At 69.1% G+C, this 109,632-nt stretch carries 106 protein-coding genes and 2 tRNA genes (2 of these 108 cut by a window edge); 49 read left to right on the forward strand and 59 right to left on the reverse strand.

Annotated features, from left to right (window positions below):
• From BLU22_RS09005 to BLU22_RS09035, 7 genes are all read right to left on the reverse strand, one after another.
• Nucleotides 1-99, reverse strand: partial view of a hypothetical protein gene (locus BLU22_RS09005; protein WP_173867173.1) — the start only. 255 nt of this gene lie to the left of the window's left edge; 99 of the gene's 354 nt are visible here — the first part of the coding sequence; its start codon is at nt 97-99; its stop codon lies off the left edge, out of view.
• Nucleotides 100-360, reverse strand: coding sequence for a helix-turn-helix transcriptional regulator (locus BLU22_RS09010; protein WP_090213768.1), 261 nt, complete (start codon nt 358-360; stop codon nt 100-102).
• Nucleotides 361-459: 99 nt separating this feature from the next.
• Nucleotides 460-1,404, reverse strand: coding sequence for a hypothetical protein (locus tag BLU22_RS14955; protein ID WP_157718985.1), 945 nt, complete (start codon nt 1,402-1,404; stop codon nt 460-462).
• A gap of 518 nt (nt 1,405-1,922) precedes the next feature.
• Nucleotides 1,923-3,134 carry a tyrosine-type recombinase/integrase gene (locus tag BLU22_RS09020; protein WP_090213772.1) on the reverse strand — a complete coding sequence of 404 codons (1,212 nt, stop codon included), beginning with the start codon at nt 3,132-3,134 and terminating at the stop codon, nt 1,923-1,925.
• 163 nt (nt 3,135-3,297) lie between these two features.
• Nucleotides 3,298-3,384 (reverse strand) — tRNA-Leu (locus BLU22_RS09025).
• 93 nt (nt 3,385-3,477) lie between these two features.
• Nucleotides 3,478-5,604: a phosphate acetyltransferase gene (gene pta, locus BLU22_RS09030; protein ID WP_090213774.1), complete on the reverse strand. Its 2,127-nt coding sequence runs from the start codon at nt 5,602-5,604 to the stop codon at nt 3,478-3,480.
• 129 nt (nt 5,605-5,733) lie between these two features.
• Complete coding sequence (locus tag BLU22_RS09035) at nt 5,734-6,921, reverse strand: acetate kinase (RefSeq protein ID WP_090213776.1); 1,188 nt, start codon at nt 6,919-6,921, stop codon at nt 5,734-5,736.
• Between the two features lie 275 nt (nt 6,922-7,196).
• Here BLU22_RS09035 and queA point away from each other — a divergent pair, with 275 nt between their 5' ends.
• The 5 genes from queA (at nt 7,197) to secF (ending at nt 12,598) form a co-directional block, all read left to right on the forward strand.
• Nucleotides 7,197-8,252: a tRNA preQ1(34) S-adenosylmethionine ribosyltransferase-isomerase QueA gene (queA, locus tag BLU22_RS09040; RefSeq protein WP_090213778.1), complete on the forward strand. Its 1,056-nt coding sequence runs from the start codon at nt 7,197-7,199 to the stop codon at nt 8,250-8,252.
• A 5-nt stretch (nt 8,253-8,257) separates the two neighbouring features.
• Entirely contained in the window at nt 8,258-9,373 is a 1,116-nt protein-coding gene (gene tgt, locus BLU22_RS09045) for a tRNA guanosine(34) transglycosylase Tgt (protein ID WP_090216358.1), read from the forward strand.
• Nucleotides 9,374-9,412: 39 nt separating this feature from the next.
• Nucleotides 9,413-9,751: a preprotein translocase subunit YajC gene (gene yajC / locus BLU22_RS09050; protein ID WP_090213779.1), complete on the forward strand. Its 339-nt coding sequence runs from the start codon at nt 9,413-9,415 to the stop codon at nt 9,749-9,751.
• 61 nt (nt 9,752-9,812) lie between these two features.
• Nucleotides 9,813-11,675: a protein translocase subunit SecD gene (gene secD / locus BLU22_RS09055; protein ID WP_090213781.1), complete on the forward strand. Its 1,863-nt coding sequence runs from the start codon at nt 9,813-9,815 to the stop codon at nt 11,673-11,675.
• Between the two features lie 11 nt (nt 11,676-11,686).
• The gene (gene secF / locus BLU22_RS09060; protein WP_090213783.1) at nt 11,687-12,598 is read left to right on the forward strand and encodes a protein translocase subunit SecF; all 912 of its coding nucleotides are present in this window, start codon (nt 11,687-11,689) and stop codon (nt 12,596-12,598) included.
• Nucleotides 12,599-12,793: 195 nt separating this feature from the next.
• On the opposite strand, the gene suhB is transcribed toward secF, so the two are convergent.
• Entirely contained in the window at nt 12,794-13,609 is an 816-nt protein-coding gene (suhB, locus tag BLU22_RS09065) for a type III secretion system regulator SuhB (RefSeq protein WP_090213785.1), read from the reverse strand.
• 406 nt (nt 13,610-14,015) lie between these two features.
• Between suhB and BLU22_RS09070 the strand changes: the two genes are divergently transcribed.
• The 14 genes from BLU22_RS09070 to BLU22_RS09135 all read left to right on the forward strand — a co-directional run bounded on the left by BLU22_RS09070 (nt 14,016) and on the right by BLU22_RS09135 (nt 26,828).
• Nucleotides 14,016-14,207 carry a Flp family type IVb pilin gene (locus BLU22_RS09070; RefSeq protein WP_090213786.1) on the forward strand — a complete coding sequence of 64 codons (192 nt, stop codon included), beginning with the start codon at nt 14,016-14,018 and terminating at the stop codon, nt 14,205-14,207.
• Nucleotides 14,208-14,235: 28 nt separating this feature from the next.
• Nucleotides 14,236-14,769 carry an A24 family peptidase gene (locus BLU22_RS09075; protein WP_090213788.1) on the forward strand — a complete coding sequence of 178 codons (534 nt, stop codon included), beginning with the start codon at nt 14,236-14,238 and terminating at the stop codon, nt 14,767-14,769.
• 70 nt (nt 14,770-14,839) lie between these two features.
• On the forward strand, nt 14,840-16,183 hold the full coding sequence (locus tag BLU22_RS09080) for an AAA family ATPase (RefSeq protein WP_090213789.1): 1,344 nt from the start codon (nt 14,840-14,842) through the stop codon (nt 16,181-16,183).
• Nucleotides 16,180-16,977, forward strand: coding sequence for a Flp pilus assembly protein CpaB (cpaB, locus tag BLU22_RS09085; RefSeq protein WP_090213791.1), 798 nt, complete (start codon nt 16,180-16,182; stop codon nt 16,975-16,977). Before BLU22_RS09080 ends, cpaB begins: the two co-directional genes overlap by 4 nt.
• 102 nt (nt 16,978-17,079) lie before the next feature.
• Nucleotides 17,080-18,510: a type II and III secretion system protein family protein gene (locus tag BLU22_RS09090; RefSeq protein WP_231975228.1), complete on the forward strand. Its 1,431-nt coding sequence runs from the start codon at nt 17,080-17,082 to the stop codon at nt 18,508-18,510.
• Nucleotides 18,511-18,522: 12 nt separating this feature from the next.
• Complete coding sequence (locus BLU22_RS09095; RefSeq protein ID WP_090213795.1) at nt 18,523-18,792, forward strand: hypothetical protein; 270 nt, start codon at nt 18,523-18,525, stop codon at nt 18,790-18,792.
• A gap of 18 nt (nt 18,793-18,810) precedes the next feature.
• Nucleotides 18,811-20,157: a pilus assembly protein TadG-related protein gene (locus BLU22_RS09100; protein WP_090213797.1), complete on the forward strand. Its 1,347-nt coding sequence runs from the start codon at nt 18,811-18,813 to the stop codon at nt 20,155-20,157.
• An 8-nt stretch (nt 20,158-20,165) separates the two neighbouring features.
• A complete protein-coding gene (locus BLU22_RS09105; RefSeq protein ID WP_090213798.1) occupies nt 20,166-20,636 on the forward strand; it encodes a TadE/TadG family type IV pilus assembly protein in 471 nt (156 codons plus the stop codon).
• Nucleotides 20,636-21,106: a TadE/TadG family type IV pilus assembly protein gene (locus BLU22_RS09110; RefSeq protein ID WP_090213800.1), complete on the forward strand. Its 471-nt coding sequence runs from the start codon at nt 20,636-20,638 to the stop codon at nt 21,104-21,106. Before BLU22_RS09105 ends, BLU22_RS09110 begins: the two co-directional genes overlap by 1 nt.
• On the forward strand, nt 21,100-22,332 hold the full coding sequence (locus BLU22_RS09115) for an AAA family ATPase (protein ID WP_090213802.1): 1,233 nt from the start codon (nt 21,100-21,102) through the stop codon (nt 22,330-22,332). Before BLU22_RS09110 ends, BLU22_RS09115 begins: the two co-directional genes overlap by 7 nt.
• Complete coding sequence (locus tag BLU22_RS09120) at nt 22,325-23,758, forward strand: CpaF family protein (RefSeq protein ID WP_090213803.1); 1,434 nt, start codon at nt 22,325-22,327, stop codon at nt 23,756-23,758. The genes BLU22_RS09115 and BLU22_RS09120 overlap by 8 nt, the downstream gene beginning before the upstream one ends.
• On the forward strand, nt 23,755-24,741 hold the full coding sequence (locus BLU22_RS09125) for a type II secretion system F family protein (protein ID WP_090213804.1): 987 nt from the start codon (nt 23,755-23,757) through the stop codon (nt 24,739-24,741). Before BLU22_RS09120 ends, BLU22_RS09125 begins: the two co-directional genes overlap by 4 nt.
• A 24-nt stretch (nt 24,742-24,765) precedes the next feature.
• Entirely contained in the window at nt 24,766-25,728 is a 963-nt protein-coding gene (locus BLU22_RS09130) for a type II secretion system F family protein (protein WP_090216361.1), read from the forward strand.
• A 71-nt stretch (nt 25,729-25,799) separates the two neighbouring features.
• Complete coding sequence (locus tag BLU22_RS09135; protein ID WP_231975230.1) at nt 25,800-26,828, forward strand: tetratricopeptide repeat protein; 1,029 nt, start codon at nt 25,800-25,802, stop codon at nt 26,826-26,828.
• On the opposite strand, the gene BLU22_RS09140 is transcribed toward BLU22_RS09135, so the two are convergent.
• The 5 genes from BLU22_RS09140 to BLU22_RS09160 all read right to left on the reverse strand — a co-directional run bounded on the left by BLU22_RS09140 (nt 26,818) and on the right by BLU22_RS09160 (nt 32,637).
• Nucleotides 26,818-27,711: a helix-turn-helix transcriptional regulator gene (locus tag BLU22_RS09140; RefSeq protein ID WP_090213808.1), complete on the reverse strand. Its 894-nt coding sequence runs from the start codon at nt 27,709-27,711 to the stop codon at nt 26,818-26,820. The genes BLU22_RS09135 and BLU22_RS09140 overlap by 11 nt on opposite strands.
• 208 nt (nt 27,712-27,919) lie before the next feature.
• Nucleotides 27,920-29,257 (reverse strand): NADP-specific glutamate dehydrogenase, encoded by a 1,338-nt coding sequence (gdhA, locus tag BLU22_RS09145; RefSeq protein ID WP_090213809.1) that lies wholly within the window; start codon nt 29,255-29,257, stop codon nt 27,920-27,922.
• 236 nt (nt 29,258-29,493) lie between these two features.
• Entirely contained in the window at nt 29,494-30,819 is a 1,326-nt protein-coding gene (locus BLU22_RS09150; protein WP_090213811.1) for a sigma-54-dependent transcriptional regulator, read from the reverse strand.
• Nucleotides 30,820-30,821: 2 nt separating this feature from the next.
• Nucleotides 30,822-32,417 carry a two-component system sensor histidine kinase NtrB gene (locus BLU22_RS09155; protein WP_090216363.1) on the reverse strand — a complete coding sequence of 532 codons (1,596 nt, stop codon included), beginning with the start codon at nt 32,415-32,417 and terminating at the stop codon, nt 30,822-30,824.
• A complete protein-coding gene (locus BLU22_RS09160) occupies nt 32,401-32,637 on the reverse strand; it encodes a PP0621 family protein (protein ID WP_090216366.1) in 237 nt (78 codons plus the stop codon). Before BLU22_RS09160 ends, BLU22_RS09155 begins: the two co-directional genes overlap by 17 nt.
• A gap of 170 nt (nt 32,638-32,807) precedes the next feature.
• Between BLU22_RS09160 and BLU22_RS09165 the strand changes: the two genes are divergently transcribed.
• Nucleotides 32,808-34,442, forward strand: coding sequence for an NAD+ synthase (locus BLU22_RS09165; protein ID WP_090213813.1), 1,635 nt, complete (start codon nt 32,808-32,810; stop codon nt 34,440-34,442).
• A 21-nt stretch (nt 34,443-34,463) separates the two neighbouring features.
• Here BLU22_RS09165 and BLU22_RS09170 read toward each other — a convergent pair whose 3' ends face one another.
• Both BLU22_RS09170 and BLU22_RS09175 read right to left on the reverse strand, forming a co-directional pair.
• Nucleotides 34,464-35,336: a cation diffusion facilitator family transporter gene (locus BLU22_RS09170; protein ID WP_090213814.1), complete on the reverse strand. Its 873-nt coding sequence runs from the start codon at nt 35,334-35,336 to the stop codon at nt 34,464-34,466.
• A gap of 10 nt (nt 35,337-35,346) precedes the next feature.
• Entirely contained in the window at nt 35,347-35,763 is a 417-nt protein-coding gene (locus BLU22_RS09175; protein WP_090213816.1) for a polyribonucleotide nucleotidyltransferase, read from the reverse strand.
• Between the two features lie 179 nt (nt 35,764-35,942).
• On the opposite strand from BLU22_RS09175, the gene hrpB reads away from it, so the two are divergent.
• From hrpB to BLU22_RS09195, 4 genes are all read left to right on the forward strand, one after another.
• Complete coding sequence (hrpB, locus tag BLU22_RS09180) at nt 35,943-38,489, forward strand: ATP-dependent helicase HrpB (protein WP_090213817.1); 2,547 nt, start codon at nt 35,943-35,945, stop codon at nt 38,487-38,489.
• Between the two features lie 196 nt (nt 38,490-38,685).
• Nucleotides 38,686-39,432, forward strand: coding sequence for a sulfite exporter TauE/SafE family protein (locus BLU22_RS09185; RefSeq protein ID WP_090213819.1), 747 nt, complete (start codon nt 38,686-38,688; stop codon nt 39,430-39,432).
• Nucleotides 39,433-39,483: 51 nt separating this feature from the next.
• Nucleotides 39,484-39,723 (forward strand): CDGSH iron-sulfur domain-containing protein, encoded by a 240-nt coding sequence (locus BLU22_RS09190; protein WP_090213820.1) that lies wholly within the window; start codon nt 39,484-39,486, stop codon nt 39,721-39,723.
• Nucleotides 39,724-39,761: 38 nt separating this feature from the next.
• Nucleotides 39,762-40,592 (forward strand): SDR family oxidoreductase, encoded by an 831-nt coding sequence (locus BLU22_RS09195; RefSeq protein ID WP_090216368.1) that lies wholly within the window; start codon nt 39,762-39,764, stop codon nt 40,590-40,592.
• Nucleotide 40,593: 1 nt separating this feature from the next.
• Here BLU22_RS09195 and BLU22_RS09200 read toward each other — a convergent pair whose 3' ends face one another.
• The 10 genes from BLU22_RS09200 to BLU22_RS09245 form a co-directional block, all read right to left on the reverse strand.
• Entirely contained in the window at nt 40,594-41,364 is a 771-nt protein-coding gene (locus tag BLU22_RS09200) for a hypothetical protein (RefSeq protein ID WP_090213822.1), read from the reverse strand.
• A gap of 77 nt (nt 41,365-41,441) precedes the next feature.
• A complete protein-coding gene (locus tag BLU22_RS09205; RefSeq protein ID WP_090213824.1) occupies nt 41,442-42,680 on the reverse strand; it encodes a TIGR03862 family flavoprotein in 1,239 nt (412 codons plus the stop codon).
• A gap of 178 nt (nt 42,681-42,858) precedes the next feature.
• Entirely contained in the window at nt 42,859-43,884 is a 1,026-nt protein-coding gene (locus tag BLU22_RS09210) for a sensor domain-containing diguanylate cyclase (RefSeq protein WP_090213825.1), read from the reverse strand.
• A 36-nt stretch (nt 43,885-43,920) separates the two neighbouring features.
• On the reverse strand, nt 43,921-45,276 hold the full coding sequence (locus BLU22_RS09215) for an MATE family efflux transporter (RefSeq protein ID WP_090213827.1): 1,356 nt from the start codon (nt 45,274-45,276) through the stop codon (nt 43,921-43,923).
• A gap of 194 nt (nt 45,277-45,470) precedes the next feature.
• Nucleotides 45,471-45,923, reverse strand: a complete 453-nt coding sequence (locus BLU22_RS09220) for a DMT family transporter (RefSeq protein ID WP_090213829.1) — start codon at nt 45,921-45,923, stop codon at nt 45,471-45,473.
• A gap of 56 nt (nt 45,924-45,979) precedes the next feature.
• On the reverse strand, nt 45,980-46,543 hold the full coding sequence (locus BLU22_RS09225) for a DUF4136 domain-containing protein (protein WP_090213831.1): 564 nt from the start codon (nt 46,541-46,543) through the stop codon (nt 45,980-45,982).
• 89 nt (nt 46,544-46,632) lie between these two features.
• Nucleotides 46,633-47,403, reverse strand: coding sequence for a methyltransferase domain-containing protein (locus BLU22_RS09230; protein ID WP_090213832.1), 771 nt, complete (start codon nt 47,401-47,403; stop codon nt 46,633-46,635).
• Entirely contained in the window at nt 47,400-47,705 is a 306-nt protein-coding gene (locus tag BLU22_RS09235) for a MazG-like family protein (RefSeq protein ID WP_090213834.1), read from the reverse strand. Before BLU22_RS09235 ends, BLU22_RS09230 begins: the two co-directional genes overlap by 4 nt.
• A gap of 56 nt (nt 47,706-47,761) precedes the next feature.
• A complete protein-coding gene (cueR, locus tag BLU22_RS09240; RefSeq protein ID WP_090213835.1) occupies nt 47,762-48,160 on the reverse strand; it encodes a Cu(I)-responsive transcriptional regulator in 399 nt (132 codons plus the stop codon).
• Nucleotides 48,157-50,583: a heavy metal translocating P-type ATPase gene (locus tag BLU22_RS09245; protein ID WP_090213837.1), complete on the reverse strand. Its 2,427-nt coding sequence runs from the start codon at nt 50,581-50,583 to the stop codon at nt 48,157-48,159. The genes cueR and BLU22_RS09245 overlap by 4 nt, the downstream gene beginning before the upstream one ends.
• 133 nt (nt 50,584-50,716) lie before the next feature.
• On the opposite strand from BLU22_RS09245, the gene BLU22_RS09250 reads away from it, so the two are divergent.
• On the forward strand, nt 50,717-50,914 hold the full coding sequence (locus BLU22_RS09250; protein WP_090213838.1) for a heavy-metal-associated domain-containing protein: 198 nt from the start codon (nt 50,717-50,719) through the stop codon (nt 50,912-50,914).
• A 7-nt stretch (nt 50,915-50,921) separates the two neighbouring features.
• Here the strand turns inward: BLU22_RS09250 and BLU22_RS15075 are convergent, their stop codons facing one another.
• The 3 genes from BLU22_RS15075 to BLU22_RS09265 are packed head-to-tail and all read right to left on the reverse strand — an operon-like array spanning nt 50,922 to nt 53,414.
• Nucleotides 50,922-51,452: a flagellar biosynthesis protein FlhF gene (locus BLU22_RS15075; RefSeq protein ID WP_162274138.1), complete on the reverse strand. Its 531-nt coding sequence runs from the start codon at nt 51,450-51,452 to the stop codon at nt 50,922-50,924.
• A 14-nt stretch (nt 51,453-51,466) separates the two neighbouring features.
• Nucleotides 51,467-51,886, reverse strand: a complete 420-nt coding sequence (locus tag BLU22_RS09260; protein ID WP_090213840.1) for a DNA polymerase III subunit chi — start codon at nt 51,884-51,886, stop codon at nt 51,467-51,469.
• A gap of 40 nt (nt 51,887-51,926) precedes the next feature.
• Nucleotides 51,927-53,414 (reverse strand): leucyl aminopeptidase, encoded by a 1,488-nt coding sequence (locus BLU22_RS09265; RefSeq protein ID WP_090213841.1) that lies wholly within the window; start codon nt 53,412-53,414, stop codon nt 51,927-51,929.
• A 142-nt stretch (nt 53,415-53,556) separates the two neighbouring features.
• On the opposite strand from BLU22_RS09265, the gene lptF reads away from it, so the two are divergent.
• Together lptF and lptG are read left to right on the forward strand one after the other, a co-directional pair.
• Nucleotides 53,557-54,684 carry an LPS export ABC transporter permease LptF gene (gene lptF, locus BLU22_RS09270; RefSeq protein ID WP_090213842.1) on the forward strand — a complete coding sequence of 376 codons (1,128 nt, stop codon included), beginning with the start codon at nt 53,557-53,559 and terminating at the stop codon, nt 54,682-54,684.
• Nucleotides 54,671-55,732 (forward strand): LPS export ABC transporter permease LptG, encoded by a 1,062-nt coding sequence (lptG, locus tag BLU22_RS09275; protein WP_090213843.1) that lies wholly within the window; start codon nt 54,671-54,673, stop codon nt 55,730-55,732. Before lptF ends, lptG begins: the two co-directional genes overlap by 14 nt.
• Before the next feature lie 66 nt (nt 55,733-55,798).
• Here lptG and BLU22_RS09280 read toward each other — a convergent pair whose 3' ends face one another.
• The 3 genes from BLU22_RS09280 to mutS form a co-directional block, all read right to left on the reverse strand.
• A complete protein-coding gene (locus tag BLU22_RS09280; RefSeq protein WP_090213845.1) occupies nt 55,799-56,293 on the reverse strand; it encodes an RDD family protein in 495 nt (164 codons plus the stop codon).
• A gap of 200 nt (nt 56,294-56,493) precedes the next feature.
• Nucleotides 56,494-56,817, reverse strand: a complete 324-nt coding sequence (gene fdxA, locus BLU22_RS09285) for a ferredoxin FdxA (protein WP_090213848.1) — start codon at nt 56,815-56,817, stop codon at nt 56,494-56,496.
• A gap of 77 nt (nt 56,818-56,894) precedes the next feature.
• Complete coding sequence (mutS, locus tag BLU22_RS09290) at nt 56,895-59,474, reverse strand: DNA mismatch repair protein MutS (protein WP_173867174.1); 2,580 nt, start codon at nt 59,472-59,474, stop codon at nt 56,895-56,897.
• Nucleotides 59,475-59,549: 75 nt separating this feature from the next.
• Between mutS and BLU22_RS09295 the strand changes: the two genes are divergently transcribed.
• From BLU22_RS09295 to recX, 3 genes are all read left to right on the forward strand, one after another.
• Nucleotides 59,550-60,050, forward strand: coding sequence for a CinA family protein (locus tag BLU22_RS09295; RefSeq protein ID WP_090213850.1), 501 nt, complete (start codon nt 59,550-59,552; stop codon nt 60,048-60,050).
• Nucleotides 60,051-60,133: 83 nt separating this feature from the next.
• Nucleotides 60,134-61,186 carry a recombinase RecA gene (gene recA / locus BLU22_RS09300; RefSeq protein WP_090213851.1) on the forward strand — a complete coding sequence of 351 codons (1,053 nt, stop codon included), beginning with the start codon at nt 60,134-60,136 and terminating at the stop codon, nt 61,184-61,186.
• A 6-nt stretch (nt 61,187-61,192) separates the two neighbouring features.
• Nucleotides 61,193-61,654 (forward strand): recombination regulator RecX, encoded by a 462-nt coding sequence (recX, locus tag BLU22_RS09305; RefSeq protein ID WP_090213853.1) that lies wholly within the window; start codon nt 61,193-61,195, stop codon nt 61,652-61,654.
• 75 nt (nt 61,655-61,729) lie between these two features.
• Here recX and BLU22_RS09310 read toward each other — a convergent pair whose 3' ends face one another.
• Together BLU22_RS09310 and BLU22_RS09315 are read right to left on the reverse strand one after the other, a co-directional pair.
• On the reverse strand, nt 61,730-62,818 hold the full coding sequence (locus BLU22_RS09310; RefSeq protein WP_090213855.1) for an LOG family protein: 1,089 nt from the start codon (nt 62,816-62,818) through the stop codon (nt 61,730-61,732).
• A 26-nt stretch (nt 62,819-62,844) separates the two neighbouring features.
• On the reverse strand, nt 62,845-64,248 hold the full coding sequence (locus BLU22_RS09315; protein WP_090213856.1) for an MBL fold metallo-hydrolase RNA specificity domain-containing protein: 1,404 nt from the start codon (nt 64,246-64,248) through the stop codon (nt 62,845-62,847).
• Nucleotides 64,249-64,372: 124 nt separating this feature from the next.
• Between BLU22_RS09315 and BLU22_RS09320 the strand changes: the two genes are divergently transcribed.
• On the forward strand, nt 64,373-66,778 hold the full coding sequence (locus tag BLU22_RS09320) for a phosphoketolase family protein (protein WP_090213858.1): 2,406 nt from the start codon (nt 64,373-64,375) through the stop codon (nt 66,776-66,778).
• 76 nt (nt 66,779-66,854) lie between these two features.
• Here BLU22_RS09320 and BLU22_RS09325 read toward each other — a convergent pair whose 3' ends face one another.
• Nucleotides 66,855-67,250 (reverse strand): PA3611 family quorum-sensing-regulated virulence factor, encoded by a 396-nt coding sequence (locus BLU22_RS09325; RefSeq protein ID WP_090213859.1) that lies wholly within the window; start codon nt 67,248-67,250, stop codon nt 66,855-66,857.
• A gap of 210 nt (nt 67,251-67,460) precedes the next feature.
• Between BLU22_RS09325 and BLU22_RS09330 the strand changes: the two genes are divergently transcribed.
• The 3 genes from BLU22_RS09330 to BLU22_RS09340 all read left to right on the forward strand — a co-directional run bounded on the left by BLU22_RS09330 (nt 67,461) and on the right by BLU22_RS09340 (nt 69,956).
• Nucleotides 67,461-68,174 (forward strand): tRNA-uridine aminocarboxypropyltransferase, encoded by a 714-nt coding sequence (locus tag BLU22_RS09330; RefSeq protein WP_090213861.1) that lies wholly within the window; start codon nt 67,461-67,463, stop codon nt 68,172-68,174.
• A gap of 134 nt (nt 68,175-68,308) precedes the next feature.
• Nucleotides 68,309-68,518: a YgdI/YgdR family lipoprotein gene (locus tag BLU22_RS09335; protein WP_090213863.1), complete on the forward strand. Its 210-nt coding sequence runs from the start codon at nt 68,309-68,311 to the stop codon at nt 68,516-68,518.
• Between the two features lie 118 nt (nt 68,519-68,636).
• Nucleotides 68,637-69,956, forward strand: a complete 1,320-nt coding sequence (locus BLU22_RS09340) for a serine hydrolase domain-containing protein (RefSeq protein WP_090213865.1) — start codon at nt 68,637-68,639, stop codon at nt 69,954-69,956.
• Nucleotides 69,957-69,963: 7 nt separating this feature from the next.
• On the opposite strand, the gene BLU22_RS09345 is transcribed toward BLU22_RS09340, so the two are convergent.
• On the reverse strand, nt 69,964-70,851 hold the full coding sequence (locus tag BLU22_RS09345; protein WP_090213867.1) for a DMT family transporter: 888 nt from the start codon (nt 70,849-70,851) through the stop codon (nt 69,964-69,966).
• A 194-nt stretch (nt 70,852-71,045) separates the two neighbouring features.
• Here BLU22_RS09345 and erdR point away from each other — a divergent pair, with 194 nt between their 5' ends.
• Complete coding sequence (gene erdR, locus BLU22_RS09350; protein WP_090213868.1) at nt 71,046-71,693, forward strand: response regulator transcription factor ErdR; 648 nt, start codon at nt 71,046-71,048, stop codon at nt 71,691-71,693.
• Nucleotides 71,694-71,759: 66 nt separating this feature from the next.
• A complete protein-coding gene (locus BLU22_RS09355; protein WP_090213871.1) occupies nt 71,760-72,128 on the forward strand; it encodes a diacylglycerol kinase in 369 nt (122 codons plus the stop codon).
• Nucleotide 72,129: 1 nt separating this feature from the next.
• On the opposite strand, the gene BLU22_RS09360 is transcribed toward BLU22_RS09355, so the two are convergent.
• Complete coding sequence (locus tag BLU22_RS09360; RefSeq protein WP_090213873.1) at nt 72,130-73,056, reverse strand: LysR family transcriptional regulator; 927 nt, start codon at nt 73,054-73,056, stop codon at nt 72,130-72,132.
• 119 nt (nt 73,057-73,175) lie between these two features.
• Between BLU22_RS09360 and fpr the strand changes: the two genes are divergently transcribed.
• Nucleotides 73,176-73,952, forward strand: coding sequence for a ferredoxin-NADP reductase (gene fpr / locus BLU22_RS09365; protein ID WP_090213874.1), 777 nt, complete (start codon nt 73,176-73,178; stop codon nt 73,950-73,952).
• Nucleotides 73,953-74,127: 175 nt separating this feature from the next.
• Here the strand turns inward: fpr and tsaA are convergent, their stop codons facing one another.
• From tsaA to BLU22_RS09405, 8 genes are all read right to left on the reverse strand, one after another.
• Nucleotides 74,128-74,826 (reverse strand): tRNA (N6-threonylcarbamoyladenosine(37)-N6)-methyltransferase TrmO, encoded by a 699-nt coding sequence (gene tsaA, locus BLU22_RS09370; RefSeq protein WP_090213876.1) that lies wholly within the window; start codon nt 74,824-74,826, stop codon nt 74,128-74,130.
• 51 nt (nt 74,827-74,877) lie between these two features.
• Nucleotides 74,878-75,360, reverse strand: coding sequence for an ankyrin repeat domain-containing protein (locus tag BLU22_RS09375; RefSeq protein WP_090213878.1), 483 nt, complete (start codon nt 75,358-75,360; stop codon nt 74,878-74,880).
• Between the two features lie 52 nt (nt 75,361-75,412).
• Nucleotides 75,413-76,621 (reverse strand): tryptophan synthase subunit beta, encoded by a 1,209-nt coding sequence (trpB, locus tag BLU22_RS09380; RefSeq protein WP_090213879.1) that lies wholly within the window; start codon nt 76,619-76,621, stop codon nt 75,413-75,415.
• A gap of 102 nt (nt 76,622-76,723) precedes the next feature.
• Nucleotides 76,724-77,110 (reverse strand): hypothetical protein, encoded by a 387-nt coding sequence (locus BLU22_RS09385; RefSeq protein WP_090213881.1) that lies wholly within the window; start codon nt 77,108-77,110, stop codon nt 76,724-76,726.
• 127 nt (nt 77,111-77,237) lie between these two features.
• The gene (locus BLU22_RS09390) at nt 77,238-77,954 is read right to left on the reverse strand and encodes a ZIP family metal transporter (protein ID WP_090213883.1); all 717 of its coding nucleotides are present in this window, start codon (nt 77,952-77,954) and stop codon (nt 77,238-77,240) included.
• A 122-nt stretch (nt 77,955-78,076) separates the two neighbouring features.
• Entirely contained in the window at nt 78,077-79,402 is a 1,326-nt protein-coding gene (rimO, locus tag BLU22_RS09395; protein ID WP_090213885.1) for a 30S ribosomal protein S12 methylthiotransferase RimO, read from the reverse strand.
• Nucleotides 79,403-79,711: 309 nt separating this feature from the next.
• Nucleotides 79,712-80,254 carry a cytochrome b gene (locus tag BLU22_RS09400; RefSeq protein ID WP_090213886.1) on the reverse strand — a complete coding sequence of 181 codons (543 nt, stop codon included), beginning with the start codon at nt 80,252-80,254 and terminating at the stop codon, nt 79,712-79,714.
• Between the two features lie 132 nt (nt 80,255-80,386).
• Nucleotides 80,387-80,463, reverse strand: a tRNA-Met gene (locus tag BLU22_RS09405).
• 275 nt (nt 80,464-80,738) lie between these two features.
• On the opposite strand from BLU22_RS09405, the gene BLU22_RS09410 reads away from it, so the two are divergent.
• Together BLU22_RS09410 and dinB are read left to right on the forward strand one after the other, a co-directional pair.
• Nucleotides 80,739-82,193: a TrkH family potassium uptake protein gene (locus BLU22_RS09410; protein ID WP_090213888.1), complete on the forward strand. Its 1,455-nt coding sequence runs from the start codon at nt 80,739-80,741 to the stop codon at nt 82,191-82,193.
• 22 nt (nt 82,194-82,215) lie between these two features.
• Entirely contained in the window at nt 82,216-83,310 is a 1,095-nt protein-coding gene (dinB, locus tag BLU22_RS09415; RefSeq protein ID WP_090213890.1) for a DNA polymerase IV, read from the forward strand.
• Between the two features lie 8 nt (nt 83,311-83,318).
• Here dinB and BLU22_RS09420 read toward each other — a convergent pair whose 3' ends face one another.
• Genes BLU22_RS09420 through BLU22_RS09435 form a run of 4 tightly spaced genes read right to left on the reverse strand, consistent with a single transcriptional unit; the run spans nt 83,319 to nt 87,977 of the window.
• On the reverse strand, nt 83,319-83,723 hold the full coding sequence (locus BLU22_RS09420; protein WP_090213892.1) for an META domain-containing protein: 405 nt from the start codon (nt 83,721-83,723) through the stop codon (nt 83,319-83,321).
• Nucleotides 83,723-84,160 (reverse strand): hypothetical protein, encoded by a 438-nt coding sequence (locus BLU22_RS09425; protein WP_090213894.1) that lies wholly within the window; start codon nt 84,158-84,160, stop codon nt 83,723-83,725. The genes BLU22_RS09420 and BLU22_RS09425 overlap by 1 nt, the downstream gene beginning before the upstream one ends.
• Before the next feature lie 48 nt (nt 84,161-84,208).
• Nucleotides 84,209-85,198: a 2-hydroxyacid dehydrogenase gene (locus BLU22_RS09430; protein ID WP_090213896.1), complete on the reverse strand. Its 990-nt coding sequence runs from the start codon at nt 85,196-85,198 to the stop codon at nt 84,209-84,211.
• Nucleotides 85,199-85,214: 16 nt separating this feature from the next.
• Nucleotides 85,215-87,977, reverse strand: a complete 2,763-nt coding sequence (locus BLU22_RS09435) for a response regulator (protein ID WP_090213898.1) — start codon at nt 87,975-87,977, stop codon at nt 85,215-85,217.
• A gap of 176 nt (nt 87,978-88,153) precedes the next feature.
• Here BLU22_RS09435 and cysM point away from each other — a divergent pair, with 176 nt between their 5' ends.
• The 6 genes from cysM to BLU22_RS09460 all read left to right on the forward strand — a co-directional run bounded on the left by cysM (nt 88,154) and on the right by BLU22_RS09460 (nt 94,426).
• Nucleotides 88,154-89,059 carry a cysteine synthase CysM gene (cysM, locus tag BLU22_RS09440; RefSeq protein ID WP_090213899.1) on the forward strand — a complete coding sequence of 302 codons (906 nt, stop codon included), beginning with the start codon at nt 88,154-88,156 and terminating at the stop codon, nt 89,057-89,059.
• A 69-nt stretch (nt 89,060-89,128) separates the two neighbouring features.
• Nucleotides 89,129-90,493 (forward strand): 23S rRNA (uracil(1939)-C(5))-methyltransferase RlmD, encoded by a 1,365-nt coding sequence (rlmD, locus tag BLU22_RS09445; protein ID WP_090213901.1) that lies wholly within the window; start codon nt 89,129-89,131, stop codon nt 90,491-90,493.
• A 136-nt stretch (nt 90,494-90,629) separates the two neighbouring features.
• Nucleotides 90,630-92,873 carry a GTP diphosphokinase gene (gene relA / locus BLU22_RS09450; protein WP_090213903.1) on the forward strand — a complete coding sequence of 748 codons (2,244 nt, stop codon included), beginning with the start codon at nt 90,630-90,632 and terminating at the stop codon, nt 92,871-92,873.
• A gap of 10 nt (nt 92,874-92,883) precedes the next feature.
• Nucleotides 92,884-93,714, forward strand: a complete 831-nt coding sequence (mazG, locus tag BLU22_RS09455) for a nucleoside triphosphate pyrophosphohydrolase (RefSeq protein ID WP_090213904.1) — start codon at nt 92,884-92,886, stop codon at nt 93,712-93,714.
• On the forward strand, nt 93,711-93,863 hold the full coding sequence (locus BLU22_RS14960) for a hypothetical protein (RefSeq protein WP_157718986.1): 153 nt from the start codon (nt 93,711-93,713) through the stop codon (nt 93,861-93,863). Before mazG ends, BLU22_RS14960 begins: the two co-directional genes overlap by 4 nt.
• A 20-nt stretch (nt 93,864-93,883) precedes the next feature.
• The gene (locus BLU22_RS09460; protein ID WP_090213906.1) at nt 93,884-94,426 is read left to right on the forward strand and encodes a DUF2058 domain-containing protein; all 543 of its coding nucleotides are present in this window, start codon (nt 93,884-93,886) and stop codon (nt 94,424-94,426) included.
• 66 nt (nt 94,427-94,492) lie between these two features.
• Here BLU22_RS09460 and BLU22_RS09465 read toward each other — a convergent pair whose 3' ends face one another.
• The 3 genes from BLU22_RS09465 to purM are packed head-to-tail and all read right to left on the reverse strand — an operon-like array spanning nt 94,493 to nt 96,957.
• The gene (locus BLU22_RS09465; protein ID WP_090213907.1) at nt 94,493-95,206 is read right to left on the reverse strand and encodes a DUF3108 domain-containing protein; all 714 of its coding nucleotides are present in this window, start codon (nt 95,204-95,206) and stop codon (nt 94,493-94,495) included.
• A gap of 30 nt (nt 95,207-95,236) precedes the next feature.
• Nucleotides 95,237-95,899, reverse strand: a complete 663-nt coding sequence (gene purN, locus BLU22_RS09470) for a phosphoribosylglycinamide formyltransferase (RefSeq protein ID WP_090213908.1) — start codon at nt 95,897-95,899, stop codon at nt 95,237-95,239.
• Nucleotides 95,899-96,957, reverse strand: coding sequence for a phosphoribosylformylglycinamidine cyclo-ligase (purM, locus tag BLU22_RS09475; protein WP_090213909.1), 1,059 nt, complete (start codon nt 96,955-96,957; stop codon nt 95,899-95,901). The genes purN and purM overlap by 1 nt, the downstream gene beginning before the upstream one ends.
• Before the next feature lie 263 nt (nt 96,958-97,220).
• Here purM and BLU22_RS09480 point away from each other — a divergent pair, with 263 nt between their 5' ends.
• Genes BLU22_RS09480 through hda form a run of 3 tightly spaced genes read left to right on the forward strand, consistent with a single transcriptional unit; the run spans nt 97,221 to nt 100,084 of the window.
• Complete coding sequence (locus BLU22_RS09480; protein ID WP_090216373.1) at nt 97,221-98,231, forward strand: DUF2066 domain-containing protein; 1,011 nt, start codon at nt 97,221-97,223, stop codon at nt 98,229-98,231.
• 60 nt (nt 98,232-98,291) lie between these two features.
• Complete coding sequence (locus BLU22_RS09485) at nt 98,292-99,383, forward strand: AI-2E family transporter (protein WP_090213911.1); 1,092 nt, start codon at nt 98,292-98,294, stop codon at nt 99,381-99,383.
• Nucleotides 99,380-100,084: a DnaA regulatory inactivator Hda gene (gene hda, locus BLU22_RS09490; RefSeq protein WP_090213912.1), complete on the forward strand. Its 705-nt coding sequence runs from the start codon at nt 99,380-99,382 to the stop codon at nt 100,082-100,084. The genes BLU22_RS09485 and hda overlap by 4 nt, the downstream gene beginning before the upstream one ends.
• A 69-nt stretch (nt 100,085-100,153) precedes the next feature.
• Here the strand turns inward: hda and pyk are convergent, their stop codons facing one another.
• The 8 genes from pyk to BLU22_RS09530 all read right to left on the reverse strand — a co-directional run bounded on the left by pyk (nt 100,154) and on the right by BLU22_RS09530 (nt 109,387).
• Complete coding sequence (gene pyk / locus BLU22_RS09495) at nt 100,154-101,605, reverse strand: pyruvate kinase (RefSeq protein WP_090213914.1); 1,452 nt, start codon at nt 101,603-101,605, stop codon at nt 100,154-100,156.
• Nucleotides 101,606-101,688: 83 nt separating this feature from the next.
• Nucleotides 101,689-102,609: a universal stress protein gene (locus BLU22_RS09500; protein ID WP_090213915.1), complete on the reverse strand. Its 921-nt coding sequence runs from the start codon at nt 102,607-102,609 to the stop codon at nt 101,689-101,691.
• Nucleotides 102,610-102,723: 114 nt separating this feature from the next.
• Nucleotides 102,724-104,055, reverse strand: coding sequence for a DUF58 domain-containing protein (locus BLU22_RS09505; RefSeq protein ID WP_090213917.1), 1,332 nt, complete (start codon nt 104,053-104,055; stop codon nt 102,724-102,726).
• Complete coding sequence (locus BLU22_RS09510) at nt 104,052-105,065, reverse strand: AAA family ATPase (RefSeq protein WP_090213919.1); 1,014 nt, start codon at nt 105,063-105,065, stop codon at nt 104,052-104,054. The genes BLU22_RS09505 and BLU22_RS09510 overlap by 4 nt, the downstream gene beginning before the upstream one ends.
• Nucleotides 105,062-106,195, reverse strand: a complete 1,134-nt coding sequence (locus BLU22_RS09515) for a DUF4350 domain-containing protein (protein WP_090213920.1) — start codon at nt 106,193-106,195, stop codon at nt 105,062-105,064. The genes BLU22_RS09510 and BLU22_RS09515 overlap by 4 nt, the downstream gene beginning before the upstream one ends.
• Nucleotides 106,192-107,715 carry a hypothetical protein gene (locus tag BLU22_RS09520; RefSeq protein WP_090213922.1) on the reverse strand — a complete coding sequence of 508 codons (1,524 nt, stop codon included), beginning with the start codon at nt 107,713-107,715 and terminating at the stop codon, nt 106,192-106,194. The genes BLU22_RS09515 and BLU22_RS09520 overlap by 4 nt, the downstream gene beginning before the upstream one ends.
• Nucleotides 107,712-108,689, reverse strand: a complete 978-nt coding sequence (locus BLU22_RS09525) for a stage II sporulation protein M (RefSeq protein ID WP_090213924.1) — start codon at nt 108,687-108,689, stop codon at nt 107,712-107,714. The genes BLU22_RS09520 and BLU22_RS09525 overlap by 4 nt, the downstream gene beginning before the upstream one ends.
• Entirely contained in the window at nt 108,686-109,387 is a 702-nt protein-coding gene (locus BLU22_RS09530; protein ID WP_090213926.1) for an RDD family protein, read from the reverse strand. Before BLU22_RS09530 ends, BLU22_RS09525 begins: the two co-directional genes overlap by 4 nt.
• A gap of 118 nt (nt 109,388-109,505) precedes the next feature.
• On the opposite strand from BLU22_RS09530, the gene sbcB reads away from it, so the two are divergent.
• Nucleotides 109,506-109,632: the 5' end (the start) of an exodeoxyribonuclease I gene (gene sbcB / locus BLU22_RS09535; RefSeq protein WP_090213927.1), read on the forward strand. It continues 1,307 nt past the right edge of the window; only the first 127 of its 1,434 coding nucleotides appear in the window; the start codon lies at nt 109,506-109,508; the stop codon falls past the right edge of the window.

The raw sequence follows: 109,632 nt of genomic DNA on the forward strand, positions 1-109,632 counted from the left end.
CAGCACGCGGGTGATCTTGCTGTGGGGTTCCACAATGTCGGTGCTATGCTGGCCGTGCGCGCGGCTGCTCAGTTCTTCGGAACGGGTGGCCGTTTTCATTTAGGCAGCCTCCCCACGGCTTTCGGCAATGCGGGCCTCGCACCAGGCCAGCACCTCTGACTCAATCCAGGCGACGGACTTCGGGCCAAGTTTGATCGGCGCGGGGAAGGTGCCGGCAGCGATGCGACGGTAAATCTCGGACGTGCTCAGAGTGGTATGGCCTCGAACCGCGGCCTGCTTGATGAAGCGGCGCGGCTGGGTGCTGGTGGGGGCTGCTACCTGCTCGGGCTGTTGGTGGGCGGTGCGGGTGGTGCGTGCCATCGTTTGCGCCTCCTCGGGCGTCGTTGGGAACGATGGCGGCAATGCTGGCCTGCGTGGTGGGGGTGACAGCTAGGGGTGACATGGTGTCAGTCCGTACTGTCAGCCATCTGGCAAGGTGTCCGGCTTGATGGCAGACGCTAGGGCTATGGCCTTGCGGGCCGGGTCGTTATTGCTTTGTGACGGCAGACCCAGCAGCTCGCCGATAGTGTGGCCGACGACCCTCTGCTTAGGCTGCTTTTTGTCTGGGGTGTAGCCCTCCCAGTACTGCGCGACGGCCGCGCGCATGGCCTCCAGCGCCTTGGTGGCATAGGGGAAGACGACGCCTGATGACGCGCATTCATGCTGTTTCAGCTGCGCTTCTAATTCTCGAATTTTTTTACTAAGCCGGTTGATCTCGAGGCGGAGGTGGTCCGCCTCATTTGTGTTTTCATGGGGCTTGGTTGTTATTGGTTCTTGCCTGGCTTCCGAGGCAATGCTTTGGGTGTTGGCTAGTTTTGGTATCGGCCATTTCACCCCTTGGTGTTCCAGCCATCGCGCAGCATCCCAGAGGTCTATCTTCTGATCTATGTCGAGGAAGGATTTGCGTGCGGATGGGGCGAGCGTTGCGATCTCAGAAGCCTCGTAGCCATCCCTTAGCACTCGAATTGTGTTGCGACACTTGTGTCCTAGTTGCTCCAGGAAAACTGCAATTTCACTCGGGGTTGAGGACAATAAGCTGGACAAGAGGGTGTTTGTAGCGATCCCGGTGTTGGGATCTGCTCTGCGCTGGGTACCGATCCCTGCGGCGGCCAGATGAGCCCATATCGCGTCATTGAATCCGTGGTCTCGGCACTCATTGCAAATGGACTTGAAAGCCTCATTGCGGCGAGGAAGCAGCAAGGTTAGGTCTTCTTCAACGCTTGCAAGTCTTTCGATCGCTTGAATTGCGGTGCCATCCGGGTCAGCATCCGGAAGGCCTGTTCCCTCCAGCTTCATTAGTGCCACATCGCCAAGGCTAGGCCTAGTGCAAGCAAGTATCACCCGAGCAGCATCTTGAATACTCAAGGGGTGCTTGTCGTCGGAGCACGCAACGCTAACCACTAGCTCGGCTGCGGACACAAAGCTGGCTCGAACTGACTTTAGAAAATCGGTAGACCCCATGATTGCCCTCCCAGGCATTCCCACTTCCTGAATAGATCGGCCAGCCTGGCGGGAGGGAAGACCGCTGTTCGCCCCGTCGGGCTAGGCTGGCCGGTAACTCGGTTCCTGTATAGATCAACAGTGAAGGGCGCAGTATACCCGCGCGGGCTTGGGCGTGTGCGGGAAGGATTCGGCATCGATTCGGATGCTGGCGTGTGTGGCGATCAACTGACAGCAGTTCCCCGGTTCCCTCAGCTGAAAACGTGAGGGAACCGGGGGAAGTCGCGCTAGCTCTGGCAGTTCCCCCGGTTCCCTCGGTTCCCCCGGAAAAACGTCATGGTCAGGCAGTGAACCGGCCGGAAGCCCCAGGGGCCACCAGCCGTGGGAGGGGTCGCATGCGACTTACACTTTCGTGAGATTTCAGGGAACTGAGGGAACAGCTCTCAGGCTTTCCGCTTGATGGCCACCACGTTGGCGCCAGCGCACAGGGCATCGAGCGAATCGGCCCACGTTTGCATCATCCCCCGGCGCTGCTCCAGGTAGGTGGCGTGGTTGTAGGTGTCGCGGATCTCGTCCTTGTCGCCGTGGGCAAGCTGGCGCTCGATCCAGTCGCGGTTGAATCCGCGCCCGTTCAGCTCGGTACTCAGCAGGTGGCGGAAGCCGTGGCCGGTCTGGCGGCCTTCGTAGCCGGCGCCGGCCAGTGCCTTGTTCACGGTGTTTTCGCTCATGGGGCGGGCCGAGTTGCGGCCGGGGAACACCAGGGCATGGCTGCCGGTGATTTCTTGCAACTGGCGCAGGATAGCCACAGCCTGCCGGGGCAGGGGGACGATGTGCGGCCGGCGGGCCTTCATTCGCTCGGCGGGGATGGTCCACACGGCGGCCTCGATGTCGAATTCGGCCCAGGGCGCATTACGCAGCTCGCCAGGGCGCACGCCGGTCAGCAGTAACAGGCGCACGGCGTGGCGGGTCATCACGCTGGCGCGGGTGGCGTCCAGGCGCTTCAGTAGCTCGGGCAGCTCGGCGAGGGGGATATGCGGGTGGTGCTCCACCCGTGGTGCGTGCTCGGCCAGCACGTTCAGGTCGGTGGCCGGGTTGGCCTCTACGGCGCCCTTGGCCAGCGCATAGCGGAATACCTGGCTCAGCCACTGGCGAACCTTCTTCGCCGCGTTCAGCGCTCCCCGCTTCTCGATGCGGCGCACCAGCTCCACCAGCTCGGGCCGGGTGATGGTGGCCACCGGCTTGCGGCCGATGATCGGGAACAGGTCGTTCTCCAGGTAGGACATGGCCTTGTCGGCGGTGGCCGGTGCCCAGCGCTTGGCGTTGTAGCGGTGCCACTCGCGCGCCAGCTCCTCGAAGGTGTGGCGCTGCTCGCGCTTGGCGACCTTGCGGTGCTCGCCGGGATCTTGTCCATCGGCCAGCAGCTGGCGGGCCTCTTTGCGCTGCTGGCGGGCCTGCGCCAGCGATACCGCTGGGTAGGCGCCGAAGGACAGGCGCTTTTCCTTGCCGTCGAAGCGGTACTTCATCCGCCACAGCTTGGAGCCGTTGGTGGTGATTTCCAGGTACATGCCCTCGCCGTCGCTCAGCTTGTACGGGGCGGTCTTGGGCTTGGCGGTCTTGATGGCGCTGTCGGTCAGCGGTGCGGCCTTGCGGGGCATGGCGGCAGTCCTTGGGGGCATGCAGAACGGATGCCCCCAAGAATGCCCCCAAAACTTTGGGCTGCCTAGGGTTTGCTTGGGAATTACAGGCAACAAAAAACCGGCGCTAAGGCCGGTTTTTTGTGCTTTCCGGGTGTTTTGGGGAACTCCCGGAAAGTCTAAGTGGTGCCCCGAAAGAGACTCGAACTCTTACGCTGTTACCAGCGGCGGATTTTGAATCCGCTGCGTCTACCGATTCCGCCATCGAGGCAATGGCCGCGGAGTATAGGGAGGCCCCGCGGCCGGGTCAATCGCACCTTGCGCTACTGGCGCGACAGCCCGCAGGGACCGTCGCGCTAGAGGCTCAGGCTTCGATCAGCTCGCCCTTGGCGGCCTTCTGCGCCGCCTGGCTGGCGGCCTGCAGGGCGGTGAGGGCGATGGTGAAGACGATATCGTCCACCAGCGCGCCGCGCGACAGGTCGTTCACCGGCTTGGCCAGGCCCTGCAGCATCGGGCCGACGCTGATGCAGTTGGCGTTACGCTGCACCGCCTTGTAGGTGGTGTTGCCGGTGTTGAGGTCGGGGAACACGAACACGGTGGCTTGTCCGGCGACCTTGCTGTGGGGCGCCTTCTGCTTGCCGACGCTGAGCACCGAGGCGGCGTCGTACTGCAGCGGGCCGTCGATCGGCAGCTGCGGAGCGCGCTCCTGGGCGATGCGGGTGGCTTCGATGACTTTCTCCACCTCGGCGCCGCTGCCGGAGCTGCCGGTGGAGTAGCTGATCATCGCCACGCGCGGGTTGACGCCCAGGGCCACGGCGGACTCGGCGCTCTGCAGGGCGATTTCGGCCAGCTCGGTGGCGCTCGGGTTGGGGTTCACCGCGCAGTCGCCGTAGACCAGCACCTGGTCGGGCAGCAGCATGAAGAACACCGAGGACACCAGGTTGTAGCCGGGCGCGGTCTTGATCAGCTGCAGGGCCGGGCGGATGGTGTTGGCGGTGGTGTGCACGGCGCCGGAGACCAGGCCATCCACTTCGTCCAGTGCCAGCATCATGGTGCCGAGCACCACGGTGTCGGCCAGTTGCTCGCGGGCCTGTTCGGCGGTGAGGCCCTTGGCCTTGCGCATCTCGCACATCGGCTCGACGTAGCGCTCGGTGATGCTGGCCGGGTCGAGAATTTCCAGGCCGGCCGGCAGGGTGATGCCCTGCTCGCGGGCCACCGCTTCGACTTCCTTGGGCTTGGCCAGCAGCACGCAGCGGGCGATGCCGCGCTCCTGGCAGATGGCCGCGGCGCGGATGGTGCGCGGCTCGTTGCCTTCGGGCAGGACGATGCGCTTGTCGGCGTCCTGGGCGCGCTTGACCAGCTGGTAGCGGAACGCCGCCGGGGACATGCGCAGTTCGCGCGGCAGGTTGCAGCGATCCAGCAGGAATTCCGGGCGCAGATGCTGGGCGATGTAGTCGGTGACCCGGCTGGCGCGCTCGATGTCGTCGGCCGGGGTTTCCTTGTTCAGGCCGGCCAGGTTGCTGGCGGTGTCGAAGGAGCCGGTCGGCACGCTCATCACCGGCAAGCCGCTGTCCAGTGCGGCCTTGCACAGGTCGAGGATGCGCTGGTCCGGGCCGAAGTCGCCGGTCAGCAGCAGGCCGGCCAGCTTGACGCCGTTCAGCGCAGCCAGGCTGGTGGCGAGGATGATGTCGTCGCGGTCGCCCGGGGTCACCACCAGCACGCCCGGCTGCAGCAGGTGGGTCATGTTCGGCACGGTGCGCGCGGCGAGGATGATCTTCTCCACGCGGCGCTGGTCGGCTTCGCCGGCGCTGAGCACGCGGGCGCCGAGTGCCTCGGCGACGTCGCGGGTGCGCAGGGCGTTGAGTTCCGCGTTGAACGGCACGGCGCCGAGCAGCTGGAAGGCCTCGCTGCCGAGCAGCGGCAGCTGCTGCTTGAGACTGTCGACGAAGGCCGGGACGTCGCCTTCGCTCTGGATCTTGTTGAGGATGGTGCCGAGGACCTTGGCATCCTTGGCGCCGCCGAACATCTGCGCCTGGATCTCGATGCGCTCGGCCATCTGCTTGAGGTTGTCGCTGCCCTGGGCGGCGACCAGGATGACGTCCGCATCCAGGCTCTTGGCCAGCTGGGTGTTGATCCGTGCGGCGTAGTCGGAGTCGCGGGTCGGCACCATGCCTTCGACGATCACCACGTCCTTGCCGGCGGCGGCCTGCTGGTGGCGGCTGACCACCTCTTCGAGCAGCAGGTCCAGCTCGCCGTCGGCCAGCTGGCGCTCGACCTGGGCCAGCGGCAGCGGCTCGGGGCTGGCCAGGTTCAGGGTGCGCTCGACCAGCAGGCAGGAGCGCTCGCGACCCTGGTCGACCGGGAAGGGCTGGGCGATCGGCTTGAGGAAGCCGACCTTGAGGCCGGCCTGCTCGAGGACGCGGATCAGGCCGAGGCTGATGGAGTTGAGACCGCCACCGAAGCCGGTGGGCGCAAGGAACAGAGTGTGCATGGATTCTCCTTGGGGGAGCTGGCTGCAGGAAGCAGGGGCGGCAGGGGCGGAGCGGGGAGGGCGCGACGGCCCGCCGCCTGGGGCGGTCGGGCCGTGCGGCGCAGGCGCTCCGGGCCTGCGCGGGTTCGATCAGGCGTCGAGCAGGGCGAGGGTGTCCAGGGCGATCTGGCGTTCCTCGTTGGTCGGCACTACCAGCACGCGCGGGCTGCCGGCGGCCTGGATCTCGCCGGCCACGCCGCGGGTGCAGCGGGCGTTGGCTTCGGCGTCGAGGTTGAAGCCGAGCAGCTTGAGGTGCTGCACGGTGCGCTCGCGCACGGCGGCGGAGTTTTCGCCGATGCCGCCAGTGAACACCAGACCGTCCAGCTGGCCCAGGGCGCAACCCATGGCGGCCAGCGACTTGGCCAGGCGGTAGCAGAATACCTCGAAGGCCAGGGTGGCGCCTGGATGACCGGCGACGCGGGCTTCGTAGAGGGTGCGCATGTCGTTGGACAGGCCGGACAGGCCCTTCAGGCCGCTTTCCTTGTTGAGCATGGCGTCGATCTTGGCCAGGTCCCAACCCAGGGTGTTGTGCAGGAAGTTGTGCAGGCTCGGATCGACGTCGCCGCTGCGGGTGCCCATCACCAGGCCTTCCAGCGGGGTCAGGCCCATGCTGGTGTCGCGGCTTTCGCCGTTGACCACCGCGCAGGTCGAGCAGCCGTTGCCCAGGTGGGCGACCAGCCAGCTGGAGTTCTCCACCGGCAGGCCGGCCAGTTCGGCGGCGCGCTTGCTGACATAGCGGTGGCTGGTGCCGTGGAAGCCGTAACGGCGCACGCCGTGTTCCTTATAGAGGAACTCCGGCACCGCGTAGCGGTAAGCGTGCTCGGGCATCGACTGGTGGAAGGCGGTGTCGAATACGCCGACCTGCGGCAGTTGCGGGAACAGGCTGATGGCGGCGTGGATGCCGCTGAGGTTGGCCGGGTTGTGCAGCGGTGCGAGCTGGATGTTGGCCTCGATGCCGGCCAGGGTGCTGTCGTTGAGCAGGGTGGACGCGAAGAACTTCTCGCCGCCATGCACCACGCGATGGCCGATGCCGTCCAGGTGGCCGCCGGCTGCGTCTTCGACGCGCGGCAGGATCTGGGCAAGAGCCGCCTGGTGGTCGGCATCCGGTACGTTGACGCTTTCCTTGCCGGCAGCGCTCTCGAAGTGGATGACGGCTTCCGGGCTGCCGAGGCGTTCGGCCAGGCCTTGCAGCGGGAAGTTGCTCTGCGCTTCGTTCACCAGGGCGAACTTGATGGACGAGCTACCGCAGTTGATCACCAGAATATTGCGGGCAGACATTGGGGCTCCTGAAAATCGTGTCGCGAGGCTGGCCGTGGCGAACCGCGGGCGCCTCAATCATTGAAGTTTTGGTTGGGGTGCCCGGCGTTCTTGTGGAACATGGACTAGTCAGGGATGAAGCTATCCTGACACGCGGGGTGTAGGCCTGCCGTTCTTCTTTAGTCGAATCAAAACCGTAGACAAGCAGGGGGCTTTTCGGGTAGCCGCGCAGCCCCGGTGCATGGCGGCTGCAGGGCTTTTCCATTAAGCTATCCGGCCTTTCGAGAGCCCCCTTCATGCGTGTTGCAGACTTCGATTTCGAGCTTCCCGACGAGCTGATCGCCCGTCACCCGCTGGCCGAGCGTCGCGCCAGTCGCCTGCTGGTGCTGGATGGCCCGAGCGGCGAGTTGCGCCACCGCCAGTTCCCCGATCTTCTCGACTACCTGCGTCCCGGCGACCTGATGGTGTTCAACGACACCCGGGTGATTCCGGCGCGGCTGTTCGGCCAGAAGGCCTCCGGCGGTCGTCTGGAGATCCTCGTCGAGCGCCTGCTCGACGAGCACCGCGTGCTGGCTCATGTGCGTGCCAGCAAGTCGCCCAAGCCGGGCAGCCTGATTCACATCGATGGCGGCGGTGCGGCCGAGATGCTTGCCCGCCACGATGCCCTGTTCGAGTTGCGTTTCGATGAACCGGTGCTGGCGCTGCTCGAACGAGTTGGCCACATGCCGCTGCCGCCGTACATCGACCGTCCGGACGAGGACGCCGACCGCGAGCGCTACCAGACCGTCTACTCCGACAAGGCCAAAGCCGGCGCGGTGGCCGCGCCGACCGCCGGGCTGCACTTCGACGATGCGCTGCTGGCAGCGATCCGCGAGCGCGGCGTGGACATCGCCTTCGTCACCCTGCACGTCGGCGCCGGGACCTTCCAGCCGGTGCGCGTCGAGCGCATCGAGGACCACCACATGCACAGCGAGTGGCTGCAGGTCGGCCAGGATGTGGTGGATGCGGTGCAGGCCTGCAAGGCGCGCGGCGGCCGGGTGGTCGCGGTGGGCACCACCAGCGTGCGCTCGCTGGAGTCGGCGGCGCAGGGCGGCGTGCTCAAGCCGTTCAGCGGCGATACCGACATCTTTCTCTATCCGGGGCGACCGTTCCATGTGGTCGATGCCCTGGTCACCAACTTCCACCTGCCCGAGTCCACCCTGCTGATGCTGGTCTCGGCCTTCGCCGGCTACCCCGAAACCATGGCCGCCTACCGCGCGGCGGTGGCCGAGGGCTACCGCTTCTTCAGTTACGGCGACGCCATGTTCATCACCCGCAACCCCGCTCCGCGCGGCCCCGAGGAAACCCCATGAGTCACATGTCCTTCGAGCTGCTGGCCACCGACGGCAAGGCCCGTCGCGGCCGGCTGACCTTCCCGCGCGGCGTGGTGGAAACCCCGGCGTTCATGCCGGTGGGCACCTACGGCACCGTCAAGGGCATGCTGCCGCGCGACATCGAGGCCATCGGCGCGCAGATCATCCTCGGCAACACCTTCCACCTGTGGCTGCGCCCGGGCACCGAAGTGATCAAGAAGCACGGCGACCTGCACGACTTCATGCAGTGGCAGGGGCCGATCCTCACCGACTCCGGCGGCTTCCAGGTGTTCAGCCTCGGCGCCATGCGCAAGATCAAGGAGGAGGGCGTGTACTTCGCCTCGCCGGTCGACGGCGCCAAGGTGTTCATGGGGCCCGAGGAGTCGATGCAGGTGCAGCGCGAGCTGGGCTCGGACATCGTGATGATCTTCGACGAATGCACCCCGTATCCGGCCGACTTCGACACCGCCAAGCGCTCCATGGAGCTGTCGCTGCGCTGGGCCAAGCGCTCGAAGATCGCCCACGAGGGCAACCCCTCGGCGCTGTTCGGCATCGTCCAGGGCGGCATGCACGAGGAGCTGCGCCTGCGCTCGCTGGAGGGGCTGCTGGAAATCGGCTTCGACGGTCTGGCGATCGGCGGCTTGTCGGTGGGCGAGCCCAAGGAAGACATGATCCGCATCCTCGACTTCCTCCCTCCGCAGCTGCCGGCCGACAAGCCGCGCTACCTGATGGGCGTCGGCAAGCCCGAGGATCTGGTCGAGGGCGTGCGCCGCGGCGTCGACATGTTCGACTGCGTGATGCCGACCCGCAACGCGCGTAACGGCCATCTGTTCGTCGACACCGGCGTGATCAAGATCCGCAATGCGGTGCACAAGCACGACGACTCGCCGCTGGATCCGGCCTGCGACTGCTACACCTGCAGCCACTTCTCCCGCGCCTATCTGCATCACCTGGACAAGTGCGGCGAAATGCTGGGCAGCATGCTCAATACGATTCACAACTTGCGACATTATCAGCGTCTGATGGCCGGTTTACGCGATGCCATCGCGCAGGGTACATTGGCCGCCTTTGTCGATGACTTCTATGCGCGGCGCGGCCTGCCGGTTCCGCCGCTCGACTGAATTCCCAGCGTTTCCAAGACCTTGCAACAGGAGTAGTACATGAGTTTTCTGATTCCCGTCGCCCACGCCACCGATGCCGCTCCGGCCGCCGCCGCTCCGGGCGGTGACATGATGAGCATCCTGATGCTCGTCGGCTTCGTGGTCATCTTCTACCTGATGATCTGGCGTCCCCAGGCCAAGCGCGCCAAGGAGCACAAGAACCTGCTCGCCGGCCTGCAGAAGGGCGACGAAGTGGTCACCGGTGGCGGCATCGCCGGCAAGGTGGTCAAGGTGACCGACGATTTCGTGGTGATCGAAGCCTCCGATACCGTCGAGCTGAAGATCCAGAAGATGGCCATTGCCGCAGTGCTGCCCAAGGGCACTCTGAAAGCGATCTGAGTCACCATCTCTACCATCGACGGGGCACGCAATGTGCCCCGTTTTGCAAGCGGGCTGCGTCATGCTCAACAAGACACCCCTATGGAAATTCCTGCTGATCTTCGTGGTTGTGGGGATCGGCTTCATCTACTCCGCGCCCAACCTCTACCCCGACGACCCGGCCATCCAGCTCAGTGGCGCCAGCAGTGCGCTGAAGATCGAGCAGGCTGACGTCGAGCGTGCCGCGACGGCGCTCAAGGCCGCCGGCATCGCGGTCAAGTCGGCGACCGCCGGCGAGAAGGGCGGCCTGCTGCGCCTGGAGCGCCAGGAAGATCAACTGCCGGCCAAGGACGTGGTGCGCCGCGTGCTGGGCGACGATTACGTGGTGGCCCTGAACCTGGCGCCGACCACCCCCGACTGGCTGCGCAGCCTGGGCGCCAGCCCGATGAAGCTGGGTCTGGACCTTTCCGGGGGCGTGCACTTCCTCCTCGAAGTGGACATGGACAAGGCCGTTGGCGCGCGCATGAAGGTCTACGAGGGCGAGGTGAAGAGCCTGCTGCGCAAGGAGCGCCTGCGCTACCGCTCGCTGCCGCAACAGGACGGCGCCATCCAGCTCGGCTTCGCCGATGCCGCGCTGCTGGAGCAGGCTCAGCGCCTGATCCGCAAAGACTTCCCCGATTTCGAGGCACAGGCTGGCGAGCGCAACGGCCTGCAGGTGCTGCGTCTGGCGCTGACGCCCGCCAAGCTGGCGGAGATCCGCGAGTACTCGATCAAGCAGAACCTCACCACCGTGCGCAACCGGGTCAACGAGCTGGGCGTCGCCGAGCCGCTGGTGCAGCGCCAGGGCGCCAACCGCATCGTGGTCGAGCTGCCCGGCGTGCAGGACACCGCCGAGGCCAAGCGCATCCTCGGCAAGACCGCCAACCTGGAGTTCCGTCTGGCCGCCGAGCTGGACGCCGCCCGGGCCAGCACCGAAACTTTCGAGTTCCGCCAGGAAGGCCGCGCGCCGGTCCAGCTGGAGCGCGGGGTGATCATCACCGGCGACCAGGTCACCGACGCCCAGGCCAGCTTCGACGAGAACGGCCGCCCGCAGGTCAACATCCGCCTCGACGGCCACGGCGGCGAGCTGATGAACCGCGCCACCCGCAACAGCGTCGGCCGCAGCATGGCGGTGGTGTTCATCGAGCAGAAGCCGGTGACCCGCTACGTCAAGCAGACGGTCGATGGCGTCGAGAAGGAAGTCGTGGTGTCCGCCTTCAAGGAAGAGAAGAAGGTGATCAGCCTGGCGACCATCCAGTCGGCGCTGGGCAACAGCTTCCGCATCACCGGCCTCGACGGTCCGGGCGAGTCCTCCGAGCTGGCCCTGCTGCTGCGCGCCGGCGGCTTGGCCGCGCCGATGTACTTCGCCGAGGAGCGCACCATCGGCCCGAGCCTGGGGGCGGAGAATATCCAGCTCGGCGTCCAAGCGGCGCTGTGGGGCTTCGTGCTGGTCGCGCTGTTCATGATGGCGATCTACAAGTTCTTCGGCCTGCTGGCCACCGTCGCCCTGTGCTTCAACATGGTGGTGCTGCTGGCGCTGATGTCGCTGCTCGGCGCCACCCTGACCCTGCCGGGCATCGCCGGCATCGTGCTGACCATGGGTATGGCGGTGGACGCCAACGTGCTGATCTTCTCGCGGATCCGCGAGGAAATCGCCAACGGCATGTCGATCCAGCGCGCCATCCACGAAGGCTTCGACCGCGCCTTCTCGGCGATCCTCGACGGCAACCTGACCACCCTGCTGGTCGGCGCCATCCTGTTCGCCATGGGCACCGGGCCGATCAAGGGCTTCGCCGTGACCCTGTCGCTGGGCATCGTCACCTCGATGTTCACCGCGATCATCGTCACCCGCGCCATGGTCAACCTGATTTACGGTGGCCGCAACATCAAGAAGCTGTGGATCTGAGGACTGCCTGAATGCAACGTGTGATCAACTTCATGGGCATCCGCCACGTCGCCTTCGCGCTGACGGTGCTGCTGACCCTGGCGTCGCTGGCCAGCCTGGCGATCAAGGGGCTGAACTTCGGCCTCGACTTTACCGGCGGCACCCTGATCGAGCTGTCCTACGAGCAGCCGGCACAGCTCGACAAGGTGCGTGGTCAGCTGCGCGAAGCCGGCTACGCCGATGCCCTGGTGCAGAGCTTCGGCGCTAGCACCGACGTACTGGTGCGCATGCAGGGCGACGATCCGCAACTGGGCAGCCAGCTGGCCGACGCCCTGCGCCGGGTCAGCGCCGACACCCCGTTCACCCTCAAGCGCGTCGAGTTCGTCGGCCCGCAGGTGGGCGAGGAGCTGCGCGACCAGGGCGGTCTGGGCATGCTGCTGGCCCTCGGCGGCATCCTGGTCTACGTGGCGTTCCGCTTCCAGTGGAAGTTCGGCTTCGGTGCCATCGCTTCCCTGGTTCACGACGTGATCGTGACCCTCGGCGTGTTCAGCTTCTTCCAGATCCCCTTCGATCTGACTGTACTGGCGGCGGTGCTGGCGATCATCGGCTACTCGCTGAACGACACCATCGTGGTATTCGACCGGATCCGCGAGAACTTCCGCCTGCTGCGCAAGACCGAGCTGATCGAAAACATCAACATCTCCACCACCCAGACCCTGCTGCGCACCATGGCCACCTCGGTGTCCACCCTGCTGGCGGTCGGTGCGCTGTTGCTGTTCGGTGGTGAGAGCCTGTGGGGCTTCTCCCTGGCGCTGTTCATCGGCGTGGGCGTGGGTACCTACTCGTCGGTGTATATCGCTGCGATCTTCCTGATCTGGCTGAAGCTGACCCGCGACGACCTGATTCCTCCGGTGGTCGAGGACGAGGTGGACGAGCGGCCGTAAGGTCATTCGCCAGCCACGAAGAGGCGCCTGCGGGCGCCTTTTTCGTGGGCGGGCGTTGGCGTGCGCTGTGGCGTCGAAAGTCCGGGTGGCAACATGAGCCAGTACCGGCTTGCGCCGCTGTGGAGGCAGGCAAGCCGGATCGTCGGCACAAAAAAACCCGGCGCTAGGGCCGGGTTTCGCTGCAGCGAACGAGCCTCAGCGCTTGAGCGCCGGCGGCAGGTGCGGCTGGATGGCGGTCAGCACCGCCTTGAAGCACTTAGTGTTGCCGGCGACGATGTGGCCCTTGTCGAGGAATTCGTGACCACCGGCGAAATCGCTGGCCAGGCCGCCCGCTTCCTGCACCAGCAGCGCACCGGCCGCCATGTCCCACTCGGACAGGCCGAACTCCCAGAAGGCATCGAAGCGCCCGGCGGCCACATAGGCCAGGTCTAGGCTGGCGGCGCCGGCGCGGCGGATGCCGGCGGTCTGGCCGACCAGGCTGCGGAACATGCCCAGGTAGCTGTCCAGGTGGTCGATCTGGCTGTCGCGGAACGGGAAGCCGGTGCCCAGCAAGGCGCCTTCCAGGCCGCGGCGGTTGCTGACGCGGATGCGTTTGCCGTTGAGGGCGGCGCCACGGCCACGGCTGGCGGTGAACTCTTCCTGGCGCACCGGATCGAGCACTACGGCGTGCTCCAGGCGACCACGGTATTTGCAGGCGATGCTGACCGCGAAGTGCGGCAGGCCATGAATGAAGTTGGTGGTGCCATCCAGCGGATCGATGATCCACAGGTAGTCGGCGCCCTCGCCGGTGCCCTTGATCAGGCCGCTTTCCTCGGCGAGATAGCCATGGTTCGGGTAGGCCTTGCGCAGCACATTGAGGATGCTTTGCTCGGCGGCACGGTCCACCTCGGTGACGTAATCCTTGGCGTCTTTCTCGTTGACCGAGAGCACGTCCAGGCGTTCGAGCGAGCGGAAGATCAGTTCACCGGCACTGCGGGCCGCGCGCAGCGCGATATTCAGCATGGGCTGCATGGGAGGGTCACCTGGGCTGTTAAAGAAAGCCGGCGATTCTAGCAGAAAAGCCGCAGCGCTTGGAGCGCCGCTGTGCGGCGCACGGCAAGTCGCTGGGCCTCTGGAGGGGGCAGAGTGGCAGTCGTACCTTGCCGGCGGTGCTGTGGTCAGCCCAGCTCTCCGATCTTCATAGTTACTCGGCTCTTTTCGATGTTTTCGTATTTGCGAGTCTTTTGCATCGTATCCAGAGTCTTTCAAAGCGTGCATTCATGGCGTCGTATTTCCGACGCTGCCCGGTTGCTGGAGCCCGGCAAAAAAATGCCAGCGATTGGCAAAACTCTCCTAACCCTTATCCCGAGCCACGGCTAGGTTTGTTCATACGACAGGCAACATGTCGTAAACAACAAAACTTATCGAGGTGGCGAAAATGGATATTCAAAAATTCAAGGTGGCGGTGGTCAAGTTTGCCAAGGATGAAGAAGGTCTGACTATCGTGGAATATGCGGTTGCGGGTGGGTTAATTACTGGTGCAGTTGTTTTGGCATTCACTAACCTTGGCGCGGCTGTTCGTGCAAAGATAAACGTCATTATTTCTGCTCTTGGTGGAACTGCTGGTTAGTTTGGCTTTATTTTTGGATAACTAAAATATGGTATTTGATTTTTTATTATTGATGTTGGTTGGTGCGGTGGTTTATGACTTAATAAGCCACCGTCTTCCTAACTATTACCTCCTGCTGGGCCTGCTACTGGGGGCAGTGCTACAGGTCTGGACAGATGGGGGGGGGGGGCTGCTTTCGGCGGCAGGCGGGCTCGCAGTGGGGTTCCTGGTCTTCCTGCCGTTCTATGCCTTGGGCGGCATGGCTGCCGGCGACGTCAAGCTGATGGCGGTCGTCGGCAGCTTTATTGGCGGCGCTGCGGCATTGTGGGCAGCGGCGTGCAGCCTGATTGCCGGTACTGTTTTGGGGATTCTCTATCTGTTGCTCAGGGGGCATCTGGGTAAGTTCGTTGCACGCTACTGGGCCATGGCCAGCCTGCGCAGTTATATCCCCGTTGAGAGCGATGCGGATCCAGCCAGGCATCGATTTCCATATGCTCTGGCAATTGCTGCAGGCACCGTGGTCAGCCTGTTTTTCGAGTCCCCATTCAGTCGCGCTTTGGCATATCTGGACTCCTTGGTCTAGCGTTCCTCTGGGGGCATGAATTCCATGTCGATGGTTCCAGTACTCATCATTAAAACAAAGGGGGCAGGCCATGAATCTGCCGGGGATTGCCAGTCTGGAAGATGCCGAGGCGAATAGCCCGGTATTCGATATTTCCCAACCGCGCAGCATGGTGGAAACCGGACTTTCCGAGCCACTACTGACCGATCTGCTGTGCAAGCACCTGTACGACGCCGGCAGCTTGGATACCGGCCGACTGATGAGCCGCATGGGGCTGGCGGGGCCGGTGCTGGAGGAGTTGCTCGGCCTGTTGCGCAAGGACAGCCAAGTCGAGGTGCTGGGGCAGGCCGCAGGAGGCGGAGGCCTGCGCTACGGATTGACCGAGCGTGGCCGTGCCAGTGCCCGCGATGCCCTGGCGCGCAGTGGTTATATCGGCCCGGCACCCTACCCGGTCGAGCGCTACCGCGAACTGCTCAAGGCGCAGACCGTGCATCACGGCAGCATCACGGCCGGGCAGATGCATCAGGCCTTTCGTGGCGTGGTATTCCACAACGGGCTGCTCGACCAACTGGGCGCGGCGCTCAACTCCGGGCGGGCGATCATGATCTACGGTCCGGCCGGGACCGGGAAAACCTATATCAGCAGCAAGCTGATCCGCCTGTTCGACGAAAACATCTGGGTACCCCATGCCATCGCCATCAACGAGGCGATCATCGAGATATTCGATCCGCAGGTACACCGGCTGGCGGCGACCGATTCTGCAGGCCTGCCCAGCCTGCGTCTGGATCAGGGCAGCGACCGGCGCCTGCTGCGCTGCAAGCGTCCGATCCTGATCACCGGCGGCGAGCTGAGCATGGACCAGCTGGATATCCGCTACGACCCCATCGCCCGCCAGTACCAGGCGCCGCTGCAGCTCAAGGCTGGCAACGGGCTGTTCATCATCGACGATCTGGGGCGTCAGGCCATGCCGCCGGCGCAGTTGCTCAACCGCTGGATCGTGCCGATGGAGGAGCGCAAGGACTATCTCAACCTCGGCGGTGGTCGTCACTGTGAGCTGCCCTTCGACGTGATCCTGGTGTTCTCCACCAACCTCAATCCGTTGCAGCTGGCGGACGAGGCTTTCTTGCGGCGCATCGGCTACAAGCTGCATTTCGACCACCTGACCCGCGAGGAGTACGCGCAGATCTGGCGTCAGGAGGTCGAGAAGCTGGGGCTGCCTTATGACCCGTTGTTGCTGCGCTATGTGATCGAAGGGCTGCACCAGCCCGAAAAGGTGCCGCTGCTGCCCTGCCACCCCCGCGACCTGCTGGGCATGGCGCTGGATCGCCAGCGCTACCTCGGCAAATCGGCCCAGTTGACTCCCGATGAGCTGCAATGGGCATGGCAGAACTACTTCGTCCGCCTGCAGGACACCGAGCAAGGAGAACCATCATGAGTTCGCGCACATTGCTGTTGATCGCCCTGTCGGTGGTGTTCGGCCTGGGTGCTGCCTGGATGGCCAATACCTGGCTGACCGCCCGGCTCAATGCCGGAGGCGACAACATGGAAAACGTGGTGGTGGCCGCCATGGAGATTCCTTTCGGGCAGATGGTCGAGCCGCAGCAGGTGAAGCTGGTGCAGATGCCCAAGGGCGCGGCTCCCGCCGATGCCTTCTCCTCTGTGGAGCAAGCCACCGGGCGCATCGCCACCATGACCCTGCTGCAGGGCGACATCCTGCGCGAGGCACGCCTTGCCGAGCACCTGGGCGGCAGCACCCTGGCTTCGCTGATCGCACCGAACAAGCGGGCCATTTCGGTACGGGTGGACGACGTGGTCGGGGTAGGCGGCTTCCTGCTGCCGGGCAACCGGGTCGACGTACTGGTGGCCAAGACCACCCACAACAACGACGCCCAGGCCGAGACCATCCTTTATGACCTGCGCGTGCTGGCCGTCGACCAGACCGCCAGCACCGACAAGACCCAGCCGGTGGTAGTACGCGCCGTGACGCTGGAGATGACTTCCGAAGAGGCGGAGAAGTTGGTCAAGGGGCAGAGCGAGGGGCGCCTGCAACTGGCCTTGCGCAACCCGCTCGACGAAGACAAGGGACCCAAGGAAGAGGTGGCGAGTGCGCCGGTTGTCGCGCCAGCGCCGGTCGCCAAACCGGCAGTGCGGCGCATCGCGGCGCCGGCACCGGTACGCATCACCATCATCCGCGGTACCAGCATCGAAAACCTCAGCATGCCGCGCTAGGCAGGGGGTTGCCGGCTCGACGGTCGCTGCAGGCAAGCATCAGAACAAGACCAAGGAGTAGACATGGACACCATTCGCAGACTGGGGGCATACACGCTATGCATGGTTGGCGCCTGTTTCCTGGCGTTCTCGGTGCAGGCTGCCGGCCCCGCCACAGCCCTTCCCTCCACCGGCATGAGTGCCATCGAAGTGCCGATCTACAAATCGCGTGTCCTGGCCACCCGCGCCGCAGTGCGCAAGGTGTCCGTCGGCAACCCGGAGATTGCCGATGTGCTGGTTACCAGTCCGCGCGAACTGTATCTGCTCGGACGCTCGCTGGGCAGCACCAACGTCCTGCTGTGGGACGGCAATGGCCGCCTCATCGACAGCCTGGAACTGGAGGTGGTGCATGACCTCAATGCCCTCAAGGCCAAACTGCACGAACTGATGCCGCGCGAAACCATCTCGGTGTTCAGTGCCCAGGGCGCGCTGGTACTGCGCGGACAGGTGAGCAGCGCGGCGGCGATGGATACCGCGGTCAAGATCGCCAAGACCTACGCGGCGCAGAGCCAGAGCATCGTCCAGGGCGAAGGCGAGGCGGCCAAGTCGGCGCCCAGCAAGTCGCTGGAGGTGATCAACCTGCTGAGCGTCGGTGGCAGCCAGCAGGTGATGCTGGAGGTCAAGGTGGCGGAAATGCAGCGCAACCTGGCACAGCGCATTGGCGTGCGTTTCGCCGCCTTCGACTTCGGCTCCTCCGGGCGCTGGAACTGGGGTGGCTTCAACAACGGCGCTTCCCTGGAGGATGGCCTGATCGGCAACGGCAAGGGCCTGCTGGCGCAGTTCGCCTCGGGCAACTTCGTCTTCGACATGGTGCTGGAGGCTGCCAAGGAAAACGGCTCGGCCAAGGTGCTGGCCGAACCGACGCTGACCACCCTGTCCGGTCAGCAGGCCGAGTTCATTTCCGGCGGCGAATTCCCGATTCCGATCACCGAGGACGATGGCATCACCATCGAATACAAGGAATTCGGCGTCGGCGTGAAGTTCCTGCCGGTGGTGCTGGACTCCGGGCGCATCAATCTCAACCTCAACGTCTCGGTCAGCGAGATTTCCAACGCCAACGCCCTGACCCTGGATACCGGTCTGGACAGCGTGCTGGGCGACAGCGTCTCGCAGTTCATTCCCTCGCTGACCAAGCGCAGCGCGCAGTCCACCGTGGAGCTGAGCAACGGGCAGACCATCGCCATTGCCGGTCTGATCAACGAGAACACCCGCGACTTCGTCAGCAAGTTCCCAGGTCTGGGCGACGTCCCGGTGCTTGGCCACCTGTTTCGCAGCCAGGAGTACCTGAGTGGTGAAACCGAGCTGGTGATCCTGGTGACGCCGCACCTGGCCAAGCCGGTGGACGCCCGCAACGTGCGTCTGCCGACCGAGCGCTTCGTCGCCCCCAGCGATCTGGAGTTCTACCTGATGGGCAAGACCAAGGGCACGGGCAGCCGCAGCGTGCCGGCCAGCCTGGGGGTAAGCGAAGGCCGTTTCGGGCATGACCTGGACTGAGGAGATGCAACCATGAAAACGCTCATTTTCCTGCTGTCGCTGGCCATGCTCGGTGGCTGCATGAGTTATCGGGAGGCGCGGGTCGGCGACGTCGGCGAGTCGATCAACGACACTCTGTACCAGCAGATCGCCGATCAGCGCCAGGCGGCCGATCCGGGCACCGAGGTGTCGCCGACCGGCACCGACGGGCCGCTGCTGGAGTCCGTGCTGGATGGCTACCGTGGCGTCAAGGGCGATGCCGCCCAGGTCGCCCAGCCCATCCAGATCAACGTGGGTAACTGACCGATGAGGTAGGCCGCCATGCGCCCCCTGAACATGCATAGACGCAAACCCCTTGGATTTCGCCGGCAGCGGGGGGCTGTTGCCATTCTTCTCACCGTCGCCATGGTCGCTCTGCTGGCCATGGCCGGGCTGACGCTCGACGGCGGTCACCTGATGCTCAACAAGAGCCGTCTGCAGAATGCGGTAGACGCGGCGGCGCTGAGCGGGGCGAAGACCCTGAGCCAGACCTATGGAGTGGCGGGCGCCGCCACCGCCACGCGCGACGCGGCGTTGAACACGCTGCGCTTGAATGCCGATGCTGAGGGCAATGGCGAACTGGCGCGTGCGATAGCCGAGCGCGGCGGAGTCGGCAACTTCGCCAATGTGGAATTCTCGACCAGCGTCTACGGGCCTTTCGCCGCCGGCCTGCCGGCCAACGCCCGCTATGTGCGGGTGACTGTGGCCAACCATGGCCTGGTCGGTTTCTTCTGGCGCTTTCTGGACTCGATCGGTGCGGGTGATCTGGGCGAAAAGCGGGTCGCGGCGGTCGCCACGGCAGGGCCAAGTCCGACTCAGCCTTGCGATCTGACACCACTGATGGTCTGTGGGGATGCCACGCAGCCACCCTCGCCGGGAAATTTCTGGGGGCATGGCTTCGGCGACCTGAAGGTGTTGAAAAGTACCGACTGGCGTGGATCGGGCACCGGTCCCGGCACATACCAACTACTCGATCTGCTCGAAACCGGTGGCTCCGGTGTGCGCGATGCCTTGGCGGGGGGCGTGAGCCGTTGCTACTCGCCGGGCGATATGGCGCCGATCAAGCCCGGCAACACGGCCGGTCCGACACGGCAAGGGTTCAATACCCGTTTCGAGGGTGGCAGTCATCCGCCGGATCTGGTGACCAGTTATACCCAGAAAGGCAGCAAGGGCCTTGAGCTGGAGGGCAACGAGAAGAAGGGAACCGAATACATTGCCTTCGACAAGAGCAAGGTCACCTGGGACTCCCAAGGCAATATCCGTACGGAAGATGGTCGGAGCATCGACGGCTATAACGAGTGGCGGGAGAGAACGGCTAAGTGTCTTTCCGGTACGGGAAGCGGTTGCAAGGCGGATGGCGTGGCCGAGCGCCGAATGCTGAAGATCGTGATTGCCGACTGCTCGAACACGAGTGGCAAGTCGGTCAAGGTGTTGGGTGTCGGGTGTTTCTTCGCCCTGCAACCGATGGCCAGTACCGGCCTTGATGAAATCTTCGGCCAGTTCGTTAAGGAGTGCTCTGCGGACGGTTATCCGGGACCCAATCCTTCGGCCGATGCCGGCCCGCAAATTATCCAGCTCTACAAGAGTTACATCGGCAGCGGCGTCGGAGTGCCCAGCAACGACTCCTAGGAGGCTCCATGCAACGTATCCGCGTTCCAGGCGCCGGGCTGGCGAAGTTGCAGCGCCAGCGCGGTCTGGCCATGGTCGAGTTCGCCATCGGTGCGCCCATTCTGCTGCTGCTGTTGCTGGCCATCGGCGAGTTCGGCCGGCTGCTTTCGCACTACAGCACTCTCCAGCAGTCCAGCCGCGATGCGGCGCGCTATCTGGCCCACAATGCGCTCAACAATACGACCGGCACCCTCAATCTGACGGCGCCTTTGCAGGCCACGGCGCGCAATCTGGCCATGTATGGCACCCCCGGTATTTCGACGCCGCTGCTGCCCGGAATCGCGGCGACAGTGGGCGCGGTGGGTACCGAACACATCCAGGTACGGGTGAGTTACACCTTCCGCCCGGTGATCGGCAACTTCCTGCCGAACTTCTGGGGGGGGGCTGATATCCCGCTCAATGTGCCGCTGGTGGCAACCACGGTGATGAGGGCCATGTGATGGACAGACGCAAAGTACGGGGTGTCTATGTCGTCGAATTCGCAATCGTCGGATTGCTGATGTTCACCTTGCTGTTCGGTGTTCTGGAGTTCGGTCGCTTGCTGCTGACGGTCAACACCTTGAACGAGTCGGTGCGGCGCGGCGCGCGCCTGGCGGCGGTCTGCAATATCGACGATGCACGTATCCTGCAGCGAGCGGTATTTGCCGAAACCGATCAGACCACCAGCACCATCATCGGCAATCTGAGTACGGCCGATCTGACCTTGCGCTACCTTGATGAGAACGGCGGACCTGTCGGGGCGGGGGCGTTCAGTGCCATCCGTTTCGTCGAGGTCGGCATTGCCGGATTCCGCTTCAACTTCCTTGTGCCGCTCATCGGGACCGGTATCGACCTGCAGCCATTCCGTGCCGTATTGCCGCGCGAGAGTCTGGGGCGGACGCCTGAAAGCCCGGAGATTACGCCATGCTGAAAACCAAGGATTCGAGACTCACTGTGGATGGCTCCGCACGTTCGGCCTGCCGGTTGCTGATCAGCGGTCGCAATGCCCAGGCCATCGAGCATCTGCAGTCGGCCTGCCAGGCCGTGGCAGGGCTGCAGGTTGGCACCCGGCTGGCTAGCAACGGCCATTGCGACCCGCTGTATGGAGTCGATCCGCTGCCGGACATCCTGCTGCTGCATGTCAGTGCGCACTGGCGCGAGGAGTTGGCCGCGCTGCTGCAGCGTCCGCCTACCGAACGCCCGGCCCTACTGGTCAGCGGCAATCTGGAAGCGGCCGAGGGGATGCGTCTGGCCATGCAGGCCGGCGCGCGGGATTTTCTCCCCGAACCGCTGGACGAACACGAGTTGGCTGCCGCTCTGCAGCGCATCCTGCAGGAGCGCCGCGCCAGCAGCGCCAGCCAGGGCAAGCTGCTGGCGGTGATGAATGCCAAGGGCGGCTCCGGCGCCACCCTGGTGGCCTGCAACCTGGCCCACCGACTCAGCCTGCAGGGCAACGTGCTGCTGATCGACCTCGATCTGCAGTTCGGCAGCGTGGCGCATTATCTCGATGTGCTGCCTACCCACAGCCATGTGGATGTGCTGCAGCAGGTCCACGGACTGGACAGCGTGGCGCTGCGCGGCTTCTGTGCCCACTACAGCCCCAGCCTGCATGTGCTGGGAGGGCGAGCCAACGAGCTGTGCCTGCCCCAGGACGTGCAGGCCGAACAGCTGGAGGCGCTGTTCGCACTGGCCCGGCACAGCTTCGACTGGGTGGTGGTGGACCTGCCGCGGCATATCGATCACCTCACCGGCACCGCCCTGGAGCAGGCCGATCAGGTGCTGGTGGTGCTGCAGCAGAGCATCAGTCACCTCAAGGATGCCACCCGGCTGATGCGCATCCTGCGCGACGATATCGGTGTGCAGGGCAGTCATCTGCAAGTGCTGGTCAACCGCTACAACAAGGTCGCGCCGGTGAGCCTCAAGGACATCGAGGAGGCCTTGCGCTGCCCGGCAGCTTTGTTGCTGCCTAACGATTTCAATGTGGTCAGCGAGAGCCAGAACGCCGGCGTGCCGCTGGCCGTCCATGCGCCGCGCGCGCCCATCACCCAGGCACTGAAGCAGATCGCCGAAGACCTGCAGGGCAGTCAGGCGCCGGTACGTGAGGGGCTGCTCAAGCGTGCGGTCGGTCGTCTGTTCGGGGGGAGCAGTCATGCTTAACGAATTGCGCAATCGCCTGCGTCAGCAGCCCAAGGGAAGCGCGGCGCCTGCCGTCGAGACCGAGCCGCTGGCGGCGCCACGCGAGCAACTGGCCTGGGAGGCTGCCGCGCCGCTGGATGCCTACAGTACGCGCACTCAGCTCAACCCGCTGGAAGTGGAGTGGCGCGAGAAGACCTACGAGCAGCTGCTCAAGGTCATGGACTTGGCCCTGCTCGACAGCCTGGAGCCGGCCGAGGCGACTCGGCAGATCCGCGAGATCTGCCAGCGCCTTCTGGACGACAACTCGGCGCCGGTGAGCGTGGCCAGTCGCCAGTTGATCATCAAGCAGATCACCGACGAGGTGCTCGGCCTCGGTCCGCTGGAACCGCTGCTGGCAGACAGCTCGGTATCGGACATTCTGGTCAACGGCGCCCGCTCGGTGTACGTCGAGCGTTTCGGCAAGCTGCAGAAGACCGACGTGCATTTTCGCGACGATGCTCACCTGCTCAATATCATCGACCGTATCGTCTCCACCCTGGGGCGGCGCATCGACGAGTCCTCGCCGCTAGTGGATGCGCGCCTCAAGGACGGCTCGCGGGTCAACGCGATCATCCCGCCGCTGGCCATCGACGGGCCGAGCCTGTCGATCCGCCGCTTCGCAGTGGACCTGCTCAATACCGACAGCCTGATCGAGCGCGGCACCCTGACTCCAGCCATCGCCCTGGTGCTCAAGGCGGTGGTGCGCGGCCGGCTCAACGTGCTGATCTCCGGCGGTACCGGCACCGGCAAGACCACCATGCTCAACGTGATGTCCAGCTTCATCCCGCACAACGAGCGGATCGTCACCATCGAGGACTCGGCCGAGCTGCAACTGCAGCAGCCCCATGTGGTGCGCCTGGAAACCCGACCGCCAAACATCGAGGGACGCGGCGAGGTGAACCAGCGCGAGCTGGTGCGCAACAGCCTGCGGATGCGCCCCGACCGCATCGTCATCGGCGAGGTGCGCGGGCCCGAGGCGCTGGACATGCTGGCGGCGATGAATACCGGCCACGACGGTTCGCTGACCACCATCCACGCCAACACCCCGCGCGATGCCCTGAACCGCATCGAGAACATGGTGGCAATGACCGGCGCGACCTTCCCGATCAAGGCGCTGCGCCAACAGATCGCCTCGGCCATCGACGTGGTGATCCAGCTGGAGCGCCAGGAAGACGGCAAGCGCCGGCTGGTCAGCGTGCAGGAAATCAACGGCATGGAGGGCGAGATCATCACCATGACCGAGGTGTTCACCTTCGAGCGTCATGGCATCGGTGAACATGGCGAGGTGCTCGGCGAATACAAGCCGACCGGCATGGTGCCGGCGTTCCGCGACGTACTGGCCAAGCGTGGCATCGAGCTGCCGCTGACGCTGTTCCGTCCCGACTGGATGGAGGGCCGCACGCCATGAGCCAGATACCCATGGAGTTCATCCTGATCTTCCTCGGCATGGTGTTCCTCTCGGTGTTCCTGCTCAGCCAGGGCATGGTGGTGCCGGTGTTCGGCGAAGCGGGCAAGGTGCGCAAGCGCATCCGCGAACGCCTGCACCTGCTGGAGCGGGCCAGCGATCTGCCCAATATGCAGATGGTTCTGCGCGAGAAGTACCTCAAGCGCCTGTCGCCCCTTGAAGCGGCGCTGGAGCAGCTGCCGGGCATGGAGCGCCTGGGACAGATGGTCGAGCAGAGCGGGCATGCCTTCCGCGCCTACCGGGTGGTGCTGCTGGGCCTGTTACTGGCCGTCGTGGGCGGCCTGCTGGTCTGGACGCTGTCGCAGCTGTGGTGGGCGGGGCTGATCGCTGCTGCGATGCTGTTCTGGGTGCCGATCCTCAAGGTGTCGAATGATCGGGCGCGGCGCTTTGCCGAGTTCGAGGAGGGCCTGCCCGATGCCCTGGATGCCATGGTGCGGGCGCTCAAGGCTGGGCATCCGTTCAACGAGACCCTGCGTCTGGTAGCCGACGAGCACAAGGGCGTGGTGGCCCACGAGTTCGGCCTGACCTTCGCAGACATCAACTACGGCAACGATGTGCGGCGGGCCATGCTCGGCCTGCTCGAACGCATGCCGAGCATGACGGTGATGATGCTGGTCACCTCGATCCTGCTGCACCGCGAAACCGGCGGCAACCTGACGGAGATTCTCGAACGGCTCAGCTCGTTGATTCGCGGACGCTTTCGTTTTCAGCGCAAGGTCAAGACGCTGTCTGCCGAGGGGCGTATGTCGGCCTGGGTACTGGTGTCCGTGCCCTTTGTGCTGGCGGTGGGGCTGATGCTGACGACGCCTGCCTACATACCGATGCTGCTGAATGAGCCACTGGGCCACAAGCTGATCATGGCCGCCTTCACGAGCATGATCATGGGGATTTTCTGGATCAGAAAGATCATCCGCATCCAGGTCTGAATGACGGGTGACGAGGGGGCTGTCATGGATTATCTGCTGAGTCTACTGGAAAGCGTGATCGGTGATCCGCAACTGGCCCGTCTGTTGTTCGTTGCTGCGATAGGGCTGAGTGCGGTGTTGGCCGTGGTGACCCTGGGGCTGCTGGTGACGGGGTTGCAGAACCCGGTGCAGCGCCGCCTGAGCGTGCTCAAACGCAGCGCTCACCAGGGGGGGCATGTGGCGCCGAGTGGCTTGCAACTGATGCTGGAGCAGGTGGGTGGACGTTTCGGCAATCCCGACGAGGCTGCCGGCTCGTCGACTCGTACGCTGCTGATGCATGCCGGTTATCGCCAACCCGCGGCGGTGCAGGCCTATTGGGCGGCGCGGTTGCTGCTGAGTCTGGGTATGCTGGGCGCCGTGGTGGTGGCGTTTCCCTTTATCAAGGGAATTTCCGTTGTGCAGGCCATGCTGCTGGTGGGGGTGGCCGTCGGCTTTGGCTGGCTGGCGCCGGCAATCTATGTGGACAAGCGCAAGCAGGCACGCATGAACAGCCTGCGGGCGGCCTTTCCCGACGCACTGGACTTGCTGGTGGTCTGCGTCGAGTCGGGACTGGCGCTGCCGCAGTCCATCGACCGGGTGGCGGAAGAAATGGCGGTCAGTCACTCCGAACTGGCCGAGGAGCTGGCACTGGTCAATGCCGAGATCCGCGCCGGGATTCCCAGCACCGAGGCTCTGCGCCATCTGGCCGACAGGACTGGCCTCGAAGACGTCAATGGCCTGGTGAGCCTGCTGGCGCAGAGCATCCGCTTCGGCACCAGCATCGCCGACACGCTGCGTATCTATGCCGAGGAGTTTCGCGACCGACGCACCCAGGCCGCTGAGGAGCAGGCGGCGAAACTCGGTACCAAGTTGATCTTTCCACTAATCTTTTGCCTGTGGCCGAGTTTCTTTCTGATCGCCATCGGGCCGGCGATCATCGGCGTTCTCAAAGCCTTTGGGGGGCTATGACTATGCACAGGATTGCATTTCTGGCGGCTGCGGTCGCCGTCCTGGCCGGTTGCCAGAGTACGGGTTCGGACATGACCAAGAGTCGCCCAGGGTTGTATGACGGCGGCCGTTCTGTGCTCTATCAGGTGCAGAAGAGCGGTGGTTCTCCGGAGCAGGCGATGAGCGTGGCCGCTGCGGCCTATGCCGCCGGCGATACCGACCAAGCGCTGTATCTGTACCTGAAGGCCGTAGAACTGGACCCCAAGCACCATGATGCGCTGGTCTGGGTCGGGCGTATCCATCGCGAGCGCGGCAACTTCGACCTGGCCGAGCTGGCCTTGCACGAGGTGCTGAAGGAGGCGCCCGACAATCTCGATGCGCTGAGCGAACTGGGCAGTCTGCAGATCGCCCAGCGTCACTATGCCGAGGCTGCCGAGACCCTGGGCAAGGCCCTGCGTGCCGACCAGCAGCGCCAGGGGCGGCCGCTGCCGGAGGGCGAGCTGGCCAGTCTGGACAGCCTGCAGGTGGACAACGCTTCACCGCTGCGTATCTACAACGGTCTGGGTGTGCTGGCCGACCTGCGCAACGACTTCGAGCGGGCGGGCGTTTACTACCGACAGGCCCTGAAGATCGATCCGCGCTCGGCGATGGTAGCCAACAGCTTGGGCTATTCAAACTACCTGGCCGGCAATTGGACCGAGGCGCGCCGTGCCTATCAGCAGGCGTTGGGGTTCGATGGCAGTTACAAGCCGGCGTGGCGCAACTATGGCTTGCTGCTGGCGCGCATGGGGCACTACGAGGATGCGCTGTCGGCCTTCGAGCAGGTCGAGGCGCGCGCCCAGGCGAGTAACGATGTCGGCTACATCTGCCTGATCGAGGGCAAGCTCGAAGAGGCCGAGCAGTTCTTCCGCACGGCCATCGACCAGTCGCCGGCCCACTACGAGGTCGCCTGGCAGAACCTCAAGCGGGTGCAGCAGATTCGCCGCCTGCGCGAGCGTGGCGGCGATGTGGGTGAGCAGGGCGTCTCCGCCGAGCTGCTGCCAGCCGTGGCCGCGACGGGGCCGATGCCTCAGGTTTCGACCGTGCATCTGCCGTCGCCGCTGCGGGTTTCTACGCCCTGAATGCCGTTCCGGCGCCTTCTTCCTCGTGGGGGAGGGCGCTGCTCGCTGTCGCCGGCTGTTTCTCTGTCGCCGGAGCCGCCAGAGGGCGGCCGAGGCTGCGGCAGACCGAGGGGCTGTAGCCGAAGAATTGTCGGAAGGCCCGTGCGAAGTAGGATGGGTCCTTGAATCCCATCATGTAACCCACACTGGATACCGGAATGTCGCTGTTGAGCAGCAGCTCTTCGGCGGCCTGCATGCGCTTGCGCATCACGTAGTCCTGGAAGCCGATGCCGCAGGTCTGCTTGAACAGTCGGCTGAAGCGTGCTGTCGACATGCCGCACAGTTCGGCCATGCCCTTCTCGTCGATGCGCTCGCGAAAGTGGCTGTCGATATGGCTGATCGCCGCGTACAGGGGTTGCTGCGCGTGCTTCTCGCGGTTGAGGCGCACGCATTCGGGCAGTTGTGGAGTGCGTTGCGGGCGCTGACGCTGCACGCCCGGCGGCGCGTCGCGCAGCAGGCAGAGTTCGTGCAGCGACTGCAGGTAGCGCTGGCGCTCGGCGCCGGGCAGCGGCAGGGTCAGGAACTCCCAGACGCCGGCGCGAAAGGCCCAGACGGCCAGCTCCTCGGAGTGCTGCACGGTGAGCATGGTGATCGGCAGCTCCGGTGCGCGGCGTTTGATCTCCAGCAGCAGGTTGAGACCGATGCTGTCCGGACGGTCGAACTGCAGGCAGAGCATGTCGGGGCGGGGCGTCAGGGCCAGTTCGTCCAGCCCGTTGGCGCTGTCGGCCAGGCGGATCCGGCAGTGCGCCTCGAAGGCCGGGATGCAGTGTGCCGCTGCGCCGTTGCCGCTCAGGTCGAACCAGAGCAAAAGGGGCTTGCGTGCGGGTTTGGCTTTGGCGTGCATGCAGGCGACACTCTTTTGACGAAATACAATGTCAATTTAAGATCAGTCGAGCGACTCGTGCGAGTGTAAATTTTCCCTGCGGCTCGTGCGGGCATTCTAGCTGTATGGCGTAGCGTCGCTGTCTTGCTCGCTGAAACGCAAAAGCCGGTCACAGTGACCTGTGACCGGCTTTTGTCTGCCTGGGCGCGGGGCGATCAGGGCTTGTCCATCAGACCACGCCCTGGGCCAGCATGGCGTCGGCGACCTTGACGAAGCCGGCGATGTTGGCGCCCTTGACGTAGTTGATGCGGCCGTTCTCCTCGCCGTAGTTGACGCAGGCGTGGTGGATGTTCTGCATGATGCTGTGCAGCTTGGCGTCCACTTCGCCGTCGGTCCACAGCAGGCGCATGGCGTTCTGGCTCATTTCCAGGCCCGACACGGCCACGCCGCCGGCGTTGGAAGCCTTGCCCGGGGCGTAGAGGATGCCGGCCTCGATGAACAGATCCACCGCTTCCAGGGTCGACGGCATGTTGGCGCCTTCGGCGACGCAGATGCAGCCGTTCTTCAGCAGGGTGCGCGCGTCCTCGGCGTCCAGTTCGTTCTGGGTCGCGCAGGGCAGGGCGATGTCGCACGCCAGATTCCACGGGCGCTGGCCTTCCAGGTACTGCACGCCGAAGTGGGCGGCCATTTCCTCGATGCGGCCGCGACGGACGTTCTTCAGGTCCATCAGGTACTGCCACTGCTCGTTGGTCAGGCCTTCCTCGAAGTAGGCGGTGCCGCCGGAGTCGGACAGGGAGATGACCTTGCCGCCCAGCTCCATGACCTTGAGCGCTGCGTACTGGGCGACGTTGCCCGAGCCGGAGACCGCCACGCGCATGCCTTCGATGCCCTTGCGGTTGCTCTTGAGCATTTCCTCGGCGAAGTACACGCAGCCGTAGCCGGTGGCTTCCGGGCGGATCAGGCTGCCGCCGTAGCTCATGCCCTTGCCGGTCAGCACCGAGGTGAACTCGTTGGCCAGGCGCTTGTACTGGCCGTACATGAAGCCGATCTCGCGGGCGCCCACGCCGATGTCGCCGGCCGGCACGTCGAGGTCGGCGCCGATGTGGCGGTACAGCTCGCTCATGAACGACTGGCAGAAGCGCATCACTTCGTTGTCGCTCTTGCCCTTCGGATCGAAGTCGGAGCCGCCCTTGCCGCCGCCCATGGGCAGGGAGGTCAGCGAGTTCTTGAACACCTGCTCGAAGGCCAGGAACTTCAGCACGCCCAGGTTCACCGACGGGTGGAAGCGCAGGCCGCCCTTGTACGGGCCGATGGCGCTGCTCATCTGCACGCGGAAGCCGCGGTTGACGCGCACGTTACCCTGATCGTCGATCCACGGTACCCGGAACAGGATGGCACGCTCGGGCTCGACGATGCGCTCAAGGATGTTGGCCTTCAGGTAGCGCGGTTCGCTCTGCAGGAACGGCCACAGGCTGCGAACCACTTCTTCGACGGCCTGGTGGAATTCCGGCTGGTCGGGGTCGCGGCGCTTGAGCTGCGTCAGGAAGGCGTCAAGGGACTGGGACATGGGTATGCCTCGGAAGTTTGCTACGGATGCGGTCTGGCCGTTTTCGGCGGATGCGGGAATTTAGCAGGTCAACAATGCTTTTTGATAGTGCGGAGTGACGCTTTGATGAAACTTTTTGGTGCTTTTATGTAATTCCCTGCCCCTCAAGCCCCTCCGATGGGTCGATTAGGCGACGAAACATGCACCGTTTTAGGGTTTGCGGGTGCGTTGAATTGGTGCGCTCCGGAGGCGGCGAATCAGTCGATGCCCAGTTTCTTCAGCCGGTAGCGCATCGAGCGGAACGACAGGCCGAGACGCTGGGCGGCGGCGGTGCGGTTCCAGCGGGTTTCCTCCAGGCTCTGCAGGATCGCCTGGCGCTCGATGCGTTCCAGGTATTCCTCAAGGTTGTCCGGCGTGGCGAGCGGGGCGCCTGCGCAGGCGACGCCCGGCTCCTCCAGACGCAGGTCGGCGGCCTCGATCCGCGCGCCCTCGCACAGGGTGTGCGCGCGTTCGAGCATGTTCTCCAGTTCGCGCACGTTGCCGGGGAAGCGATAGCCCTGCAGTCGGGCGAGCGCCTCGGGGGTCAGGCGCGCCGGCGCGCTGGTGCTGGCCGCGGCCAGGCGCTGCAGGCAGTGCTCAGCGAGCAGGGCGATGTCCTCGCGGCGCTCGCGCAGCGGCGGCACGCGCAGTTCGATAACGTTGAGGCGGTAATAGAGGTCCTGGCGGAAGCGCCCGGCGGCCACCTCGCCGGCCAGATCCTTGTGGGTGGCGCAGAGCAGGCGCACGTCGACGGCCACTTCCTGCTGGCCGCCGATGCTGCGCACGGCCTTTTCCTGGATCGCGCGCAGCAGCTTGACCTGCATCGGCAGCGGCAGGTCGGCGACCTCGTCGAGGAACAGGGTGCCGCCGTCGGCGGCGCGGAACAGTCCGGGCTTGTCCTCCAGGGCGCCGGTGAAGCTGCCCTTGCGGTGGCCGAAGAATTCGCTCTCCATCAGCTCGGAGGGAATCGCTCCGCAGTTGACCGGCACGAAGGCCGCGGCGGCGCGCGGGCCCTGGGCGTGGATTAGGCGCGCCACCAGCTCCTTGCCGGTGCCCGACTCGCCGCTGATGTAGACCGGCGCCTGGCTGCGCGCCAGCTTGGCGATCTGCCCGCGCAGGGCCTGCATCGGCGGCGCCTCGCCGAGCAGGCGCGGCATCTGCGGCGCGCTGCTCGGCGATGCGTGCAGGCGCAGGGCGCTGCCCACCAGCTCGCGCAGGCGGGCCAGGTCCACCGGCTTGGTGAGGAAGTCGAAGGCGCCGGCCTTGAGGGCGTTGATCGCCAGATCCAGGCTGCCGTAGGCGGTGATCATCGCCACCGGCAGGTGCGGATACTGCTGCTGGATGCGCTGTACCAGGTCCAGGCCGCTGCCGTCGGGCAGGCGCATGTCGGTCAGGCACAGGTCGAAGCGCTCGCGGGCCAGCCACTCGCAGGCCTCGGCGAGGTTGCGGGCGCTGCGGGTTTCCAGCTGCATGCGGGCGAGGGTGATCTCCAGTAGTTCGCGGATGTCGGGTTCGTCGTCGACGATCAGGGCTCGTTGCAACATGCTCAGCTCGTACTGTCGGGGTGGGCGAAGGTGATGCGAAAGCAGGCACCGTCCTCGCGGGGCAGATGGTCGAGGCGCGCGCGGTTGCTTTCGCACAGCTCGCGGGCGAGGTACAGGCCCAGGCCCGTGCCCTGGGTCCCGGTGGTGAAGAACGGCTCGAACAGCTGTTCCTGCAACTCCTCGGGGATGCCGTCGCCGTCGTCGCGGATCTCCAGGGCCGGCAGCCCGCTGCGCGCGTCGCGCCGCAGCTCCAGCCAGAGCTGGCCGCGCCCGTGGCGCTGTGTGCTGTGGCGCAGGCCGTTCTGTACCAGGTTGTTGAGTACCTGCAGCAGCTGTTGCGGGTCGCAGCGGGTCTGCAGCGAGGTGGCCGGAGTGGCGAGGTGCAGGCGGGCGTCGGGGCTGAGGGTTTCCTGGGTCTCGGCGACGAAGCGGTGCAGCCAGTAGCGCAGGTCGAGCAGCTGCGGTTCGGCGGGGCGGCGCCGCGACAGCTGCAGGACGTTCTCGACGATCAGGTTCATGCGCCGCGCATGGTCGAGGACGATCTGCGTCAGGCGCCGGTCGGCGGGGGCGAGCTGCTCGGCTTCCTGCAGCAGCTGCGCGGCGTGGCTGATCGCCCCCAGCGGATTGCGGATCTCGTGGGCGATGCCGGCGGCCAGGCGGCCGAGGGCGGCGAGCTTGAGCTGCTGGGCCTGCTGGGCGAGCTGCGAGACGTCGTCGAGCAACACCAGCAGGCTGCCTTCGCCCTGCTGGCGCAGCGCGACGAAGCCGGGCTGCAGCAGTGGCCCGGCGGCGTGCGCCTGCAGCGGTGGGGGTTGCAGGGTCGGGTTGCGGCTCCATTGCTGCAGGCGTTCGAGCAGCGCCGGGCAGCAGTCGCCGAGGCGTCGGCCGAGCAGCTCGGTCTGGCCGAGCAGCGCCAGGCTCGCCGGGTTTGCCAGCAGCACCTGCTGCTGCGCGCCGACCACCAGGATGCCGCTGTGCATGTGTTCGAGGATCAGTGCGTTGAGCGCCTGCAGGTCGGCCGCGGTGGCGGCGTGGCGGTGCGCCAGGCGTTCGCTGCTCTGCTGGCGGCGCACCAGCAGGCGGATCAGCAGGGCGGCGGCGAAGCACAGGGCGCCGAGCACGCCGGCCTGCAGGTAATGGGCGCTGGACGCCGGCTGCCCGAGGCTGAGGTGGAAGGTCAGGTAGAGCAGGGCGAGGCTGGCCAGGGCGGCGAGCAGCAGGCCGAGGCGCTCGGGGAGCAGCACGTTGGCGATCGCCACCGAAATCGCCAGCAGGCCGCCGAGGCCGCTGGCCACGCCGCCGGCGGCGTAGAGCAGCAGGCTCAGGCAGGCGAGATCGGCCAGCGCCAGGGCGAACAGCGGCCAGGGACGGTCGGGGCGCTGCACCAGCAGGGCGATGACCAGGTTGCCGGCCAGGTAGGCCCAGGCGCCGCCCTGCAGCAAGGCCGGCTGCAGTTGCGGCAGCAGCGCGTCGTGCAGGTCGCCGGCCAGCAGCACGCTCAGCGCCAGGCCGATGCTCAGCCGGTAGAGGTGATAGAGGCGCAGGACTCGCCGGCCCTGCGGGTCGTCGGCCAGCGGGGTGTCAGTCGCGCGGTTCAGAGTCGGCGTCCTGCGGCAGATGCTCGCGGCAGCAATACCAGTGCGTGCCTTGAGCCAGCGCTTCCTTGCGCGGGATGTGGATGCCGCAGTGCGCGCAGCGCACCATCGCTTCGGGAGTCGGCGGCGGCGGGGCGGCGGACGGGCGGCGCGGGCGCAAGAAGCGCCGCCAGAGCCACCAGACGACGGCACCCAGGGCGATCAGGATCAACAGGCGAGCCATGGCGGTCCGTATGCAGTGCGAAAGGGGCGCCAGTGTAGCCAAGCGGCCCCGGCTCGCCCAGCGCCGGGGCCGGCGACTGTGCGTTGTTTCCGCCGCCGTCGTTGCGGGACAATTGCCCCACCGCAGGTCGCGCGACGGCGACCTGCTTCCCTGACGAGAGCGCAAAACCGATGAGTCAAGTCCTGCGGGTCGCGATGGCCCAACTCAACCTGCGTGTCGGCGACATCCATGGCAATGTCGAGCGCATCATCGAGGCCGCCGCCCAGGCCCGCGAGCGCTGGCAGGCCGATGCGATCCTGTTCCCCGAACTGTCGCTGTGCGGCTACCCGCCGGAGGACCTGCTGCTCAGGGACAGCATGCAGCTGCGCATCGAGGCCGCCCTGGAGCGACTGTGCCGCGAGGTGCGCGGCATCCGCCTGGTGCTGGGCTTTCCGTGGGTCGAGGGCGGGCGGCGCTACAACGCCTGCGGGCTGATCGAGGACGGCGCGCTGCGGGTGCGCTACTTCAAGCGCAAGCTGCCCAACTACCAGGTGTTCGACGAGAAGCGCTACTTCGACGCCGGCGACTCGCCCTGCGTGGTGGATATCGCCGGGGTGCCGGTGGCGCTGAGCATCTGCGAGGACATCTGGCACCCCGAGCCGATGGCCGCGGCGCGCGCGGCCGGTGCGCGGCTGATGCTCAACCTCAACGCCTCGCCGTTCCACCTCGGCAAGCAGGCCGAGCGCGAGGCGACCCTGGCGGCGCGCGCCGCCGAGGGCGGCATGCCGGTGGTCTACGTCAACCAGGTCGGCGGTCAGGACGAACTGGTGTTCGACGGCGGCTCCTGCGTGGTGGCCGCCAACGGCCATGTGCTGCAGCGCGCCCCGGCCTTCGAGGAAGGCCTGTTCCTCGCCGAGCTGCAGGTCGACGCCGAGCGGGTGCAGCCGCAGCCCGGCGCCTGCGCGCCGCTGGCCGGCGAGGAGGCCAGCGTGTACGGCGCGCTGGTGCTCGGGGTGCGCGACTATGTGCGCAAGAACGGCTTCAAGGGCGTGGTGCTCGGCCTCTCCGGCGGCGTCGATTCGGCGCTGACCCTGGCCATCGCCGTGGACGCCCTCGGCGCCGGGCAGGTGGAGGCGGTGATGATGCCCTACCGCTACACCGCGCAGATCAGCCTGGAAGACGCCGAGGCCGAGGCGCGCACCCTGGGCGTCGCCTACAGCGTGCTGCCGATCGCGCCGATGGTCGAGGCCTTCATGGACACCCTGGCCCCGGCCTTCGCCGGCCTGGGCCGCGACACCACCGAGGAGAACCTGCAGGCCCGCTGCCGCGGCACCCTGCTGATGGCGATCTCCAACAAGAAGGGCTACCTGGTGCTGACCACCGGCAACAAGAGCGAGGTGGCGGTCGGCTACTGCACCCTGTACGGCGACATGGCCGGCGGCTTCGACGTGCTCAAGGACGTGCCCAAGACCCTGGTGTTCCGCCTCTGCCAGTACCGCAACAGCCTGGCCGGCGAGGTGATTCCGCAGCGGGTCATCGACCGTCCGCCGTCGGCCGAACTGGCCCCTGATCAGAAGGACGAAGATTCGCTGGCGCCCTATCCGGTGCTCGACGAGATCCTGCGCCTGTACGTCGAGGAGGACCTCTCGGCCGACGCCATCGTCGCCCGCGGCTTCGCCGCCGATACCGTGCGCAAGATCCTGCGCCTGGTCGATCTCAACGAGTACAAGCGCCGCCAGGCCGCGGTCGGCCCGCGCATCACCCAGCGCGGCTTCGGCCGCGACCGCCGCTACCCGATCACCTCGGGCTGGCGCCTGGGCGAGTGAGCGCGCCGCCCTGGCGCGGTGCTAGTCGTGCGGGTCGGCGTGGACCAGCACCTCGGCGCGCGGGAACTCGGCGCGGATCGCCAGCTCGACGGCCTCGCAGAGGGCGTGGGCTTCCTGGAGGCTGAGCTGGCCCGGCAGGTCCAGATGCAGCTGGACGAACCAGCGGGTGCCGGACATCCGCGTGCGCAGGTCGTGGGCGCCGAGCACGCCCGGCACGTCGAGGGCCAGCAGCCGCATGCGCTCGCTGGTTTCCAGCGGCAGTTCCTGGTCCATCAGCACCGCCGCCGATTCGCGGACGATGGTCAGGGCGTTCCAGAAGATGTACAGGGCAATGGCCATGCCGAACAGCGCATCGGCGCTGCGCCAGCCCCAGGCGGCCAGCAGCAGGGCGGCGAGGATGCTGGCGTTGAGCAGCAGGTCGGAGGCGTAGTGCAGCGAATCGGCGCGGATCGCCGTCGATCCTGTGGTGCGCACCACATGGCGCTGGAACATCAGCAGCAGGCCCGTCAGGGCCAGTGACAGCAGCATCACCGCCACGCCGATGCCGGTGGCCTCGATGTCCTGCGGCGCCTGCAGGCGCTCGAAGCCGCGCCAGCCGACCAGCAGGGCGCTGAGAGCGATGAACAGCGCCTGGCCGAGGCCGGCCAGCGCCTCGGCCTTGCCGTGGCCGTAGCGGTGGTTCTCGTCGGCCGGTTGCAGCGCGTAGTGCACGGCGATCAGGTTGATCAGCGAGGCGGCGCCGTCCAGCAGCGAGTCGGTGAGGCCGGCGAGCAGGCTGACCGAGCCGCTCAGCCACCAGGCGAAGGCCTTGGCGGCCACCAGGATCAGCGCGGTGCTCAGGGCGGCGACCGAGGCCAGGCGCATCAGGCGGCCGTGTTCGCGGCTCGGGTTCATGGCGGGCTCCTCAGGCGGCCGGACGCAGGCCGTAGGCGGCCAGTTGCTCGATGCCGCCGGCCTGCTGGATCAGCCGCGGATCGTCCAGTGGCAGATCGCGGGCCAGCTGTTCCTGCAGGATGGCATGTAGCTGCGCGCGGTCGATGCGCCCGTCGGCGCCGATGGCGTCGCGCAGGCGCTCGGGGGCCACCGAGTAGCGGCCTTCGGGCAGATAGATGGCGCCGGTGGCGAAGTCGATGGCGAAGGCGATCAGCCCCGGCACCACATAGAACAGGATGCCGACGGCGTTGAGGGCGGCGACCGCCGGGTCGATCTGGCCGTTGAGCTGGCCGCGGCGCTCCGGGTAGAACAGGGTGCCGCAGCCGGCCAGCTGGGCGAGCAGGCTGCTGGCCAGCAGGGCGGCGAGGATTCGCGAGGGACTACGCATGCATCGTTTCCTTGACATGAACGCTACTGACAACCGACCACGGCGACGGCGCACAGTTGCAGGTGCGTGACGCCGGGCGGCATCCGGGGGCGCAGTGTACGCGGCCCGCGACGGCTGCCGGAAGCCGGCGGCGGCGCGGCTATAATCGCCGCCCTTGCCGTCTGCCGTAACGAGAACTCATGAGCCTGTCCACCGCCCTGCCCATCGATGCCGCCCTGCCTGCGCTGCGCGCCGCCCTGGCCGAGCGCCACGAGGCGGTGCTGGAGGCGCCGCCCGGCGCCGGCAAGACCACCCGCGTGCCGCTGGCGCTGCTCGACGAGCCGTGGCTGGCCGGGCAGCGCATCGTCATGCTCGAACCGCGCCGGCTGGCCGCGCGCGCCGCCGCCGAGCGTCTGGCCAGCGAGCTGGGCGAGCGGGTCGGCGAGACTGTCGGCTATCGCATCCGCCTGGACAGCCGGGTGGGGCCGAACACGCGCATCGAGGTTGTCACCGAGGGCATCCTCGCCCGTCGCCTGCAGGACGACCCGGGCCTGGAGGGTGTCGGCCTGGTGATCTTCGACGAGTATCACGAGCGCAGCCTGGACGCCGACCTGGCCCTGGCGCTGACCCTCAGCGGCCGCGAGCTGCTGCGCGAGGGGCCGCCGCTCAAGGTGCTGCCGATGTCGGCGACCCTCGACGGCGAGCGTCTGGCCGCACTGCTCGGCGATGCCCCGCTGGTGCGCAGCGAAGGGCGCATGTACCCGGTGGACATCCACTGGGGCCGCGCCGCCCAGCCCGGCGAGGCGCTGGAGCCGCGGGTGGTGCAGACCGTGCTGCAGGCGCTGGCCGAACAGGGCGGCAGCCTGCTGGTGTTCCTCCCCGGTCAGGCGGAGATCCGCCGCGTGCAGGCGGCGCTGGAGGAGACGTTGGCCAATCGCGCCGACATCCTGCTCTGCCCGCTGCACGGCGAGCTGGAGCTGGCCGCCCAGCGCGCTGCCATCGAACCGGCGCCGGCCGGGCAGCGCAAGGTGGTGCTGGCCACCAACATCGCCGAGACCAGCCTGACCATCGACGGCGTGCGCGTGGTGATCGACGCCGGCCTGGAGCGGGTGCCGCGCTTCGACCCGGCCAGCGGCATGACCCGCCTGGACACCCAGCGCATCTCCCGTGCCTCGGCCACCCAGCGCGCCGGGCGCGCCGGCCGCCTGGAGCCGGGGGTGTGCTACCGCCTGTGGTCGCAGACCCAGCACGAGCAACTGGCCGCCCACAGCAGCGCCGAGATACTCCAGGCCGATCTGACCGGCCTGGCCCTGCAGCTGGCGCGCTGGGGTGTTGACGACGCCGGCGAGCTGGTCTGGCTCGACGCGCCGCCGGCCGCCGTGCTGGCCCAGGCCCGCGAGCTGCTGCAGCGCCTCGGCGCGCTGGAGCCGCGCGGCAAGGGCTGGGCGCTGACCGCCCACGGCCAGGCGATGGCCACGCTGCCGGCCTATCCGCGCCTGGCGCACCTGCTGCTGCGCGGGCAGAGCCTCGGCCTCGGCGCGCTGGCCGCCGATCTCGCCGCGCTGCTCTCCGAGCGCGACATCCTGCGCGGCGCCGGCGCCGACCTGCACAGTCGTCTGGCCCTGCTGTCCGGCGAGGCGCGCGGCCCGCGCGGCGCCCAGGGCGGCGTGCAGCGCGCCCGCCAGCTGGCCCGCCAGTTCCGCAATCTGTTGCCGAAAGGGGTCGAGCAGCCGGTCGCCGATCCCGAGCATCCGCGCTGGCTGGGCTGCCTGCTGGCCTTCGCCTATCCCGACCGCATCGCCCGCCAGCGCCGTGCAGGCGGTGCCGACTACCGCCTGGCCAACGGTCGCGCCGCGCAGTTCGGCGAACCCGATGCGCTGATGAAGCACGAGTGGCTGGTGGTCGCCGACCTCGGCAGCCGCCAGGGCCAGCGCGAGGAGCGCATCTACCTGGCCGCCGACCTCGACCCGGCGCTGTTCGACGGCCCGCTGGCCGAGCAGGTGCGCGATGTGGAGCTGCTCGACTGGGACGAGCGCGAGGGCGTGCTGCGCGCCGAGCGCCAGCGCCGGGTCGGCGAGCTGGTGCTGTCCAGCGAGGCGCTGGCCGGGCTGGACGAGGCGGCGCGCGGCCGCGCGCTGGCCGCGCTGGTGCGGCGCAAGGGCCTGGAACTGCTGCCGTGGACGCCCGAGCTGCGCCAGTGGCAGGCGCGCATCGCCCTGCTGCGTCGTCTCGACCTGGCGGAAAAGGGCGCCAGCGAATGGCCGGACGTCGGCGACGCGGCGCTGCTCGCCAGCCTGGAAGACTGGCTGCTGCCGTATCTGGGCCGGGTCAGCCGGCTCAGCCACTTCGCCGCGCTGGACCTTCCCGCGATCCTCCAGGGCCTGCTGCCCTGGCCGCTGCCGCAGCGCCTCGACGAGCTGGCGCCGAAGACCCTGGAAGTGCCGTCCGGATCGAGGATCCGTCTCGACTACGGCGAGGAGCCGCCGGTGCTGGCGGTGCGCCTGCAGGAGCTGTTCGGCCTGGCCGCCACGCCGCGCATCGCCGGCGGGCGCCTGGGCGTCAAGCTGCACCTGTTGTCGCCGGCGCAGCGCCCGGTGCAGGTGACCCAGGACCTGGCCAGTTTCTGGGCCAACACCTATGCCGAGGTTAAGAAGGACCTCAAGGGGCGCTACCCCAAACACTACTGGCCGGACGACCCGCTGATCGCCGAGCCCACCGCGCGGGCCAAGCCGCGCAAGCCGAGCTGAGGCGCTGTGGCGGAGATCGGTAGGGCGCCCGCTGAGCGATTACCTGCCAGGCAGGCCGGGCCCACTTTGCCGGTAGAAAATCGCTGCGCGAGTTTTCTACCCTACGCCCGCCTGCGGCGCTGCACTGCAGGACGTGCGGTGCTGCCTGCGGCTTCCTACAATGGCCACCTCTTTTTCTGCCTTGAGGCCCACGGCCATGGACCTACTGCCCGCATCCCTCTCCCTGCTGGATGCCTGCATCCTGATCGCCACCGCCGGCTTCACCTCGCTGCTTACCGGCGCCATGGGCATCGGCGGCGGGGTGCTGCTGCTGGCGATCATGGCCGGCATCGTGCCGGCCGCCGCGCTGATTCCGGTGCACGGACTGGTGCAGCTCGGTTCCAACGGCAACCGCGCGCTGATGACCCGCCGGCACATCGACTGGGGGCTGCTCAAGCGCTTCGCCCTCGGCGCGCTGGCCGGCGCGCTGCTCGCCTCGCTGATCGTGGTGCAGCTACCGCTGCAGTGGATCCAGTTTAGCGTCGCCGCCTTCATCCTCTATCTAGTCTGGGGGCCGAAGCCGGCGCAGCGCAGCCTGGGCGGCGCCGGGCAGGTGCTGGCCGGCGGCTTCACCACCCTGGTGTCGATGTTCGTCGGCGCTACCGGGCCGCTGGTGGCCGGCTTCATCCACCGCCACGACATGGACAAGCTGGCCACCACCGCCACCTTCGCCGGCTGCATGAGCGTCCAGCACCTGCTGAAGATGAGCGTGTTCACCGCCGTCGGCTTCGCCTTCTGGGACTGGCTGCCGCTGGTGGCGGCAATGATCCTCGCCGGTACCCTGGGCAACTGGCTGGGTCTCAAGCTGCTCGACCGCATGCCGGCGGCGCAGTTCAAGCGGGTGTTCCGCTGGGTGGTGACCCTGCTGGCGCTGCGCCTGCTCTGGCAGGCCGCCGGGTTCTGAGTGCGCCGGGCCGGCTATGCTGGAGGGCGACACCTTCTGCGGAGAACGGCCATGACCCAGCCCCGAGTCGCCCAGCGCAGCCCCTGCGCGGTGGAAGTGGAAGCCGGACGCGAATACTGGTGGTGCCGGTGCGGGCTGAGCCGCAGCCAGCCGTTCTGCGACGGCTCCCATCGCGGCACGCCCTTCACCCCGCTGCGCTACCGCCCGCTGCGCAGCGAAACCCTGTACTTCTGCGCCTGCAAGCACACCGCCACGCCACCGCTGTGTGACGGCGCTCACAAGCTTGTGTAGGCTCGCAGGGAAAAAGCCGGAGACAGCCGATGCGCCGGGTGATTCGCAAGGTATTCGTCAGCAAGGTGTTCGAACGCAAGGTGGTGCTGGTCACCGGCGCCTGCGCGGGGATCGGCCGGGCGCTGGCCCAGCGCTTCGCCCAGGCCGGAGCGCGGCTGGTGCTGCTGGATCTCGACCAGGCGGCGCTGGACAGCCTCGCCCAGCACCTGCGCGACCACCACAACGTCGAGGTGCTGGCGCTGCGCTGCGATGTGGCCGAGGCCGCCGTGGTGGAAGCGGCGGTGGCGCTGGCGGTGGAACAGTTCGGCGGCATCGACCTGCTGATCAACAACGCCGGGATCACCCATCGCAGCCGCTTCGCCGACACCGATCTGGCGGTGTTCCAGCGCATCATGCAGGTCAACTACTTCGGCGCCCTGCACTGCACCCGTGCGGCCCTGCCGAGCCTGCTGGCGCGGCGCGGGCAGATCGTGGTGCTCAGCTCGCTGTCGGGCTTCGCGCCGATGCTCGACCGCAGCGCCTACAACGCCAGCAAGCACGCCCTGCACGGGCTGTTCGAGACCCTGCGCCTGGAGCTGGCCGGCAGCGGCGTCAACGTCATGCTGGTATGCCCCGGTTTCACCGCCACCGACATCCGCAAGAAGGCGCTGGTCGGCGACGGCTCGGTGACGGCGCAGCCGATCCCCTTCGTCGGCAAGGTCAACGCTCCCCAGGACACCGCCGAGGCCATCTACCGCGCCGCCGTGCGCCGCAAGCGCCTGCTGATCCACTCCAACGTCAACTGGCTGGCCCGTCTGCTGGCGCGCCTGTCGCCGCGGCTGTTCGAGCGCTGGCTGGTGCCGCGCCTGTCAGGTGTGGTGAGGCGCTGACTCAGCGGCGAGGCAGCACTTTGTTGCGTGGCAGGTATGAATTGGCACCTCGCCCCGAGCGAGCGTCATCGATCAGCTCCGAAAGCTTCGAGAGGAACTCCGGAGAGGCTCCGCCACTGGGGGGCTCCTTGATGAGGGCGAACTCGCAGAGGCTGGCGAGGATTTGCCCGTAGGTGCTGATGAAGTTTGAAAGGTTGCCGGTGCTGATGTCGGTGGGAAAAAACTTGTCCAGAGTGAGCTGGTTCTCATCGGGCCTGGAGATCGATACGCCGGTCCAGCCTTTCAGACGTGCAAAGGTAAAAAGCCACTGCTCCAGATCGCGCTGCGATAGTGCTTCCGGTTGCTGGGACTCGACGAGCAGTTTCCCGAAAGTCGAGCGCCAAGACTGTATTTCCTGCCCCCCCTCCAGGCTGAAGGGGGCATGAATGTCCCGGTTCTTCGGGAATATGCGGTTGTATATCGCTTGTGGATTATGGAATTCCACGTTCAGCACTTTCTCTGTGTTTCCGAGAAGCTCTCTGAACTCTTCGTAGTGAAACCGATACTCTTGCCAGCGCGCCTGTCTGGCCGCTGTTGCGGACTGCATGGCCGTGAATCGTGCGGCTTGCCAGGCGGCGATTGCCGCCGTTGCCGTCGCGATGGCAGAAAGCACCGAGAAAGCGCCATCTATCTTTATTTCCCAGAAATTGCTGCTGGGAACGAGGTTCGCCCAGATGACGCCGGCCAGAAACAGCAGGGTGCAAATGGTCAGGGTGTAAAAGTCCTTTTTCATGTTCTGTCCGAACCGATGGGGTGTGCCCCTAGAGTTTCATGTCGGACGCCACGTGGGCGCCGGGACGTGCATGACGGTCAGCGGGCGCGCTGCCTGCCGAGCCACTCCAGCACCCCTCGCCCGGCGCGGCGGCCGCTGGCGAAGCAGGCGGTGAGCAGGTAGCCGCCGGTCGGCGCTTCCCAGTCGAGCATCTCGCCGGCGCAGAACACGCCGGGCAGGGCGGCGAGCATCAGGCGCGCGTCCAGCGCCTCGAAGGGCACGCCGCCGGCGCTGCTGATCGCCTCGTCCAGCGGCCGGGGGCGCACCAGCTCCAGCGGCAGGGCCTTGATCGCCGCAGCCAGGCGCGGCAGGTCCTGCCAGGTGGCCGCATCGGTCAGCTCGCGCAGCAGGCCGGCGCGCACCCCGTCGATGCCGATGCCGGCCAGATGGCGGGCCATGGAGCGCGAGCCGCGCGGCTTGTTCAGCGCCGCCAGCACCTGCTCGCGGGTACGGTTGGGCAACAGGTCGAGATGGATCAGCGCGCCACCGTCCTGGGCGATGCGCTCGCGGATCGGCGCCGACAGCGCGTAGATCAGGCTGCCTTCCACGCCTTGCGCCGTGACCACGAACTCGCCCTGGCGGGCGGGCAGCCCGTCGATGGCGATAGCCACCGGCTTGACCGGCGCGCCGGCGAACTTTTGCGCGAAGAACGGACTCCAGCCGGCCACCTCGAAACCGCAGTTGCTCGGCGCCAGCGGCGCCACGGCGATGCCGCGCGCTGCCAGCAGCGGCACCCAGGCACCGTCCGAGCCGAGCCGCGCCCAGCTGCCGCCGCCCAGGGCCAGCACGCAGGCGTCGGCCTGCAGCGCCTGCTCGCCGTCGACGCCTGCCAGGCGCAGGCTGCCATCGGCGTTCCAGCCCAGCCAGCGGGTGCGGGTGTGCAGGACAACGCCCTGCTCGCGCAGGCGCTTGAGCCAGGCGCGCAGCAGTGGCGCGGCCTTCATGTCGGCGGGGAACACCCGCCCGGAGCTGCCGACGAAGGTGTCGATGCCCAGTCCGTGGATCCAGGCGCGCAGGGCGTCGGCGTCGAAGTCGTCGAGCAGGGCGCCGATCTCGGCGGCGCGTGCGCCGTAGCGGGCGACGAACGGCGCCTTGGGCTCGGCGTGGGTGATGTTCATCCCGCCGACCCCGGCGAGCAGGAACTTGCGCCCCAGTGAGGGCATGGCATCGAACAGCTCGACGCGCGCCCCGCCGGCGGCGAGGACTTCGGCGGCCATCAGGCCGGCCGGGCCGCCGCCGACGACGGCGACCAGCGGGCGGGGGGACGGGGTGGACATGGCGGCGACCGGGCAACAAGACAGGGGGCGGCATTCTAGGCGGCGCGGGCGGCAGCGTCGAGGCACCGCCTAGAGCGAGCCGGAAGCTCGGCGGCGTGCATCGGGAGCCCGCGCATGCCGGAGCGCGGTTCGAGCCGGGTTGACGCGCGCGGCCCCGGCGGGCAGCGGGCGCCGCGATCTAGGCGGGCATCACCCGGTTGCGGCCCTGGCGTTTGGCCTGGTACAGCGCGCGGTCGGCGCGGGCCAAGGCGCTGGCCGGGCCTTCGCCCTCGCGCAGCAGGGTGCTGCCGATGCTCAGGCTCAGCCGCAGCTCGGCCTGTTCGGTGCGCACCGGACTGTCGGCCATGTTGTGCCGCACCCGTTCGGCGATGCGCGCCAATTCCTCGGCGTTGTTGACCCGGGCAAGGACCACGAACTCCTCGCCGCCGATGCGCGCCACCAGATCGCTCGGTCGCAGACTGGCGCCGAGACGCCGCGCCGCTTCCCACAGCGCCTGGTCGCCGCAGGCGTGGCCGTGGCTGTCGTTGACCGCCTTGAAGTGGTCGATATCGCAGATCAGCAGGCCCAGCTGCAGGCCCTTGGCCTTCACCGCCGCCTGCTCGCGCGGCAGCAGGTGGTCGAGGCCGGCGCGGTTCCACACCTGGGTCAGCGGGTCGAGCATGGCCTTGCGCTGGGCGCGGGTCAGCGCCTGGCGCAGTTCCTCGGCCTGGCGCGACATGGCGTTGATCTTCAGGTAGCCCATGGCCAGGTAGGCGAAGTCGCGCAGGCGGGCGCGCTCGGTCTCGCTGAGGGTGCGCGGGTGATGGAAGTCGAGCAGGCAGAAGGTACCGATCGGCTGGTCGCCGTCGTCGCACAGCGGCTGGCCGGCGTAGAAGCGCAGGTAGGGCGGGCCGGTGACGATGGGATTGTCGCAGAAGCAGGGATGCAGGCGGGCGTCCTCGACCACCAGCATCTCCTCGCGCTCGATGGCGTGACTGCAGAAGGAGATCTGCCGCGGCGTTTCGCTCAGCTCCAGACCGTTGCGCGCCTTGAACCACTGGCGGTCGTGGTCGATCAGGCTGATCAGCACCGCCGAGACGCCGAAGGATTCGCGGGCCAGGCGCACCAGGGTGTCCAGGTGCGGGTCGGCCGGCGTGTCGAGGACCTCCAGGCTGTCCAGGGCGTTCTGGCGGCGAATTTCGTCGATGGGCGGGCGACCGGACATGCACAGCTCCTGGGCAGGGGGAGAACCGTTGGGCGATCAGTGGCGGGGAAACCAGGCGTCCTGCCGGTTCAGGCGCCAGAAGAACGCGCCCAGCGTCACGCTACGTACAAGCATAAAGCAAAGAAATGTGAACCACAGCGCAGTATTGTGCCGGTCGTGCAGGGCAGCGGCGAGCGGCAGGCAGAGCAGCAGGGCCAGCAGCATGGCATCGCGCATTTCCCGTGCGCGGGTGGCGCCGATGAACAGGCCGTCGAGCAGGTAGCTCCATACCGCCACCGGCGGCAGCAGGGCGAGGAACGGCAGGTGGCGATAGGCGATGGCGCGCACCTCGGCGATGTCGGTCTGCAGGTCGATGAAGACCCGCCCGCCGAGCAGGAAGAACGCCGCGAAGCCCAGGCTGGCCAGCAGCGACCAGCCGGCGCTCACCCACAGCGCGCGGCGCAGGGCGAGGCGGTCGCGGGCGCCGATGGCATGTCCGCACAGCGCCTCCACCGCATGCGCCAGGCCGTCGAGGGCGTGGGCGGCGAGCAGCAGGCCGTTGAGCAGCAGGGCGTTGGCCGCCACCGTGGCGTCGCCGAGGCGCGCGCCCTGTACGGTGATGGCGAGGAACACCGTCTGCAGCGCCAGGGTGCGCAGGAAGATGTCGCGGTTCACCGTCAGCAGCCCCCGCCAGGCGCCCCAACGGCGCAGCGCCGGCCAGGCGGCGCGGCCGGGGTGTTCGGCGAGCCGGCGCAGCGCCAGCCACAGGCCGAGCAGTGCGCCGCTCCACTCGGCGCACACCGAGGCCCAGGCAGCGCCGGCCACGCCCCAGCCGAGGCCGAGCACTAGCCACAGATCCAGCGCCACGTTCAGCAGGTTGGCTGTGAGCAGCATGGCCAGCGGCGCGCGGGCGTTCTGCGCGCCGAGCAGCCAGCCGATCAGCGCATAGCTGGCCAGCGCCGCCGGCAGGCCGAGCAGGCGGATCTGCAGGTAGTCGCGGGCCAGGGCGTCCAGCTCGGCGCCCGGCTGCATCAGCCCGAGCAGCGCCGGCAGCAGCGGCATCGCCAGCAGGCTGCAGAGCAGCGCGATCAGCACGGCCAGCAGCAGCCCCTGGGCCAGCAGGGCGCGCAGCGCGCCGCCGTCGCCGCGTCCGCAGGCCTGCGCGGCGAAGCCGGTGGCGCCCATGCGCAGGAAGCCGAAGGTCCACACCAGCAGGCTGTACAGGCTGCCGCCCACCGCGACGGCGCCGAGCTGGTGGGCGTGGGGCAGGTGACCGATCACCGCGCTGTCGACCAGTGCCACCAGCGGCACCGACAGGTTGGAGAGGATCATCGGTCCGGCCAGCGCCCAGACCCGCCGCTGGGTCGGCGCATGGCGCCAGGCGTCGCGGCCGTCGCGCAGCAGGGCGCTCATTGCGGTGGTTCCGGTCGGGGGGCGTATGGGGTGGCGGGCATGGCAACTTCCAGGGCGGGGCGCTCGTCGTCCGGCCGGCACGCAGCGTCGGCGCGGGAGCCGTGCCATGGCGGCGGGCGCCCGGACAGGGCGAGGTCTGTGGCGGCGCAGGGCGCGCGCAGTGTAGCGGCGACCGGCCGGGAAGTCACAGCGCCTCAGCCGCGGCGGATCAGCCAGACTCCGGCGACGATCAGCGCCAGTCCGGCGAGCTTGCCGGGGGTGATCGAGGACTGGTTGAAGCCGGCCCAGCCGAAGTGGTCGAGCAGCAGCGCGGCGCTCAGCTGTCCGGCCAGCACCAGCGACATGAACAGCAGCGCGCCGATGCGCGGTCCGGCGAAGGCGGCGCTGGCGACGAACAGCACGCCGAGCAGGCCGCCGGTCCAGTGCCACCAGCTCAGCCCGCGAAAGCCGGCAAGGCCGCCGGGCAGCTCGCGCTGATAGAGGACGATGGCCAGCAGCGCCAGGCTGCCGACCATGAAGGAAATCAGCGAGGCGACCAGCACGCTGTCCATGTGTCGCGCCAGCTGGCCATTGACTCCGGTCTGCAGCGGCATCATCGCGCCGGAGATCAGGGGCAGGGCCAGCAGCAACCAGCTGGGCAGGGACATGGGCGGACTCCGTGAAAGGCTCGGGTGGGCAGGATAACCCCGCGCGGTCGCGGCGCTCAGCGGCGGCGCGGCGGGTACTGGTCGAGGATCTTCGCCACCGTGGCACGGATCGCCGCGCTGCGCTCGGCCGGTGTGCCGGGCGTGGCGGGCAGCACCTGCGCGGCGCTGCCGCGCCAGACCAGGTGGCCTGCGCTGTCGCGCAGGTCGAGCTGCAGGGTGCCGACGCGGTAGTCGAGGGTGCGTACCTCGCTGTAGGGCATGCCGCCCCAGTAGCCGCCCCAGTAGGGCCCGGCGAAGCCGCCGTAGTGGCTGACCACCTGCTGCTGGCGCTGCTCGACGATCAGCCAGGCCTGCACCTGCAGGTCGGCCGGGGCGCCTGCCGCCGCGCTGCGCAGGCCGCGGCGCTCCAGCTGCTCGGCGACCGCCTCGCGCACGCGCTGGGCGGTGAGGTCGCTGGCCAGGCGCGGGTCGTCCGGCCGGTACTGCAGCGCCGGTTCGGCCCAGCGCCAGGTGCGCAGGGTGGCGAAGTCGCGCTGGGGGTCGTAGTCGCTGTCGACTCTCGGCGTCTGGCAGGCGCCGAGCAGCAGCAGGGTGGCGAGCAGACAGCAGCGCAGCAGCATGGCCGGTTCTCCCGAGGCGGGGCCGGCATGCCATCGCAGGCGTGCCGGCGATCTTCGAAGCTTTCAGTGTGACGCGCTGCCGGCGCCGGTCAAGGGCGCGGCCGGCACAGCCAGTGCAGGTAGCGGCCGAGGCCGGCGAAGGCCGGGTGGCGGCGGTGGGCCAGTTCCATCTCCAGCAGGTCGGTCAGTTCGGCGCGGCCCTGGAACTCGGCGGGCATGTAGTCGTGGAACACCCGCACGCCGCTTTGCGCTTCCACGGCGAACCAGTCGTCGAGCTGCAGCGCCAGCTCGCGCGGGTCGAGCGGGCGCTGCGGGGTGAGGCTCTGCCCCTCGCCGGCGAAGCGTTCGCGGCGCAGCTTGCGGAAGTGGCCCTTGAGCAGGTTGCGGTAGATCAGCGCGTCGCGGTTGTAGAAGGCCAGCGACAGCCAGCCGCCCGGCGCGGTGAGCTGGTGCAGCACCGGGAGGATCGCCGGCGGCTCGGCCAGCCATTCCAGCACCGCGTGGCAGAGCACCAGGTCGAAGGGCGCGGCGAATTCGCCGAGCAGCGCCTGCCAGGGCGCCTGGACGAAGGTGGCGTCGAGCCCGGCTGCGGCGAAGCGCGCGCGGGCGCCGTCGAGCATCGGCGCGGCCGGCTCGGCGAGGGTCACGCTGTGGCCCTGCTGCGCCAGCCACAGGCTCATGTGGCCGAGGCCGGCGCCGACGTCGAGGACCCGCAGCGGGCGCTCGGGCAGCGCCTCCTTGAGGTCGGCCTGCAGCACGGCGAGGCGGATGGCGCCCTTGGCGCCGCCGTAGATCTTTTCGGCGAAGCGGCTGGCCAGGGCGTCGAAGTGGCGGTCTTCTTGCGGGGTGTGCGAGGTCATTGCAGGTAGCGCCGTTCGGTATCGGCCAGCTTGGCGCGCACCACGGCGTCCAGGTCCAGGCCCAGTTCGCTGCACAGCAGCAGGAGATAGAGCACCACGTCGCCGATTTCCTCGCCGGCGTGGGCGAGCTGCTGCGGCGCCAGGGCGCGGGATTCGTCCTCGCCCAGCCACTGGAAGATTTCCACCAGCTCGGCCATTTCCACGCTGGCGGCCATCGTCAGGTTCTTCGGGCTGTGGAAGCGCCGCCAGTCGTTGTGGTCGCGGATCGCGTGCAGGCGGCGGGTCAGTTCGTCGATGTTCATGGCGGCTCCTAGGGGCGGCATAGCTTCGGGTTTCGGCGCGGCGCCGGCAAGCCCGCTCAGGCGCGCGGCGGGCCGGCCAGGCCGTGGAGGATCGGGCAGTCGGGACGGGCGTCGCCCTGGCAGTGCTCGACCAGCTCGCGCAGGCTGTCGCGCAGCCCGGCCAGTTCGGCGATGCGCCGCTCCAGAGCGTCGATATGCTGCAGGGCGAGTGCCTTGACGTCGGCGCTGGCCCGCTCGCGGTCGTCCCACAGCGCCAGCAGGCGACCGGTTTCCTCCAGGGAGAAGCCCAGGTCGCGGGCGCGGCGGATGAAGGCCAGGCGCTGCAGGTCGGCCTCGGCGTAATGCCGGTAGCCGTTGGCGCCGCGCGCCGCCGGGCGCAGCAGGCCGATCTGCTCGTAGTGGCGGAGCATCTTGGCGCTCAGCCCGCTGCGCCGGGCGGCCTGACCGATGTTCATCGCTCCGCACCGGCACCGGCACCGGCGTCGAACGACGGGCGCCAGCGCTTGAGCAGCAGGGCGTTGCCGACCACGCTGACGCTGGACAGCGCCATGGCGGCGCCGGCGAGCATCGGGTCGAGCAAGCCGAAGGCGGCCAGCGGCAGGCCGATCAGGTTGTAGACGAAGGCCCAGAACAGGTTCTGGCGGATCTTCGCGTAGGTGCGCCTGCCGATCTCCAGGGCCGCCGGCACCAGGCGCGGGTCGCCGCGCATCAGGGTGATGCCGGCGGCGTGCATAGCCACGTCGGTGCCGCCGCCCATGGCGATGCCGACGTCGGCGGCGGCCAGCGCCGGGGCGTCGTTGATGCCGTCGCCGACCATCGCCACCACATGACCGCCGGCCTTGAGGCGGGCCACTTCGGCGGCCTTGTCGGCCGGCAGCACCTCGGCGTGCACCGTGTCGATGCCCAGTTGCGCGGCCACGGCGGTGGCGCTGCCGCGGTTGTCACCGCTGATCAGGTGGGTGCGCAGGTGCCGTGCGTGCAGCGCCGCGATGGCGTCGCGGGCGCCGGGCTTGAGGGTGTCGCCGAAGGCCAGCAGGCCCAGCAAGCGCGGCGCCGGGGCGCTTTCCAGCAGCCAGGACAGGGTGCGCCCCTCGGCCTCCCAGGTACGCGCCCGCTCCTCCAGCGCGCCGGCGGCCAGTCCGGCCTCGTCGAGCAGACGGCGGCTGCCGAGCTGCAGGCGCTGACCGTCCAGTTCGCCCTCGATGCCGCGCCCGGGCAGGGCGCGCAGCGCGGCGGCTTCGGCGGGGACGAGGCCGCGCTCGGCGCAGGCCTGCAGCACGGCGCGGGCCAGCGGGTGCTCGCTGCCGCGCTGCAGGGCGCCGGCCAGATGCAGCAGGCGCGCCTCGTCGCCATCGACGGCGCTCAGGTGGGCGATGCGCGGCTGGCCGGAGGTGAGGGTGCCGGTCTTGTCGAAGGCCAGGGTATCGACCTTGTGGGCGACTTCCAGGGCTTCGGCGTCCTTGATCAGGATGCCGTGGCGCGCGGCGACCCCGGTGCCGGCCATGATCGCGGTGGGGGTGGCCAGGCCGAGGGCGCAGGGGCAGGCGATCACCAGCACGCTGACCGCGTTGAGCAGCGCTGTTTCCAGACCGGCGCCGGCCAGCAGCCAGCCGCCCAGGGTGAGCAGGGCGATCAGCAGCACGGCCGGGACGAACACCCGGCTGACCCGGTCGACCAGCTTCTGGATCGGCGCCTTGGCGGCCTGGGCGTCCTCGACCAGTCGGATGATCCGCGCCAGCACGCTCTCGGCGCCGAGGGCGGTGGCACGCACCAGCAGACGCCCGTCGCCGTTGATCGCCCCGCCGGTGACGCGGTCGCCGGGCGCCTTGGCCACCGGCAGGCTCTCGCCGGTGATCAGCGCCTCGTCGGCCTGGCTCTGGCCCTCGACCACTTCGCCGTCGGCCGGAAAACGCTCGCCGGGCAGCACCGCCAGCAGGTCGCCGGGGCGCAGCGCGGCGACCGCCACCTCCTCCTCGACGCCGTCCCGCCAGCGCCGCGCGCGTTGCGGGCGCAGCGCTTCCAGAGCGCGGATCGCCGCGCTGGTCTGGCGCTTGGCGCGGCTTTCCAGATACTTGCCGAGCAGCACCAGGGCGATCACCACGGCGGCGGCCTCGAAGTACAGGTGCGGCATGGCGCCGGGCGGCGCCTGCCACCACAGGTAGAGGCTCAGGCCGAAGCCGGCGCTGGTGCCCAGCGCCACCAGCAGGTCCATGTTGCCGCTGCCGGCGCGCAGCGCCTGCCAGCCGGCGCGGTAGAAGCGCGCGCCGAGCACGCACTGCACCGGCGCGGCGAGGGCGAACTGCAGCCAGGCCGGCAGCATGGCATGCAGGCCGAACCAGTCGGCGAACATTGGCACGGTCAGCGGCAGGGCCAGCAGCAGGGCAAGGGCGACCTGCCAGCGCTCGCGGCGCAGGCGGCGCTCGGCGCCGTCGTCGTCCGCCCCGTGCTCGTCCAGCGCTCGGGCGGCGTAGCCGGCCTTGACCACCGCGGCCAGCAGCGCCTGCGGGTCGACGCCGGCGAGCACCACCAGCCGCGCCCGCTCGCTGGCCAGGTTGACGGCGACCTCCAGCACGCCGGGCACCCTGGCCAGGGCGCGTTCGATGCGTCCGGCGCAACTGGCGCAGGTCATCCCCTCGATCTGTAGTTCCAGGCTCTGGCGCGGCACGTCGTAGCCGGCCCGCTCGATGGCCGCCAGCAGCGCCGGCAGGGTGTCGGCGGGCGCTTCGACGTGGGCCTTCTCGCTGGCCAGGTTGACGCTGACCGCCTGCACGCCGGGTACTTTGGCCAGGGCGCGCTCGACGCGCCCGGCGCAGCTGGCGCAGGTCATGCCGCCGACCGGCAGGTCGAACGACGGGAGGGAAGGCGGCGAACTGCTCATCGGGCGTGCTCCGGTAACGCGGGTCGGGTGGCCGAGGATCGGCCTTGCCACGAGGATAAGGTCAAGCGGGCTTGACCTTATCCTCGTGGCAAGGCGAAAACTGGCCCTTCACCATCCAACGGAGCAAACGGCTATGCAAGTCTTCAAGGTTCAGGGCATGTCCTGCGGTCACTGCGTGCGGGCGGTCAGCGCCGCGCTGCTGGCGCTGGACGCCGACGCGCAGGTGGACGTCGATCTGGCCGGCGGCGAGGTGCGCGTCGAGTCGCGGCTGAGCGCCGAGCAGGTGCTGGCGGCGCTGCGCGAGGAGGGCTACGAGGCGCAGCCGGCCTGAACGGGGGTCAGCGGCGGCCGGCGCGCAGCAGCCGGCCTAGCTGCTCCTCCAGGCGGCGGTGCAGTTCGCGCTCGATCTGCGGCAGGTAGTCGGCGACCACCTCGCGGACGATCTGCTGCGCGGCGGCCTGCAGTTCGCGCTCGATGCGCGCCAGCGGCTCGGCGGCGGGCGCCACACTGATTTCGGCTTCGGCTTCGGCTTCGGCTTCGGCTTCGGCTTCGGCTTCGGCTTCGGCTTCGGCTTCGGCTTCGGCTTCGGCTTCGGCTTCGGCTTCGGCTTCGGCTTCGGCTTCGGCTTCGGCTCCGGCTTCGGCTTCGGCTTCGGCTTCGGGCGCGATCAGTGGTGCGGGGTGCGGCGTCAGGCGCGCTGCCGGTACGGGCGGCGGGGTGTCGAGCACCTCGCACAGCGTCGGCACTTCCAGTTCGGGCGGCGCTGATGGCTCGGGGGCGACGATCCGTTCGCGCAGCAGGGGAATCGGGGCGGGTTCGACGATGTCTTCCAGCACCGGGGGTTCGGTGCCGAGGGGCGAGACGGACATGGAGGGCTCGTGACTTACAGGTGCAGGTGTTGCGGAGCATAGCCGCGCTGGCGGTAGAAGCGGTAACTGTCGCGCAGCGCCTGACGGGTCTGCGGCTCCTGGTTGACCACCTCGGCGATCCGCGCGAAGCGTTCGAAGAACGCCGGCACGCGGCTGTCGAGGTTGATCAGCAGGTCTTGGACGCCGCCGGCGTCGCCGCCCCAGGCCAGCAGCAGCGGGGCGTCCGGACCGGCCTCGGCGCGCTGGTGGGGGACGAAGCTGGCGGCGGCGAACGACCACAGCCGTTCGTCGAGCGCGGCGCATTGCTGCGCGTCGCGGCAGTTCAGGTAGACCCTGTGCCCGGCGCGCCAGGCCTTGGCCGCCAGGCGGCAGGCGTAGGTCAGGCGTGCGGCTTCGTCGGCGTCGGACAGGATGTAGAAGTCGATGCGTTTCATCGGGGCGTGCCGGCCGGCGCGCAGGCCGGCCGGCGGCGGCTCACTGGCAGCGGTCGAGCAGGTACTGGGTGAGCAGCGGCACCGGGCGGCCGGTGGCGCCCTTGTCCTTGCCGCCGCTGACCCAGGCGGTGCCGGCGATATCCAGGTGCGCCCAGTGGAACTTCTTGGCGAAGCGCGACAGGAAGCAGGCGGCGGTGATGGTGCCGGCCTTCGGCCCGCCGATGTTGGCGATGTCGGCGAACGGGCTGTCCAGCTGCTCCTGGTACTCGTCGAACAGCGGCAGCTGCCAGGCGCGGTCGGCGGCCGTCTCGCCGGCCTTGAGCACCTGGCGGATCAGGCCGTCGTGGTTGCCCATCAGGCCGGAGGTGTGGCTGCCGAGGGCGACGATGCAGGCGCCGGTCAGGGTGGCTATATCGATCACCGCCTGCGGCTTGTAGCGCTCGGCGTAGGTCAGGGTGTCGCACAGCACCAGGCGGCCTTCGGCGTCGGTGTTGAGGATCTCCACGGTCTGCCCGCTCATGGTGGTGACGATGTCGCCGGGGCGGGTGGCGCCGCCGCTGGGCATGTTCTCGGCGCAGGCCAGCAGGCCCACCACGTTGATCGGCAGGCCCAGCTCGACCAGGGCGCGGAAGGTGCCGAGCACGCTGGCGGCGCCGCACATGTCGTACTTCATCTCGTCCATGCCCAGGCCCGGCTTGAGGCTGATGCCGCCGGTGTCGAAGGTGATGCCCTTGCCGACCAGCACGAAGGGCGCGTCGTCCTTCTTGCCGCCCTTGTAGTCGAGGACGATCAGCCGCGGCGGCTGCTCGCTGCCCTGGGCGACGGCGAGGAAGGCGCCCATGCCCAGCTCCTTGAGCTTCTTCTCGTCGAGGACTTCCACCTTGAGGGCCTTGTTGCCCTTGGCCAGCGCCTTGGCCTCGTCGGCCAGGAAGCTCGGGTGGCAGAGGTTCGGCGGCAGGTTGCCCAGATCGCGGGCGAAGGCCATGCCGCTGGCGATGGCCTGGGCGTGGGCGGCGCCGCGCTCGCAGGCCAGCAGGTCGGTGTCCTCGGCCAGCAGGGTGATCCTGGTCAGCGCCGGGGCCTCGGCCTTGTCGCCCTTGAAGCGGTCGAACACGTAGCCGCCGTCGGCCAGCACTTCCACCAGCAGGCGCGCCTTGGCGTAGGCGTCGCGGCCCTTGACCATCAGCTCGCCGAGGGTCAGCGCGGCGTCGCTGCCGCCCAGGGTCTTGAGCACGGCCAGCGCGGCGGCCGCCACCTTGCGGTAGCTGCGCTCGGACAGTTCGCGCTCCTTGCCGCAGCCGACCAGCAGGATGCGCTCGGCCTTGACGCCCGCCAGGCCCTGCAGCAGCAGGGTCTGGCCGGGCTTGCCGGCCAGGTCGCCGCGCTTGAGCAGGGCACTCAGCGTGCCTTCGCTGGCGGCGTCGAGGGCGCGGGCGGCGGCGCCCAGCTTGCGGCCTTCGCCGATGGCGACGACCAGGGTGGCGGTTTTCAGGGTTTCCGGACGAGCGCTCTTGACGAGGAATTGCATGGAGGGGGTCCCCAAGACAAACAGGCGGTATTGCAGGATAATGCCGGCCTGTTTATCCCGGGCGCAATGCCGCAGGCCGACGCAAAGTGCCGGCTAGTTTGAGCGTTGCGCACCATGCCGACAACCCTGGAGTCATCCGGTCTTGATTGTCTTCCGTTACCTGTCCCGCGAAGTGCTGGTGACCCTCAGTGCGGTGAGCGCCGTGCTGCTGGTGATCATCATGAGCGGTCGCTTCATCAAGTATCTGGCCCAGGCCGCCCAGGGGCTGCTCGATCCGGGCGTGCTGCTGATGATCATGGGCTTCCGCATGCCCGGCTTCCTGCAGCTGATCCTGCCGCTGGGGCTGTTCCTCGGCATCCTGCTGGCCTACGGGCGGCTGTACCTCGAGTCCGAGATGAGCGTGCTGAGCGCCGCCGGGATGAGCCCGCAGCGCCTGCTGGCCTACACCCTGGCGCCGGCGCTGCTGGTGGCGCTGCTGGTGGCTTGGCTGAGCCTGCTCCTCGCGCCTCAGGGTGTTGCGCGCGTCGAGCAGATCCTCAACAGCCAGGAGGCGTTGACCGAGTTCGATACCCTGGTGCCCGGGCGCTTCCAGTCGATGCGCGGCGGCACCCGGGTGACCTACACCGAACGCCTGTCGGAGGACCGCAGCGAGCTGGGCGGGGTGTTCATCTCCGAGCAGCAGCTGGCCAGCGACGGCAAGGAGCCGCGAGCCATCGCCCTGCTGGTGGCCGAGAAGGGCCGCCAGGAAATCCAGGCCGACGGCAGCCGTTACCTGATCCTCGAAAACGGCTACCGCTACGACGGCAACCCCGGCGAGGCCGACTACCGCGCGATCCAGTACGACCGCTACGGTGTGCTGCTGCCCAAGCCCGAAGTCGGCGCCGAGGTCGGCGAGCGCGAGGCGCTGCCCACGGCGGCGCTGCTCGACAGCGACGACCTGCGCCACCGGGCCGAGTTGCAGTGGCGGCTGTCGATTCCGCTGCTGGTGTTCGTGGTCACCGTGCTGGCGGTGCCGCTGGCCCGGGTCAATCCGCGTCAGGGCCGTTTCCTCAAGCTGCTGCCGGCGATCCTCCTGTACATGGCCTACCTGGCCCTGCTGATCGCCATGCGCGGCCAGCTGGAGAAGGGCCGGCTGCCGCCGGCGCTCGGCCTGTGGTGGGTTCACGGGCTGTTTCTGGCCATCGGCCTGGTGCTGCTCTACTGGGAACCGCTGCGCCTGAAGTGGGCGGCGCGGCGTGTCGGCAAGGAGGCGCTCCATGGCCCGGCTTGATCGTTACATCGGCACCAGCGTGTTCTTCGGCATCCTCGCGGTGCTGGGGATCATCGTCGGGCTGGCCCTGCTGTTCGCCTTCGTCGACGAGCTGGGCGACCTGTCCGCCGCCTACGGCGTCGCCGAGGCGGCCACCTACGTGCTGCTCAGCGCGCCGCGGCGGGTCTACGAACTGCTGCCGATGGCGGCGCTGATCGGCTGCCTGGTCGGCCTCGGCAGCCTGGCCAGCAGCAGCGAACTGACCGTGATGCGCGCCGCCGGGGTGTCGCTGGGACGCATCGTCTGGGCGGTGATGAAGCCGATGCTGGTGCTGGTGCTGGCCGGCGTGCTGATCGGCGAGTATGTCGCGCCCTGGTCGGAGAACCTGGCGCAGAGCGGCCGCTCCCTGGCCCAGGGCGGCGGCGAGGCGCAGAGTTCCAAGCGTGGCCTGTGGCATCGCCAGGGCGAGGAGTTCATCCACGTCAACTCGGTGCAGCCGGGCGGCGTGCTCTACGGGGTGACCCGCTACCGCTTCGACGCCGAGCGCCGCCTGCTCAGCGCCAGCTTCGCCCGGCGCGCGCGCTACCAGGACGACCACTGGCGTCTGGAAGACGTCGCCACCACCCGTTTCCACGCCGAGCGCAGCGAGGTGCTGAAGGCCGCCAGCGAGCGCTGGGAGGTGCAGCTCAGCCCGCAACTGCTCGGCACCGTGGTGCAGGAGCCCGACGCGCTGTCGCTGACCGGGCTGTGGAGTTACGCCCACTACCTGGCCGAGCAAGGCCTGAACAACGGTCGCTACTGGCTGGCGTTCTGGACCAAGGCACTGCAGCCACTGGTCACCGCGGCGCTGGTGCTGATGGCGATCTCCTTCATCTTCGGCCCGCTGCGTTCGGTGACCCTGGGGCAGCGGATCTTCACCGGCGTGCTGGTCGGTTTCGTGTTCCGCATCGCCCAGGACCTGCTCGGCCCGTCGAGCCTGGTGTTCGGCTTCTCGCCGCTGCTCGCCGTGCTGGTGCCGGCGGGCATCTGCGCCCTGGCCGGGGTCTGGCTGCTGCGCCGCGCCGGCTGACGGCGCCTGTCACACCCGCAAACGACGAGGCCGGCAATCTGCCGGCCTCGTCGCATCTGGCGTCTGTCAGTTCTTCTTGCGCTTGGGCAACTGCACCACCACGCTTTCCGAGTAGCGGTCGTGCCAGGTCAGCCTGTCCTTGTCCCAGAGCATCCACAGGAAGCCCAGGCCGCCGAACAGCCAGGAACCGATGGCGATGAAGAAGCGCAGCAGCGCCTGCCACAGGTCGATGGCGGTGCCGTCGCGGTTCTGGATGCGCACGCCCCACACCTGCATGCCGAGGGTCTGGCCGTTGTAGGTCCAGAACTTGGCGAAGAAGGCGAACAGGCAGACCAGCAGCAGGCTGGCCAGCAGCGGGTCGCGATCCAGCGCGCCGCTGTCGGCCAGCGCCTGCAGCTGCTCGCTGCCGTAGATCAGGCGCAGCACGCCCTGCTGGTAGAGCAGGGTGACCACCATCAGCAGCGCCATGCACAGCAGGAAGTCGTAGAACATGGCCGCCAGGCGACGGGTCAGGCCGGCTTTGGGGAAGTCGCCCTGCGGGCGCAGCGAATGTTTGGGCATGGCGGGCTCGCTTGCGAGGGTCACGAAAGGGGAGGCCGGGAGGATAGGCGGCAAGGCGGCGCTTGCCTAGCGCGGCAGCGCTGTCCGCAGGCGCTGCACTGGCTTGCAGCGGCTGCGGTGGCGCGGGTCTGACCGTCCGGCGCGGCTGGCCGGCGGTCAGGCAGCGCACCGACGTGGCCGGGCGCTGCGCGGGACGCGGATCAGCGCTCCAGGTACTGCAGCTTGTCCTTCACGCCGTCCCACTCCTCGGCATCGGCGAGGGCGTCCTTCTTCTCGGTGATGTTCGGCCAGACTTCGGCCAGATCGCGGTTCAGCTCGATGAACTCCTGCTGATCCTCGGGTACCTCGTCCTCCGAGAAGATCGCCTGGGCCGGGCACTCGGGCTCGCACAGGGCGCAGTCGATGCATTCATCGGGATGAATGACCAGAAAGTTCGGGCCTTCGTAGAAGCAGTCCACCGGGCAGACTTCCACGCAGTCGGTGTACTTGCACTTGATGCAGTTGTCGGTAACGACGAAGGTCATGTTCTTTTATCTCCTCAGACGGCAGGCGCCAGCCATGGCATGGCGCGCGGGATTCTAGCAGCTTGGCATTTGCTTGGTTATATCTGCATTTTCCATGCATATATCAGATCCAACGCCTGGCGCGGGGTCAGTGCGTCGGGGTCGATGCGCTCGATCTGCTCGAGCAGCGGGTGCGGCTGGCTGGCGAACAGGTCGGCCTGCAGCGGTGCCGGCGCCTGGCCCGGTCGCGCGGGTGCGGCGCTGCCATCGTGGGGCAGGCTGGTTTCCTCCAGCCGGCGCAGGTGCTCGCGGGCGCGCTGGATCACCGCATCCGGCACGCCCGCGAGCTGGGCGACGGCCAGGCCGTAGCTCTGGCTGGCCGGCCCCGGCAGCACGTGGTGGAGGAACACGATGCGCTCGTGGTGCTCGGCGGCGTTGAGGTGGACGTTGGCGACCACCGGCTCGCTGTCGGGCAGCACGGTCAGCTCGAAGTAGTGGGTGGCGAACAGGGTGAAGGCGCGCAGCCGCGCCAGGTGCTCGGCCGCCGCCCAGGCCAGCGACAGGCCGTCGAAGGTGCTGGTGCCGCGGCCCACCTCGTCCATCAGCACCAGGCTGCGCTCGCTGGCGTTGTGCAGGATGCTGGCGGTCTCGCTCATCTCCACCATGAAGGTCGAGCGCCCGCCGGCCAGGTCGTCGCTGGAGCCGATGCGGGTGAAGATGCGGTCCACCGCCGACAGCTCGCAGGCCCGTGCCGGCACGTAGCTGCCGATATGGGCGAGCAGCACGATCAGCGCGGTCTGGCGCATGTAGGTGGATTTACCGCCCATGTTCGGCCCTGTGATGATCAGCATGCGGGTGCTGTCGTCGAGGCTCACGTCGTTGGCGACGAAGGGCGTGCTGAGCACCTGCTCGACCACCGGGTGGCGGCCCTGCTCGATGCGCAGGCAGGGCTGGTCGACGAAGCGCGGGCAGTTGAAGTCCAGGTTCAGCGCCCGCTCGGCCAGGTTGCCCAGCACGTCCAGCTCGGCCAGCGCGGCGGCGGTGTCCTGCAGCGGCGCCAGGTGCTCGATCAGTTGCTCGATCAGTTGCTCGTAGAGCAGCTTCTCGCGCGCCAGGGCGCGGCTCTTGGCCGACAGCGCCTTGTCCTCGAAGGCCTTGAGCTCGGGGGTGATGAAGCGCTCGGCGCCCTTGAGGGTCTGGCGGCGGATGTAGTCGGCCGGCGCCTGTGCGGCCTGCACCCGCGGCAGTTCGATGTAGTAGCCGTGGATGCGGTTGTAGCCGACCTTGAGGTTGGGCAGGCCGGTGCGGGTCTTCTCGCGGGTTTCCAGGTCCATCAGGTACTGGCCGGCGTTCTCGCTGAGCAGCTGCAGCTCGTCCAGCTCGGCGTCGTAGCCGCGCTTGATCACCCCGCCGTCGCGGATCACCGCCGGCGGGGTGTCGATGATCGCCCGTGCCAGCAGGTCGGCCAGCTCCGGGTAGGTGCGGATGCTGCCGGCCAGCTCCTGCAGGCGCGGCGCCTCCAGGGTGGCCAGGTGGTGCTGCAGCTCGGGCAGTGCGGCCAGCGCGTCGCGCAGGCGCGCCAGGTCGCGCGGCCGGGCGCTGCGCAGGCCGATGCGGGCGAGGATCCGCTCGACGTCGCCGATCTCCTTGAGGCGCGGCTGCAGGGGCTCGAAGCGGTAGTCGTCGAGCAGGCAGCCGATGGCCTGCTGGCGGCCCTCGATGATCCCGCGCTCGCGCAGCGGACGGTTCAGCCAGCGGCACAGCAGGCGGCTGCCCATGGCGGTCATGCAGCGGTCGACCACGCTCTGCAGGGTGTTGTCGCGCCCGCCGGCCAGGTTGGTGTCCAGCTCCAGGTTGCGCCGGCTGGCGGCGTCGAGGATCACCGCGTCGTCGAGGCTTTCGTGGCGCAGGCTGCGGATGTGCGGCAGGGCGCCGCGCTGGGTTTCGCGCGCATACAGCAGCAGGCAGCCGGCGGCGCCGATGGCCAGGGTCAGGTTCTGGCAGCCGAAGCCGTTGAGGTCCTGGGTGGCGAACTGCTGGCACAGCGCCTTGAAACCGGTGGCGCGGTCAAAGTCCCAGGGCGCGCGGCGCCGGGCGCCGGGGCGGCGCTCGGCGGGCAGGTCCTGCGGCCAGTCGTCGGGGATCAGCAGTTCGGCCGGATTGAGGCGTTCCAGCTCGGCCAGCAGCGACTCCCAGCCCTTGATCTCCTGCACGCTGAAGCGGCCGCTGGTGATGTCCAGCACGGCGAGGCCGAACAGCCGCTCGTCGCCGAGCAGGGCGGCCAGCAGGTTGTCGCGGCGCTCGTCGAGCAGCGCCTCGTCGCTGACCGTGCCGGGGGTGAGGATGCGCACCACCTGGCGCTCGACCGGCCCCTTGCTGGTGGCCGGATCGCCGATCTGTTCGCAGATCGCCACCGACTCGCCCAGCCTGACCAGCTTGGCGAGGTAGCCTTCGGCGGAGTGGAAGGGAATCCCGGCCATCGGGATCGGCTGGCCGGCCGACTGGCCGCGGGCGGTCAGGGTGATGTCCAGCAGCTTGGCGGCCTTCTGCGCGTCGGCGTAGAACAGCTCGTAGAAGTCGCCCATGCGGTAGAACAGCAACTGGTCGGGATGCTGCTGCTTGATTTTCAGGTACTGCTGCATCATCGGCGTGTGGGCCGAGAAATCGTGCTGGCTCATGAATGTCCGGCTTCAGGTCGCAAAAGTGGCTAGTGTACGGTATCGCCCGGACGGGCTTAACCCAGGAGACGAGCAATGGATTCGACGACCCGGCTGGCCGGGCAACTGGGCGAGGCGCTGCGTGCGCGGGGCTGGCAGGTGACGAGTGCCGAGTCCTGCACCGGCGGCGGCATCGCCGAGGCGATCACCCGCATCGCCGGCAGCTCGGTCTGGTTCGAGGCCGGCTACGTGACCTACTCCAACCGCCAGAAGAGCCTGCAGCTGGGGGTGCCCGAAGCGCTGTTCGCCGAGGTCGGCGCGGTCAGCCGCGAGGTGGTCGAGGCCATGGCCCGCGGCGCCGCGCAGCGCAGCGGCGCGCGCCTTGCGGTGGCGGTCAGCGGCATCGCCGGTCCCGGCGGCGGCAGCCCCGACAAGCCGGTCGGCACCGTCTGGCTGGCCTGGCTGGACGGCGAGGCCTGTTACAGTGAGCGCTGCTGCTTCGCCGGCGACCGCCAGGCGGTGCGCGTGCAGAGCGTCGAGCGGGCCCTGCGCGGACTGCTGCGACTGGCGGTCGGGGAAAATCCCCGGCAGGGGTAGGCGCTCTGTCGACCCTGTGGAATAATACTGGCTACTTATACAGCTTAATCGGCGGCATGCCCGCCCGGTACGAGAGGATTTCAATGGACGAGAACAAGAAACGCGCCCTGGCTGCGGCTCTGGGGCAGATCGAGCGTCAGTTCGGCAAGGGTGCGGTGATGCGCATGGGCGACCACGAGCGCCAGGCGGTTCCGGCCATTTCCACCGGCTCGCTGGGCCTGGACATCGCCCTTGGCATCGGCGGCCTGCCCAAGGGCCGTATCGTCGAGATCTATGGTCCGGAGTCCTCGGGCAAGACCACCCTGACCCTGTCGGTGATCGCCGAGGCGCAGAAACTGGGCGCCACCTGCGCCTTCGTCGACGCCGAGCACGCGCTGGATCCGGACTACGCCGCCAAGCTGGGGGTCAACGTCGACGACCTGCTGGTCTCGCAGCCGGACACCGGCGAGCAGGCCCTGGAAATCACCGACATGCTGGTGCGTTCCAACGCGGTGGACGTGATCATCGTCGACTCGGTGGCGGCACTGGTGCCCAAGGCCGAGATCGAGGGCGAGATGGGCGACATGCACGTCGGCCTGCAGGCGCGCCTGATGTCCCAGGCGTTGCGCAAGATCACCGGCAACATCAAGAACGCCAACTGCCTGGTGATCTTCATCAACCAGATCCGCATGAAGATCGGGGTGATGTTCGGCAACCCGGAAACCACCACCGGCGGCAATGCGCTGAAGTTCTATTCCTCGGTGCGCCTGGACATCCGCCGCATCGGCGCGGTCAAGGACGGCGACGAGATCATCGGCAGCGAAACCCGGGTCAAGGTAGTGAAGAACAAGATGGCCCCGCCGTTCCGCCAGGCCGAGTTCCAGATCCTCTACGGCAAGGGCATCTACCGCAACGGCGAGATCATCGACCTCGGCGTGCAGCTCGGGCTGATCGAGAAGTCCGGCGCCTGGTACAGCTACCAGGGCAACAAGATCGGCCAGGGCAAGGCCAACGCCGCGCGCTTCCTGGAGGAGAACCCGGAGATCCGCGATACCATCGACGGAGCGATCCGCGCCCAGCTGCTCAGCCAGCCGGGCAACTCCAAGCTGGCCGCGGCGGCCAGCGAGGAAGAGGCGGACCTGGAAGCGGATCTCTAAGCGCCGATGGCCGTCGTGCTCGACAACCCGGCCGCGGTACGCCGGGTGGCGATGGATCTGCTGGCCCGCCGCGAACACGGACGGGTCGAGCTGGCCCGCAAGCTGCGCCGGCGCGGTGCCAGCGCCGAGCTGATCGAAGCGGCGCTGGATCGCCTCTGCGAGGAAGGCCTGCTCAGCGATGCGCGCTTTCTCGAAGCCTTCGTCCACAGCCGCGCCCGCGCCGGCTACGGGCCGCTGCGGATCCGCGAGGAGCTCAACCAGCGCGGCCTGCCGCGCGCCGAGGTGGAGCGGGCGCTGGCGGCCAGCGAGGTGGACTGGGCCGCCAGCCTGCGCGAGCTGTGGCAGCGGCGCTTCGCCAGCCTGCCGGGCGATCAGCGCGAGCGGGCGCGGCAGATGCGCTTCCTGCTCTATCGCGGCTTCGCCGGCGATGCGGTGAGCCGCCTGCTGCGCGGTCTTCCCGACGACTGAAGGCTCGGGCGGCGAAGCCCAAAGCAAAACGCCCCGGCTGGTGACAGCCGGGGCGTTTTGCATGGAGGCCGCGGCTCAGTGGCCGTTGGCTTCGCGCTGCCAGTTCTGCGGCAGGTTGATGAAGTCGATCAGCTCGCGCAGGCGGCCCTGGTCGCGACCGTTGAAGTGGAAGGTCAGCCGGGTCAGGTGGCAGAACTCCGGCTCGTCGCTTTCCAGCTCGCAGTAGGGCTTCTGCACGAAGCCGCCGCTCAGGCACAGGTCGCCGAAGCCCTCGTGCAGGGCGTGCAGCGCATGGGCGTTGAGGGCGTGGTTCATGCGGATGGCGAAGATTTCCTTCAGCCAGCGGCTGGAGTGGTAGTTGCGGTAGAAATGGGTGATCTCCACCACCGCCTCCTCGGCGCTGTTGACCAGCCGGAGCAGGCGCATGTCGCTGGGCAGGATGTAGCCGTTCTCCTCCAGCTGTTCGCGCATGAAGTGCAGGGCGTCCTTCCAGTAGCGGCCTTCGGCGACGTCGACCAGCACCACCGGAACGATCGGGCTCTTGCCGGTCTGGATCAGGGTCAGCACCTCCAGCGCCTCGTCGAGGGTGCCGAAGCCGCCGGGGAACAGCACCAGGGCGTCGGCTTCCTTGACGAAGAACAGCTTGCGCAGGAAGAAGAAGTGGAACGACAGCAGGTTGCCGGTGCCGTGGACCACGTCGTTGGCGCGCTGCTCGAAGGGCAGGGTGATGTTCAGCCCCAGGCTGTGTTCGAGGCCGGCGCCCTCGTGGGCGGCGGCCATGATGCCGGCGCCGGCGCCGGTCACCGTCATCAGCTCGTGGTGGGCCAGCAACTGGCCCAGGTCGCGGGCCAGCAGGTACAGCGGATGGTCGGGCTGGGTGCGCGCCGAGCCGAACACCGTGACCTTGCGGCGGCGCTTGAACTGCTCGAGCATGCTGAAGGCGTTTTCCATCTCGCGCAGGGTCTGCAGCATGATCTTGGCGTCCCAGCGGTTGCGGTCGGCCTGGGCCATGCGCACCACGGTCATCAGCATCTCGCGGTACAGCGCCTGGTTGGGGCTGCCCGGCGGCACGCTGATGGCGACCAGCTTGTCGAGCTCGTCGCCCAGGTCGATGCCGGTGGTCTGGTAGTGCCTGGACAGATAGTCGTCTGTTTCATAAGGCATGGTGTGACTCCTTGTTATGGCGTCGCTCAGAGTGCGATCTGCTCACCCGGCTCCGGGATGTTGGCAGTCCACTGCAGGCGATCGTGCAGTGCCTGTTGCAGCACTTTCATTTTTTCCACTTCCCCGTGAACCAAATATAGCTCCGGGCGATGATCGAAATGCTTTACCCAGTCGAGCAGCTGCGACTGTCCGGCGTGCGCGGAGAAACCGCCCAGGGTGTGGACCTGGGCCTTGACCGCGACGCGCTGGCGCAGCACCCGCACGGTCGGCGCGCCGTCGACGATGGCGCGGCCCAGGGTGCCGCGGGCCTGGAAGCCGGGGAACACGATGTGGCACTCCTTGCGCCACAGGTTGTGCTTGAGGTGGTGGACGATGCGCCCGCCGTTGCACATGCCGCTGCCAGCGATGATGATCGCGCCGCTCTCGATGCGGTTGATCGCCATCGAGTCTTCCGGTTCCGGCGTGCAGCGCAGGATCGGCAGCCAGTCCTCGATGCGGCTGACGCCGTTCTGGCGCAGCAGCTCGCGATCCTTGGGGTCGAAATGCTCGTGGAAGCGCTGGTAGATGGCGTTGGCCTTGATGGCCATCGGGCTGTCGAGGAATACCGCCTGCTGGGGCAGGCGGCCCTGCTGGTAGAACTGGCCGAGGTAGAACAGCAGGTCCTGGGTGCGGCCGACCGAGAAGGCCGGAATCAGCACGTTGCCGCCGTCGCGCTGGGCCTGGGCGAGGATCTCGGCCAGCTCGTCGAGGGTGTCCGGGGTGCAGCGGTGGTCGCGGTCGCCGTAGGTCGACTCCATCAGCACCACGTCGGCCTCGCTCAGTGGCGTGGGATCGCGCATCAGCGGCGAGCAGGTGTTGCCCAGGTCGCCGGAGAACACCAGGCGGCGGGTCAGGTTGTGGTCGTGGACTTCCATCTCGACGATCGCCGAGCCGAGGATGTGTCCGGCGTCGTGGAAGGTCACGGTGACGCCGCGCGCCACCTCCATCGGCTCGCCGTACTCCACCGCGCGGCGCAGGCCGAGCGCCCGTTCGGCGTCGACGGCGGTGTACAGCGGCTTGACCGCCGGCTTGCCGAGGCGCGCGCGCCAGCGGCTTTCCCATTCGGCGTCCTTTTCCTGGATATGCGCGGCGTCCATCAGCATCAGTTCGAGTAGCTCGCAGGTCGCCGAAGTGGCGAAGATCGGCCCGCGATAGCCCTTGGCGGCCAGGCGCGGCAGCAGGCCGCTGTGGTCGATGTGGGCATGGGACAGCACCACCGCATCCAGGCTCAGCGGGTCGAAGGCGAAGGCTTCGCTGTTGTGTGCCTCGTCCTCGCGGCGACCCTGGCGCATGCCGCACTCCAGAAGCACCTTGGTGCCGTCGCGGGTTTCGATCAGGTAGCAGGACCCGGTCACCTGCTGGATGGCACCGATGAAGGTCAGAAGGGCCATACGATCAACTCCTTGTTCCGAAGGGGACGACTTCCCGCGCGGCCGGTCGGGCGCTGATGCAGGTCAGTGTCCGGGGGCGTCTCTGTCCTAGACTACCCCTAACCCCGCTTTGGAGTCTTGCCCGATGAGTCAGCTGTTGCCCTGTGCCGAAGAACTGCAGGCCCATGCCGCCGCCTGTCCCGCCTTTGCCGAGTGGCGCGCCGGATACGGCCCGCTGCAGCACGATGCACCGACCCAGGCTGCGGTATTCCGCCTCTCCCACCAGCTGGTGCAGGCCGGTCGGCAGGCGGATCTGGACAGCGTCTACCGCCTGCTGCACGGCCTCGACCGGCTGACCTGCGCCGGCCTCTGGCTGGTGGCGCACATGACCTACGCCCAACGCGTGCACCTGGACGGCCGGCCGTTGGCCGCCGAGGACTTCAAGGCGCGCCCGGAGGGGCATACCGGCGGGGCGCTGAACATGGTCCCGGCCTACGCCGGCTACCTGGCGCTCAACGCGCTGACCGGACAGACCCGCGCCTGGACCATGGGCCAGGGCCATTGTGTGGCGGCCATCGAGGCGCTCAACGTGCTGACCGACAACCTGCACCCCGAGCAGGCCGCGCGCTACGGCCGCGACGAGACCGGCCTGAGCCGGCTGGTCGCCGACTTCTACAGCTACGCCCAGTCCGCCGACGGCCTGCCGGGCGTGCCGCTGGGCAGCCACGTCAACCCGCACACCGCCGGCGGCATTGCCGAGGGCGGCTACCTGGGCTTCGCCGAACTGCAGTACGCCCACCAGCCGCTGCCCGGCGAGACCCTGGTGGCCTTCCTCTCCGACGGCGCCGCCGAGGAGCAGCGCGGCAGCGACTGGATGCCGCGCTGGTGGCGCGCCGAGGATTGCGGCGTAGCCCTGCCGGTGATGATCGCCAACGGCCGGCGCATCGAGCAGCGCACCGAACTGGGTACCCGCGAGGGGCTCAGCGGCTTCGTCGAGCACCTGCGCCGCTGCGGCTTCGACCCGATCCGCTTCGACGGCCGCGATCCGGCCGCCTTCGTCTGCGCCCTGCACGAGATGGAGCAGCGGCTGGCGCATCGCCTCGACGAGAAGGCCCGCGGCATCCTCGACTACCCGCTGCCGATGCCCTACGCCATCGCCGAGACCGTCAAGGGCTTCGGCTTCCACGGCGCCGGCGCCAACGCCGCCCACAACCTGCCGCTGCCGGGCAACCCGCACCGCGACGCCGAGGCGCGCCGGCTGTTCAACGCCAGCGCCGGCGCCCTGTGGGTGGAGCCGCAGGCGCTGGAGCGCGCCCTGGCCGCGTTCGCCGCGCAGCGCGACGGCCGTCCCCGCGAGCGCGACCACGCCCTGGCGCGGCGCGAGCCGCCGGCGCCGCAGCTCCCCGAGCTGCAGTTCCACGACCAGGCCTGTTCGCCGATGAGCGCCATCGACCGCTTCTTCGTCGATCTGGTGGCGGCCAACCCGCAGTTGCGCCCGCGGGTCGGCAACCCCGACGAGCTGGCCAGCAACCGCCTGAGCGGCGTGCTGGAAGTGCTGCGCCACCGGGTCTGCGACCCGGAGAGCGAACTGGAGTCGGTGCATGGCGCGGTGATCACCGCGCTCAACGAGGAAGCGGTGGTTTCCGCCTGTCTGGCCAACCAGGGCGGGCTGAACCTGGTGGCCAGCTACGAGGCGTTCTGCGTGAAGATGCTCGGCGCGGTGCGCCAGACGCTGATCTTCGCCCGCCAGCAGCAGGAGGTAGGCCGCCCGGCCGGCTGGCTGGGCTGGCCGTTGGTGGCCACCTCGCACACCTGGGAGAACGGCAAGAACCAGCAGTCGCACCAGGACACCACCTTCTGCGAGGCGCTGCTCGGCGAGATGAGCGACACGGTGCGCGTGCTGTTCCCCGCCGACCACAACAGCACCCTGGCGCTGCTGCCGCAGATCTACCGCGCGCGCGGCCAGCTGGCCTGTCTGGTGGTGCCCAAGCGCGAGCGTCCCTGCGTGTTCGATGCCGAGCAGGCCCGCCAGCTGGCCCGCGACGGCGCCATCGTGGTGGCCGAGCGCGCCGGCAGCGAACCGCTGCTGCTGATCGCCAACGGTAGCTACCAACTGGCCGAGATGCAGCGCGCCGCGGCGCGTCTGGAGGCGGTCGGCTACGCCTACCGGCTGGTCTACCTGCAGGAGCCGGGGCGCTTCCGCGCGCCGCGCGACCTGCTCGAACAGCAGCAGCTGGCCGACGAGGCGCTGGTCGAGCGGCTGTTCCCCGCCGCCCTGCAGCGCCGCGTGCTGCTCACCCACATGCGCCCGGAAGTGGCCCGCGGCCATCTCTGGCCGATCCTCCCGGACGCCGCGCAGTGTGCCGCGCTGGGCTACCGCAACCGCGGCGGCACCTTCGACGAGGCGGGCATGCTGTTCGCCAACCGCGCCTGCTGGGCCAACGTGGTGGCCGCCTGCGCGCGGCTGATGGACGTGCCGCGCACCGCCCTGCTCAGCGCCGAGGAAGCCGCGGCGCTGGCCGGCAAGGGTGACCCGGCCGTGCTGCGCTGATTGCCGGCGCAGAGCAACAGGCCCGCCCGGGTTTTCCCTGGCGGGCCTGTTGCCGTTTTAGGTACTTGTTGCGCGATTACAACCCGCAGTCGGCGGCGACGAAGCGCTCGCGGGTCACCGGGCGTTCGCTCTGGTATTCGCTGAAGGCGTAGACCAGCTCGGCGCCGCGCTGCAGCAGCTGGCGGTAGCCGGGGTTGGCGCAGACGCTGGCGGCCAGTTGCTGGCGCACCGCGTCGGGGTTGCCGCGCATCTGCGCGGCATGGGCCGGGCGTACCGCGATGTGGTTGATCAGCCGGTGGCCGTCGACGCTGTAGCCGTTGTCGAGCAGGTCGGCGTTGATCGCCCGCGGCGTGCCGACGCTGCTCTGCCGGGCGACCTCGTTCAGTTGCCGGTTCAGCTCGTAGTCCTGCAGCGAGGCGGCGTGGGCGGAGCCGGCCAGCAGGGTGGCGAGCAGGGTGGCGAGGATGCGCATGGGGTGTCTCCTGGGAAGTCTGCGGGGTTCGACCGGGCGCCGGCGGCAGGGTTCGCCGCCGCAGAGGGCGTGTCGGGACCGTTGCCGATGATACGCGCCTCGTCGCCCGCTGCGGCTCTGCTAGACTGCCGCGCCCTGTCGATCCCGCCTTCCGGAGCCGTCCATGCGCCTGCCCTCGTTCGTTCCGTTCCCGCGCCGCGAGCCGCGCCGATGAGCAACAGTGTCGCCCGCCTGCGCGAGGAGCGCCTCGCCCGCAGCCTCAAACCCTTTGTCGCCCGCGGCTCGCGCATGCCGCGCTGCCTCGCCTGCCGGCTGGCGCAGAGCCACTGCATGTGCGCCTGGCGCCCGCAGGTGGCGGCGCGCAGCGGCGTGTGCCTGCTGATGCACGACATCGAGGCGCTCAAGCCGAGCAACACCGGCTGGCTGATCGCCGATGTGCTGGCCGACAACAGCGCCTTCGGCTGGTCGCGCATCGAGGTGGACGAGCGCCTGCTGGCGCTGCTCGACGATCCGCAATGGCAGCCCTATGTGGTGTTCCCGGCCGAGTACGCCGTGCCCGAACGGGTGGTGGAGCGGGTCGCGCCGCCGGCCGGCAAGCGCCCGTTGTTCATCCTGCTGGATGCGACCTGGACCGAGGCGCGCAAGATGTTCCGCAAGAGCCCCTATCTCGACCGCTTCCCGGTGCTCAGCCTGAGTCCCGAGCAGCACTCGCGCTACCGCCTGCGCCGTTCGACCCGCGGCGAGCACCTGTGTACCGCCGAGGTGGCCGCGCTGTGCCTGGAGCAGGCCGGCGACCAGGCCGCGGCCGAGGCACTGGACGCCTATCTGGACGTGTTCAGCGAGCGCTACCTGAGCTTCAAGCGCCACCTGCCGCTGGACGAGCAGAGCGAGGCGCACCGGCGCCTGCGACCGTTCATCGGCTGACGCCGGGCGGCGGGGCGTGGCTGGCGGGGCGGCGGCGCCGGGCTGCAGCGCGCCCCTTGCCAGGATGGGGGCGGAGGGTCTTTATTGTGGGTGCAGGTTTCCCTGTCGGATTCGACCTCTCCAGGAGCGCCACCATGAAGCAACTGCTACTTGCCGCCCTCTGTGCCCTGACCCTGGCCGGTTGCGCCAGCGATTACCTGATCGTCACCAACGACGGCAACGTGCTGACCAGCCATGGCAAGCCGATGCTGGACAAGGACACCGGCATGTTCGAGTTCGAGGACGAGGAGGGCCGCGTCCAGCAGATCCCGCAGTCGTCGGTGAAGTCGCTGATCGAGCGCTGAGGCGCCGTCCGCGCCGCGTGCCGTGCCGTGCCGTGCCGTGCCGCGGCGCCGGGTGGCCAGTGCCGCCGCCCGGCGTCTTCCCGCCGGGGACGTCCCCGGTTCGACAGGAGTCCCGTTCATGTCCCTGCTCACCGTTCCCCGCCGCTGCGCCCTGGCCGGCGCCCTGCTGTTGGGTGCTGCGCTGCCGGCCGCCGCCGGCCCGGCGCTCGACGCCGCCGCTTCCGATCCCGTGGCCCTCGGCTGGATGCAGGGCTTCCCGCCGCCGGACGACAAGCTGATCGGCCAGCCCGATGCCAACTATTTCAGTTTCCCCAAGCTGCGCTGGACGGTCTGCCACTTCCGCGAGCTGCTGCCCACCAAGCGGGTGTCCCGCGGCCTGGGCGCGCCACGCCCGTTGCCGTATGCCCTCGACGCCGGCATCGACGCGCTGCGCTTCACCCCGTTGGGCGGCGGCGCGCCGATGAGCTGGGCGGATGCGCTGGCGGCCAACTACACCGACGGCATCCTGGTCCTGCACAAGGGCCGGGTGGTCTACGAGCGCTACGCCGGCTGCCTCGACGAAGCGGGGGTGCATGGCGCCATGTCGGTCACCAAGTCGCTGACCGGGCTGCTGGCGGAGATCCTCGTCGCCGAGGGTCGGCTCGACGAGCAGGCGCAGGTCGCCAGTCTGATACCCGAACTGGCCGCCAGCGCCTTCGGCAACGCCACCGTGCAGCAGGTCATGGAGATGACCACCGGCATCGCCTACAGCGAGGACTACAGCGACCCCAACGCCGAGGTCTGGGCCTACAGCGCCGCCGCCAGCCCGCTGCCCAAACCGGCCGACTACCGCGGGCCGCGCACCTATTACCAGTACCTGGCCACCGTGCGTCCCGAGGGTCGTCACGGCGAGGCTTTCGCCTACAAGACGGTGAACACCGACGTGCTCGGCTGGATCGTTGCGCGCACCACCGGCCAGTCGCTGACCGACCTGCTGTCGGCGCGGATCTGGAGCCGGATCGGCGCCGAGCAGGACGCCTACTACACGGTGGACTCCATCGGCACGCCCTTCGCCGGCGGCGGCCTGAGCGCCGGGCTGCGCGACCTGGCGCGGGTCGGCCAGCTGATCCTCGACGGCGGGATGCTCGACGGCGAGCGGCTGTTTCCCGCCGCGGCCGTCGAGCGGATCCGCGCTGGCGGCGACCGGGCGGCCTTCGCCAGGGCCGGTTACCGGCAGATCCTCGGCGGCAGCTACCGCGGCATGTGGTGGGTGTTCCACAACCCCCACGGCGCCTTCGCGGCGCGCGGCGTGCATGGCCAGACGATCTATATCGACCCGCGCGCCGAGATGGTCGTCGTCCGCTTCGCCTCCCACCCGCAGGCCGCCAACGCCGCGAACGATCCGACCTCGCTGCCGGCCTATCAGGCGCTGGCCGAGTACCTGCTGGGCAAGCCGTGAGGCGTGCTCAGGCGGCGGCCGGTGCGCGGCGCGGCCACAGCTGGGCGACCAGCATGCCGGCGAGCATCAGCGCCGCGCCCAGGTAGCCGCGCGCCGGCAGGGATTCGTCGAGCAGCAGGGCGCCGGCGAGGGCGGCGAACACCGCTTCCAGGGAAAGGATGATCGCCGCGTGGGAGGCGATGGCGTGCTTCTGCGCCACCACCTGCAGGGTGAAGCCGATGCCCACCGCGATCACTCCGCCATAGAGGATCGCCGGCCCGGCGCGGAGGATCGCCGCGACGTCGATTTCCTCCAGCAGCACGGCGAGCAGCAGGCTCAGCAGTGCGCAGGTGAGGAACTGCAGGAAGGCGATGCGCAGCGGATCGTGGCGGCTGGCCAGCGCGCCGACCAGCAGCACATGCACGCCCCAGACCACCGCGCCGGCCAGTTGCAGCCAGTCGCCGGAGGCGATGCGGAAGTCCGCGCCGAGGCTCAGCAGCGCCATGCCCAGCACCGCCAGGCCGGCGCCCAGCCAGGTGCCGGTTCCGGCGCGCTGGCCAACCAGTAGGCCGAGCAGCGGCACCATGATCACGTAGAGACCGGTGATGAAGCCGGAGTTGGTCACGCTGGTGAACAGCAGGCCGACCTGCTGCAGGTTGATCCCGCAGGTCAGCACCAGGCCGAGCAGCGCGCCGCCGAGCAGCAGCGGCCGGTCCGGGGGCGGCAGCGGCGCCCGGCCGGCCGGGCGGTGGAGCAGCAGCGGCAGCAGCACCAGGGCACCGAGGGCGAAGCGCAGGCCGGTGTAGAGGAACGGGCCGATTTCCTCCATGCCCAGGCGCTGGGCGACGAAGGTGCTGCCCCAGATGGCGGCGGTCAGCAGCATCAGCAGATCGGCGCGCAGGCTCTGGCGTAACATGTTAACTCCTCGAAAAAAGGCAAAATTCTGCCGCAGCCAGTAAAATCGCGGAACTCCCGTGTGCAGGAGCTGTCGCCCGCCTGCAAGCCCCTGTGGAGCGGCCGGGTATTTTTCTTGACCGGTCGAGGGGCGCTCGGCATCCTGAGCGCCGTTTTCGCTCCCCCACGCCCGCCAGAACAACAACAGGACTTATCATGGCCGCCTACGAAATCCTGATCGCCGATGACCATCCGTTGTTCCGCAGCGCCCTGCAGCAGGCCTTGAGCATGGGCCTGGGGGCCGACGCGCATCTGGTGGAAGTGGCCAGCATCGCCGAACTGGAAGTGCGCCTGAACGAGAAGCGCGACTGGGACCTGGTTCTGCTCGATCTCAACATGCCCGGCGCCTACGGTTTTTCCGGCCTGGTCCTGCTGCGCGGCCAGTACCCGCAGATTCCGGTGGTGATGGTCTCGGCCCAGGAAGAGGCGGCGGTGGTGCAGCGCTCGCGCGAGTTCGGCGCCAGCGGCTTCATCCCCAAGTCCAGCCCGCTGGAAACCATCCAGGAAGCGGTGCGCGCTGTGCTCGACGGCGATGCCTGGTGGCCGCCGCAGCTGGAGGAGGCCGCCGCCCTGTCCGAAGAGGCGCGCGCCGCCAGCGAGGGGCTGGCCAGCCTCACCCCGCAGCAGTTCCGCGTGCTGACCATGGTCTGCGAAGGCCTGCTCAACAAGCAGATCGCCTACGAGCTGAGCGTCTCCGAGGCCACCGTCAAGGCCCACGTCACCGCCATCTTCCGCAAGCTCGGCGTGCGCACCCGCACCCAGGCGGCGCTGCTGCTGCAGCAGATGGAATCGATGCCCTCCTGATCCTTCGCCACCGTCGGCACGCCATGCCGGCCCGGCTGGCGGCCTTGCTCCCCCGGACGCTGCCCGATGACTTCCCCCTTCAAGGGCCGTACCGGCCTCAAACGCATCCTCAACGCCGCCGGCTATTCCCGCGACGGGCTGTGCGCGGCGTTTCGCGGCGAGGCGGCGTTCCGCCAGCTGGCGCTGCTCAACCTCGTGCTGGTGCCGCTGGCCTTCTTCCTCGACGTCAGTCGCGGCGAGCGCGCCCTGCTGGTCGCCGTGTGCCTGCTGGCGCTGATCGTCGAGCTGCTCAACTCAGCCATCGAGGCCACCGTCGACCGCATCTCCCTGGAGCGCCATCCGCTGTCGAAGAACGCCAAGGACATGGGCAGCGCCGCCCAGGCGGTGGCGCTGGGCATGATCGCCCTGGTCTGGGGCATCGTCCTGCTCGGCTGATTCAGGGGATGTCCGGCAGGACGATCTGGTCGCTGCGCGGCGCGCCGGCGGTGAAGCGGCGGCACAGCTCGACGAATTCGCGCATCGCGCTGCTCTGATACTTCTGCTTGTGCCAGATGAAGCTGAACTGGCGGCGCAGGTCCAGCTCCGGGGTTTCCACCGCCACCAGGCTGCCGCGGCGGAAAGCGTCGCGCAGCGCCAGGCGCGAGATGCAGCCGATGCCCAGGCCCGACTCCACCGCGCGCTTGATCGCCTCGGTGTGCTCCAGCTCCAGGCGGATGTTCAGCGGCGTGGCGTGATGGCGCATGCCCTGGTCGAAGGTCAGCCGGGTGCCCGAGCCCTGTTCGCGGAGGATCCACGCCTCGCGCACCAGCTCGTCGAGGCTCGCGCTGCGCCGCTCGGCCAGCGGATGCTGCGGGGCGCAGAACACCACCAGCTCGTCCTCCACCCAGGGCTGCACCTCGATGTCCGGGTGCTGGCAGTCGCCCTCGATCAGCCCCAGATCCAGGCCGTGCTGGGCCACGCCCTGCACCACATGGCTGGTGTTCTGCACGTGCAGGCGCACCCGGCACTCGGGATGGGCCTGCATGAAGCGGCCGATCAGCAGGGTGGCCAGGTAGTTGCCGATGGTCAGGGTGGCGCCCAGCTGCAGCGAGCCGAAGCCGCTCTTACCCTGCAGCAGCTGCTCGATCTCCTCGGCGCGGTCGAGCAGCGCCACCGCCTTGGGCAGCAGCTGCGCGCCCAGGGCGCTGAGCGCCAGACGCTTGCCGATGCGGTCGAACAGCGGACTGTCGTAGTGACGCTCCAGCTCGGCCAGCGAGGTGCTGGCCGCCGACTGCGACAGGGCCAGGGATTCGGCGGCGCGCGACACGCTTTCCTGGCGGGCGATGGCGACGAATACCTGGATCTGTCTGAGGCTGAATCGCATATCTATATAACCTATAAAGAATATTTTGATTATTCATTTAACGGATATTCTGCGCGCCCCTAGAATGCAGCGCAACAGGGCCGAGCGGCCCGCCCCCTTTTCTTCCGAGGAGTCATGACATGAGCAACCTGGTGAGCGAGCGCGTGCTCAGCGTGCATCACTGGAACGACACCCTGTTCAGCTTCAAGACCACCCGCAATCAGGGGCTGCGCTTCGAGAACGGCCAGTTCGTGATGATCGGTCTGGAAGTGGAAGGTCGCCCGCTCATGCGCGCCTACAGCATCGCTAGTCCCAACTACGAAGAGCACCTGGAATTCTTCAGCATCAAGGTGCCCAACGGCCCGCTGACCTCGCGCCTGCAGCACCTGCAGCCGGGCGACGAGCTGATGGTCAGCCGCAAGCCGACCGGCACCCTGATCCTCAGCGACCTGCTGCCGGGCAAGCACCTCTACCTGCTGGGCACCGGCACCGGTCTTGCGCCGTTCATGAGCGTGATCCAGGACCCGGAAACCTACGAGCGCTTCGACAAGGTGATCCTGGTCCACGGCGTGCGCTGGGCCAGCGAACTGGCCTACGCCGACTTCATCACCCAGGAGCTGCCGCAGCACGAGTACTTCGGCGATCTGGTGCGCGACAAGCTGATCTACTACCCGACGGTGACCCGCGAGCCGTTCCGCAACCAGGGGCGGATGACCGACCTGATGCGCAGCGGCAAGCTGTTCGCCGACATCGGCCTGCCGCCGATCAACCCCAACGACGACCGCGCCATGCTCTGCGGCAGCCCGAGCATGCTCGAAGAGACCAGCCAGGTGCTGGACGGTTTCGGCCTCAAGGTCTCGCCGCGCATGGGCGATCCGGGCGACTACCTGATCGAGCGCGCCTTCGTCGAGAAATAAGGCGAGTCGTGCAATGGAAAACGGCGGATTCCCCTGTGGGGCTCCGCCGTTTTCATCTGTGCCATCCCCGAGCGTGCCGGTAGGCCGTCGCTGCGCGAGTTGCCAACCCGACAGGGGCGGCCAGCATCCGCGGGCTGGACAGCTCGCGCCGCGATTTCCCAGCGCGGATCGTCGTTCAGCTCGCTTCGCGCACCACCTCCAGCACGCGGATGCGCCCGGGCGCGGGGTAATGCCAGCGCACCTGCAGATCCCAGAAGCGCACGCCGTAGCGGCGCTCCGGCGTCGGCGTCTGGTAGGCCGGGCGCGGGTCCTGGGCCAGGCACTGCTCGATCAGCTCGATCACCGGCTCGTCCAGGCGCAGCGCCTGGGCGCGGGCCTGCTCCAGCGCCGTACCCTCCCAGTCCACCGCGATGGCCGGCGGCGCCGCGTCGGCGATGGCGTTGCGCGCCTCGGGCACCATGTCGGCGTAGGGCACGTAGGGCTTGATGTCCAGCACCGGGGTGCCGTCCAGCAGGTCGATGCCGGACAGGTGCAGGCGCCCGGCTTCCACCCGCTCCAGCTTCACCACCGACTGGCCGATGCCGTTGGGGCGGTGGGTGGCGCGGGTGGCGAACACCCCCAGCGCGCGGTTGCCGCCCAGCCGCGGCGGGCGCACCTTGAGGCGCGGACTGTCCTCTAGCGCCTGGTGGAACAGGAACAGCAGCCAGACGTGGCTGACCTGCTCCAGGCCCGCCACCGCGGCGCCATCGTCGAACGGCGGCAGCAGCTCCAGCACGCCGCGCGCGGCCGGGGCCAGCTGCGGCTGGCGCGGGATGGCGAACTTCTCCTTGAAGCAGGAGCGCAGGATGCCGACGGGGCGGACGCTGTGGGGCATGGCGATGAACCGGCAGGGAAGCGGGAGGGCGATGATACGCCTCCTGCGTCTTCAGCGCTGGCGCGCGGCGGCGTGCCGCTCCAGCAGGCGGCGCAGCGCGCGGCGGTCGTGCTGCGGCTGGCGGCGTTCGAGCAGCGTCAGCCAGCGCGGGCTGTCCAGGCCGTTCAGCGCCGCCTTCGGGCTGACGATCGGCCGCGCGGGATCGGCACCGTGCTCCAACAGGAAGGCCGCCAGGGCGGCGTCGTTGTAGAGGAGCGCCGCGTTCAGCGGCGAGAGGCCGAGGGCGTCGGCTTCGTGGATGTCGCATCCGGCGGCCAGTGCCCGGCGCAGGATCGCCAGGGCCTGTCCGGCCGGGAAGCCCGGGTCGCTGTGGGCGGCGCTCATCAGGTGCAGGGTGGCGCCCTCGACGCTGCCGTGGCCCAGCCGGCAGCCGCGCTCGTCGCGGGCGCTCAGGCCCAGTGGGTAGTCGGTGGCCGCGGCGGTGGCACAGAGCAGCAGGCAGAGGCCAAGCAGGCCAACCGGATATCGACGCATGGGCGCACTCCTTGCGCGGCAAGCCCCGCCGCGTGCGGCGGGGCGGGTGGGCTCAGAGGCCGAGCAGGCGTGCCACGTAGTCGGCGTCCTTGTCGCCGCGTCCGGACAGGTTGACCAGGATGTGCTGGTCTCTGGGCAGGGTCGGCGCCACGCGCATCGCCCAGGCCACCGCGTGGGCGCTTTCCAGCGCCGGGATGATGCCCTCGACCCGCGACAGGGTCATGAAGGCGTCCAGGCATTCCTGATCCGAGGCGCTCTGGTAGTCGACCCGGCCGAGATCCTTCAGGTAGCTGTGCTGCGGGCCGACGCCCGGATAGTCGAGGCCCGAGGCGATGGAATGCACCGCCGCCGGATTGCCCTCGGCATCCTCCAGCACGTAGCAGGCCATGCCGTGCAGCTCGCCGGGCTTGCCCTTGGTCAGGGTGGCGCTGTGGCGGCCGTCCTTGTCCAGGCCCTCGCCGGCCGGCTCGACGCCGACCAGATTGACGCCCTCGTCGTCGAGGAAGGCGCTGAACATGCCCATGGCGTTGGAGCCGCCGCCGACGCAGGCGGTGACGTGGTCGGGCAGGCGGCCGTGTTTGGCGAGGAACTGCGCGCGCGCCTCGGTGCCGATGATCGACTGGAAGTCGCGGACCATCTTCGGGAACGGGTGCGGGCCGACCACCGAGCCGATGGCGTAGATGAAGTTCTGCGGATCCTTCAGGTATTCCTCGAAGGCGCTGTCCACCGCCTCCTTGAGGGTCGCCGCGCCGCGGGTCACCGGCACCAGGGTGCAGCCGAGGATCTTCATCTTGGTGACGTTGGGGTGTTCCTTCTCGATGTCCACCTGGCCCATGTGGATCTCGCAGGGGATGCCCACCAGCGCGCAGGCGGTGGCCAGCGCCACGCCGTGCTGGCCGGCGCCGGTCTCGGCGATCACCTTGGTCTTGCCCATGAACTTGGCCAGCAGCGCCTCGCCCAGGCAGTGGTTGATCTTGTGCGCGCCGGTGTGGTTGAGGTCCTCGCGCTTGAGGTGGATCTGCGCGCCGCCGAGCTTTTCCGAGAGGCGCCGGGCGTGGAAGATCGGGCTGGGGCGGCCGACGTAGTCGGCGAACAGGTCGGCCAGCTCCTGCTGGAAGTCCTCGCGCCGGCGGATCTCCTCATAGGCGGCGTCGATCTCGTCCATCACGGCCTTGAGGTGCGGCGGCACCAGCTGGCCGCCGTAGGGGCCGAAATAGCCGCGGGCGTCGGGCATGGGAGCGAAGCGGGAGGCGGAACTCATCGTCGGGTACTCATCCTGAAGTGGAGCGCGCAGGGGCGCGGGACGCGCCGGGCGGCGGCGCCCAGGCGATGGTGGCGATCTTAACGATTGGCGCGGGCGGCGTCAGCGGCAGTCGGCGCTCTCGGCGCTGCGCAGCTCGATGAGCTGCTCGATCCGCAGGCTGCCGGCGTGTCCGGCGCAGGCGCTGCAGTCCGCCGCTGCGCCGCGCTGGCCGCGCAGGTGCAGGTAGGCTTCCTCGTAGGGCTCGTCGACCTGGCTCAGGTAGCGCTCCTGCAACTGCGCATCGAGGGCCGGCGCGGCCAGCAGCCACAGGCTGTCGGCGCTGTTGCAGGGGCGGAAGGCGCGCTCCTGCGGGCCCAGCATCAGATGGCCGCGCAGCTCGACGCTGGCCGGCGGCGCTTCGGCGCCGTCCGGCGTGGCGCAGCCGCCCAGCAGCAGGGCGGCCAGGGCGAGCGGCAGAAGGCGCGTTCCATTTCCAGGGCGGCTCATGGCTCGGGACTCTCTTGGTGACGGTCGGGAAAGGCCGGCGGAGTGTGCCGCCGGGGAACTCCGCCCGCAAGCATGGGCGCACGGCGCCACGCCGTCATTCCGGCGATGGTCGCATGCCGCACGGCCATCAGGCGGGCACGGCGAGCTGGCCGAGCATGCCGAGCAGGAAGCCGGCCACCGCCCCCAGCGGCGGCGCCCAGTGGCGCTGCAGGGGAACCTGCGGGGCGATGTCCTGGAACACCGAATAGAGAATGCCGCCGGAGGCGAACAGCATGATCGCGCCGACCAGCGCCGGGTGGTGCGCCAGCCACAGGTAGCCGGCGAAACCGGCCAGCGGGCCGAGCAGGGCGATCAGGGTGAACAGGGCGACGATCCGCCCGTTGCCCAGCCGCCGGCCACGGCGCATCTCGCGGTAGGCGTTGAAGCCTTCGGGCAGGTTCTGCACCGCCATCAGCACTGCCAGCAGCACGCCGATGCCGTTGCCGGTGGCCACCGCGGCGCCGAGGGCGAGGCTTTCCGGGATGTAGTCGAGGAGCATGTCGACGGCCTGGCTGGCCGGAGTGCGGTGGGCGGCGAGCAGGCGGTCGATCCCCATGAACACCACGCCGCCGCCGGCGAAGCACAGCGCGGTCAGTCCGCCGGGCAGCGCAGCCATGCCTTCGGGGACCAGCACCAGAGCGACGGCGGCGAGCAGCGCGCCGGCGCCGAAGGCGAGGATCGCGTGGCGCAGTTCGGTTTCCAGCCATCGCGGGTGGATGCGCTCATGGATGGCCAGCAGGGCGCCGGCCGGCATCGCCAGGCCGGGCAGCAGGGTGACGAGAAGGATCAGCAGCCAGGGGCTCATGGGGGACTCCATCCGTGGTTCGAGTCCGTATTAGAGCCCATTCGGCGCGCCGGGCCCAGCAATGCCGGGCCCGGAAACGCCGCGCCCGGCACGGGGCCGGGCGCGGGTCGCGGGTGCTGGACTCAGAGGGTCTCGGCCCACAGGTCGTATTCGTCGGCGTCGGTGACCCGCACCCACACCTTGTCGCCCGGCTGCAGATCGCGGTCGCTGTCGACGTAGACGTTACCGTCGATCTCCGGGGCGTCGGCGGCGGAGCGGCCGATGGCGCCCTGCTCGTCGACCTCGTCGATCAGCACCTCGATCTCCTTGCCGATCTTCAGCTGCAGGCGCGCGGCGCTGATCGCCTGCTGGTGGGCCATGAAGCGCTCCCAGCGCTCCTGCTTGACCTCGTCCGGCACGGCTTCAAGGCCCAGCTCCTCGGCCGGGGCACCCTCGACCGGCGAGTACTGGAAGCAGCCGACGCGGTCAAGCTGCGCCTCGGTGAGCCAGTCGAGCAGGTACTGGAAGTCCTCCTCGGTCTCGCCGGGGAAGCCGACGATGAAGGTCGAGCGGATGGTCAGCTCCGGGCAGATCTCGCGCCATTGCTTGATCCGTGCCAGGGTCTTGTCCTCGAAGGCCGGGCGCTTCATCGCCTTGAGCACCTTGGGGCTGGCGTGCTGGAAGGGGATGTCCAGGTACGGCAGGAGCTTGCCCGCGGCCATCAGCGGGATGACGTCGTCGACGTTGGGGTAGGGGTAGACGTAGTGCAGGCGCACCCACACGCCCATGCCGGACAGCGCCTCGCACAGTTCGAGCATGCGGGTCTTCACCGGCTGGCCGTTCCAGAAGTCCAGCTTGTACTTGAGGTCGACGCCGTAGGCGCTGGTGTCCTGGCTGATCACCAAGAGTTCCTTGACCCCGGCCTTGACCAGGCGCTCGGCCTCGGACAGCACGTCGCCGACCGGGCGGCTGACCAGCTTGCCGCGCATCGAGGGGATGATGCAGAAGCTGCAGCTGTGGTTGCAGCCTTCGGAAATCTTCAGGTAGGCGTAGTGGCGCGGGGTCAGCTTGATGCCCTGCGGCGGCACCAGGTCGACGAACGGGTCGTGGTCGACCTTGGGCGGCACCACCTCGTGCACGGCGTTGACCACCTGCTCGTACTGCTGCGGGCCGGTGACCGCCAGCACGCTGGGGTGCACGTCGCGGATGCTGTCCTCGGACACGCCCATGCAGCCGGTGACGATCACCTTGCCGTTCTCGGCGATGGCCTCGCCGATGGCGTCCAGCGACTCGGCCTTGGCGCTGTCGATGAAGCCGCAGGTGTTGACCACCACCACGTCGGCATCCTCGTAGGAGGGGACGATCTGGTAGCCCTCCATGCGCAGCTGGGTGAGGATGCGTTCGCTGTCCACGGTTGCTTTCGGGCAGCCGAGGGAAACGAAGCCGACTTTGGGAGCGGTGCTGGACATGCAGGCTAACCTCTGGGGCGGCGCCGCGTGGGCGCTTGATCAAAAAGTGCGCGATTCTAGCGGTGCCTGCGGTACTTGAACAGTACCGCGCGGACCCCGTTTCGCTCGGCTGGCGAGGCGGCGAGCGACGGGGCGGGAGATTGCCGGTGGCGGCTGGCTGTTTTTTGTACGGAAGTCCCAAGCGACCGCCGGGCGGGCTCTGGCGCCGCCCATCCCGGGGTTATCCACAGCGTTTTCCACGCGATCTGTTGACAAGACTGCGGCGCAAAACGGCTCTGCGACAGGCCGCAGGGCCGTACGGTGGCGCGCTCAGCGTCCCGGCAGCATGCGGGTCAGGGTGTTGTCGCGGCTGAAGTAGTGGTGGAACAGGCCGGCGGCGGCATGCAGGCCGATCAGCCAGTAGCCGGCCACGGCGCCGAACTCGTGCAGTTCTTCCAGGCGTTCGGCCAGGACCGAGTCCTTGTCCACCAGCAGCGGCAGCTCCAGGCCGAAGAACGGCGCCGGCTTGCCCTCGGCGTTGAGCAGCAGCCAGCCGAGCAGCGGCATGCCGATCATCAATACATACAGAGCCAGGTGCATCAGGTGCGCCACGCCGGTCTGCCAGGCGGGCGGCGCGGGGGAGATGGCCGGGGTCTTGTGCAGGAGACGGACGAGCAGGCGCAGCCAGACCAGGGCGAAGACGCCGAGGCCGAGCATGAAGTGCCAGTGCTTGAGCAGCTCGCGCGGTTCGCTGCCCTTGGGGAAGTTGCCCTTGAGTTCGATGCAGGCATAGACGGCGACGAGCAGCAGGGCCATCAGCCAGTGCATGGCGATGGACAGGCCGCTGTAGCGGGTGGGGGAGGGGTGTGCCATGGCGAGGTTCCTTGCGCGGCGAGTGGTCGATGCGCAAGGACTCTAGTGCAGCAACCTTAAGCCAGGCTGAGCGCGTGGATTTTTTCCGGCCACAACGAAAAAGGCCATTCCGAAGAATGGCCTTTTAAGATTTGGTTGCGGGGGCAGGATTTGAACCTACGACCTTCGGGTTATGAGCCCGACGAGCTACCAGACTGCTCCACCCCGCGTCTGTGGGGGCCATTCTACGCAAAAGCCCTGGGCTGTCAAGCGCGATCTTGAAAAAACTTCAAGCGGATCAGCTATTTAGTGTCGCCCCACTGGGCGCGGACAGGCTGCAGGCCACGGCCGGCAAGGCCTGCGGCGGTTTTCCGGAGGCGCGCGCGCGGTATGCGGCGCAAGGGGGCGGGCGCTGGCCGCAGGCGAGCGATCCGGCGTCCTGCGCGTTTACAGCCCCCGGGGCCGGGCGCAGAATGCCGTCCTCCCCGGCCGGCGAAGTTCCCCCATGTCCCTGTCAAGCCTGCGCATGATCGCGTTTCTCCTGGGTATCTTCCTCATCACCCTGGGCGTCAGCATGCTGGTGCCGATCATCGCCCTGCTGGTCACGGGCGGCGAGGAGCGGCTTGGGGACTTTCTCTGGCCGACCCTGATCACCTTCGGCTGCGGCCTGGCGGCGGTGCTGCCGGGGCGTCCGGACAAGGTGCAGCTGCGCCCGCGCGACATGTACATGCTGACCACCTCCAGCTGGGTGGTGGTGTGCGGCTTCGCCGCCCTGCCGATGGTGTTCATCCAGCACATCAGCTACACCGACGCCTTCTTCGAGACCATGTCGGGCATCACCACCACCGGCTCGACGGTGATCGCCGGACTCGACAACGCCTCGCCGGCCCTGCTGATCTGGCGCTCGATGCTGCACTGGCTGGGCGGCATCGGTTTCATCGGCATGGCGGTGGCGGTGCTGCCCTTGCTGCGCGTCGGCGGCATGCGGCTGTTCCAGACCGAATCCTCCGACTGGTCGGAAAAGGTCATGCCGCGCTCGCACATGGTGGCTAAGTACATCCTCGGCATCTATGTGGCCTTCACCCTGCTCGGTTTCCTGGCCTTCTGGGCCGCCGGGATGAGTCCGTTCGAGGCGATCAACCACTCCATGGCGGCGATCTCCACCGGCGGCTTCTCCACCTCCGACGCCTCGCTGGCGCACTGGACGCAACCGGCGGTGCACTGGGTCGCGGTGCTGTTCATGCTGCTGGGCAGCCTGCCGTTCACCCTCTACGTCGCTTACCTGCGCGGCAATCGCAAGGCGCTGCTGCGCGACCAGCAGGTGCGCGGCTTCGTCGGCTTCCTGGTGCTGACCTGGCTGGTTTTCGGCACCTGGCTGTGGCTCAACTCGGACAACGCCTGGCTGGATGCTTTCCGGATCGTCGCGGTCAACGTCACCTCGGTGGTCACCACCACCGGCTTCGCCCTGGGCGATTACACCCAGTGGGGCGGTTTCGCCGTGCTGCTGTTCTTCTACCTCACCTTCGTCGGCGGCTGCTCCGGCTCCACCGCCGGGGGGCTGAAGATCTTCCGCTTCCAGGTCGCCTACGTGATGCTCAAGGCCAACCTGCAGCAGATGATCCACCCGCGCGCGGTGATCAAGCAGCAGTACAACGACCACCCGATCGACGAGGACATCGTCCGCTCGCTGATCACCTTCTCGTTCTTCTTCACCATCACCATCGGCGTGATCGCCCTGGGCCTGGCCCTGATCGGGCTGGACTGGGTGACGGCGCTGACCGGCGCTGCCACCGCGGTGTGCAACGTCGGCCCCGGACTCGGCCCGATCATCGGCCCGGCCGGTAACTTCGCCAGCCTGCCGGACAGCGCCAAGTGGCTGCTGTCGCTCGGCATGCTGCTCGGTCGCCTGGAAATCATCACCATCCTGGTGGTGCTGAGCCCGGCGTTCTGGCGCCACTGAGACTCGCCGGGGGAGCGTGGCGATGCGCGGGGAAGACGAAGCCGCCGGCAGCCGGCCGGCGGCGGTGCAGCGCAAGATCATCCATATCGATTGCGACTGCTTTTTCGCCGCCATCGAGATGCGCGACGATCCGCGTCTGGCCGGGCGGCCGCTGGCGGTGGGCGGGGCGCCGGAGCGGCGCGGGGTCGTCGCCACCTGCAACTACGAGGCGCGGGCCTTCGGCGTGCATTCGGCGATGTCCTCGCGGCGCGCCCTGGAGCTGTGTCCGCAGCTGCTGATCGTGCGGCCGCGCTTCGAGGCCTACAAGGCCGTCTCGCAGCAGATCCACGCGATCCTCCACGACTACAGCGAGCTGATCGAGCCGCTGTCGCTGGACGAGGCCTACCTGGACGTGTCCGGCTCGCCGCACTGCGCCGGCAGCGCCACGCGGATCGCCGAGGAGATCCGCCGGCGGGTGCGCGCCGAGCTGGGCATCACGGTGTCGGCCGGGGTGGCGCCGAACAAGTTCCTCGCCAAGATCGCCAGCGACTGGCGCAAGCCCGACGGGCTGTGGGTGATCGCCCCGGACGAGGTGCAGGCGTTCGTCGCCGAGCTTCCGGTGGCGCGCCTGCACGGGGTCGGCAAGGTCACCGCCGAGCGCCTGGCGCACCTGGGCATCCGGCGCTGCCGGGACCTGCGCGAGTGGCCCAGGCTGGCCTTGCTGCGCGAGTTCGGCGGTTTCGGCGAGCGGCTCTGGCAACTGGCCCACGGCATCGACGAACGTCCGGTGCGGGTGGCACGGCGCCGCCAGACCCTGAGCGTCGAGCACACCTTCGCGCGCGACCTGCCGGATCTGGCCGCCTGCCAGGCGGCGCTGCCGGCGCTCCTGGCGCAACTGGAGGCGCGTCTGGCGCGCCTCGACGCCGGCTACCGGCTGGACAAGCCGCTGGTCAAGCTGAAGTTCCACGACTTCACCCAGACCACCCTGGAGCAGGCCGGCGCCGGCCTCGATGCCGACAGCTACCGGCGGCTGCTGGCGGCGGCCTTCGCCCGCGGCGGCAAGCCGGTGCGGCTGATCGGCGTCGGCGTGCGCCTGGCCGACCTGACGACGGCCGGCGAGCAGCTGGCGCTGTTCTGAGTGGCGGCTCAGCCCTCGTCCGGCAGCAGGCGGATCGGCCGGCCCTGTTCCGGCCACAGGCGCAGTTCGTCGAGCGCCGAGATGTCCCAGCGGCGCACCTGGCCGAGGGCCTCGAAGAAGCGCCGTTCCTGCTCCATCAGCGCCGGCGCGCAGAGCCGCCGGGTACTGCCGACCTGGCTGAAGCGCAGGATCTGCCCCTCGATGCCGTAGCCGGCGAACCAGTGGTTGCAGCCGCCGGTACCGTAGGCGCGGCCGTCGTGGTCGAAGGTCAGGGTCAGGTGGCTGCGGTCGATCAGCGGTCGTTCGCCGATCCACTCGACCCGGTAGGTGCGGCCCTGCTCGATCAGCGGGGCGGTGCTGGCGCAGCCGGCCAGCGCCAGGCCGGCGCAGGCGGCGATCAGGTGGCGACGCATCAGGCCTCCGGGGTCCGGCAGCGTGGGCAGAGATGGCGACCGGCGCTGTGCTGCCAGCCCAGTTCGCCGAGGCGCGCCTCGGCGGCGGCCAGCCGGGCCGGCTCGCCGAGGGTGCCGTCGACGGCGAACTCGACGTCCAGCTGCGCGCCGCAGCCGTCGCAGGCGACCTGCCAGGTGCGGATCTCCAGTTCGCGGAACACCGGGCCCCGGGCCACCGCCAGCCACTGGCCGGGCGGGTTGATCAGGTGGCGGACCTTCTCGACGTTCAGGCGCATCGACAGGTCGCGGCTGCCCTTGAGGGTGACCAGCAGGCTGTCGCCGGCCTTGATCGAGCCGCCGTTGCCGGTGACCTGGTAGCGGCCCGGCGCCAGGGCGCGGCACTCGGTGAGGGTGTGTTGCGGGTTGAGCAGGGTGTAGCGGAAATCGTGTTCGGTCATGGGGCCTCCAGGCGGGGCGGGGATGCTATCACGCGCGCCGGCGCGGCTTCAGCGGGTCACCCGGTTGCAGGGGGCGCCGGCCTGCCAGGCGGCGATGTTGTCCAGGGTGGTGTCGGCGATGGCCGCCAGCGCCTCGCCGGTGAGGAACGCCTGGTGGGCGGTGACGATCACGTTGGGGAAGGTCAGCAGGCGCGCCAGCACGTCGTCCTGCAGCGGCTGGTCGGAGCGGTCCTCGAAGAACAGCTCGGCCTCCTCCTCGTAGACGTCCAGGCCCAGGTAGCCGAGCTGGCCACTCTTCAGCGCGCCGATCAGCGCCGGGGTGTCGACCAGCGCGCCGCGTCCGGTGTTGATCAGCATGGCGCCGCGCTTCATCCGCGCCAGGCTGTGGCGGTCGATCAGGTGGCGGGTGGCCGGGTTCAGCGGGCAGTGCAGGCTGAGGATGTCGCTCTCGGCGAGCAGGGTATCGAGGTCCGTGTACTGGCCGCCGAGGGCGGTCAGCGCGGCGTCGGGCTGCGGGTCGACCAGCAGCACGCGGCAGCCGAAGCCGAGCATGATGCGCGCGAACACCGCGCCGATCTGCCCGCTGCCGACCACCCCGACGGTCTTGCCGTACAGGTCGAATCCGGTCAGGCCGTGCAGCGAGAAGTCGCCTTCGCGGGTGCGGTTGAAGGCGCGGTGGATGCGCCGGTTCAGCGCCAGGATCAGCGCCACCGCATGTTCGGCCACCGCGTGCGGCGAGTAGGCCGGTACCCGCACCACCGGCAGGTCGAGGGCTGCGGCGGCGGCCAGGTCGACATGGTTGTAGCCGGCCGAGCGCAGGGCGATCAGCCGGGTACCGCCCTGCTTGAGGCGGGCGAGCACCGGCGCCGACAGCTCGTCGTTGACGAAGGCGCAGACCACCTCGCTGCCGGCGGCCAGGGCGGCGGTTTCGTCGTCCAGGCGTGCTTCGAGAAAGTGCAGGTCGTGGCCGTGACGGGTATTGGCGGCGGCGAAGCTGTCGCGGTCGTAGGGCTTGCTGCTGTACAGGGCGATGCGCATGGGCGGTCCTCGCGGATCAGGTGGGAAGCTGCCGGGCGGCGTGGGCCAGACGCTCGATGGCGGCGTCCAGCTCGTCGAGGGCGACGCTGGCCGGTGCCTGCTGCTTGAGCAGGGTCTCGCAGCGCTGGCAGGCGGCGCGCAGCTGCGGCACGCCGCAGTAGCGGGTGGCGCCGTGCAGGCGGTGGACGTGTTCGAGCAGCGCCTGGGCGTCGTCGGCCTCGCGGGCGGCGCGGATCGCCTGACGGTCGGCCTGCAGCGAGTCGAGCAGCATGCCCAGCATGTCGGCGGCCAGGTCGGGCTTGCCGGCGGCCAGGCGCAGGCCCTCGGCGTGGTCGAGGATCGCCGGCTCCGGGGCGGCGCTGCCGCGCTCGGGCAGCGGGGCGATGCGCTGGGCGTGGGTATAGAGGGTGACGCCGAGCCACTTCAGCACCACCTGGGCGAGCTGGCGCTCGTCGATCGGCTTGGTCAGGTAGTCGTCCATCCCCGACTGCAGCAGGGCGCGCTTCTCGTTGGCCATGGCGTGGGCGGTCAGCGCGACGATCGGCAGGGCGCCAAGGCCCTGCTCGGCCTCCCACTGGCGGATCGCCTCGGTGGCTTCGCGGCCGTTCATGCCGGGCATCTGCACGTCCATGAACACCAGGTCGAAGCGTTCCTGCTGCACCGCGCGCAGCGCGGCGTAGCCGCTGTCCACCGCGGTGACCCGGGCGCCCATGTCGCTGAGCAGGGTCTGCACCAGCAGCAGGTTGGCCGGGTTGTCGTCGACGCACAGCAGGTGCGGGGCCTGGCCGGGCAGGCGCTCCGCGGCGGCGTCGCCGCGCGGCAGGGCGGGGCCGAGCAGGTCGAGCAGGGCGCGCTGCAGCTTGCGGGTACACAGCGGTTTGGCCAGCAGCTGGCCGTGCTGCTCGGCCAGGCTGGCGTGGTAGAGGGCCAGCTCGGTGGTCGGGCAGAGCAGCAGCACGCGGCAGCCGAGGCGGTTGAGTTCGCGCAGCTGCTGGGCCAGCGAGGCCGGCGGATGGCTGTGGGTGTCGATGCCGAGCAGGGCCAGGCTCAGCGGCTCGTGGCCGTCGCGGCGCCGGGCGACCTGGTCGATCAGCACGTCCAGGTCGTCGAACTCGCTGACCGCCAGACCGCAGTCCTCCAGCGGATGGCGCAGCGACTGGCGGGTCAGCGGGTGGCTGTCGAGCAGCGCGGCGCAGTAGCCGGCGAGCAGGTGCGGCGGCAGCTCGTCGGGGTCGTCGGCGGCGCGCGGCAGAGTGAGCTGCAGCCAGAACTCGGCGCCTTCGCCGCTTTCGCTGGACACGCCGATCTCGCCGCCCATCTCCTCGACCAGGCGCTTGGAGATCACCAGGCCCAGGCCGGTGCCGGTGGCCTGGCGCGAGCTGGAGTTGTCCACCTGGGTGAAGGCCTGGAACAGGCTGCGCTGCTCGCCTTCGGACAGGCCGATGCCGCTGTCCTGCACGCTGATGCGCAGCTGCACGCGGTCGCCCAGGTCCTCTTCGAGCATGGCGCGAACCACGATGCTGCCGTGGCGGGTGAACTTGATGGCGTTGTTGACCAGGTTGGTGAGGATCTGCTTGAGGCGCAGCGGATCGCCGATCAGGCTGCGCGGAGTGTCGCGGTAGATCAGGCTGACCAGCTCCAGGCGCTTGTCGTGGGCGGCCGGGGCGAGGATGGTCAGGGTGTCCTGGATCAGGTCGCGCAGGTTGAACGGCGCCTGTTCGAGGGCCAGCTTGCCGGCCTCGATCTTGGAGAAGTCGAGGATCTCGTTGATGATCGCCAGCAGGTTGTCGGCGGACTTCTCGATGGTGTGCAGGTAGTCCTGCTGGCGGCTGTCCAGGCCGGTCTTCTGCAGCAGCTTGGTGAAGCCGAGGATGCCGTTGAGCGGGGTGCGGATCTCGTGGCTCATGTTGGCGAGGAATTCGGACTTGATCCGGCTGGCCTCCAGGGCTTCCTTGCGCGCCAGGCTCAGCTCGATGTTCTGCACCTCGATGGTTTCCATGGTCTGGCGCAGGTCCTCGGTGGCCTGCTCTACGTTGTGCTGCAGCTCCTCGCGGGCGTTCTGCAGGGTCTCGGCCATGCGGTTGATGCCGTGGGCCAGCTCGTCCAGCTCGCGGCTGCCGAAGGTCGGCAGGCGGGTGTCCAGCTGACCCTCCTCGATCTGCGCCACGCCCCGGCCGATCACCTGCAGCGGCTGGTTGATCGCCCGGCTCAGGCGCACGGCGAGCAGGGCGGTGACCGCCAGGCCGGCGAGGATCAGCAGCAGGCTGGTCAGCAGGCTGCGGTAGCCCTGCAGCAGGGTGCCCTGGTGGGACAGCTCCAGTTCGATCCAGCCGAGCAGGCGGTCGTCCTCCTCGGCCGGGGCGTGGCCGCCGAGCTGGCGGTGGTGGCCGTAGACCGGCAGCACGAAACGGCTGGCCATGGCGCCGTGGCTGATCGCCAGCTGTGCGGTGTCGCGCACCGGCACGTGGCTGTGCAGGGTCGGTCCGGCATGCACCAGCGGCTGGCCCTGGGCGTCGAGCAGGCGGATGGCGCGCAGGTCGGGCTGCTCCAGGGTCTGCCCGGCCAGGCGCTGCAGCTGCTGCAGGTCGCCGCGCGCCAGCGGCCAGGCGCTCAGCGGCGCCAGGTGCTGGATCAGCAGCTGGCCGCGCTCGATCAGCTGGCCGCGCATCTGGGTCAGCTGGGTGGCGGTGAAATAGCTGCCCAGTACCAGCGCCAGCAGGCTGGCGGGCAGCAGGGTCAGCAGCAGGACGCGGCCCTTGATGCCAAGTCGTTCGAACACGCCGGATCTCCGCGGCAGAGGGTTTGGCGGCAGTGTAGCGGCTGGCGATGACGGGGCAAGGACTGATCGCGCTACATATAACCACGGGGAATATCCTTCGAGCCGGGCGTGTTATCGGCCCGCGGCGTTTGCCGTTATCATGTGCGCCAACTGTCGCCGCGAGTGCCGAGCATTCCATGACCCCGCTGTATCCGACCATCGCCGACTGCGTCGGCAACACCCCGCTGGTGCGCCTGCAACGTCTGCCGGGCCATACCTCCAATACCCTGCTGGTCAAGCTGGAGGGCAACAATCCGGCCGGCTCGGTGAAGGACCGCCCGGCCCTGTCGATGATCAGCCGCGCCGAGCTGCGCGGCGACATCCGCCCCGGCGACACCCTGATCGAGGCCACCTCCGGCAACACCGGCATCGCCCTGGCCATGGCGGCGGCGATCAAGGGCTACCGGATGGTGCTGATCATGCCCGACAACATGAGCGCCGAGCGCAAGGCGGCGATGAGCGCCTATGGCGCCGAGCTGGTGCTGGTCAGCAAGGCCGAGGGCATGGAAGGCGCCCGCGACCTGGCCCTGCGCATGCAGGCCGAAGGCCGCGGCAAGGTGCTCGACCAGTTCGCCAACCAGGACAACCCGGTGGCCCACTACGAGTCCACCGGCCCGGAGATCTGGCGGCAGACCGCCGGCACCATCACCCACTTCATCAGTTCGATGGGCACCACCGGCACCATCATGGGCGTGTCGCGCTACCTCAAGGAGCAGAACCCGGCGGTGCAGATCGTCGGCCTGCAGCCTCAGGAAGGCTCGGCGATTCCCGGCATCCGCCGCTGGCCGCAGGCGTACCTGCCGTCGATCTTCGACGCCGCGCGGGTCGACCGGGTCGTCGACATGGCGCAGCGCGAGGCCGAGGAGGTGATGCGTCGCCTGGCCCGCGAGGAAGGCATCTTCTGCGGGGTGTCCTCGGGCGGCTCGGTGGCGGCGATGCTGCGCCTGTCGCAGGAGGTGGAGAACGCGGTGATGGTGGCGATCGTCTGCGACCGCGGCGACCGCTACCTGTCCACCGGCGTCTACGACGCGCCGCAGGCCTGACGTGGCGCGCGGATACGACTTTCCTCCGGTGCGCGCGGCGCACCCTATCCTGACTCTGCAGGTTGCCTGATGGCCAAACGTAGTACCGGACTGCGCTTCCAGCCCAGCGGCGGGGCGCGCGCCGCCACGCTGCCGGCGGGCAAGAAGCAGCGCCTCTGCATCGAGCGGCTGGCCCACGACGGTCGCGGCATCGCCCACGAGGGCGGCCGCACCTGGTTCGTCGCCGGCGCCCTGGCCGGCGAGACGGTCGAGGCGCGCGTGCTGGCGGCGCGCAGCCAGATCGTCGAGGCGCGCGTCGAGCGGCTTATCGCGACCAGCGAGCTGCGTCGCGAGCCGCCCTGCGCCCTGGCCGGGCGCTGCGGCGGCTGCACCCTGCAGCACCTGGCGCAGGCCGAGCAGGTGGCGCTGAAACAGCGCAGCCTGGCCGACCAGCTGCACCGTCTGGCGGCGCTCGAACCCCGCGAGTGGGCCGCGCCGCTGCTCGGCAGCGAGTTCGGTTACCGCCGCCGCGCCCGTCTGGCGGTGCGCTACGACCCCAAGAGCCGCCATCTGGCGGTGGGCTTTCGCGCCGCGGCCAGTCAGTCGATCGTCGACGTGGACGCCTGCCCGGTGTTGGGACAGGCCTTGCAGCCGCTGCTCGCCGCGTTGCCCGGCGTGCTGCGCAGCCTGCAGCGCCCGCAGGCCATCGGCCATGTCGAGCTGTTCCACGGCACCGCCAGCGCGCTGCTGGTGCGCCACACCCAGCCGCTGAGCGAGGTCGATCGCCAGGCGCTGCGCAGCCTGTGCGCCGAGCAGGACACCCAGCTGTGGTGGCAGGGCGAGGGCGAACCGCAGGCCGATGGCGAGGCCGCGGCGCTCGGCTATCGTCTGCAGGACGAGGCGCTGACCCTGGCCTGGCGGCCGGGCGATTTCGTCCAGGTCAACGCCGAGGTCAACGCCGCGATGCTGGCCCAGGCGCTGGACTGGCTGGCGCCCGGCGCCGACGAGCGGGTGCTCGATCTGTTCTGCGGGCTGGGTAACTTCGCCCTGCCGCTGGCGCGGCGCTGCGCCGAGGTGGTCGGCGTCGAGGGCGTGCAGGCGATGGTCGAACGGGCCACGGCCAACGCCGCGGCCAACGGCCTGGACAACGTGCAGTTTCACCGCGCCGACCTGTCCGCGCCGCTGGGCGAAGCGAGCTGGGCGCGCGGCGGTTTCGCCGCGGTGCTGCTCGATCCGCCGCGCGACGGTGCGGCGGCGGTGGTGGGGCAGTTGCGCAGTCTGGGGGCCCGGCGCGTACTCTATGTATCGTGCAATCCGGCGACCCTGGCGCGCGATGCGGCGCTGCTGGCGCAGCAGGGCTACCGGCTGACGCGCGCCGGCCTGCTCGACATGTTCCCGCAGACGGCGCATGTCGAGGCCATGGCTTTGTTCGAGGCGGACGAGGAACGTCCGTAACGGGGCACGGCAGGATCGCCTGCGTCGCCCCGCCAACGCGCATCGGCCCGCAGAAGGCCGGCGCCATCGGGGCCTGTGGGCGGTCCCGGAGCAGGCCGGGCGCCTTCGCGCCGGCCAGGAAAGGTAGGAACACACGATGGTACAGGTAAGAGCGCAACAGCCGGTCAACACCGACGGCAGCATCAACCTCGAAGCGTGGCTGGAGCATATCCAGGGCATCGACCCGGCCCTGGATCGCGACAGCCTGCGCCAGGCCTGCGAGTTCGCCCGCGAGGTCGAAGCGCAGGCGGTGGCCGCCCAGCACATCTGGGCCGAGGGCATGTCCAGTTTCCGTACCGGCCTTGAGATCGCCGAGATCCTCGCCGAGCTCAAGCTCGACCAGGAGTCGCTGCTGGCCGGCGTGCTGTATCGCGCGGTGCGCGAGGGCAAGACCAGCCTCGAACAGGTGGAGAAGCGCTTCGGCGCGACGGTCGCCAAGCTGATCGAGGGCGTGCTGCGCATGGCGGCGATCAGCACCAGTCTCAACCCGCGCCACTCGATGGTGCTCGGCACCCAGACGCAGGTGGAGAACCTGCGCAAGATGCTGGTGGCGATGATCGACGACGTGCGCGTGGCGTTGATCAAGCTGGCCGAGCGTACCTGCGCGATCCGCGAGGTGAAGAACGCCGCCGACGAGAAGCGCTACCGGGTGGCCCGCGAGGTGTTCGACATCTACGCGCCGCTGGCCCATCGACTGGGCATCGGTCACATCAAGTGGGAGCTGGAAGACCTGTCGTTCCGCTACCTGGAACCCGTGCAGTACAAGCAGATCGCCACGCTGTTGCACGAGCGCCGGCTGGATCGCGAGCAGTACATCAACAGCGTGATGCAGCAGCTGCGCGACGAGCTGTCCGCCACCGGCATCGAGGCCGACATCAGCGGCCGGGCCAAACACATCTATTCGATCTGGCGCAAGATGCAGCGCAAGGGCCTGGAATTCAGCCAGATCTACGACGTGCGCGCGGTGCGCGTGCTGGTCCCCGAGGTGCGCGACTGCTACACGGCGCTGGGCATCGTGCACACCCTGTGGCGGCATATTCCCAAGGAATTCGACGACTACATCGCCAACCCCAAGGAGAACGGCTACCGCTCGCTGCACACCGCGGTGATCGGCCCCGAGGGCAAGGTGCTGGAGGTGCAGATCCGCACCGAGTCGATGCACGAGGAAGCCGAGCTGGGGGTCTGCGCCCACTGGCTGTACAAGGGCACCGACGTCAATTCCGGCTCCAACCATTACGAGGAAAAGATCGCCTGGCTGCGCCAGGTGCTCGAATGGCACGAGGAGCTGGGCGACATCGGCGGGCTGGCCGAGCAGCTGCGCGTCGACATCGAGCCCGACCGGGTCTACGTGTTCACCCCCGACGGCCACGCCATCGACCTGCCCAGCGGCGCCACGCCGCTGGACTTTGCCTACCGGGTGCACACCGAGATCGGCCACAACTGCCGCGGCGCCAAGGTCAACGGGCGTATCGTGCCGCTCAACTACAGCCTGCAGACCGGCGAGCAGGTGGAGATCATCACCGGCAAGCACGGCGCGCCGAGCCGCGACTGGCTCAACCCCCACCTGGGCTACGTGACCACCTCGCGGGCGCGGGCGAAGATCGTCCACTGGTTCAAGCTGCAGGCCCGCGACCAGAACGTGATCGCCGGAAAGAACTACCTGGAGCGCGAGCTGGCGCGCCTGGCGCTGCTGGCGGTGGACTTCGACAAGCTGGCCGAGAAGTGCAACCTGAAGAGCGCCGAGGACATGTACGCGGCGCTCGGCGCCGGCGACCTGCGCCTGGCCCAGGTGGTCAACGCCGCCCAGCAGCTGCTCGAACCGGAGCGCGGCTTCGACCAGATCGAGCTGACCCCGCGGCGGCAGAGCAGCGTGCGCGGCAGCGCGCGCGACGAGATCCAGATCCTCGGCGTCGGCAACCTGCTCACCCAGATGGCGCGCTGCTGCCAGCCGGTGCCGGGCGATGCGATCGTCGGCTACATCACCCAGGGCCGCGGGGTGAGCATCCATCGCCAGGATTGCCCGATGGCCCTGCAGCAGAGCGAGCGCGAGCCGGAGCGGATGATCCAGGTGGCCTGGGGCCATGCGCCGGCCAAGACCTACCCGGTGGACATCCAGATCCGCGCCTACGACCGCTCCGGCCTGCTGCGCGACGTCTCGCAGATCCTGCTCAACGAGAAGATCAACGTGCTGGCGGTCAACACCCAATCGGACAAGAGCGCCAACACCGCGAACATGCGCCTGACCATCGAGATTCCCGGCATGGCGGCGCTCGGCCGCCTGCTGGCGCGCATTTCGCAGCTGCCCAACATCATCGAGGCCCGGCGCAGCCGGGCCGCCTGAGCGGATCGCCATGTACCAGTTGAACGACCTGCTGCACCTGATGGCCCGCCTGCGCGACCCGCAGCACGGCTGCCCGTGGGACCTGGCGCAGGACTATGCGAGCATCGTCCCGCACACCCTGGAGGAAGCCTACGAGGTGGCCGACGCCATCGAGCGCGGCGACTTCGCCCACCTGCCGGGCGAGCTGGGCGACCTGCTGTTCCAGGTGGTCTACTACAGCCAGCTGGGCCGCGAGGAAGGGCGTTTTGACTTCGCCGCGGTGGTCGACGGCATCACCCGCAAGCTGATCCGCCGCCATCCCCACGTGTTCCCCGATGGCGACCTGTATGGCGCCACGGGTCTGCCGCGTCTCGACGAGGCGGCGATCAAGCGCCGCTGGGAGGAGATCAAGGCCGAGGAGCGCGCCGAGCAGGCCAGCGCTCCCGAGCAGCTGTCGCTGCTCGACGACGTGCCGCAGGCCTTGCCGGCGCTGTCGCGTGCCGCCAAGCTGCAGAAGCGCGCCGCGCAGTGCGGCTTCGACTGGCCGGCACCGCTGCCGGTGGTCGACAAGCTGCACGAGGAGCTGGGCGAGGTGCTCGAAGCCATCGCCGAGGGCGATCAGGCGCACATCGCCGAGGAAGTCGGCGACCTGCTGTTTGTCGCGGTCAACCTGGCCCGCCATCTCAAGGTCGAGCCCGAGGCGGCGCTGCGCGCGGCCAATGCCAAGTTCGAGCGGCGCCTGCGTTTCATCGAGCGGGCCGTGCGCGCCAGCGGCCGGGCCATGGAGGACTGCGCCCTCGACGAGCTGGACGCCCTGTGGGGCGAGGCCAAGCGCTGCGAGCGCCAGGGCGGCGGCTGTTGAAGGCACTGCCGGAGGTCCTCGGCGCCGCCGCCGCGCTGCGGGACGGCGAACGGCGGTCCCTGCGGCCGATCGTCGGTCCGCGCGGCGGCTGTCACTACATCAACCGGAACGGCAACCAGACCTGCGTCGCCAGAAGTTGCTGCCACTGAACGTTGCGAGAAGTGTTGTCATGAGTCTTTCCCTACGCGACCAGCTGCTCAAGGCAGGCCTGGTCAACGAGAAGCAGGCCAAGCAGGTCAGCAAGCAGAAGCAGAAGCAGCAGCGCCTGGAGCACAAGGGCCAGGCGGAGAAGGACGACTCGCAGCGCGAGGCGGCCCTCAAGGCGCAGGCCGAGAAGCTGGCGCGCGATCAGGAGCTGAACCGCCAGCAGCAGGAAAAGGCGCAGAAGAAGGCGCTGGCCGCGCAGGTCAAGCAGCTGATCGAGAGCTCGCGCCTGCCGCGCCTGAACGGCGAGGACTACTACAACTTCGTCGACGACAAGAAGGTCAAGCGCATCGCCGTCAACCCGATGCTGCGCGACAAGCTCAGCCGCGGCACCCTGGCCATCGCCCGGCTGGACGGCAAGTACGAGCTGATCCCCCGCGAGGCGGCGCTCAAGGTGCAGGAGCGCGAACCGCAGCGCATCGTCCTGCTCAACGTTGCCAGCGAGGTGCCGGACGACGAGGACGATCCGTACAAGGACTACGTGGTGCCCGACGACCTGATGTGGTGAGGCGGGCTCCGGCAGAAAGCAGAACGCCCGGCGAGTGCCGGGCGTTCTGCTTTACGGGATGGGCGTTCAGCTGCCCTTGACCGCGCGGCCGTCGACCGTGCCCTGCTTGAGCATGATCTGGTACTCCTTGCCGTCTTTCTCCACCTGGTGCAGGCGCACCAGCAGATGGTCCCAGTCCTTGGCGAACCACAGCACCGTCTTGCGCCGCGTCTGGGTGGGGTCGCGCACGCGCTCGACCTTGATCGCCTCGACCTGGCCGACTTCGGTCTGCACGTTCTCGCTGCCCAGCACGCGGAAGTCGTAGGTCTCGATCTCGTCGCCGTCGAGCACCGCGTAGCTCATGCTCTTCTTGCCGGCGGCGACGTCTTCCTGCAGCGCCAGCTGATAGGTGGACTTGTCGAGCAGGCCGCTCTTGAGCACCAGCTGGACCGGCGTGCCGCGGTCGCTGCCGGTGACCTGCTTGGCCTGCCAGTCGAAGTCGTGGGCGATCTTCTTGCTCTTGCCCAGGCCGCTGCGTTCGAAGCGGTAGCTGAGCGGCACGAAGCGCGCATTGTCGTGGCGGAAGCGGCTTTCCTCGCTGAGCCCGGCGACCAGCATCGAGGCCTTGAACTGCAGGCTCCAGGTGCCGTCGGCGTTCTGCTGCAGGTGGCGCTCGGCGGTGCCGCTGACCGGCACCTGCTGCCAGTCGGCGGTGTACTGGGCGCTGAACGGCTCCAGGGCATGGGCGCCGAGGGGCAGGGCGGCGAGGCTGAAAACGGCTGCGAGCGATACGCGGCGCATGACAAATCTCCCTCCGTGGCCGGCCCGGCGTCAGCCGGGCTGCGGCAGGTCGCGAATCTGCCGGCCACTGGCCGGCAGGGGCTGTCCGTCCAGCTCGACGCCCTGTTCGCCCAGACGCAGGCGTCCTTCGGCGAACCAGCGCACGGCCAGCGGATAGATATGGTGCTCGCCGCGCTGGACGCGTTGCGCCAGGCTGTCCGGCGTGTCGCCGTTCAGCACCGGCACCACGGCCTGTACGACCAGCGGTCCACCGTCGAGTTCCTCGGTGACGAAGTGCACGCTGCAGCCATGCTCGGCATCCCCGGCTTCCAGGGCGCGCTGGTGGGTGTGCAGGCCCTTGTAGCGAGGCAGCAGCGAGGGATGGATGTTGAGCAGGCGCCCGGCGTAGTGGCGGACGAACTCGGCGCTGAGGATGCGCATGAAGCCGGCCAGCACCACCAGGTCGGGCCGCTGGGCGTCGATGCGCTCGATCAGCGCGCGGTCGAAGGCCTCGCGGCCATCGAACCCCTTGTGATCGAGCACCGCGGTGGCGATCCCGGCGTTCTGCGCGCGCACCAGGCCGTAGGCGTCGGCGCGGTTGGAGATCACCGCACCGATGCGCGCCGGCAGGCCGGCGGCAATGGCGTCGATCAGCGCCTGCAGGTTGCTGCCGGAGCCGGAGATCAGCACCACCACATTGCAGGGCTGGGCCATCAGTGCGCCTTCAGGTTGTTCAGCACGACGCGCTCGGCGCCTTCGCCGGCGCTGGCGATCTGGCCGATCACCCACGGCTGCTCGCCGCTGGCGCGCAGGTTGGCCAGGACGGCTTCGACCTGCTCCTGGGCCACGCAGATGACCATGCCGACGCCGCAGTTGAGCACGCGGTGCATCTCGTGCTCGTCGACGTTGCCCTGCTGCTGCAGCCAGTCGAACACCGCCGGGCGGGTCCAGCTGGCCACGTCGATGATCGCCTGGGCGCCATCCGGCAGCACGCGCGGGATGTTGTCGAGCAGGCCGCCGCCGGTGATGTGGGCCATGGCCTTGACCGCGCCGGTGTCCTTGATCAGCTTGAGCAGCGGTTTGACGTAGATGCGCGTCGGCGCCATCAGCAGCTCGGTCAGGGCCTTGCCGTCGAGCTGGGTCTGCTCGATGTCGGCGCCGGAGACTTCGATGATCTTGCGGATCAGCGAGTAGCCGTTGGAGTGCGGGCCGGAGGAGGGCAGGGCGATCAGCGCGTCGCCGGCGGCGACCTTCGAGCCGTCGATGATCTCGCTCTTCTCCACCACGCCGACGCAGAAGCCGGCCAGGTCGTAGTCCTCGCCCTCGTACATGCCGGGCATCTCGGCGGTCTCGCCGCCGACCAGCGAGCAGCCGGCCAGTTCGCAGCCGGCGCCGATGCCGGTGACCACGGTGGCGGCCACGTCGACGTTGAGCTTGCCGGTGGCGTAGTAGTCGAGGAAGAACAGCGGCTCGGCGCCGCACACCACCAGGTCGTTGACGCACATGGCCACCAGATCCTGGCCGATGCTGTCGTGCTTGTTGAGGTTCAGCGCCAGGCGCAGCTTGGTGCCGACGCCGTCGGTGCCGGAAACCAGCACCGGCTGCTTGTAGCCGGCGGGGATCTCGCAGAGCGCGCCGAAGCCGCCCAGACCGCCCATCACTTCAGGGCGCGCGGTGCGCTTGGCCACGCCTTTGATGCGTTCGACCAGTGCTTCACCAGCATCGATGTCTACACCGGCGTCCTTGTAGCTCAGGGAGGGTTGCTTGCTCATGAATACGGGCCTTTGCGGGGTGTGCGTGAAAGCGCGCGATTCTAGCATTCTTGCCCGGAGGCGACCATGGTGCGGCCGGTCGGGCATGCCGACTCGCCGCCTGGCGGCGCCGACGCGCGGCAAACCGCCGGCAGCGCGCCGCAACGGTGCGCCGCGGCGCGTGGCGACGCATCCGGACGGCGCGGTTGCCGCCGTCCGGGCGGCTGTTTAAGGTATAGGCCCTTGTGCGTCCGCCGCACGCCCGCCCTGCCGAGATGCCCACCATGCGCACGACTCTCCGCCTGTTAGCCTTCTGCCTGTCCTGTAGCGTCCTGAGTGCCGTGGCGGCGCAGGTCGAGGGGCTTCACGAGGTGCGCGAGCCGGTCGCCTCCCAGGAGGCCGGCGAGCGCTCGGCGGCCATGGCCCGCGCGCTGCAGTCCTTGGTGGTGCGCCTGACCGGCGACCGCCGCAGCGCCGCCGATCCGCGCCTGCAGCCGCTGCTGGCCGACCCCCAGCAACTGGTCCAGCAGTTCGTCTACGAACCGGGTGAGCCGGTGACCCTGGCGGTGGTGTTCGATCCGGTGCTGACCGAGCGCGCCCTGCGCGAGGCCGGGCTGAGCCTCTGGCACGTCAACCGGCCGCAGGTGCTGGCCTGGTGGCTGGAGGAGGAAACCGCCGGCAATCGCCTGCTGGCCGAGGATCAGCCCGCCGCCGAGGCGCTGCGCCAGGCCGCGCGTCAGCGTGGCGTGCCGCTCGGCCTGCCGCTGGGCGACCTGCAGGAGCAGCTGCTGGCCACCCCGCAGGTGCTCGCCGGCAGCCAGATCCAGGCCCTGCGCGAGGCTTCCGAGGGCTACGCCGCCGACGCGCTGCTGACGGTGCTGGCGCGTCCCGGCGAGGCCGACTGGCAGCTGTGGCTGGGCGAGGAGCGGCAGAGCGGCAGTGTCCGCGGCGCCAGTCGCGAGGCGCTGGCCGATGGCGTGCTGCTGGAGGTCGCCGAGCGTCTGGCGGCGCGCTTCGCCGCCGGCGCCGGGGCGCAGAGCCTGACCCTCGAAGTGCAGGGCAGCGACCTGGCGCGCTTCGCCAGCCTGGAGCGCCTGCTCGAACCCTTCGGTGCGCAACTGCGCGAGGTGCAGGGCGACCGCCTGGTCTACCGCCTGCAGGGCACGCCGGCGCAGGTGCGCGCCCAGCTGCAACTGGGCCGCCTGCACGAACTGCCGGCCGACGTACCGGCCGCTACCGGCCAGCCCTTGCAGGTGCCGGCCGCCTCCGGCGAGCGCCTGCGCTTCGCCTGGTAAAGGTCACGCACCGGCCGTCGCCTGACGGCTGCTTCAAGGACGACGGCGGGAGCCCATCCGATGAACGATTCGCGCACCTGGCTGGGCCTGGCGGCCCTGCTGTTGCTGGGCTGGCTGGTCTACCAGTTGCAGCCGGTGCTGATGCCTTTCCTGGTCGGCACCCTGCTGGCCTATCTGGGCGATCCGCTGGTCGACCGCCTGCAGGAACGCGGCCTGTCGCGGACCTGGGGCGTGGTGGCGGTGTTCGCCCTGTTCGGCCTGATCGTGCTGGCCATGCTGCTGGTGCTGCTGCCGCTGCTCGGCCGCCAGCTGCTGCGCCTCTACGAGCTGGCGCCGCAGGCCATCGACTGGCTGCAGCTGCACGCGCTGCCCTGGCTGCAGGCGCAACTGGGCCTGCGCGCCGACTTCTGGCAGCTCGCCCAGCTCAAGACGCTGCTGGCCGAACACCTCGGCCAGACCACCGACATCGCCCAGATGCTGCTGGCGCGGGTCACCTCGTCGAGCCTGGCGCTGCTCGCCTGGCTGGGCAACCTGCTGCTGATCCCGGTGGTCGGCTTCTACCTGCTGCGCGACTGGGACCTGATGCTGGCGCGCCTGCGCACGCTGCTGCCGCGCCGCCGCGAGGGGCTGGTGGTGGTGCTGGTCGGCGAATGCCACGAGGTGCTCGGCGCCTTCCTGCGCGGTCAGTTGCTGGTGATGCTGGCGCTGGCGCTGGTCTACGCCGCCGGGCTGAGTCTGCTGGGCCTGGAGCTGGGCCTGCTGATCGGCCTGCTCGCCGGGCTGGCCAGCATCGTGCCGTACATGGGCTTCGCGATCGGCATCGTCGCCGCCCTGCTGGCCGCGCTGTTCCAGTTCGGCCTGGAGTGGTATCCGCTGCTCGGCGTGCTCGCGGTGTTCACCGTCGGCCAGCTGCTCGAAGGCATGTGGCTGACCCCGCTGCTGGTGGGCGACCGCATCGGCCTGCATCCGGTGGCGGTGATCTTCGCCATCCTCGCCGGCGGCCAGCTGTTCGGCTTCACCGGCGTGCTGCTGGCCTTGCCGGTGGCGGCGGTGATCATGGTGCTGCTGCGCCATGTACACGACTTCTATAAACTGTCGGCTCTTTACGGAGTGTCGGATGGCGATTCGCAGGAGTCGTCGGAGTCCCCATGAAACCGATCCAGCTGCCTCTGGGTGTGCGCCTGCGCGACGACGCCACCTTCGCCAACTACTATCCCGGCGCCAACGCGGCCGCCCTGGGGTACGTCGAGCGCATGTGCGAAACCGATGCCGACTGGGCGGAAAACCTCATCTACCTTTGGGGCGCCGCCGATGTCGGGCGCAGCCACCTGCTGCAGGCCGCCTGCCTGCGCATGGAACAGTTCGGCGGCCGCGCGGTGTACCTGCCGCTGGACGCCGTGGCCATGTACGGCCCGCAACTGCTCGACAACCTGGAGCAGTGCGACCTGGTGTGCATCGACGGGGTCGATCTGGTCGCCGGCCACCCGACCTGGGAGGAGGCGCTGTTCCACCTGTTCAACCGCCTGCGCGATGCCGGCCGGCGCCTGCTGCTGTCGGCCTCGGCGCCGCCGCGCGAGGTGCCGATCAAGCTGCCCGACCTCAAGTCGCGCCTGACCCTGGCGCTGGTCTTCCAGCTCCACGGCCTGACCGACGACGAGAAGCTGCGCGCCCTGCAGCTGCGCGCCTCGCGCCGCGGCCTGCACCTCAACGACGAGGTCGGGCGCTTCATCCTCACCCGCGGCTCGCGCAGCATGAGCGCGCTGTTCGATCTGCTCGACCAGCTCGACCACGCCTCGCTGCAGGCCCAGCGCAAGCTGACCATCCCCTTCCTCAAGGAAACCCTCGGCTGGTAGCCGGAGGCCAGCGGCACAGACGACAAGGCCGCGCAGATGCGCGGCCTTGTCGTGACTGCTGCGGTGCGATCAGACCAGTTGTTCGCCGACGTGGAGGATCTTCAGGGTATTGGTGCCGCCGATGGTGTCGTAGCTGTCGCCCTTGCTCATGATCACCCAGTCGCCCGGCTCGACCACGCCGCGCTTGAGCAGCTCGTTGACCGCCGCTTGGCTGACCTGCTCCGCCGGCAGGGCGGCGGCGTCGAAGGGCACGGTCTGCACGCCGCGGAACATCGCCACGCGCGCCTGAGTGGCGCGGTGCGGCGAGTAGGCGAAGATCGGCACCGAGGAGCGGATACGCGACATGATCAGCGGGGTGTAGCCGCTTTCGGTGAGGGCGATGATCGCCTTGACGCCGGGGAAGTGGTTGGCTGTGTACATGGCGGCCAGGGCGATGCTCTCGTCGCAGCGCTCGAAGGTCAGGCCCATGCGATGGCCGGACTTCTGGCTGGTCGGGTGCTTCTCGGCGCCGAGGCAGACCCGCGCCATGGCCTTGACCGCTTCCACCGGATAGTCGCCGGCGGCGCTTTCCGCCGAGAGCATCACCGCGTCGGTGTAGTCCAGCGCGGCGTTGGCCACGTCGGACACCTCGGCGCGGGTCGGCATCGGACTGTGGATCATCGACTCCATCATTTGCGTGGCGGTGATCACGAACTTGTTGAGGCGGCGGGCGTGGGCAATGATCTTCTTCTGGATGCCGACCAGCTCGGCATCGCCGATCTCCACGCCCAGATCGCCGCGGGCGACCATCACCCCGTCGCTGGCGCGGATCAGGCCGTCCAGCGCCTCGTCGTCGGCCACTGCCTCGGCGCGCTCGATCTTGGCCACCAGCCAGGCGTCGCTGCCGGCCTCGTCGCGCAGGCGGCGGGCGTATTCCATGTCGGCGGCGTCGCGCGGGAAGGAGACGGCCAGGTAGTCCAGCTCCATCTCGGCGGCCAGCTTGATGTCGGCCTTGTCCTTGTCGGTCAGCGCCGGCGCGGTCAGGCCGCCGCCGCGGCGGTTGATGCCCTTGTGGTCGGACAGCGGGCCGCCGACGGTGACCCGGCACAGCAGCTCGGTGGCGGTGACCTGCTCGACCTGCATGATCACCCGGCCGTCGTCGAGCAGCAGCTCGTCGCCGACCTTACAGTCCTTGACCAGATCCGGGTAGTCGATGCCGACCACGTTCTGGGTGCCGGCGTCGCGCGGGTGGGTGATGGAGAAGCGGAACTCGTCGCCCTGCTGCAGCTCGATGCGCTTGCCGGCGAACTTGGCGATGCGGATCTTCGGTCCCTGCAGGTCGCCGAGCAGGGCGACATGGCGGCCGTGCTTGGCGGCCAGTTCGCGCACCAGCCGGGCGCGGGCCTTGTGCTCCTCGGGGCTGCCGTGGGAGAAGTTGAGACGGGCGACATCCATGCCGGCGAGGATCAGCTGCTCCAGCACGGGGGTGGAGCTGCTGGACGGGCCGAGCGTGGCGACGATCTTGGTACGGCGGAAAGGCATCGAGGCCTCCTTGAACAGACGAAAAGAATGATGGCACCCGGCCGTGGTGGTCGGGCGTCATCCATGACGCAGACGGACGGAATTCACTGGCTGGCGCTGGCGACCGGCTTGATCACCAGCAGGTCGCAGTCGACCGCTTCGAGCACTCGCTCGGCGGTATGGCCGATCAGCGCGGTATCCAGATGGCCGCGGGCGATGGCGCCCATCACCAGCAGGTCGATGCCGTTGTCGGTGACGAACTGCGGCAGCGCCTCTTCGGCGAAGCCCTGCAGCAGGTGGCGGCGCGGCGCGGCGATCGGGTACTGGCCGAGCAGGGCGTCGAAGGCCTCGCGGTGGCGGGCGCCGGTACGTTCCACATAGTACTCGTAGTCGGCCACCAGCTCGGCGTCGAACACCAGGGTGCGCGGCAGCGGCGCATAGCTGTGCAGGTAATGATCCTCCAGTCCGAGCGCCTTGCCCAGCGCCTGGGTGCAGTCGATCAGCAGGCGGTCGAGGCTGGCCGGCTTGTCGGCGCTGTGGGTCGGGTCGAGGGCGGCGGCCAGGCGCCGGCCCTGCCACTCGCGGTCGGGCTTGACCAGCCACAGCGGCGCCGGGCAGTGGCGGATCAGCTGCCAGCTGCTGTTGCTGAGCAGCAGGCGCTGCAGCAGGCCGTGGCTGTGGGCGGTCTTGAGCACCAGATCGGGGCGCAGCTCCGCGACCCGCGCATCGATCATCTTGTACAGCGGCTTGCCCCAGCGGGCCTCGATGCCGACCTTGAGGCCTTCCTGGCGCAGCGGCTCGGCGAGCCGTTCGAGCCAGTCGCGGCGCTGCTCCAGCAGCGACGCGCGGGCCTTCTCCAGGGTGCTGCGGTCGAACAGCGCGCCGCCGTCGAGGGCGCCGTGGAACTCGCAGATCAGCAGTTCGAGGGCCGCGCCGCTGCGCCGGGCGATCCACGCGGCGCGTTCGAGGGCCGGCTGCTGGGGCTGGGTGGGGTCGATGACGACCAGGAGCTGCTGAAGGTGCATGGACAGGTTCCTCGCAAAAAGGGCGGGGTGCCGCGCGGCGGGCGGCGGGACTGTGCTCAGCCTAGCCGCAGCGCCAGTAGAGCGGCAAATCCCTGACAGCCGTGTGACGGCGGCTCAGCCGCGACCGCTGGCTTTCCACTGCAGGTAGCGATCGAGCAGCGCCGGCCCCAGCGCTGCGGGCGCGACGTCGAGCACCGGCAGGCCCTGGGCGCCGAGGCGCGCGTGCAGGGCGGCGCGGCTGGCGGCATGCTCGACGGCGCCGCAGTAGCCGAGCGCCTCGTTGTAGCCGTTCACCGTCTGGCGCAGGCTGCGCTCGACCACCGCCTCGCGCAGGCTGACGATCAGCAGGCGATGCCGGGCGGCGATCTGCGCCGCCGCCTGGGGCAGTTGCGCCTCGTCCTCCTCGCACAGGTTGCTGACCAGTACCACCAGGGCGCGGCGCTGCTGGCCGGCGAGCAGCTCGGCGGCGGCGCCCAGGTAGTCGCCCGGCAGGCGTCCCGGCTGCAGGTCGTGGAGCGCATCGAGCAGCGCGGCCCACTGGCGCGGGCCCTTGCCGGGAGCCAGCCGGCAGTCCCGCGCGGCGCCGAAGACCTGCACGCCGAGCGCGTCGCCCTGGGCCAGCGCGGCGTCGGCGAGCTGCAGGCAGGCCTCCAGGCTGTGGTCGAAATGGCTGCGCGGGCCGTCGCGGCTGCGCATGCGCCGGCCGCCGTCGAGCAGCAGGACGATCTGCTGGTCGCGCTCCTCGCGGTACTCGCGCGCCACCGGCTGGCGCTTGCGGGCGGTGGCTTTCCAGTCGATCTGCCGCAGGCTGTCGCCGTCGCGGAACTCGCGCAGCTGATGGAACTCGCGACCGCTGCCACGCCTGGGTTGCACCGCCACGCCGACCCCGCCCAGGCCGGGCGCGGCAGCGTGCAGGGCGCCGCGCTGCAGGCGGGACAGGTCGGGCAGCACGCGTCGCCGGTCGGGCAGCGGCAGCCGGCGGCGGGCCTGCCAGAGTCCCAGCGGCGAGGGCAGCAGCACTTCGCAGCAGACGAACTGGGCGGCGCCGCGCTCGCGCGGGCGCAGCCCGTAGCGCAGCTCGCCGGCCTGATCGGGTGCCAGGCGCAGGCGTTGCGGCAGCTGGCGAAACTCCAGCTCCGTCGGCACCCCGTCGAACAGTTGCAGCCAGCGCGGCGGGCGCGCCATGGGCTCGACCCGCAGGCTCGCCTCGCTCCAGCGATCCTGGGCCAGGCTGGCCGGCAGCCGGCGCTGCAGGCGGGGCGAGGGCCGGCGGCGCAGGGCCAGGGCGTCGCCGCCGGCAAGCAGGGCGAGCAGGGCCAGCGCGCTCCACCAGGCCGGCGCCGCGAAGGCCGCGGGCGCCGCATCGAGAGCACGGGCGCTGCCGAGGGCGAGGGCCGCCAGCAGCAGCGCGGCGAGCAGGACGAGGAGCGCCGGCGCCGGTCTCATGTGCGCGGCGCCGCCACCTGGGCGAGCAGCTCGGCGAGCAGCGCATCCACCTCGCCGCCCTCGAACGCCCACTGCGGCGCCAGGCGTACCCGGTGGCGCAGCACCGCCGGCGCGCTGGCCTTGACGTCGTCGGGGGTGACGAAGCCGCCGTCGCGCAGCAGGGCGCGGGCGCGGGCGCAGCGCACCAGGGCGATGGAAGCCCGCGGCCCGGCGCCGAAGGCCAGGCCCGGCCAGTCGCGGCTGGCGCGCACCAGACGCACGGCATAGTCGAGCACCTGCTCGTCGATCGGCAGCGCGGCGCACAGGCGCTGCAGGACCGGCACCTCGGCGGCGTCGAGCAGCGGGCGCAGCTCGGCGGTTTCCAGCATGTCGCCGTGGGTCGAGCCGGCCACCTGGCGCACCAGCGCCAGTTCCTCGGCGTGGCCGGGGTAGTCCATGCGCAGCTTGAGCATGAAACGGTCCAGCTCGGCCTCGGGCAGCGGGTAGGTGCCTTCCTGGTCGATGGGGTTCTGCGTGGCCAGCACCATGAACGGCTGCGGCACCGCCAGGGCCTCGCCTTCCAGGGTCACCTGGCGCTCCTGCATCACCTCCAGCAGCGCCGCCTGGGTCTTGGCCGGCGCGCGGTTGATCTCGTCGGCCAGCAGCAGGTGGGTGAACACCGGGCCGCGGCGCAGCTTGAACTGCTCGCTGGCCAGGTCGTAGACGGCATGTCCGGTGACGTCGCTGGGCATCAGGTCGGGGGTGAACTGGATGCGCGCGAAGCGCCCGCCGAAGCAGGCCGCCAGGGCACGCACCAGCAGGGTCTTGCCGAGGCCCGGGACGCCTTCGATCAGTACGTGGCCGCCGGCCAGCAGGGCGCAGAGCACATCGTCGATCACCGCCTGCTGGCCGATCAGCACACTGCCCAGCGCCGCGCGCACGGCCTGCAGGCGCTGGCTGGCGACGGGCTGGAGGGTGGCGTCGGTGGCGGTCGGCACGGCGGCGGTAAGGCGCGGAAGGTCGTCGTTCATGATAGGGCGTTCCTGAGACGTTGCAGATGGGCCACCTGGGCGGTGAAGGCGGCGGCGCCCGGCGAGCTGTCGGGCGCCTGCATGAGGCGGGCGACCGTGCTGGTCGGCAGGCCGGCGCGCTGGCCGAGCCAGGCCCAGCGCGCCGCGGCCGGGAGCTGCTCGAAGCCCGGATGGCGCTGGCGGGCGAGTTCGTGCACGGCCTGCTGGAGCTGGACGAGCAGGGCGGCGTGGCCCTGCTGACGGCAGATGAAGCGCGCGCTGGCCAGCAGCCGCTCGCCGAGGGCGCGGCGCGGCGGCGGGAGGTCGCCGAGCGGCGGGCCCTGGCGCAGGCCGAGGTGCCAGAGCAGCAGCGCCAGCAGCAGGCCGAGCGCCGCCAGCGCCTCGGGGAAGTGGCGCAGCAGCAGGTGCGGCAGGGATTCGCCGCCCAGCCGCTGCAGCAGGGTCACCTGGCTGCCACGGGTCAGATACCAGAGCAGCCAGGCGTGGTCGTGTTCGGCGATACGCTGGTTGTGCCAGATCGCTCCGTCGGCCAGCACGCTGACCCGCCCGGCGCCCCAGCGGCGTTGCAGCAGATGGCTGCCGTAGGCGCTGCGCGCCTGCAGCAGGATGCCCGGCGCGCGGCTCGTCAGGCGGCGATGGGGGTCGAAGGCCAGGTAGGCCGGCGCCGGTTCGCCGGGCAGCGCCAGCTTGGCCAGTTCGGGCCAGGGATCGGCGGAGTCTGCGGCAGCGGCGGCGCTGCGCAGGCCGATGCCCAGGCGGTCGAGCAGCGGATCGGCGGCGCCGGGCGGGCCTTCGGCGATCAGGATCAGGTGGCCGCCGGCCGCTACCCAGTCGAGCAGGCGGCGCTGCTGCGCGGCGTCGAGTTGCTGGCGCGGGCCGAGCAGCAGCAGGCTGCGGCCCTGCGGCGCGCCGGCGGCGAGCGCCGGGCGCAGGCTGTCGGCGCGCTCGACGGCGACCTGCTGGCTGCGCAGGAAATGTTCGGCGGCCAGCCAGGGATTGCCGCGCACCTCAGGCGCCGGGCCGAGCTCGACGCGCTGGCGGGAGACTTCGAGCGGCAGCAGCAGGGCGAGCAGCGCCGCGCACAGGCTCAGAGCGGCGAGCAGCAGCCAGAGCGACTGGCGAGCGTTCATGGCGGCGCCCCGAACAGCCGGCGCGCTTGACGGCACAGCGCCTGGCCCGTGTCGGGCGCCACGGGCGCGGCGCCCCAGGCCAGCGCCTGCCAGGCATCGAGCAGCGTCGTGGCGAAGGTGACCAGCGCCGGGTTGTCCAGTTGTGCCAGTTGCGCACGCACCTCATCCTCGGTGTGCGCCGCGCTCAGGGCCAGCCGGTGGCGGCCGGCCAGATGATCGAGCAGGCCGGCGTAGAGCAGGGCGAGGGCGGCGCGCGGCTGCTCCGGCCAGAGCCGTTCGGCGCGGGCGGCGAGGTCGGCGGGCGCGGCGCGGGACGTTGCGGGCGGCGGCGGAGCGATCGGCGCTTGGGCGTCCGCCACGGCCTCGGGTGTGGCGACGAACAGTCGCCGCCAGCGGCGCCAGCGCCAGGCGAGCACGCCGAGGGCGGCGGCGAGCAGGCTCCAGAGCAGGACCTCCAGGGCGCCGGCCAGGCTGTGCGTCCAGGCGGGCGGCGGCGCATCGCTCGGCAGCGCCGCCTCGTCCGCTGCCGCCCAGCGCCAGGCGAGGCGTTCCTCGCTGCGGCGGAACGGCGGTGCGGCGAGGATCGCGGCGATATCGCGGCGCGCCTGCGCGCTGTCCAGCGCCTGGCCCTGCAGGCGCGCGGCGGCCGGCCCCGGATCGTGCGCCGCGAGCCGGACCTCGGCGGCCAGCGCGGGCGGCGTCGGCAGCAGCAGGACGCAGCCCAGCAGCACGGCCAGGGCGGCGTGGCCGAGGCGGTCGAGCAGGCGGCGGAAGGCCAGCTCCAGGTCCCAGGCCTCCAGTTCGCAGCGCCGGTTGAGGTACAGGCTGAAGCCGCAGGCCACATAGCAGGGCGCCCAGAGCACCAGCACCAGGGCGTAGAGCAGGTTGCCCAGGTGCTCCAGCCACAGCCAGTGGGCTTCGGGGGCGACCAGCAGGCTGCGCCAGTCCGCCGGGCCGGCGATCTCCAGCGGCAGCAGCAGCCAGAGCAGTAGCACCAGCGCCAGCCAGAGCAGCAGTTCGATGTGCAGGCCGAGCACGGTCAGCCAGCGCGCGCTGGCGCAGCGCCGGGTCAGCACGTCGAGGCGCTGGCGGCGCGCGGCGCCGTGCAGCCGCTCCAGCTGGCCGACCGGCAGGCTGAAGCTGCGCAGCAGGCCGAAGCGCCGCCAGGTCAGGCTGGCCAGCAGCTCGCTGCGCAGCAGGCCCGGCCAGGCGCGCAGGGCCTGGCCGAGGGTCGGCGCGGTGCCGAACAGGGCGCGGCCGAGGATGTGCAGCGGCAGGCGCTCGAAGGCCGGCTTCAGCCACCAGAACAGCAGCAGCACCAGCCCCGGCGCCTCGGGGAACAGCGCGCTGAGCAGCACCAGCACCGGCAGGGTCAGCAGCGCCCAGCTGGCCATCAGCAGGCCGGCATGCCGTTGCGCCAGGCGCAGGCCGAGGTCGGCGGCCTCCCAGGGCGGACGCGGCTGCAGGAGCAGTTGCGGGTGCGGAGCGGGCGGTGCGACGCGGCTGGCCTCGGGCGTCATGGCTGTGTCCCGTGGCGGCCGACCCGCAGGAAGTACAGGCCGACCAGCAGCCAGAGCAGGGCGCCGACGGCGTACTTCGCCTCGACGGAGAAGCGGGTGGTGGACGACCAGTAGGCCTCGACGAAGGCGGCGATCAGCAGCAGGCCGATCACCGCGCCGAGCAGGCCGACGCACTCCCGCGCCCGGCGGCGCAGCGCGCCGATGCGGGTGTGGCGGCCGGGCAGCAGCAGCGCGCCGCCCAGCTGCAGGCCGGCGGCGCCGGCGAAGGTGATCGCGGTCAGCTCGAAGGCGCCGTGGCCGATCACGAAGCTGCAGAAGGTGTCGGTGTAGCCGATGCCGATCAGGTGGCCGCTCATCGCACCGATGTTCAGGCCGTTGTGCAGCAGGAAGAACAGCGCGCCCAGGCCCAGCAGCAGGCCGCCGGCGAAGGTCTGGAAGGCCACGCCGAGGTTGTTGAGGATATAGAAGCCGAACATCAGCCAGTCGTCGCCGCTGCCGCGGGTGGAGAACGGCCCGAGGCGGCTGGCGTCCGGATCGTACATGCGCTCCAGCTCGGCGACCCGTTCGCTGGAGAGCAGGCTGTAGACCAGCTCGGGGTTGAGGTAGACCAGCAGCGCCATGCCCAGCAGCGGGCCGTAGAACAGCAGGCTGGCGAGCAGGATGCTGCGCCAGGCGGCGCGCACCTGGCGCGGCAGGCCGCCGAGCAGAAAGCCCAGCAGTTGCGGGCCGAAGCGGCTCGGCGGGCGGTAGAACTGCTGGTGGGCACGCAGGCACAGGCGCTGCAGGCGCTCGACCAGGCTGTCGCCGTAGCCGCGCGCCTCGGCCAGCGCCAGCTGCTGGCACAGCCGGCGGTAGGCGGCGGCGAACGCGCCGGCCTCGGCACCCAGCCGCTGGCCCTGCTCCAGGCGCGTCAGCTGCTGTTCCAGCGCCTGCCATTCGCCGGCATGGCGGGCCTCGAAGGCGGCCTGCTTCATGGCTTGCCCCGCAGTTCGGCGGCGATCGCCAGCAGGCGGCCGCATGCCTCGGCGGGGGCGACGCCGAGGGCCGGGGCGAGCAGGGCGGCCAGCTCCTCGCGGCGCGGCGCCGAGAGCCGCGCCTGGCGTTCGGCGAAGGCCAGCAGGGCGCGCCGCGCCTCGGCGTCGAGGGGGAAGGGTGCGGCTTGCGGCGCCGCGGCGTCGAACGGCGCGATGCGCCGGCGCGGCGGGCGATGCACCACCAGGGTGCCGGCGGCCAGATCGCCCAGGCGCTGGAAGCGCGGATTGGCCAGGCAGGCCAGCAGGCCGGTGGCGTAGCCCAGCGGCAGCATGTCGACCAACCGGAGCAGGTTGCGCAGCAGCGAGGCGCCGACGCCCACCGGCGTGCCGTCCTCGTGCAGCACCTGCAGGCCGAGCAGCTGCTTGCCGGGCGAGCGGCCCTGGTTGAACACCTCGAACAGCACCATGTAGCCCCAGGCGAGCAGGAACAGCAGGATCAGTCCCAGGCCCATGCCCAGCTCGCCGAACTGGCCGAGCAGGGCCAGCACGCTCAGGGCCAGCGCGGTGCGCAGCCCCAGGTCGATGGCGAAGGCCTGGGCGCGGCGCAGGGGGCCGGCCGGGCGCAGGCTCAGCTCGATCCCTTCGGGGACTTCCACTCGCAGGCGGTTATCCAGCGGCTCGGGAGAAACGGCGGACATGGCGGTTCCTTGGCGATGGCGGCAGGCTGTCGAGCCTAGCGAGGCCGGGGGCGTGGCGGCAACCGTTGCCGGTGCGGGTGCGCTAGACTGCCGCAGCCCTGATTTCCGGAGACTTCCCGTGACCGCGAGCCTGTTCTGGTACGACTACGAAACCACCGGCATCGATCCGCGCCGCGACCGGCCGCTGCAGGTGGCGGGTATCCGCACCGACGAGGCGCTCAACGAGATCGACGCGCCGCTCAACC

It is taken from the genome of Pseudomonas guangdongensis, from assembly GCF_900105885.1.
In the GTDB taxonomy this organism is placed as follows: Bacteria; Pseudomonadota; Gammaproteobacteria; order Pseudomonadales; family Pseudomonadaceae; genus Geopseudomonas; species Geopseudomonas guangdongensis.

Bases quoted from the DNA above. Each gene is read 5' to 3' on its own strand.
- mutS (WP_173867174.1), bottom strand. From the start codon at position 59,474: ATGAGCCAGCACGATTTCTCGGCCCACACGCCGATGATGCAGCAGTAC.
- BLU22_RS09130 (WP_090216361.1), top strand. From the start codon at position 24,766: ATGGATTATCTGCTGAGTCTACTGGAAAGCGTGATCGGTGATCCGCAA.
- BLU22_RS09230 (WP_090213832.1), bottom strand. From the start codon at position 47,403: ATGACCTCGCACACCCCGCAAGAAGACCGCCACTTCGACGCCCTGGCC.
- BLU22_RS09265 (WP_090213841.1), bottom strand. From the start codon at position 53,414: ATGCAATTCCTCGTCAAGAGCGCTCGTCCGGAAACCCTGAAAACCGCC.
- BLU22_RS09100 (WP_090213797.1), top strand. From the start codon at position 18,811: ATGCGCCCCCTGAACATGCATAGACGCAAACCCCTTGGATTTCGCCGG.
- trpB (WP_090213879.1), bottom strand. From the start codon at position 76,621: ATGAGTTCCGCCTCCCGCTTCGCTCCCATGCCCGACGCCCGCGGCTAT.
- BLU22_RS09170 (WP_090213814.1), bottom strand. From the start codon at position 35,336: ATGAACCCGAGCCGCGAACACGGCCGCCTGATGCGCCTGGCCTCGGTC.
- BLU22_RS09345 (WP_090213867.1), bottom strand. From the start codon at position 70,851: ATGTTACGCCAGAGCCTGCGCGCCGATCTGCTGATGCTGCTGACCGCC.
- pta (WP_090213774.1), bottom strand. From the start codon at position 5,604: ATGCACACTCTGTTCCTTGCGCCCACCGGCTTCGGTGGCGGTCTCAAC.
- BLU22_RS09460 (WP_090213906.1), top strand. From the start codon at position 93,884: ATGAGTCTTTCCCTACGCGACCAGCTGCTCAAGGCAGGCCTGGTCAAC.
- BLU22_RS09225 (WP_090213831.1), bottom strand. From the start codon at position 46,543: ATGCTGCTGCGCTGCTGTCTGCTCGCCACCCTGCTGCTGCTCGGCGCC.
- purM (WP_090213909.1), bottom strand. From the start codon at position 96,957: ATGAGCAAGCAACCCTCCCTGAGCTACAAGGACGCCGGTGTAGACATC.
- BLU22_RS09115 (WP_090213802.1), top strand. From the start codon at position 21,100: ATGCTGAAAACCAAGGATTCGAGACTCACTGTGGATGGCTCCGCACGT.
- BLU22_RS09190 (WP_090213820.1), top strand. From the start codon at position 39,484: ATGACCCAGCCCCGAGTCGCCCAGCGCAGCCCCTGCGCGGTGGAAGTG.
- BLU22_RS09400 (WP_090213886.1), bottom strand. From the start codon at position 80,254: ATGGCACACCCCTCCCCCACCCGCTACAGCGGCCTGTCCATCGCCATG.
- mazG (WP_090213904.1), top strand. From the start codon at position 92,884: ATGTACCAGTTGAACGACCTGCTGCACCTGATGGCCCGCCTGCGCGAC.
- BLU22_RS09360 (WP_090213873.1), bottom strand. From the start codon at position 73,056: ATGCGATTCAGCCTCAGACAGATCCAGGTATTCGTCGCCATCGCCCGC.
- BLU22_RS09325 (WP_090213859.1), bottom strand. From the start codon at position 67,250: ATGCGCATCCTCGCCACCCTGCTCGCCACCCTGCTGGCCGGCTCCGCC.
- cysM (WP_090213899.1), top strand. From the start codon at position 88,154: ATGACCCCGCTGTATCCGACCATCGCCGACTGCGTCGGCAACACCCCG.
- BLU22_RS09335 (WP_090213863.1), top strand. From the start codon at position 68,309: ATGAAGCAACTGCTACTTGCCGCCCTCTGTGCCCTGACCCTGGCCGGT.
- BLU22_RS09525 (WP_090213924.1), bottom strand. From the start codon at position 108,689: ATGAAGCAGGCCGCCTTCGAGGCCCGCCATGCCGGCGAATGGCAGGCG.
- purN (WP_090213908.1), bottom strand. From the start codon at position 95,899: ATGGCCCAGCCCTGCAATGTGGTGGTGCTGATCTCCGGCTCCGGCAGC.
- BLU22_RS09010 (WP_090213768.1), bottom strand. From the start codon at position 360: ATGGCACGCACCACCCGCACCGCCCACCAACAGCCCGAGCAGGTAGCA.
- BLU22_RS09420 (WP_090213892.1), bottom strand. From the start codon at position 83,723: ATGCGTCGCCACCTGATCGCCGCCTGCGCCGGCCTGGCGCTGGCCGGC.
- tsaA (WP_090213876.1), bottom strand. From the start codon at position 74,826: ATGCCCCACAGCGTCCGCCCCGTCGGCATCCTGCGCTCCTGCTTCAAG.
- rimO (WP_090213885.1), bottom strand. From the start codon at position 79,402: ATGTCCAGCACCGCTCCCAAAGTCGGCTTCGTTTCCCTCGGCTGCCCG.
- BLU22_RS09485 (WP_090213911.1), top strand. From the start codon at position 98,292: ATGAACGATTCGCGCACCTGGCTGGGCCTGGCGGCCCTGCTGTTGCTG.
- BLU22_RS09315 (WP_090213856.1), bottom strand. From the start codon at position 64,248: ATGGCCCTTCTGACCTTCATCGGTGCCATCCAGCAGGTGACCGGGTCC.
- BLU22_RS09250 (WP_090213838.1), top strand. From the start codon at position 50,717: ATGCAAGTCTTCAAGGTTCAGGGCATGTCCTGCGGTCACTGCGTGCGG.
- BLU22_RS09090 (WP_231975228.1), top strand. From the start codon at position 17,080: ATGGTTGGCGCCTGTTTCCTGGCGTTCTCGGTGCAGGCTGCCGGCCCC.
- BLU22_RS09185 (WP_090213819.1), top strand. From the start codon at position 38,686: ATGGACCTACTGCCCGCATCCCTCTCCCTGCTGGATGCCTGCATCCTG.
- erdR (WP_090213868.1), top strand. From the start codon at position 71,046: ATGGCCGCCTACGAAATCCTGATCGCCGATGACCATCCGTTGTTCCGC.
- recA (WP_090213851.1), top strand. From the start codon at position 60,134: ATGGACGAGAACAAGAAACGCGCCCTGGCTGCGGCTCTGGGGCAGATC.
- cpaB (WP_090213791.1), top strand. From the start codon at position 16,180: ATGAGTTCGCGCACATTGCTGTTGATCGCCCTGTCGGTGGTGTTCGGC.
- BLU22_RS09480 (WP_090216373.1), top strand. From the start codon at position 97,221: ATGCGCACGACTCTCCGCCTGTTAGCCTTCTGCCTGTCCTGTAGCGTC.
- fpr (WP_090213874.1), top strand. From the start codon at position 73,176: ATGAGCAACCTGGTGAGCGAGCGCGTGCTCAGCGTGCATCACTGGAAC.
- BLU22_RS09310 (WP_090213855.1), bottom strand. From the start codon at position 62,818: ATGCCTTATGAAACAGACGACTATCTGTCCAGGCACTACCAGACCACC.
- BLU22_RS09210 (WP_090213825.1), bottom strand. From the start codon at position 43,884: ATGTCCGGTCGCCCGCCCATCGACGAAATTCGCCGCCAGAACGCCCTG.
- secF (WP_090213783.1), top strand. From the start codon at position 11,687: ATGCAACGTGTGATCAACTTCATGGGCATCCGCCACGTCGCCTTCGCG.
- suhB (WP_090213785.1), bottom strand. From the start codon at position 13,609: ATGCAGCCCATGCTGAATATCGCGCTGCGCGCGGCCCGCAGTGCCGGT.
- BLU22_RS09510 (WP_090213919.1), bottom strand. From the start codon at position 105,065: ATGAACGACGACCTTCCGCGCCTTACCGCCGCCGTGCCGACCGCCACC.
- BLU22_RS09530 (WP_090213926.1), bottom strand. From the start codon at position 109,387: ATGTCCGCCGTTTCTCCCGAGCCGCTGGATAACCGCCTGCGAGTGGAA.
- recX (WP_090213853.1), top strand. From the start codon at position 61,193: ATGGCCGTCGTGCTCGACAACCCGGCCGCGGTACGCCGGGTGGCGATG.
- BLU22_RS09200 (WP_090213822.1), bottom strand. From the start codon at position 41,364: ATGAAAAAGGACTTTTACACCCTGACCATTTGCACCCTGCTGTTTCTG.
- BLU22_RS09410 (WP_090213888.1), top strand. From the start codon at position 80,739: ATGTCCCTGTCAAGCCTGCGCATGATCGCGTTTCTCCTGGGTATCTTC.
- BLU22_RS09135 (WP_231975230.1), top strand. From the start codon at position 25,800: ATGACCAAGAGTCGCCCAGGGTTGTATGACGGCGGCCGTTCTGTGCTC.
- BLU22_RS09330 (WP_090213861.1), top strand. From the start codon at position 67,461: ATGAGCAACAGTGTCGCCCGCCTGCGCGAGGAGCGCCTCGCCCGCAGC.
- BLU22_RS09260 (WP_090213840.1), bottom strand. From the start codon at position 51,886: ATGAAACGCATCGACTTCTACATCCTGTCCGACGCCGACGAAGCCGCA.
- lptG (WP_090213843.1), top strand. From the start codon at position 54,671: ATGGCCCGGCTTGATCGTTACATCGGCACCAGCGTGTTCTTCGGCATC.
- BLU22_RS09235 (WP_090213834.1), bottom strand. From the start codon at position 47,705: ATGAACATCGACGAACTGACCCGCCGCCTGCACGCGATCCGCGACCAC.
- BLU22_RS09355 (WP_090213871.1), top strand. From the start codon at position 71,760: ATGACTTCCCCCTTCAAGGGCCGTACCGGCCTCAAACGCATCCTCAAC.
- yajC (WP_090213779.1), top strand. From the start codon at position 9,413: ATGAGTTTTCTGATTCCCGTCGCCCACGCCACCGATGCCGCTCCGGCC.
- BLU22_RS09150 (WP_090213811.1), bottom strand. From the start codon at position 30,819: ATGTTGCAACGAGCCCTGATCGTCGACGACGAACCCGACATCCGCGAA.
- BLU22_RS09500 (WP_090213915.1), bottom strand. From the start codon at position 102,609: ATGCACCTTCAGCAGCTCCTGGTCGTCATCGACCCCACCCAGCCCCAG.
- queA (WP_090213778.1), top strand. From the start codon at position 7,197: ATGCGTGTTGCAGACTTCGATTTCGAGCTTCCCGACGAGCTGATCGCC.
- BLU22_RS15075 (WP_162274138.1), bottom strand. From the start codon at position 51,452: ATGTCCGTCTCGCCCCTCGGCACCGAACCCCCGGTGCTGGAAGACATC.
- tgt (WP_090216358.1), top strand. From the start codon at position 8,258: ATGTCCTTCGAGCTGCTGGCCACCGACGGCAAGGCCCGTCGCGGCCGG.
- BLU22_RS09125 (WP_090213804.1), top strand. From the start codon at position 23,755: ATGAGCCAGATACCCATGGAGTTCATCCTGATCTTCCTCGGCATGGTG.
- BLU22_RS09205 (WP_090213824.1), bottom strand. From the start codon at position 42,680: ATGTCCACCCCGTCCCCCCGCCCGCTGGTCGCCGTCGTCGGCGGCGGC.
- BLU22_RS09035 (WP_090213776.1), bottom strand. From the start codon at position 6,921: ATGTCTGCCCGCAATATTCTGGTGATCAACTGCGGTAGCTCGTCCATC.
- BLU22_RS09095 (WP_090213795.1), top strand. From the start codon at position 18,523: ATGAAAACGCTCATTTTCCTGCTGTCGCTGGCCATGCTCGGTGGCTGC.
- hda (WP_090213912.1), top strand. From the start codon at position 99,380: ATGAAACCGATCCAGCTGCCTCTGGGTGTGCGCCTGCGCGACGACGCC.
- pyk (WP_090213914.1), bottom strand. From the start codon at position 101,605: ATGCCTTTCCGCCGTACCAAGATCGTCGCCACGCTCGGCCCGTCCAGC.
- BLU22_RS09110 (WP_090213800.1), top strand. From the start codon at position 20,636: ATGGACAGACGCAAAGTACGGGGTGTCTATGTCGTCGAATTCGCAATC.
- BLU22_RS09105 (WP_090213798.1), top strand. From the start codon at position 20,166: ATGCAACGTATCCGCGTTCCAGGCGCCGGGCTGGCGAAGTTGCAGCGC.
- BLU22_RS09430 (WP_090213896.1), bottom strand. From the start codon at position 85,198: ATGCGCATCGCCCTGTACAGCAGCAAGCCCTACGACCGCGACAGCTTC.
- BLU22_RS09425 (WP_090213894.1), bottom strand. From the start codon at position 84,160: ATGACCGAACACGATTTCCGCTACACCCTGCTCAACCCGCAACACACC.
- BLU22_RS09320 (WP_090213858.1), top strand. From the start codon at position 64,373: ATGAGTCAGCTGTTGCCCTGTGCCGAAGAACTGCAGGCCCATGCCGCC.
- BLU22_RS09220 (WP_090213829.1), bottom strand. From the start codon at position 45,923: ATGTCCCTGCCCAGCTGGTTGCTGCTGGCCCTGCCCCTGATCTCCGGC.
- BLU22_RS09075 (WP_090213788.1), top strand. From the start codon at position 14,236: ATGGTATTTGATTTTTTATTATTGATGTTGGTTGGTGCGGTGGTTTAT.
- hrpB (WP_090213817.1), top strand. From the start codon at position 35,943: ATGAGCCTGTCCACCGCCCTGCCCATCGATGCCGCCCTGCCTGCGCTG.
- dinB (WP_090213890.1), top strand. From the start codon at position 82,216: ATGCGCGGGGAAGACGAAGCCGCCGGCAGCCGGCCGGCGGCGGTGCAG.
- BLU22_RS09280 (WP_090213845.1), bottom strand. From the start codon at position 56,293: ATGCCCAAACATTCGCTGCGCCCGCAGGGCGACTTCCCCAAAGCCGGC.
- BLU22_RS09120 (WP_090213803.1), top strand. From the start codon at position 22,325: ATGCTTAACGAATTGCGCAATCGCCTGCGTCAGCAGCCCAAGGGAAGC.
- BLU22_RS09340 (WP_090213865.1), top strand. From the start codon at position 68,637: ATGTCCCTGCTCACCGTTCCCCGCCGCTGCGCCCTGGCCGGCGCCCTG.
- BLU22_RS09175 (WP_090213816.1), bottom strand. From the start codon at position 35,763: ATGCGTAGTCCCTCGCGAATCCTCGCCGCCCTGCTGGCCAGCAGCCTG.
- secD (WP_090213781.1), top strand. From the start codon at position 9,813: ATGCTCAACAAGACACCCCTATGGAAATTCCTGCTGATCTTCGTGGTT.
- BLU22_RS09140 (WP_090213808.1), bottom strand. From the start codon at position 27,711: ATGCACGCCAAAGCCAAACCCGCACGCAAGCCCCTTTTGCTCTGGTTC.
- BLU22_RS09160 (WP_090216366.1), bottom strand. From the start codon at position 32,637: ATGGCTCGCCTGTTGATCCTGATCGCCCTGGGTGCCGTCGTCTGGTGG.
- BLU22_RS09390 (WP_090213883.1), bottom strand. From the start codon at position 77,954: ATGAGCCCCTGGCTGCTGATCCTTCTCGTCACCCTGCTGCCCGGCCTG.
- fdxA (WP_090213848.1), bottom strand. From the start codon at position 56,817: ATGACCTTCGTCGTTACCGACAACTGCATCAAGTGCAAGTACACCGAC.
- BLU22_RS09515 (WP_090213920.1), bottom strand. From the start codon at position 106,195: ATGAACGCTCGCCAGTCGCTCTGGCTGCTGCTCGCCGCTCTGAGCCTG.
- cueR (WP_090213835.1), bottom strand. From the start codon at position 48,160: ATGAACATCGGTCAGGCCGCCCGGCGCAGCGGGCTGAGCGCCAAGATG.
- relA (WP_090213903.1), top strand. From the start codon at position 90,630: ATGGTACAGGTAAGAGCGCAACAGCCGGTCAACACCGACGGCAGCATC.
- BLU22_RS09020 (WP_090213772.1), bottom strand. From the start codon at position 3,134: ATGCCCCGCAAGGCCGCACCGCTGACCGACAGCGCCATCAAGACCGCC.
- BLU22_RS09215 (WP_090213827.1), bottom strand. From the start codon at position 45,276: ATGAGCGCCCTGCTGCGCGACGGCCGCGACGCCTGGCGCCATGCGCCG.
- BLU22_RS09505 (WP_090213917.1), bottom strand. From the start codon at position 104,055: ATGAGACCGGCGCCGGCGCTCCTCGTCCTGCTCGCCGCGCTGCTGCTG.
- BLU22_RS09375 (WP_090213878.1), bottom strand. From the start codon at position 75,360: ATGCGTCGATATCCGGTTGGCCTGCTTGGCCTCTGCCTGCTGCTCTGT.
- BLU22_RS09465 (WP_090213907.1), bottom strand. From the start codon at position 95,206: ATGCGCCGCGTATCGCTCGCAGCCGTTTTCAGCCTCGCCGCCCTGCCC.
- BLU22_RS09295 (WP_090213850.1), top strand. From the start codon at position 59,550: ATGGATTCGACGACCCGGCTGGCCGGGCAACTGGGCGAGGCGCTGCGT.
- BLU22_RS09520 (WP_090213922.1), bottom strand. From the start codon at position 107,715: ATGACGCCCGAGGCCAGCCGCGTCGCACCGCCCGCTCCGCACCCGCAA.
- BLU22_RS09165 (WP_090213813.1), top strand. From the start codon at position 32,808: ATGAGTCAAGTCCTGCGGGTCGCGATGGCCCAACTCAACCTGCGTGTC.
- rlmD (WP_090213901.1), top strand. From the start codon at position 89,129: ATGGCCAAACGTAGTACCGGACTGCGCTTCCAGCCCAGCGGCGGGGCG.
- gdhA (WP_090213809.1), bottom strand. From the start codon at position 29,257: ATGTCCCAGTCCCTTGACGCCTTCCTGACGCAGCTCAAGCGCCGCGAC.
- BLU22_RS09245 (WP_090213837.1), bottom strand. From the start codon at position 50,583: ATGAGCAGTTCGCCGCCTTCCCTCCCGTCGTTCGACCTGCCGGTCGGC.
- BLU22_RS09080 (WP_090213789.1), top strand. From the start codon at position 14,840: ATGAATCTGCCGGGGATTGCCAGTCTGGAAGATGCCGAGGCGAATAGC.
- BLU22_RS09385 (WP_090213881.1), bottom strand. From the start codon at position 77,110: ATGAGCCGCCCTGGAAATGGAACGCGCCTTCTGCCGCTCGCCCTGGCC.
- BLU22_RS09070 (WP_090213786.1), top strand. From the start codon at position 14,016: ATGGATATTCAAAAATTCAAGGTGGCGGTGGTCAAGTTTGCCAAGGAT.